Annotated in this window: 107 protein-coding genes, 1 pseudogene and 1 riboswitch (1 of these 109 running past the window's edge); of the genes and pseudogenes, 61 read left to right on the top strand and 47 right to left on the bottom strand. The window is 73.5% G+C overall.

Annotated features, from left to right (window positions below):
* The 4 genes from sufU to ACIBNE_RS28755 all read left to right on the top strand — a co-directional run.
* A protein-coding gene (gene sufU, locus ACIBNE_RS28770) for a Fe-S cluster assembly sulfur transfer protein SufU (protein ID WP_399276557.1) crosses the window boundary here: on the top strand, nt 1-293 show its 3' portion. The gene continues 163 nt to the left of window position 1, outside the view; 293 of the gene's 456 nt are visible here — the last part of the coding sequence; its start codon lies beyond the left edge, outside the window; the stop codon is at nt 291-293.
* Entirely contained in the window at nt 290-625 is a 336-nt protein-coding gene (locus tag ACIBNE_RS28765) for a metal-sulfur cluster assembly factor (protein ID WP_399276555.1), read from the top strand. The genes sufU and ACIBNE_RS28765 overlap by 4 nt, the downstream gene beginning before the upstream one ends.
* Nucleotides 626-744: 119 nt before the next feature.
* Nucleotides 745-1,065, top strand: coding sequence for a DMT family transporter (locus ACIBNE_RS28760; RefSeq protein ID WP_399276553.1), 321 nt, complete (start codon nt 745-747; stop codon nt 1,063-1,065).
* Nucleotides 1,065-1,616: a TetR/AcrR family transcriptional regulator gene (locus tag ACIBNE_RS28755; RefSeq protein WP_399276551.1), complete on the top strand. Its 552-nt coding sequence runs from the start codon at nt 1,065-1,067 to the stop codon at nt 1,614-1,616. The genes ACIBNE_RS28760 and ACIBNE_RS28755 overlap by 1 nt, the downstream gene beginning before the upstream one ends.
* On the opposite strand, the gene ACIBNE_RS28750 is transcribed toward ACIBNE_RS28755, so the two are convergent.
* Nucleotides 1,597-2,487: a winged helix-turn-helix transcriptional regulator gene (locus ACIBNE_RS28750; protein ID WP_399276549.1), complete on the bottom strand. Its 891-nt coding sequence runs from the start codon at nt 2,485-2,487 to the stop codon at nt 1,597-1,599. The two genes, ACIBNE_RS28755 and ACIBNE_RS28750, sit on opposite strands and share 20 nt — an antisense overlap.
* A 197-nt stretch (nt 2,488-2,684) precedes the next feature.
* Between ACIBNE_RS28750 and ACIBNE_RS28745 the strand changes: the two genes are divergently transcribed.
* From ACIBNE_RS28745 to ACIBNE_RS28730, 4 genes are all read left to right on the top strand, one after another.
* A complete protein-coding gene (locus ACIBNE_RS28745; protein WP_399276547.1) occupies nt 2,685-3,290 on the top strand; it encodes an RNA polymerase sigma factor in 606 nt (201 codons plus the stop codon).
* Complete coding sequence (locus ACIBNE_RS28740) at nt 3,283-4,323, top strand: hypothetical protein (RefSeq protein ID WP_399276545.1); 1,041 nt, start codon at nt 3,283-3,285, stop codon at nt 4,321-4,323. Before ACIBNE_RS28745 ends, ACIBNE_RS28740 begins: the two co-directional genes overlap by 8 nt.
* Nucleotides 4,324-4,482: 159 nt before the next feature.
* Nucleotides 4,483-5,472 (top strand): 2,3,4,5-tetrahydropyridine-2,6-dicarboxylate N-succinyltransferase, encoded by a 990-nt coding sequence (dapD, locus tag ACIBNE_RS28735; RefSeq protein WP_399276544.1) that lies wholly within the window; start codon nt 4,483-4,485, stop codon nt 5,470-5,472.
* 112 nt (nt 5,473-5,584) lie between these two features.
* Nucleotides 5,585-5,806: a hypothetical protein gene (locus tag ACIBNE_RS28730; RefSeq protein WP_399276542.1), complete on the top strand. Its 222-nt coding sequence runs from the start codon at nt 5,585-5,587 to the stop codon at nt 5,804-5,806.
* Between the two features lie 4 nt (nt 5,807-5,810).
* Here ACIBNE_RS28730 and ACIBNE_RS28725 read toward each other — a convergent pair whose 3' ends face one another.
* Complete coding sequence (locus ACIBNE_RS28725; protein WP_399276540.1) at nt 5,811-6,698, bottom strand: 4-hydroxy-tetrahydrodipicolinate synthase family protein; 888 nt, start codon at nt 6,696-6,698, stop codon at nt 5,811-5,813.
* A gap of 78 nt (nt 6,699-6,776) precedes the next feature.
* Complete coding sequence (locus ACIBNE_RS28720) at nt 6,777-8,414, bottom strand: N,N-dimethylformamidase beta subunit family domain-containing protein (RefSeq protein ID WP_399276538.1); 1,638 nt, start codon at nt 8,412-8,414, stop codon at nt 6,777-6,779.
* Between the two features lie 224 nt (nt 8,415-8,638).
* Here ACIBNE_RS28720 and ACIBNE_RS28715 point away from each other — a divergent pair, with 224 nt between their 5' ends.
* Entirely contained in the window at nt 8,639-9,277 is a 639-nt protein-coding gene (locus ACIBNE_RS28715) for an antibiotic biosynthesis monooxygenase (protein WP_399277155.1), read from the top strand.
* A 24-nt stretch (nt 9,278-9,301) separates the two neighbouring features.
* On the opposite strand, the gene ACIBNE_RS28710 is transcribed toward ACIBNE_RS28715, so the two are convergent.
* Complete coding sequence (locus tag ACIBNE_RS28710) at nt 9,302-11,128, bottom strand: endonuclease/exonuclease/phosphatase family protein (RefSeq protein ID WP_399276536.1); 1,827 nt, start codon at nt 11,126-11,128, stop codon at nt 9,302-9,304.
* A 207-nt stretch (nt 11,129-11,335) separates the two neighbouring features.
* Here ACIBNE_RS28710 and ACIBNE_RS28705 point away from each other — a divergent pair, with 207 nt between their 5' ends.
* Nucleotides 11,336-12,808 (top strand): hypothetical protein, encoded by a 1,473-nt coding sequence (locus tag ACIBNE_RS28705; RefSeq protein WP_399276534.1) that lies wholly within the window; start codon nt 11,336-11,338, stop codon nt 12,806-12,808.
* Between the two features lie 127 nt (nt 12,809-12,935).
* Here the strand turns inward: ACIBNE_RS28705 and ACIBNE_RS28700 are convergent, their stop codons facing one another.
* The 3 genes from ACIBNE_RS28700 to ACIBNE_RS28690 are packed head-to-tail and all read right to left on the bottom strand — an operon-like array spanning nt 12,936 to nt 14,820.
* The gene (locus tag ACIBNE_RS28700; protein ID WP_399276532.1) at nt 12,936-13,388 is read right to left on the bottom strand and encodes a hypothetical protein; all 453 of its coding nucleotides are present in this window, start codon (nt 13,386-13,388) and stop codon (nt 12,936-12,938) included.
* A gap of 26 nt (nt 13,389-13,414) precedes the next feature.
* Nucleotides 13,415-14,575, bottom strand: a complete 1,161-nt coding sequence (locus ACIBNE_RS28695) for a hypothetical protein (RefSeq protein ID WP_399276530.1) — start codon at nt 14,573-14,575, stop codon at nt 13,415-13,417.
* Between the two features lie 53 nt (nt 14,576-14,628).
* On the bottom strand, nt 14,629-14,820 hold the full coding sequence (locus ACIBNE_RS28690) for a hypothetical protein (RefSeq protein ID WP_399276528.1): 192 nt from the start codon (nt 14,818-14,820) through the stop codon (nt 14,629-14,631).
* A gap of 323 nt (nt 14,821-15,143) precedes the next feature.
* On the opposite strand from ACIBNE_RS28690, the gene ACIBNE_RS28685 reads away from it, so the two are divergent.
* A complete protein-coding gene (locus ACIBNE_RS28685) occupies nt 15,144-16,580 on the top strand; it encodes an alkaline phosphatase PhoX (protein ID WP_399276526.1) in 1,437 nt (478 codons plus the stop codon).
* A 427-nt stretch (nt 16,581-17,007) separates the two neighbouring features.
* The gene (locus ACIBNE_RS28680) at nt 17,008-18,591 is read left to right on the top strand and encodes a TROVE domain-containing protein (protein WP_399277153.1); all 1,584 of its coding nucleotides are present in this window, start codon (nt 17,008-17,010) and stop codon (nt 18,589-18,591) included.
* A gap of 180 nt (nt 18,592-18,771) precedes the next feature.
* Here the strand turns inward: ACIBNE_RS28680 and ACIBNE_RS28675 are convergent, their stop codons facing one another.
* Entirely contained in the window at nt 18,772-20,025 is a 1,254-nt protein-coding gene (locus tag ACIBNE_RS28675) for a TerD family protein (RefSeq protein WP_399276524.1), read from the bottom strand.
* Between the two features lie 85 nt (nt 20,026-20,110).
* Entirely contained in the window at nt 20,111-20,350 is a 240-nt protein-coding gene (locus ACIBNE_RS28670) for a hypothetical protein (protein WP_399276522.1), read from the bottom strand.
* Between the two features lie 54 nt (nt 20,351-20,404).
* Here ACIBNE_RS28670 and ACIBNE_RS28665 point away from each other — a divergent pair, with 54 nt between their 5' ends.
* Nucleotides 20,405-21,382: an AraC family transcriptional regulator gene (locus tag ACIBNE_RS28665; RefSeq protein ID WP_399276520.1), complete on the top strand. Its 978-nt coding sequence runs from the start codon at nt 20,405-20,407 to the stop codon at nt 21,380-21,382.
* Nucleotides 21,383-21,664: 282 nt separating this feature from the next.
* On the opposite strand, the gene ACIBNE_RS28660 is transcribed toward ACIBNE_RS28665, so the two are convergent.
* Nucleotides 21,665-22,474 carry an NAD-dependent epimerase/dehydratase family protein gene (locus tag ACIBNE_RS28660; RefSeq protein ID WP_399276518.1) on the bottom strand — a complete coding sequence of 270 codons (810 nt, stop codon included), beginning with the start codon at nt 22,472-22,474 and terminating at the stop codon, nt 21,665-21,667.
* Nucleotides 22,475-22,803: 329 nt separating this feature from the next.
* Here ACIBNE_RS28660 and ACIBNE_RS28655 point away from each other — a divergent pair, with 329 nt between their 5' ends.
* Nucleotides 22,804-23,754 (top strand): 5-dehydro-4-deoxyglucarate dehydratase, encoded by a 951-nt coding sequence (locus ACIBNE_RS28655; RefSeq protein ID WP_399277151.1) that lies wholly within the window; start codon nt 22,804-22,806, stop codon nt 23,752-23,754.
* A 5-nt stretch (nt 23,755-23,759) separates the two neighbouring features.
* Nucleotides 23,760-24,896: a hypothetical protein gene (locus ACIBNE_RS28650; protein WP_399276517.1), complete on the top strand. Its 1,137-nt coding sequence runs from the start codon at nt 23,760-23,762 to the stop codon at nt 24,894-24,896.
* Here the strand turns inward: ACIBNE_RS28650 and ACIBNE_RS28645 are convergent.
* Nucleotides 24,830-26,086, bottom strand: a complete 1,257-nt coding sequence (locus ACIBNE_RS28645; RefSeq protein ID WP_399276515.1) for an MFS transporter — start codon at nt 26,084-26,086, stop codon at nt 24,830-24,832. The genes ACIBNE_RS28650 and ACIBNE_RS28645 overlap by 67 nt on opposite strands.
* A gap of 151 nt (nt 26,087-26,237) precedes the next feature.
* On the opposite strand from ACIBNE_RS28645, the gene ACIBNE_RS28640 reads away from it, so the two are divergent.
* Complete coding sequence (locus tag ACIBNE_RS28640) at nt 26,238-27,596, top strand: S28 family serine protease (protein WP_399276513.1); 1,359 nt, start codon at nt 26,238-26,240, stop codon at nt 27,594-27,596.
* On the opposite strand, the gene ACIBNE_RS28635 is transcribed toward ACIBNE_RS28640, so the two are convergent.
* Entirely contained in the window at nt 27,571-29,022 is a 1,452-nt protein-coding gene (locus ACIBNE_RS28635) for an MFS transporter (RefSeq protein WP_399276511.1), read from the bottom strand. The genes ACIBNE_RS28640 and ACIBNE_RS28635 overlap by 26 nt on opposite strands.
* Before the next feature lie 94 nt (nt 29,023-29,116).
* On the opposite strand from ACIBNE_RS28635, the gene ACIBNE_RS28630 reads away from it, so the two are divergent.
* The gene (locus ACIBNE_RS28630; protein ID WP_399276509.1) at nt 29,117-29,833 is read left to right on the top strand and encodes a TetR/AcrR family transcriptional regulator; all 717 of its coding nucleotides are present in this window, start codon (nt 29,117-29,119) and stop codon (nt 29,831-29,833) included.
* An 80-nt stretch (nt 29,834-29,913) separates the two neighbouring features.
* Complete coding sequence (locus ACIBNE_RS28625) at nt 29,914-30,492, top strand: GNAT family N-acetyltransferase (RefSeq protein ID WP_399276507.1); 579 nt, start codon at nt 29,914-29,916, stop codon at nt 30,490-30,492.
* 61 nt (nt 30,493-30,553) lie between these two features.
* Here ACIBNE_RS28625 and ACIBNE_RS28620 read toward each other — a convergent pair whose 3' ends face one another.
* Nucleotides 30,554-32,062, bottom strand: a complete 1,509-nt coding sequence (locus ACIBNE_RS28620; RefSeq protein WP_399276505.1) for an aldehyde dehydrogenase (NADP(+)) — start codon at nt 32,060-32,062, stop codon at nt 30,554-30,556.
* 95 nt (nt 32,063-32,157) lie between these two features.
* On the opposite strand from ACIBNE_RS28620, the gene ACIBNE_RS28615 reads away from it, so the two are divergent.
* From ACIBNE_RS28615 to ACIBNE_RS28600, 4 genes are all read left to right on the top strand, one after another.
* A complete protein-coding gene (locus tag ACIBNE_RS28615) occupies nt 32,158-32,928 on the top strand; it encodes an IclR family transcriptional regulator (protein WP_399276503.1) in 771 nt (256 codons plus the stop codon).
* A gap of 13 nt (nt 32,929-32,941) precedes the next feature.
* Entirely contained in the window at nt 32,942-34,207 is a 1,266-nt protein-coding gene (locus tag ACIBNE_RS28610) for a sensor histidine kinase (protein ID WP_399276501.1), read from the top strand.
* Nucleotides 34,204-34,884 carry a response regulator gene (locus ACIBNE_RS28605; RefSeq protein WP_399276499.1) on the top strand — a complete coding sequence of 227 codons (681 nt, stop codon included), beginning with the start codon at nt 34,204-34,206 and terminating at the stop codon, nt 34,882-34,884. The genes ACIBNE_RS28610 and ACIBNE_RS28605 overlap by 4 nt, the downstream gene beginning before the upstream one ends.
* A 121-nt stretch (nt 34,885-35,005) precedes the next feature.
* Nucleotides 35,006-36,457, top strand: coding sequence for a peptidoglycan D,D-transpeptidase FtsI family protein (locus ACIBNE_RS28600; RefSeq protein ID WP_399276497.1), 1,452 nt, complete (start codon nt 35,006-35,008; stop codon nt 36,455-36,457).
* A gap of 81 nt (nt 36,458-36,538) precedes the next feature.
* Here the strand turns inward: ACIBNE_RS28600 and ACIBNE_RS28595 are convergent, their stop codons facing one another.
* Nucleotides 36,539-37,900 (bottom strand): MFS transporter, encoded by a 1,362-nt coding sequence (locus ACIBNE_RS28595; protein WP_399276495.1) that lies wholly within the window; start codon nt 37,898-37,900, stop codon nt 36,539-36,541.
* A gap of 190 nt (nt 37,901-38,090) precedes the next feature.
* On the opposite strand from ACIBNE_RS28595, the gene ACIBNE_RS28590 reads away from it, so the two are divergent.
* The 6 genes from ACIBNE_RS28590 (at nt 38,091) to ACIBNE_RS28565 (ending at nt 43,189) form a co-directional block, all read left to right on the top strand.
* Nucleotides 38,091-39,005, top strand: coding sequence for a GlxA family transcriptional regulator (locus tag ACIBNE_RS28590; RefSeq protein WP_399277149.1), 915 nt, complete (start codon nt 38,091-38,093; stop codon nt 39,003-39,005).
* A gap of 21 nt (nt 39,006-39,026) precedes the next feature.
* Nucleotides 39,027-39,506, top strand: a complete 480-nt coding sequence (locus ACIBNE_RS28585; RefSeq protein ID WP_399276493.1) for a GNAT family N-acetyltransferase — start codon at nt 39,027-39,029, stop codon at nt 39,504-39,506.
* 119 nt (nt 39,507-39,625) lie between these two features.
* Entirely contained in the window at nt 39,626-40,330 is a 705-nt protein-coding gene (locus ACIBNE_RS28580) for a DsbA family oxidoreductase (RefSeq protein WP_399276491.1), read from the top strand.
* A gap of 117 nt (nt 40,331-40,447) precedes the next feature.
* Nucleotides 40,448-41,494: an aminotransferase class V-fold PLP-dependent enzyme gene (locus tag ACIBNE_RS28575; protein WP_399276489.1), complete on the top strand. Its 1,047-nt coding sequence runs from the start codon at nt 40,448-40,450 to the stop codon at nt 41,492-41,494.
* A gap of 31 nt (nt 41,495-41,525) precedes the next feature.
* Entirely contained in the window at nt 41,526-42,080 is a 555-nt protein-coding gene (locus ACIBNE_RS28570; protein ID WP_399276487.1) for a sigma-70 family RNA polymerase sigma factor, read from the top strand.
* The gene (locus ACIBNE_RS28565) at nt 42,080-43,189 is read left to right on the top strand and encodes a maleylpyruvate isomerase N-terminal domain-containing protein (RefSeq protein ID WP_399276486.1); all 1,110 of its coding nucleotides are present in this window, start codon (nt 42,080-42,082) and stop codon (nt 43,187-43,189) included. Before ACIBNE_RS28570 ends, ACIBNE_RS28565 begins: the two co-directional genes overlap by 1 nt.
* 185 nt (nt 43,190-43,374) lie before the next feature.
* Here the strand turns inward: ACIBNE_RS28565 and ACIBNE_RS28560 are convergent, their stop codons facing one another.
* Nucleotides 43,375-43,929, bottom strand: coding sequence for a MarR family winged helix-turn-helix transcriptional regulator (locus tag ACIBNE_RS28560; protein WP_399276484.1), 555 nt, complete (start codon nt 43,927-43,929; stop codon nt 43,375-43,377).
* A gap of 188 nt (nt 43,930-44,117) precedes the next feature.
* Between ACIBNE_RS28560 and ACIBNE_RS28555 the strand changes: the two genes are divergently transcribed.
* Nucleotides 44,118-45,188, top strand: a complete 1,071-nt coding sequence (locus tag ACIBNE_RS28555; protein ID WP_399276482.1) for an alkene reductase — start codon at nt 44,118-44,120, stop codon at nt 45,186-45,188.
* A 115-nt stretch (nt 45,189-45,303) separates the two neighbouring features.
* Here ACIBNE_RS28555 and thpD read toward each other — a convergent pair whose 3' ends face one another.
* The 5 genes from thpD to ACIBNE_RS28530 form a co-directional block, all read right to left on the bottom strand.
* Nucleotides 45,304-46,167: an ectoine hydroxylase gene (thpD, locus tag ACIBNE_RS28550; RefSeq protein ID WP_399276480.1), complete on the bottom strand. Its 864-nt coding sequence runs from the start codon at nt 46,165-46,167 to the stop codon at nt 45,304-45,306.
* A gap of 3 nt (nt 46,168-46,170) precedes the next feature.
* The gene (locus tag ACIBNE_RS28545; RefSeq protein ID WP_399276478.1) at nt 46,171-46,569 is read right to left on the bottom strand and encodes an ectoine synthase; all 399 of its coding nucleotides are present in this window, start codon (nt 46,567-46,569) and stop codon (nt 46,171-46,173) included.
* A 46-nt stretch (nt 46,570-46,615) separates the two neighbouring features.
* The gene (gene ectB, locus ACIBNE_RS28540) at nt 46,616-47,884 is read right to left on the bottom strand and encodes a diaminobutyrate--2-oxoglutarate transaminase (RefSeq protein WP_399276476.1); all 1,269 of its coding nucleotides are present in this window, start codon (nt 47,882-47,884) and stop codon (nt 46,616-46,618) included.
* Entirely contained in the window at nt 47,881-48,360 is a 480-nt protein-coding gene (gene ectA, locus ACIBNE_RS28535; RefSeq protein ID WP_399277147.1) for a diaminobutyrate acetyltransferase, read from the bottom strand. Before ectA ends, ectB begins: the two co-directional genes overlap by 4 nt.
* A gap of 354 nt (nt 48,361-48,714) precedes the next feature.
* Nucleotides 48,715-49,815, bottom strand: coding sequence for a pyridoxal-phosphate-dependent aminotransferase family protein (locus ACIBNE_RS28530; RefSeq protein WP_399277145.1), 1,101 nt, complete (start codon nt 49,813-49,815; stop codon nt 48,715-48,717).
* An 86-nt stretch (nt 49,816-49,901) separates the two neighbouring features.
* Here ACIBNE_RS28530 and ACIBNE_RS28525 point away from each other — a divergent pair, with 86 nt between their 5' ends.
* Both ACIBNE_RS28525 and ACIBNE_RS28520 read left to right on the top strand, forming a co-directional pair.
* On the top strand, nt 49,902-50,987 hold the full coding sequence (locus ACIBNE_RS28525; RefSeq protein ID WP_399276474.1) for an amidohydrolase family protein: 1,086 nt from the start codon (nt 49,902-49,904) through the stop codon (nt 50,985-50,987).
* 432 nt (nt 50,988-51,419) lie between these two features.
* Entirely contained in the window at nt 51,420-52,358 is a 939-nt protein-coding gene (locus tag ACIBNE_RS28520) for an SCO1860 family LAETG-anchored protein (RefSeq protein WP_399276472.1), read from the top strand.
* Nucleotides 52,359-52,423: 65 nt separating this feature from the next.
* Here the strand turns inward: ACIBNE_RS28520 and cobC are convergent.
* Nucleotides 52,424-54,059: pseudogene (gene cobC / locus ACIBNE_RS28515) on the bottom strand (Rv2231c family pyridoxal phosphate-dependent protein CobC).
* A gap of 85 nt (nt 54,060-54,144) precedes the next feature.
* Here cobC and ACIBNE_RS28510 point away from each other — a divergent pair.
* Complete coding sequence (locus tag ACIBNE_RS28510) at nt 54,145-54,870, top strand: ZIP family metal transporter (RefSeq protein ID WP_399276470.1); 726 nt, start codon at nt 54,145-54,147, stop codon at nt 54,868-54,870.
* Between the two features lie 5 nt (nt 54,871-54,875).
* Here the strand turns inward: ACIBNE_RS28510 and ACIBNE_RS28505 are convergent, their stop codons facing one another.
* The 8 genes from ACIBNE_RS28505 to ACIBNE_RS28470 form a co-directional block, all read right to left on the bottom strand.
* A complete protein-coding gene (locus ACIBNE_RS28505) occupies nt 54,876-56,291 on the bottom strand; it encodes a cobyrinate a,c-diamide synthase (RefSeq protein ID WP_399276468.1) in 1,416 nt (471 codons plus the stop codon).
* Nucleotides 56,285-56,884, bottom strand: a complete 600-nt coding sequence (gene cobO / locus ACIBNE_RS28500; protein ID WP_399276466.1) for a cob(I)yrinic acid a,c-diamide adenosyltransferase — start codon at nt 56,882-56,884, stop codon at nt 56,285-56,287. Before cobO ends, ACIBNE_RS28505 begins: the two co-directional genes overlap by 7 nt.
* Entirely contained in the window at nt 56,884-58,941 is a 2,058-nt protein-coding gene (locus ACIBNE_RS28495; protein ID WP_399276464.1) for a putative cobaltochelatase, read from the bottom strand. The genes cobO and ACIBNE_RS28495 overlap by 1 nt, the downstream gene beginning before the upstream one ends.
* 90 nt (nt 58,942-59,031) lie before the next feature.
* Complete coding sequence (locus tag ACIBNE_RS28490; RefSeq protein WP_399276462.1) at nt 59,032-60,561, bottom strand: cobyric acid synthase; 1,530 nt, start codon at nt 60,559-60,561, stop codon at nt 59,032-59,034.
* The gene (locus ACIBNE_RS28485) at nt 60,558-61,511 is read right to left on the bottom strand and encodes a cobalamin biosynthesis protein (RefSeq protein WP_399276460.1); all 954 of its coding nucleotides are present in this window, start codon (nt 61,509-61,511) and stop codon (nt 60,558-60,560) included. The genes ACIBNE_RS28490 and ACIBNE_RS28485 overlap by 4 nt, the downstream gene beginning before the upstream one ends.
* Nucleotides 61,512-61,600: 89 nt before the next feature.
* A riboswitch (cobalamin riboswitch) is annotated at nt 61,601-61,742 on the bottom strand.
* 143 nt (nt 61,743-61,885) lie between these two features.
* Nucleotides 61,886-62,107, bottom strand: a complete 222-nt coding sequence (locus ACIBNE_RS28480; protein WP_399276458.1) for a hypothetical protein — start codon at nt 62,105-62,107, stop codon at nt 61,886-61,888.
* A 15-nt stretch (nt 62,108-62,122) separates the two neighbouring features.
* Nucleotides 62,123-63,409, bottom strand: a complete 1,287-nt coding sequence (locus tag ACIBNE_RS28475; protein ID WP_399276456.1) for an anion permease — start codon at nt 63,407-63,409, stop codon at nt 62,123-62,125.
* A 203-nt stretch (nt 63,410-63,612) separates the two neighbouring features.
* Nucleotides 63,613-64,377, bottom strand: a complete 765-nt coding sequence (locus ACIBNE_RS28470) for a lysozyme (RefSeq protein ID WP_399276454.1) — start codon at nt 64,375-64,377, stop codon at nt 63,613-63,615.
* 111 nt (nt 64,378-64,488) lie between these two features.
* Here ACIBNE_RS28470 and ACIBNE_RS28465 point away from each other — a divergent pair, with 111 nt between their 5' ends.
* The 3 genes from ACIBNE_RS28465 (at nt 64,489) to ACIBNE_RS28455 (ending at nt 67,979) form a co-directional block, all read left to right on the top strand.
* Nucleotides 64,489-65,175, top strand: a complete 687-nt coding sequence (locus ACIBNE_RS28465) for a class II aldolase/adducin family protein (protein WP_399276452.1) — start codon at nt 64,489-64,491, stop codon at nt 65,173-65,175.
* Nucleotides 65,176-65,308: 133 nt separating this feature from the next.
* The gene (locus ACIBNE_RS28460) at nt 65,309-66,436 is read left to right on the top strand and encodes an alpha/beta hydrolase (RefSeq protein ID WP_399276450.1); all 1,128 of its coding nucleotides are present in this window, start codon (nt 65,309-65,311) and stop codon (nt 66,434-66,436) included.
* A 148-nt stretch (nt 66,437-66,584) separates the two neighbouring features.
* Complete coding sequence (locus ACIBNE_RS28455; RefSeq protein ID WP_399276448.1) at nt 66,585-67,979, top strand: hypothetical protein; 1,395 nt, start codon at nt 66,585-66,587, stop codon at nt 67,977-67,979.
* Nucleotides 67,980-68,033: 54 nt separating this feature from the next.
* On the opposite strand, the gene ACIBNE_RS28450 is transcribed toward ACIBNE_RS28455, so the two are convergent.
* Together ACIBNE_RS28450 and ACIBNE_RS28445 are read right to left on the bottom strand one after the other, a co-directional pair.
* Complete coding sequence (locus ACIBNE_RS28450) at nt 68,034-68,435, bottom strand: VOC family protein (protein WP_399276446.1); 402 nt, start codon at nt 68,433-68,435, stop codon at nt 68,034-68,036.
* A gap of 106 nt (nt 68,436-68,541) precedes the next feature.
* A complete protein-coding gene (locus ACIBNE_RS28445) occupies nt 68,542-69,432 on the bottom strand; it encodes a neutral zinc metallopeptidase (protein WP_399276444.1) in 891 nt (296 codons plus the stop codon).
* A 258-nt stretch (nt 69,433-69,690) separates the two neighbouring features.
* Here ACIBNE_RS28445 and ACIBNE_RS28440 point away from each other — a divergent pair, with 258 nt between their 5' ends.
* From ACIBNE_RS28440 to ACIBNE_RS28430, 3 genes are all read left to right on the top strand, one after another.
* On the top strand, nt 69,691-71,289 hold the full coding sequence (locus ACIBNE_RS28440; RefSeq protein WP_399276442.1) for an ABC-F family ATP-binding cassette domain-containing protein: 1,599 nt from the start codon (nt 69,691-69,693) through the stop codon (nt 71,287-71,289).
* Between the two features lie 351 nt (nt 71,290-71,640).
* The gene (locus tag ACIBNE_RS28435) at nt 71,641-71,862 is read left to right on the top strand and encodes a helix-turn-helix domain-containing protein (protein ID WP_006123601.1); all 222 of its coding nucleotides are present in this window, start codon (nt 71,641-71,643) and stop codon (nt 71,860-71,862) included.
* A 135-nt stretch (nt 71,863-71,997) separates the two neighbouring features.
* Nucleotides 71,998-72,804 (top strand): enoyl-CoA hydratase/isomerase family protein, encoded by an 807-nt coding sequence (locus tag ACIBNE_RS28430; protein WP_399276440.1) that lies wholly within the window; start codon nt 71,998-72,000, stop codon nt 72,802-72,804.
* A 135-nt stretch (nt 72,805-72,939) separates the two neighbouring features.
* Here the strand turns inward: ACIBNE_RS28430 and ACIBNE_RS28425 are convergent, their stop codons facing one another.
* Nucleotides 72,940-73,551, bottom strand: a complete 612-nt coding sequence (locus tag ACIBNE_RS28425; protein WP_399276438.1) for a hypothetical protein — start codon at nt 73,549-73,551, stop codon at nt 72,940-72,942.
* Between the two features lie 82 nt (nt 73,552-73,633).
* Here ACIBNE_RS28425 and ACIBNE_RS28420 point away from each other — a divergent pair, with 82 nt between their 5' ends.
* From ACIBNE_RS28420 to amaP, 5 genes are all read left to right on the top strand, one after another.
* Entirely contained in the window at nt 73,634-74,092 is a 459-nt protein-coding gene (locus ACIBNE_RS28420; RefSeq protein ID WP_399276436.1) for an Asp23/Gls24 family envelope stress response protein, read from the top strand.
* A 94-nt stretch (nt 74,093-74,186) separates the two neighbouring features.
* Nucleotides 74,187-74,387 (top strand): hypothetical protein, encoded by a 201-nt coding sequence (locus ACIBNE_RS28415; RefSeq protein WP_399276434.1) that lies wholly within the window; start codon nt 74,187-74,189, stop codon nt 74,385-74,387.
* 6 nt (nt 74,388-74,393) lie between these two features.
* Nucleotides 74,394-74,765: an Asp23/Gls24 family envelope stress response protein gene (locus ACIBNE_RS28410; RefSeq protein ID WP_399276432.1), complete on the top strand. Its 372-nt coding sequence runs from the start codon at nt 74,394-74,396 to the stop codon at nt 74,763-74,765.
* On the top strand, nt 74,762-75,370 hold the full coding sequence (locus ACIBNE_RS28405; protein ID WP_399276430.1) for a DUF6286 domain-containing protein: 609 nt from the start codon (nt 74,762-74,764) through the stop codon (nt 75,368-75,370). Before ACIBNE_RS28410 ends, ACIBNE_RS28405 begins: the two co-directional genes overlap by 4 nt.
* A gap of 16 nt (nt 75,371-75,386) precedes the next feature.
* Nucleotides 75,387-75,965: an alkaline shock response membrane anchor protein AmaP gene (gene amaP, locus ACIBNE_RS28400; protein ID WP_399277143.1), complete on the top strand. Its 579-nt coding sequence runs from the start codon at nt 75,387-75,389 to the stop codon at nt 75,963-75,965.
* A gap of 117 nt (nt 75,966-76,082) precedes the next feature.
* Here amaP and ACIBNE_RS28395 read toward each other — a convergent pair whose 3' ends face one another.
* The 6 genes from ACIBNE_RS28395 to ACIBNE_RS28370 all read right to left on the bottom strand — a co-directional run bounded on the left by ACIBNE_RS28395 (nt 76,083) and on the right by ACIBNE_RS28370 (nt 81,647).
* Nucleotides 76,083-76,838, bottom strand: a complete 756-nt coding sequence (locus tag ACIBNE_RS28395; RefSeq protein WP_399276428.1) for an SDR family oxidoreductase — start codon at nt 76,836-76,838, stop codon at nt 76,083-76,085.
* A 4-nt stretch (nt 76,839-76,842) separates the two neighbouring features.
* Nucleotides 76,843-78,642 carry a glycoside hydrolase family 15 protein gene (locus ACIBNE_RS28390; protein WP_399276426.1) on the bottom strand — a complete coding sequence of 600 codons (1,800 nt, stop codon included), beginning with the start codon at nt 78,640-78,642 and terminating at the stop codon, nt 76,843-76,845.
* Nucleotides 78,643-78,728: 86 nt separating this feature from the next.
* Nucleotides 78,729-79,517, bottom strand: coding sequence for an SURF1 family protein (locus ACIBNE_RS28385; protein WP_399276424.1), 789 nt, complete (start codon nt 79,515-79,517; stop codon nt 78,729-78,731).
* 131 nt (nt 79,518-79,648) lie between these two features.
* On the bottom strand, nt 79,649-79,882 hold the full coding sequence (locus ACIBNE_RS28380; RefSeq protein WP_005319131.1) for a hypothetical protein: 234 nt from the start codon (nt 79,880-79,882) through the stop codon (nt 79,649-79,651).
* A 54-nt stretch (nt 79,883-79,936) separates the two neighbouring features.
* Entirely contained in the window at nt 79,937-80,950 is a 1,014-nt protein-coding gene (locus ACIBNE_RS28375) for a DEDDh family exonuclease (RefSeq protein ID WP_399276422.1), read from the bottom strand.
* Between the two features lie 25 nt (nt 80,951-80,975).
* Nucleotides 80,976-81,647, bottom strand: a complete 672-nt coding sequence (locus tag ACIBNE_RS28370) for a TetR/AcrR family transcriptional regulator (RefSeq protein WP_399276420.1) — start codon at nt 81,645-81,647, stop codon at nt 80,976-80,978.
* A gap of 121 nt (nt 81,648-81,768) precedes the next feature.
* Between ACIBNE_RS28370 and ACIBNE_RS28365 the strand changes: the two genes are divergently transcribed.
* Genes ACIBNE_RS28365 through ACIBNE_RS28350 form a run of 4 tightly spaced genes read left to right on the top strand, consistent with a single transcriptional unit; the run spans nt 81,769 to nt 86,018 of the window.
* Nucleotides 81,769-82,578: an acetoacetate decarboxylase family protein gene (locus ACIBNE_RS28365; RefSeq protein WP_399276418.1), complete on the top strand. Its 810-nt coding sequence runs from the start codon at nt 81,769-81,771 to the stop codon at nt 82,576-82,578.
* 1 nt (nt 82,579) lies between these two features.
* Nucleotides 82,580-83,464 (top strand): SDR family NAD(P)-dependent oxidoreductase, encoded by an 885-nt coding sequence (locus tag ACIBNE_RS28360; protein WP_399276416.1) that lies wholly within the window; start codon nt 82,580-82,582, stop codon nt 83,462-83,464.
* Nucleotides 83,465-83,474: 10 nt separating this feature from the next.
* On the top strand, nt 83,475-84,767 hold the full coding sequence (locus ACIBNE_RS28355) for an amidohydrolase family protein (RefSeq protein ID WP_399276414.1): 1,293 nt from the start codon (nt 83,475-83,477) through the stop codon (nt 84,765-84,767).
* A gap of 3 nt (nt 84,768-84,770) precedes the next feature.
* Entirely contained in the window at nt 84,771-86,018 is a 1,248-nt protein-coding gene (locus ACIBNE_RS28350; protein ID WP_399276412.1) for an amidohydrolase family protein, read from the top strand.
* 26 nt (nt 86,019-86,044) lie between these two features.
* Here the strand turns inward: ACIBNE_RS28350 and ACIBNE_RS28345 are convergent, their stop codons facing one another.
* The gene (locus ACIBNE_RS28345; protein WP_399276410.1) at nt 86,045-89,200 is read right to left on the bottom strand and encodes an NACHT domain-containing protein; all 3,156 of its coding nucleotides are present in this window, start codon (nt 89,198-89,200) and stop codon (nt 86,045-86,047) included.
* Nucleotides 89,201-89,282: 82 nt separating this feature from the next.
* Here ACIBNE_RS28345 and ACIBNE_RS28340 point away from each other — a divergent pair, with 82 nt between their 5' ends.
* From ACIBNE_RS28340 to ACIBNE_RS28330, 3 genes are read left to right on the top strand one after another with little or no spacing between them, the layout of a single operon-like run.
* Nucleotides 89,283-90,221, top strand: coding sequence for a sterol desaturase family protein (locus tag ACIBNE_RS28340; protein WP_399276408.1), 939 nt, complete (start codon nt 89,283-89,285; stop codon nt 90,219-90,221).
* The gene (locus tag ACIBNE_RS28335; protein ID WP_399276406.1) at nt 90,218-90,880 is read left to right on the top strand and encodes a lysoplasmalogenase; all 663 of its coding nucleotides are present in this window, start codon (nt 90,218-90,220) and stop codon (nt 90,878-90,880) included. The genes ACIBNE_RS28340 and ACIBNE_RS28335 overlap by 4 nt, the downstream gene beginning before the upstream one ends.
* 18 nt (nt 90,881-90,898) lie before the next feature.
* Nucleotides 90,899-91,942: a zinc-dependent alcohol dehydrogenase family protein gene (locus ACIBNE_RS28330; protein ID WP_399276404.1), complete on the top strand. Its 1,044-nt coding sequence runs from the start codon at nt 90,899-90,901 to the stop codon at nt 91,940-91,942.
* 72 nt (nt 91,943-92,014) lie between these two features.
* Here ACIBNE_RS28330 and ACIBNE_RS28325 read toward each other — a convergent pair whose 3' ends face one another.
* Both ACIBNE_RS28325 and ACIBNE_RS28320 read right to left on the bottom strand, forming a co-directional pair.
* Entirely contained in the window at nt 92,015-93,484 is a 1,470-nt protein-coding gene (locus ACIBNE_RS28325) for a CoA transferase (RefSeq protein WP_399276403.1), read from the bottom strand.
* A 108-nt stretch (nt 93,485-93,592) separates the two neighbouring features.
* On the bottom strand, nt 93,593-95,137 hold the full coding sequence (locus tag ACIBNE_RS28320) for a S8 family peptidase (RefSeq protein WP_399276401.1): 1,545 nt from the start codon (nt 95,135-95,137) through the stop codon (nt 93,593-93,595).
* A gap of 296 nt (nt 95,138-95,433) precedes the next feature.
* On the opposite strand from ACIBNE_RS28320, the gene ACIBNE_RS28315 reads away from it, so the two are divergent.
* The 3 genes from ACIBNE_RS28315 to moaA all read left to right on the top strand — a co-directional run bounded on the left by ACIBNE_RS28315 (nt 95,434) and on the right by moaA (nt 98,610).
* Nucleotides 95,434-95,796, top strand: a complete 363-nt coding sequence (locus tag ACIBNE_RS28315) for a DUF485 domain-containing protein (RefSeq protein ID WP_399276399.1) — start codon at nt 95,434-95,436, stop codon at nt 95,794-95,796.
* Nucleotides 95,793-97,433 carry a cation acetate symporter gene (locus tag ACIBNE_RS28310; protein WP_399276397.1) on the top strand — a complete coding sequence of 547 codons (1,641 nt, stop codon included), beginning with the start codon at nt 95,793-95,795 and terminating at the stop codon, nt 97,431-97,433. Before ACIBNE_RS28315 ends, ACIBNE_RS28310 begins: the two co-directional genes overlap by 4 nt.
* 187 nt (nt 97,434-97,620) lie before the next feature.
* Nucleotides 97,621-98,610, top strand: a complete 990-nt coding sequence (gene moaA / locus ACIBNE_RS28305) for a GTP 3',8-cyclase MoaA (protein ID WP_399276395.1) — start codon at nt 97,621-97,623, stop codon at nt 98,608-98,610.
* Here moaA and ACIBNE_RS28300 read toward each other — a convergent pair.
* Together ACIBNE_RS28300 and ACIBNE_RS28295 are read right to left on the bottom strand one after the other, a co-directional pair.
* Nucleotides 98,593-98,844 carry a hypothetical protein gene (locus ACIBNE_RS28300; RefSeq protein WP_399276393.1) on the bottom strand — a complete coding sequence of 84 codons (252 nt, stop codon included), beginning with the start codon at nt 98,842-98,844 and terminating at the stop codon, nt 98,593-98,595. The two genes, moaA and ACIBNE_RS28300, sit on opposite strands and share 18 nt — an antisense overlap.
* 203 nt (nt 98,845-99,047) lie before the next feature.
* The gene (locus tag ACIBNE_RS28295; RefSeq protein WP_399276391.1) at nt 99,048-99,422 is read right to left on the bottom strand and encodes a DUF3099 domain-containing protein; all 375 of its coding nucleotides are present in this window, start codon (nt 99,420-99,422) and stop codon (nt 99,048-99,050) included.
* 214 nt (nt 99,423-99,636) lie between these two features.
* On the opposite strand from ACIBNE_RS28295, the gene ACIBNE_RS28290 reads away from it, so the two are divergent.
* Nucleotides 99,637-99,912, top strand: a complete 276-nt coding sequence (locus ACIBNE_RS28290) for a GlsB/YeaQ/YmgE family stress response membrane protein (RefSeq protein ID WP_399276390.1) — start codon at nt 99,637-99,639, stop codon at nt 99,910-99,912.
* A gap of 230 nt (nt 99,913-100,142) precedes the next feature.
* Here the strand turns inward: ACIBNE_RS28290 and tyrS are convergent, their stop codons facing one another.
* The 3 genes from tyrS to ACIBNE_RS28275 are packed head-to-tail and all read right to left on the bottom strand — an operon-like array spanning nt 100,143 to nt 104,389.
* Entirely contained in the window at nt 100,143-101,411 is a 1,269-nt protein-coding gene (tyrS, locus tag ACIBNE_RS28285; RefSeq protein ID WP_399276389.1) for a tyrosine--tRNA ligase, read from the bottom strand.
* A gap of 45 nt (nt 101,412-101,456) precedes the next feature.
* The gene (locus tag ACIBNE_RS28280; protein ID WP_399276387.1) at nt 101,457-102,851 is read right to left on the bottom strand and encodes a metallopeptidase TldD-related protein; all 1,395 of its coding nucleotides are present in this window, start codon (nt 102,849-102,851) and stop codon (nt 101,457-101,459) included.
* Nucleotides 102,848-104,389: a TldD/PmbA family protein gene (locus ACIBNE_RS28275; protein WP_399276385.1), complete on the bottom strand. Its 1,542-nt coding sequence runs from the start codon at nt 104,387-104,389 to the stop codon at nt 102,848-102,850. The genes ACIBNE_RS28280 and ACIBNE_RS28275 overlap by 4 nt, the downstream gene beginning before the upstream one ends.
* 216 nt (nt 104,390-104,605) lie before the next feature.
* Between ACIBNE_RS28275 and fabG the strand changes: the two genes are divergently transcribed.
* The 3 genes from fabG (at nt 104,606) to ACIBNE_RS28260 (ending at nt 106,749) form a co-directional block, all read left to right on the top strand.
* On the top strand, nt 104,606-105,310 hold the full coding sequence (fabG, locus tag ACIBNE_RS28270) for a 3-oxoacyl-[acyl-carrier-protein] reductase (protein ID WP_399276383.1): 705 nt from the start codon (nt 104,606-104,608) through the stop codon (nt 105,308-105,310).
* Nucleotides 105,311-105,314: 4 nt separating this feature from the next.
* Nucleotides 105,315-106,091, top strand: coding sequence for an enoyl-ACP reductase FabI (fabI, locus tag ACIBNE_RS28265; protein WP_399276380.1), 777 nt, complete (start codon nt 105,315-105,317; stop codon nt 106,089-106,091).
* A gap of 343 nt (nt 106,092-106,434) precedes the next feature.
* Nucleotides 106,435-106,749, top strand: a complete 315-nt coding sequence (locus ACIBNE_RS28260; RefSeq protein ID WP_399277141.1) for a hypothetical protein — start codon at nt 106,435-106,437, stop codon at nt 106,747-106,749.
* Between the two features lie 81 nt (nt 106,750-106,830).
* Here ACIBNE_RS28260 and ACIBNE_RS28255 read toward each other — a convergent pair whose 3' ends face one another.
* Nucleotides 106,831-107,511 carry a FadR/GntR family transcriptional regulator gene (locus ACIBNE_RS28255; RefSeq protein WP_399276378.1) on the bottom strand — a complete coding sequence of 227 codons (681 nt, stop codon included), beginning with the start codon at nt 107,509-107,511 and terminating at the stop codon, nt 106,831-106,833.
* Nucleotides 107,512-107,613: 102 nt separating this feature from the next.
* Between ACIBNE_RS28255 and ACIBNE_RS28250 the strand changes: the two genes are divergently transcribed.
* From ACIBNE_RS28250 to ACIBNE_RS28235, 4 genes are all read left to right on the top strand, one after another.
* Nucleotides 107,614-108,909, top strand: coding sequence for a CynX/NimT family MFS transporter (locus ACIBNE_RS28250; protein WP_399276376.1), 1,296 nt, complete (start codon nt 107,614-107,616; stop codon nt 108,907-108,909).
* Nucleotides 108,903-109,046, top strand: a complete 144-nt coding sequence (locus tag ACIBNE_RS28245; RefSeq protein ID WP_399276375.1) for an SGM_5486 family transporter-associated protein — start codon at nt 108,903-108,905, stop codon at nt 109,044-109,046. The genes ACIBNE_RS28250 and ACIBNE_RS28245 overlap by 7 nt, the downstream gene beginning before the upstream one ends.
* A gap of 170 nt (nt 109,047-109,216) precedes the next feature.
* Complete coding sequence (locus ACIBNE_RS28240) at nt 109,217-109,405, top strand: hypothetical protein (protein WP_399276373.1); 189 nt, start codon at nt 109,217-109,219, stop codon at nt 109,403-109,405.
* 79 nt (nt 109,406-109,484) lie between these two features.
* Nucleotides 109,485-110,003 carry a SixA phosphatase family protein gene (locus tag ACIBNE_RS28235; RefSeq protein WP_399276371.1) on the top strand — a complete coding sequence of 173 codons (519 nt, stop codon included), beginning with the start codon at nt 109,485-109,487 and terminating at the stop codon, nt 110,001-110,003.
* The last annotated feature ends 136 nt before the right edge of the window (nt 110,004-110,139 follow it).

The following is a 110,139-nucleotide window of genomic DNA, read 5'->3' as shown; positions in this document are numbered from 1 at the left end:
TCAGCTACGAGGGCCAGGGCTGCTCCATCAGCCAGGCCTCGGCGTCCGTACTGAACGAGCTGCTGGTCGGCAAGGAGCTCTCCGAGGCGCAGAAGATCCAGGACGCGTTCCTGGAGCTGATGCAGTCCAAGGGCAAGCTGGAGCCCGACGAGGCCATGGAGGAGGTGCTGGAGGACGCGGTCGCGTTCGCCGGCGTCTCCAAGTACCCGGCCCGGGTGAAGTGTGCTCTGCTGAGCTGGATGGCATGGAAGGACGCGACGGCGCAGGCGCTGTCCGAAGGGAAGACGGCATGAGCGAGAACGCTGCCACGATGAAGCCGGCCTCCGAGGAGGAGGTCCGCGAGGCGCTGTACGACGTGGTCGACCCCGAGCTGGGCATCGACGTCGTCAACCTCGGCCTGATCTACGGCATCCACATCGACGACTCCAACGTCGCGACGCTGGACATGACGCTGACGTCGGCGGCCTGCCCGCTGACGGACGTGATCGAGGACCAGGCGAAGTCCGCGACGGACGGGATCGTCAGCGAGCTGAAGATCAACTGGGTCTGGATGCCGCCGTGGGGCCCGGACAAGATCACCGACGACGGCCGCGAGCAGCTGCGCGCGCTCGGCTTCAACGTCTGAGGTTCCCCACCGCGGAAGCGGTTCGCGAAGGGCCCCGGTGCATCGAGCACCGGGGCCCTTCCGCATGGGCGGAAGATTCCTGTGTACAGGTGTACGCATCGATGCGTACACTCGTACACATGGGATATGGACTGCTGGCCGCGGCCATCGCGGCGGAGGTGGCCGGGACCACGGCCATGAAGTACAGCGAGGGGTTCAGCAGGCTCTGGCCCTCGCTGATCACGGTCGTCGGGTACGTCGTCGCCTTCGCGCTGCTCGCGCAGACGCTGAAGACGCTCCAGGTGGGGACCGCGTACGCGATCTGGGCCGGGGTGGGGACCGCCGCCGTCGCCGGGATCGGGATGGTGTTCCTGGGGGAGACCGTGAGCCTCGCGAAGCTGGCGGGGGTCGGGCTGGTCATCGCGGGGGTCGTGGTGCTGAACCTGGGCGGGGCACACTGATGGTCCGGCGGTACGACCCCGAGCGGCGGCAGCGGATCGTCGACGCGGCGCTGCGGGTCGCGGGTGAGAAGGGGATCGCCGGGCTCAGCCACCGGTCCGTCGCGGCCGAGGCCGACGTGCCGCTCGGGTCGACCACCTACCACTTCAAGACGCTCGACGACCTCCTCGTGGCCGCGCTGCGGCAGGCCAACGAGGGGTTCGCGTCGCTCGTGCGCGAGCGGGCCGAGGGCTGGGGGGTCGGCGCCGACCTCGCCGACGGGCTCGCGGCGCTGCTCGGGGAGTGGGCCGCCCGGGGGCGCGAAGGGGCCGAGCTGGAGTACGAGCTGTACCTCGCCGCGCTGCGCCGCCCCGCGCTGCGGCCGGTCGCCGCCGAGTGGTGCGCGGGGATCGGCGAGGAGCTGCGGGGGCGGACGGATCCCGTCACCGCGCGCGGGCTGGTCGCGCTGATGGACGGGATCTGCCTCCAGGTGCTGCTCACGGGCGGCGAGTACGACGAGGCGTACACCCGGGACATGCTCCGCAGGGTGCTCGTCAACTCCGCGGCCGACTGAGGGACCGGACCGTCCGCAGGGCCTCCTCGACGCTCGCCGCGACGTCCGTGACCGGGTACTGGACGTTCCGTACGACCCGGTCCGCGTCCACGATCAGGGTGAGCCGCTTGAGGTGGCTCGCCCCCGCCGTGCGGAACGTCGGCAGCCGCAGCGCCGCCGTCAGTTCCAGCTCCGCGTCCGAGAGCAGCGGGAAGCGAAGCCGCTCCTTCTCGGCGAACGCCCGCTGGTCGTCCGGGCGCTGCGTCGAGAGGCCGTGCACCGTCGCGCCCGCGGCAGTGAACTCCGCCAGCTGATCGCGGTACGTGCAGGACTCCAGCGTGCAGCCCCGCGCGCCGGGGATCCCGGACCAGCCCGGCGGGTAGGCGTCCTGGCGGGCGTACGCGCCGGGGAAGCAGTACAGGACCGTGAAGGGCGTGTCGGGCGACACCGGGTCGCGCGGGGCGCCCCCGCTGCCCGGCAGCGTCAGCGCGGGGAGCGCGGTGCCCACCAGGGCCCGTACCCGCTCCGCCTCCGGGGACGGCTCGGTCGTCGTGGCCATCGTCTCTCCGTCTCCCAGGACCCAGGTGTCCCCCCAGTCCTGAAGCGCGATCAGTACGGGAAGCAGGGCGCGGCCGCGCGCGGTCAGCCGGTACTCGAAGCGCGGCGGCCTCTCCTGGTACGGCTCCCGCGCCAGCACGCCCGTCGCCACCAGGAGCTTCAGCCGCTCCGCCAAGACCTTGCGCGACAGGCCGAGCTCCCGTTGCAGCGCGTCGAAGCGGTGCACGCCGCGCGCCGCGTCGCGCACGATCAGCAGCGTCCATCCGTCGCCGACCACGTCGAGCGCACGGGCGATCGCGCAGGTGTCGTCGGTGGGGCGGTCGCGTGGGGGCACGGGCGTCCTGCTTCTCGTCGGTTCTCTCGTCTGCTATCTCGTCGGCCCGTCCGTCCGGGCCGTGGCGACGATGCTGCCATAGTGAGTTCCTAAAAGGAACTCAGCTGGTCAGGTAGGTTCCTGTGGTCGCGTGAACTCGAATCGGGGCAGCGGGTGAGTAGAGGCGTGAGAAGCAGACGTGAGAACGTGGGGGCCGCATGAGCGACCTGCCCGTCCCCGATGACGACGCGGCCGTCATCGCCCGGTCCCTGAAGCAGCCCGAGCTGTTCGCCGAGCTGTACACGCGGTACGCGGCCGACATCCACCGCTACGCAGCGCGCCGACTGGGCGACGCGGCCGCCGACGACATCACGGCCGACACCTTCCTCGCCGCGTTCCGCGTGCGCGGGCGGTACGACCTGTCCCGGGGCAACGCCAGGCCCTGGCTGTACGGCATCGCCGCGAACCTCATCGGCAAGCACCGGCGCAGCGAGGTGCGGGCGCTCAGGGCGCTCGCCCGCACCGGACACGACCCCGTCGCCGAGTCCTGGTCCGACCGGGCGGACGCCCGGGTCGCCGCGAAGGCCGCGTACGGGCCCGTGGCGAAGGCGCTCGCGGGCCTCTCCGCGGGTGACCGGCACGCGCTGCTCCTCGTCGCGTGGGCGGACCTCAGCTACCAGGAGGTCGCCGACGCGCTCTCCATACCGGTCGGGACGGTCCGCTCCCGGCTCAACCGCGCGAGGAAGAAGATGCGGGCGGCCCTCGGGGACGCCGATCCCGCGAGCGAGAACGAGTTCACGGTGGAGGCGGTCGGCCATGGATGAGATGGACGTGGTGCGCGGGATGCGCGCGGACGCCCCTGCCCCCGACCGGGCCAGGCTCGCACCGGGGCGGCAGCGGCTGCTGGAGGCGGCGGCGCGCGGCGGGCACGCACGGCGGCTGCCCGGGGGCCGGATGCTCGCGGCGGTGGCCACCGTCGCTGCCGTGACCGGGATCGTGGTGCTCGCGGCGCAGCTCACGGGGCCGGAGAAGTCGGAACCCGCGGAGGTCGTGTCGGAGTTCGAGAAGGCGGCGCGCTCGGTCGAGAAGCCGGCGGGCAGTGTCGCGGCGGCCCGTCCGGTGGCCGGGGAAGCGCCGCGCGGCTGGACGTACCGGAAGTACGTCGAGTTCAACTCCAGCCTGTTCTACCGGGGGATGAACAAGGCCCTGTACACGGGCGGCGATGACGTCGTGTGGTCCACCAGGACCTCCGAGGTCTGGAACCGCGCCGACATCCGCGACACCTACGAGAAGAACGCCTACACCGACGACAAGCTCAAGAAGTATTCGGCGACCGGCAGGAACCGCGTCCCTTCCGGGTGGCAGATCGACTGCGGGCAGTGGGGCACGCCGGACCGGTTGCGGCGGAAGATCTCCGGGATCTCCACCGACCCGAAGCGGTTGAGGGAGGACCTGCGGCTCGCGATGCTCCCGGCCGAGGGCACCAGCATGGGCAGCCACTACAACCGCATCCACACAGTGCTGAAGTGCGTGGAGGACATCCCCGCGCCGGTGCACGGCGCGCTGTTCCGGGCGTTGGAGCTGATGCCGGGCGCAACGCTTTCGAAGAAGCCGGTCAAGGACCAGGCGGGCCGCTCCGTGCTGACCCTGAGCTGGCCGGACAGCAACAGCCTCAAGTACAACAACATCCGCGAGGAGATCCTGCTCGATCCGCGCACCTACGCGTACCTGGGCGAGCGCAGCGTCTACCGGGCGGGGGGCACCATCGACGGCAAGAAGAACACCGCGGACGTGCTCTACAGCAGTGAGCTGATGACCCGGATCGCGGTGGTGAAGGCGCCGGGACGCGAGCGCTGAGCCCCGGGGACCGCGCCCCGGACCTCCGGGGCGCGGGTCCCGGATCCCGCGGGGTGCGCCGGCACGGGGGTCCGGCGCACCCCGCGGCCACGGGCGGACCGGTCCCGCACGACGAGACCGGTTCGCCCTCGCCCGCCCCCGCCGGTTAGGTTTCCTGGCATGACCGACACCACTGCTTCACGCTCCACCGGCGCCGTCGCCGCCGGACTCGCCACCATCGCGGGCGACGGCACCGTGCTCGACACCTGGTTCCCCGCCCCCGAGCTGACCGAAGAGCCCGGCCCCGCCGGAACCACCCGCCTGACCGCCGACGAGGCCCTGAACGCGCTGGGCAACAGCGCCCCCAAGGCCCTCGGCGTGGACGCCCGCCGCGGCGTCGAGATCGTCGCCGTCCGCACGGTCATCGGCTCGCTGGACGACAAGCCGCTCGACGCGCACGACGCGTACCTCCGCCTGCACCTGCTCAGCCACCGGCTGGTCGAGCCGCACGGCCAGAACCTGGACGGGGTCTTCGGACTCCTCGCCAACGTCGCCTGGACCTCGCTGGGCCCGGTCGCCGTCGACGACGTCGAGCAGGTGCGCCTCAACGCCCGCGCCGAGGGCCTGCACCTCCAGGTCACCTCGATCGACAAGTTCCCGCGCATGACGGACTACGTCGCGCCCAAGGGCGTGCGCATCGCCGACGCCGACCGCGTCCGCCTCGGCGCGCACCTCGCGGCGGGCACCACCGTGATGCACGAGGGCTTCGTCAACTTCAACGCGGGCACGCTGGGCACCTCCATGGTCGAGGGCCGCATCTCCGCGGGCGTCGTCGTCGGCGACGGCTCCGACATCGGCGGCGGCGCCTCCACCATGGGCACCCTCTCCGGCGGCGGCAACGTCATCATCAAGATCGGTGAGCGCTGCCTGATCGGCGCCGAGGCGGGCGTCGGCATCCCGCTCGGCGACGAGGTCGTCGTCGAGGCCGGTCTGTACGTCACCGCGGGCACCCTCGTCACCCTGCCCGACGGCCAGGTCGTCAAGGCCCGCGAGCTGTCCGGCGCGAGCAACATCCTCTTCCGCCGCAACTCGGTGACCGGCACCGTCGAGGCCCGCCCGAACAACGCGGTCTGGGGCGGCCTCAACGAGGTCCTGCACAGCCACAACTGACGGCCGCCGCACCGCAACCTGTCCGTACGGGCGCGCGTTGAACAGCGCGGCGAACGGGTGAACCGGCACGGTCGGCGAACCGTCGTACGGACAGGCGAGGTGGGGAACGGACATGAGGATCACGCAGGTCGTTCTGGGCGCGCTCGCGGCGGTGCTGCTGCCCGTCGGGGCGGCGCACGCCGACGAGACGCACCAGGGGTCGCACAACGCCCCGCGCGTCACGCTGCTGAGCGTGGGGCAGATCGACGATCCGCTGGAGGACGTGCTGGAGCACGCCACGGTCCTCGGCCGCACCCAGCTGATCGAGGGACCCGAGGCGCAGGACGCGCCCTGACCCGTCAGGCGGGGTTCCCGGCCCCTTCGAGTTCCGCCAGCGCCGCCCGCAGCCCGTCGACCGCCTCCCGGTCGGCGGGCTGCAGCGGTTCGCGCACCGGCTGTCCCAGCAGCGCCTTCACCGTGACCGTGCCCGGCAGGCCGGAGGACATCATCAGCTCCGCGAGCGGCAGCGTCAGCCCGTTCAGCCGCGCCGCCCCTGCCGTGTCGCCCGCGTCGAAGGCGTCGAGGACCGCGCGCATCGCGGCCGGCGCGACGTTCGCCACCGTACTGACGTAGCCCGCGCCGCCCACCGCGTACAGCGGCAGGTTCAGCTCCTCGCAGCCCGAGTAGTACGCGAGCGACGTACGGGCGATCACCTTCGCCGAGCCCAGCAGGTCGTACGCGCAGTCCTTCACCGCCACCACGCGCGGATGCTCCGCGAGGCGCAGCATCGTCTCCGGCTCGATCCGCACGCCCGTGCGCCCCGGGATGTCGTAGACCATCACCGGCAGTTCCGTCGCGTCCGCGACCCGCAGCAGGTGCGCCTCGACCGCGGCCTGCGGCGGGCGGCTGTAGTACGGGGCCGTCACCAGCAGGCCGTCCGCGCCCGCCGCCTCGGCCTGCCGCGCCAGTTCGACAGTGTGCCGAGTGTCGGCGGTGCCGACGCCCGCGACCAGCGGGACGCCGGGGCCGACCGCCTCGCGCACCGCCCGCACCAGCGCGGCCTTCTCCGCGTCGCTCGTGGTCGGCGACTCGCCCGTGGTGCCGTTCAGCACCAGCCCGTCGCAGCCCCGCTCGACGAGCCGGGCGGCGAGGGCGCGGGCGCCGTCGGGGTCCAGGTCGAGCCCGGCGGTGAACGGGGTGGTCATCGCGCAGAGCGCGCGGCCGAAAGGGCGTGCGGTGGTGGTCATGAGGGGTAGTCTCGGACGCCCCGACCATGAAGGTCCACTTAGATCTTCTTGTGGTGTCGGGTAAGCAGAGCTAAAGAGTCACCACAGGTCGCGCCGGGTCCACGTCGGATCGCCGACGTACGGGTCGAGCGCGTCGAGGTTGTCCACCGCCGGATGCGCCCGCCCGGCGGGACCCGCCGCGAACGCCCGCAGCAGGTTCTCCGTCACGCGCGAGGTGAAGGCGGCGGTGCGGGCGTCGATGCCGTGCCCGCCGCGCCCCGCGATCGAGCCCACCCAGCGCATCGTGCCGGTGGCGAAGACCCCGGCGCCGCCCGCCGTCGTGTAGTACGCCGAGTCCGCGAACGAGCGCACGCCCCGGCAGGTCAGCGGCGAGTGGGCGATCACCTCGATGGGCCGGGGCGTGGAGTCCGAGCCGTTGACCCGGTCGTACTCGGGGCCCACGAGACCGGGGAAGGACGTGCCGCGCGCCACGCCGGTCCCGGCGAACAGCCAGTGGCCCGGCGAGGTGACGACGTAGTCGGCGGTCGTCGGGTTCGACTCGTACAGCGCCCCGGTCAGGGCGTCCTCGGGCTGGGCGTGCGGCGGCTCGCGGAAGCTGGTGGTCGGCGGCCCGCCCGCCCGGCGGTCCGGATCCTTCGGCCAGTCGTCGCGCCAGCAGACGACCCTGCGGCGCGCGCCGAGCGAGGTCGGTTCCAGGCGCACGCGGCGGAAGCTCGCGTTGGCGCCCAGGAACGCGATGTTGGTGCCCGCGTCGCGGGCCGCCCGCACCCGCTCGAACACCGACTGCGTCCAGTACTCGTCGTGCCCCAGCGTGATCACCGCCGTCGCGCCGCGCAGCAGCGCGGGGTCCCGCTCCACGTCCATGGTCGTGACGTACGCCGGGGCCAGGCCGAGCCGTTCGGCGAGCGCGATCGCGGGCCGCTCGTGGACGAGGAAGAGGCCGGCGCCGTCCCCCGGGTCGTCCGGGTCCGCGCCGGTCCGTCCGCCGTACGGGCGGTCGCAGCTCACCTCCCGCGAGCGGTTCCCGCCGTCGCCCTTGCCGCCGGGCCCGTGGTACAGGCTGTGGCCGCCCCAGGTGTTGTACGCCTGCCAGGTCGCGACCGCGTTCACCAGCACCAGGCGCCCGCGCGTCGACGCCGAGCGCACGGTGAGCGGCACGTACCGCTGCGCGCCGCCGTCGGCGGTGAGCCGGATCAGGTACGCGCCCTCGGGCCACCCCGCCGCCCCGACCTCGGCCGACGCCTCCCAGGGCGCGGAGACCGTGTACGTCGCCCGGTCGATCACCGGGCCCGGCTGGCGCGTGCCCCGCAGGGTCGGCGACTCCCACACCTTGCGGGCCAGCGCCCCGCCGTACCAGCCCATCCGGAACGCCTCGGCCCTGAACGAGCGCGCCGCGCAGCTCACGTGGAGCCGGAAGGCCTCGCCGGTCGTGACGCTCACCCGGTCGGCGAACCCCTCGATGCCCGGCAGCGCGCGCCCGTCGCCCGCGGTGCGCAGCCGCCAGTCGGCGTGGCCCGGCCGGTCGTGCTCGGCGCGCGGCGCGCGCCGCTCGGGGGCGGCGGCGCCCGGGGCCCGGCCGGGGTCCCGGCGCGGTCCGTCGGACGGCCCGCAGCCCGTGGCGAGCGCGCCCGCCGTGCCCGCCGCGCCCGCGGCCCCGAGGAAGGCACGGCGGCTCCAGGCGGCCCGGCGCCCGTCCTGTTCGGCGTCCCCTGTCATGCGCTGCTCCGTTCTCGTGCCCGTTCTCGTGCCCGTGCCCGTGCGACGGTCTCGACGTTTGGGGAAGTCTGGCGCCGGGGCGGGCCGCGAGCGGGGACGTCCCGCGGGGCCGGGCGCGGCGCGAGGCGCTTGACCTCAAGTGCGGTTGAGGTCGGAGCATGGGTCCTGTTCGGCGCACCGCGGTACGGACGGGGCGCCAGAGGAGGGGGAGCAGAGCCATGAGCGTGACGAACCACCACCTGCCCGACGCGGGACGCACCGACGTCGGACTGACCTTCGCGAGCACCTGGGACGTGGGCACGCCCGAGCGTCAGCGGGCCGCCGTCGCGGTCATCGAGGAGACGTGGACCGGCCGGGAGTGGCCGTCGGCCGACCTGTACTCGTACAGCGTGTTCGCGGGGGAGGACGGGCGGACGCTCGCCCACTACTCGCAGTGGTCGGGCGAGGAGGCCTACCAGCGGTACTTCCGGGAGAAGCGCGACGAGCGCAACGCCGTGGTCGACGCGGCCGTGCCCGGCGTCGAGCGCCTGGCCCTGCACCGCTACACGCACTACCGGAGCACCGGCGCCCCCGCGGCGGTCCCGCCGGGCTGCGTGGTGCTCACCGACGTCGAGTTCGACGGTCCCGACCCCGAGCGGGCCCGCGCCTGGGTGGACGCTGCGGTCGCGGCGGACGGGAGCGGCGCGGCGGGCCTGGGCACCCGGCACTTCCACGTCTCGCTCGACGGCTCCCGCGTCCTCGTGTACGCCCTGTGGGAGAGCGCGGAGCACCACGCGGCGGCGCCCGGGGAACCGGGCGGACCGGGCCCCGCCGTCTCCGTACGGCGCTACGCGCCCGCGCTCAGCCTGAGCGCGGGCGCGTAGCGGGGGAGGACCCGGGGCGGCCGCTTACGGGCGGAAGCGGATGACCTGCGGGTCGTGGTCGCTGTTCTGGTCCGCGAACTCCGCGTTGATGTGCACGCTGTCGTAGTCGAAGTGCCGGATCGAGGGCGACGTCAGGATCTGGTCCAGGACCTGGCTGTTGCCCTGGAAGACGTACGAGTAGCGCTCCGACCTCGGGAGGGACTTGACGGCCGGGTAGAGGGCGCCGCCCGCCGTCAGGGCCTTCGTGGTGGCGGAGAACTCGAAGTCGTTGATGTCGCCGAGCACCAGCACGTCCGCGTTCTTCTGCGCCGCGAGCACCTGCTTCACGAAGGCGTTGACCGCCTGCGCCTGCTGGAGCCGCTTGGCCTCGGACGAGCGGACCGGCGGCTGGTGGTGCGAGGTCAGGGCCTCGTCGCCGCCCTTGGAGCCGAAGTGGTTGGCGACCACGATCACCGGGCGGCCCCGGAAGCGGAACTCGCCCGCCAGCGGCTTGCGGCTGTTCTCCCAGGCGGCGTTCGCCGGGTCGATCCGGCCGGGGGAGCGGGTGAGGGCGGCCTTGCCGCGCTCGCGCACCACACCGGTCGCGGTCGTCGCGTCGCCCGCCGCGCGGTCGGTGAAGGAGACCCGCTCGGGGTTGAAGAGGAAGACCTGGCGGATGTTGCCGCCGGGCTCGCCGCCGTCCTTGTTGTTCTCCGGGTCGACCGAGCGCCACTCGTAGGCCGGGCCGCCGGCGGCGACGATCGCGTCGGTGAACTTCTTCAGCGTCGCCGCGGCCGAGACCGTGCCGTCGTTCTTCGCGCCGTTGTCGTCCTGGATCTCCTCCAGGGCGACGACGTCGGGCGAGGCCAGGTTGTTCACCACGGCCGCGGCCAGCGCGTCGAACTTCTCCTGCGGGTCGGTCGGGTCGAGGTTCTCCACGTTGTACGTGGCCACCGCGAGCTCGCCGGAGCGCTGCGGGCGGGTCGCCTCGCGCTTCAGGCCGCGGTCCACGACCGTGCCCAGCGTGCGGGCGGTCAGCGTGTAGCCGCCGTACTGGTTGAAGTCCAGCGGGCCCTCGGTCGCGCCCGTCAGCAGGTCGCCGACGTTCGCCTTCGGGAAGGGCTGCTGGGCCAGCGGGACCAGCGACTGGATCTGGATGCGGCCGGTGTTCTGCGAGGCGTACGAGCCGTAGACCGCGCCGCCGCGCCGGTTGTCGTTCTCGTGCGGCTTGACCGTCACCCACAGCTCGGCGTGCGCGTCGGTGGCGCCGACCACGCGCGAGGTGTTCACGCGGACGTTGGTGCCCTCGAGGGACTCGTAGTAGTCCAGCGCGTAGCGCGCGGGGTTCAGCGGCAGGGCGTTGATCGAGCCGCCGGCCGCCGGGTCGCCCTCGGGGGCGTACGCGGAGGGCACCGACCGGGCGGTGACGGTGACGGGCGCGGGCACCGGGTTGCCCTTCGAGACCACGGTCACGGTCGGCTTGGAGATCTGGGTCAGCGACTGGTTGCCGGAGTTCAGGCCGCCCGGGACGTACTCGGTGACCAGGCCGGAGACGGTGATCGCGTCGCCGACGGCGACGGTCGGCGCCGAGCTGGTGAAGACGAAGATCCCCTCGCTGGTCGCGGGGTTCCCGTCGCCCTCGGGGTCCTGGAACCAGAAGCCCTTCGAGCCGTAGGTGCGCACGCCCGTGACGATGCCCGGGACGTTGCTCACCTGCTGGCCCGCCAGCGGGGACGTGCGGGTCGCGCCCTGGATGTCGTGGATCTTGACCTCGGCGGCCGACGCGGAGCCGGAGGAGGCGGCGATCAGCCCGGCGGCGAGTGCGGCGGCGACGGCGGCGGACATGGCGGCCGATCTGGGTGCGACAGGCATGGGGGTACTCCGAATGAAGGGGGATCCGGCAGCGGGATCCGGGTGAGGAGGGGTTCTACGCGCGTCAATCTCTTCGGTGTGCCCAGGAGTTGTCAAGGGTCGCCGGGTGGACGGCCGCTGTCCGGTACGTGAACGAGATGGAGGGGGGTGAATTGCGTCTACGCTGGGTGCCTCCGGGACCACGCACGCACCGAGGAGAACCGCCAGATGTCCGCAGACCGCCCCACCCTGCCGCCGGTGCGGCTGCACTCCGAGCCGGAACTGGCGAAGGACGCCCTCGCCAGCCCGCTGCTCTCGCGCGCGGTGAAGCTCGCCCGCTGGGCGGGGCCCGAGACCAGGGTCGGCGCCGGCGGCGAACTCGTCGACGAGCAGCTGCCGCTGGCCGCCGCCGAGCTGGGCCTCGCGCCCGACGAGGACGGCGCGGCCTACGCGAGCGAGGCCTGGCGGTTCGCCGTCGACACCGGCCTCGTCGACGTCGAGGACCCGGCCGAGGAGCTCGACGGCGGCGACGGCCTCGGCGGCGCGGCCGAGGGCACCGCACAGGCGGGCGAGAACCTCGCGCTGCTCACCGGCGGCGCCCCGCAGGACGTCCTCGCGATCTGGCTCGACGGCCTCGACGCCGTCCACGCCGACGCCACCGCCCCGGTCTTCGACGACTTCTCCGAGCTCGTCGGCGAGGACGGCTCCATCGACTTCGACCGGCTCGACTGGGACCCGGAGGCGGAGGCGGAGTTCCTGGACGGCGTCCTCGGCAACCTCTACCTGCTGTCCGTCACCGACGGCGGCCCCGGCGAAGGGCCCGTGCCGCTGCCCGCGCTCGCCGCCTCGATGATCGTCCCCGACGACATGGGCGAGCCCACCGACGACGTCCTGGAGCAGGTGTCGGACGCGATGATGCGCCTCGACGACCAGTTCCGGGTCCTGGAGCCGATGGGCCTCGTGGAGTACCAGCCGGTCGACGAGGCGCTGATGGTCGAGGAGGGCGAGCAGGGCTCGGGCAGGGACGACCTGGACGACGAGGACGTCTCGCGGTACGGCATGGTCCGGCTCACCCCGCTGGGCCTGTACGGCGTGCGGGCCCGGATGCTGGAGGCGGGCGTGGACGCCCCCGCCGTCGGTGACCTCGCCGACAAGGGCGCGGACGTGCTCCTCGACGGCATCGCCCACTTCCCCGAGTCGGCGGCCCGCGCCGAGACCGAGCAGTGGCTGGCCGGGCGCGCCCCGCGCGAGGCCGCCGCCGAACTGCTCGCCGCCGCGCGCGGCGCCGACGAGGGCGGCCCGCTGCGCCGCCTGCACGGCCAGCAGGCGCTCTCGCTGCTCGGCGACGAGGCGGAGCCCGCGGTGCGCGGGGTGCTCGACGACGCCGAGCTGGGCGGGCTCGCCCGGGTCTGGCTGGCCGAGCGCGGCGCGTCGGACGTGCCCCCGCCGCCGGAGTCCATGATCTTCTGGCTGGCGGTCGACACCATCGCCGCGCAGCTCGCCACGGACGGCGACCCGGAGGAGCTGCGGGACCTCGTCGAGGGCCTGACCGGGCAGCACGGCAGCTTCTTCGAGGCGGCCTGGCGGGTGAACCACCCGGCGACCGCGGACGTCCTGGAGGCGATGGGGCGGCTGCACGGCGACAAGAAGGCCGCCAAGGAGGCCCGCAAGGCCGCGTTCAAGGCGCGCTCGGCCTCGTGACCTCGTAGACCCCGTAGGTCTCGTAGACCCGTAGCGCACATGCCGTACGGAAGCCGTGCGGCGCGCGTACGCACGGGAGGGGACCGGCGCCCACGGGCACCGGTCCCCCGCGTACGTCAGCGGTTGCTCAACACTCGTACCTGGTGGTGTGCTTGAACGAGGACGCGGCCCCGTCGAAGCCGTACGTCCCCCGGTAGGCCGGCGGGTTCTGGAACTCGCCGACGATCGTGATGGTGTTGGCGCACGAACCCTGCCCCGCCCGCTTCGCGTCGAGCCTGATCTGCTCGCCGAGGAAGCCGCCCGTGATGTCCCACGGGGCGCCGCAGATGCCGGACGTGATCTGACCGCCGGTCACCACGTGCGGATAGGTGTTGGGGTTGTACTTCACCACCATCTCGAAGGTCGTCGTGCCGTTGTGCAGCGTCAGCTTCGCCTCCGTCTGCACGGCCTCGGCCGTGACGTCCAGCTGCTGGGCCGCGGCGAACGCCTCGTCGCGCGTCTTGACCTCGGCGCCCTGCGGGTTGAGGTAGCGGTGCTCCGCGCGCGACTGGCCCTTCTGCTTCCGTGCCTGAGTGGTCATGGTGTCTCCTCCCTCCTGACCTGTCCCTAGGCCAGCTGCTCGGCGATCTCGACGCGCAGCAGCGAGCGCACGTTCTCGATGTGGTTGACGACCGTCACCGTCGAGGACCCGGCGAAGAGCAGGCCGAGCGCCACGTTGTCGGGGGACGTGACCAGCGAGCCCGAGTCGCCGCCCGCCGAGATGTTCGTGGTGAGGATCTGGTCCTTGAAGCGGGCCGTGCCCGCCGTCCCGTAGTTGACGTCGATCGTCGCGTCGACCGAGACGATCCGGCCGAAGCTGATGTTCGTCGTCCGCCCGGACTTCTTCACCAGGTCCCCGACGGCCACGTTGGCCTTGCGCCGCCAGGCGCGCGGCGCGCCGCTGAAGTACTGCTCGCGGGTGGCGTCCTGGAACTCCACGACCCCCAGCGCCGCGTCGACGATGTTGTTCTGGTTGGCGAGCGGGATCTGCGGGGCGAACTGGATGGTCACGAACCGGTCCAGCGTCGCGATCCGGTCCGCCGGGTCCGTACCGCCGTCGAAGACGCCGGGCTGCACGATCGGCGAGCCGAGCTGCGCGCGGTTGGAGTCGGCGAGCACGTGGTTGTTGGAGAGGACGTAGAACTTCGCGGGCACGCCGAGACCGGCGGCCGGCGGGTCGACCGTGGCGCCGGGCAGCAGGTCGTACACCACGCTGCCGAGCGTGCCCGCCGTCACCCGCACGTTGCCCACCGAGAAGCCGGACGGGCACGGGCGCATGCGGCGCTTGAGGATCTGCGGCTCCAGCGTCCCCATCTCGCGCAGCTCTTCGAGCAGCGGCTGGGAGAGGTGCGCGAGCTGTTCGGCGACGCCGCCGTCGGGGCGGTACGTCACGTCCTGCGGCGCCGTGGAGCGCGACTGGCGCTGCTGCTGGCGCTGGGCGGACACGTGGCCGACGGCCAGTACGTCGGTCGGGGTGCCGTCGTCCATCTGGCGCGGGATCACGTCCCGCTCGGGGAGCATGGACTCGGGCACCTTCTGGGTCACGAAGACCAGGACGGCCTGCTCGCCCGTGGGCCTGCCGTCCGTCCACTTCACGCCGCTGCCGAAGCCGACGACGTTGGACATCTGCTCCTGCGGACGCAGGAACTCGGAGTACGCCTGCTGACGGGCGCTGTCTGTCAGCTGCCCGCCGGTGGGTCCCCGCATCATCTCGGGCCGGCTCGTCACGCCAGACCACCTCTTCCCCTCGGAACGAAGGGGTTCCTCCGGAGCCGCAGGGCCTACCCGTCCTGGGCCGTGACGTCGCCGACCGCGCGTACGCGCACCGGTACGCCTTCGAGCTCCTCTGGAACCACGTCTTCGACTCGGAGCCGGTCACGGGGCACTTTCCGGGTGACGAGGACGACGATCACGTCCGCGCCCGAGTGCTCGTCCCTCCCGGTGCCGACACCGGTCACATTGGCCAGCCGCATGAGCCGGCCCTCATGGAGACCGCGGGCCGTCCGTGCGTCCACGTGGCTCGCCTCCCCTCGGGTGGTGCCGCAAGCAGTACGGCTCTGTCTATTGCGGCGCTCACCCAAGGTCAAGGAGTTGCGCACGAAATCTTGCTATCCAGGGCTTTGGTCAGCCGATGACCTTCTTTACGAAGATTCCGCACCCGTGCGCGGTGGTACGGAGATCGGCCACTGGCCGGATTCATGAGGGAAGGTGCCTCTGTCCGTCGTACGGAGTTCAACTCCCGTTCGTACGGCAGCGGGAACGTATGGCCGACATCGGCCGAGCACTGGAGAAAGCCATGCCGCTCACCCGCAGAGAATTCGCCAAGCAGTCCGCAGCCACCGGCGCGGGCGTCGCCCTCACCGGCGCCGTCGGGGTCCTCGCCACGGCCCCCGAGGCCCTGGCCGACGAGACCGTGGAGGCGGAGCGCAAGGGCAAGGAGATCGGATACGGCCCGCTGCTCCCCGACCCCAGGGGCATACTCGCGCTGCCCGCCGGATTCTCGTACCGGATCATCACCCACAGCGGTGTGACCCGACTGGAGAGCGGCGAGATCACCCCCTCCAACCACGACGGCACCGCCACCTTCGACGGCCCGCGCGGCACCACGCTGCTGGTCAACAACCACGAGCTGGCCGGCCCCCGCACCAAGTGGGAGCACCCCGTCCCGCTCACCGAGGGCCTGGTCTACGACCCGGCGGCGGCCGGCGGCTGCACCGTCGTCGAGGTCCCCCGGCACGGCGAGGTCTCCGAGTGGGTCGGCATCGCCGGCACCGCCACCAACTGCGCGGGCGGCCGCACCCCTTGGGGCACCTGGCTGACCTGTGAGGAGACCGAGGACAAGGCCGGCTCCAACGGCATGACCAAGGACCACGGCTACGTGTTCGAGGTCGACCCCTACGACGCGCGCGCCAACCGCAACCCCAAGCCCGTCAAGGCGTTCGGCCGCTACGCCCACGAGGCCGTCGTCATCGACCCGCGCCGCGGCCACGCCTACCTCACCGAGGACGCGGGCGGCCCCAACGGCCTGCTCTACCGCTGGGTCCCGCCGCACGGCTTCAAGCACGGCCGCGGCCAGCTGCGCCGCCTCGCCGACGACGCGGGCAAGCTCCAGGCGCCCAAGTGCTTCGACTCGGCCGGCCAGTTCGTCGACGACCTCTCCCGCGCCACCGAGATCGGCACGGTCTACGGGGTCGACTGGGTGGACGTGCCCGACCGCGACGCCCGCACGACGTCCGTGCGCAAGCAGTTCGGCGCCAAGGACATCACCCGCGCCCGCAAGCTGGAGGGCATGTGGTGGGGCGACGGCGGCGCGTACGTCGTCTCCTCGTTCGCCCGCAAGGAGAGCCCCGGCGTCCCGCACGACGGCCAGGTCTGGTTCTACGACCCCAAGCGCCGCACCCTCACCCTCAAGGTGCTGCTGGGCGTGAACCCGGACCCGTCCAAGGACGGCGCGTTCGACGGCCCCGACAACATCACCGTCTCGCCGTACGGCGGCCTGGTCATCGCCGAGGACGGCGACGGCGTGCAGCACCTCTTCGGCGCGACCGAGAGCGGCCGCACCTACCCGATCGCGCGCAACGAGCTGAACGCGGGCACCGAAGAGGACCCGGAGTACAGCGAGTTCACCGGCGTGACCTTCTCGCCCGACGGGCGCACCCTGTTCGCGAACATCCAGACGCCCGGCATCATGCTCGCCATCCGCGGCCCCTGGAAGCGCCAGCCCCGCCGATAATTCCTTGGCGCCGGGCCCGCGGCCCCTCCTAAAGTGGAACCCGTCCAGGTGCGACAGGCAGGACCTACTTCCACTCTTAATGGGGAGGCCGCGGGTTCGAGTCCCGCCACCGGTTCTCGAACCGGTGTAGCTCAGTCGGTAGAGCACCACGTGGTTCCGCCGCCTTCGATCTCTGGACGCCCAGAACTCCAAGCACCTCCCGGTGCGCTTCGCTCAATCTCGGGGGGCCGGTTTGGAGCGTGCCCGGTGCGCAGGCGACGGATACTTCGGGGATCAGCGGGTTGCGGGTTCGAATCCCGCCCGGCCACGGCCGGTAGCTCAATCGGGTAGAGCAGCCGACAATAAGCCCGTCACCGCTTCTGATCTCGGGCACGCTCCTTTCCGTTCCCCCGTTCTTCATGAACTGATGAATTCGGGGGAATTCGCCATGGCGCGGTTCAACATCCGCAGGAACAGGGGCGCGACGGCCACCTCGCCCGTGAGGTCGACCGGCCGCACGGTCCGCACCCACCAGGGCGGCAAGGGCGCCGAGCGCGACCCGCGCTCGGAGCTGTTCCTGCTGGCGGTCGCCAACTTCGTCTCCCAGCAGGCCTTCTACGAGAACGGCGTCGTCCGCGACAGGCGCTTCGCCGCGCTCGTACGGCGGTTCGCCGTCGAGGACCCCCAGTGGACGGCCGGGCTGATCGGCTGGCTGCGCGGCGAGGCCAACCTGCGCACGGCGTCCACCGTGGCCGCCGCCGAGTACGTCAGGGCGCGCCTGGAGGCGGGCGTCACGCACGGCCCGTCGAACCGCCGGGTCGTCGACTCGGTCCTGCTGCGCGCGGACGAGCCGGGCGAACTCCTCGGCTACTGGACGCAGGCGTACGGCCGCAACGTCCCCAAGCCCGTCAAGCGCGGCGTCGCCGACGCGGTGCGGCGGCTGTACGGCGGCCGGTCCCTGCTGAAGTACGACACCGCGTCCAAGGGCTACCGCTTCGGCGACGTGCTCAACGTGGTGCACGCCTCGCCCGACCCCGACAAGCCGTGGCAGGGCGAGCTGTTCCAGTATGCGCTGGACCGCCGCCACCACCCCGAGACGGCCGTCGCGCCCGCCTCGATCCGCGTCCTCACCGCCCACCGGGCGCTGATGGAGCTGCCGGTCGCCGAGCGGCGCGCCGCGGCCACGGGTCCCGGCGGCGCCGAGCGCCTGGCCGCGGCCGGGATGACCTGGGAGGCGCTGGCGGGCTGGCTCCAGGGCCCGATGGACGCGGCCGCCTGGGAGGCGGTCATCCCGTCCATGGGCGTCATGGCGCTCCTGCGCAACCTGCGCAACTTCGACCAGGCCGGCGTGAGCGACGAGGTCGCCGAGCGGGTCGCCGCGAAGATCGCGGACCCCGAAGCGGTCGCCGCCTCGCGGCAGTTCCCCTTCCGGTACCTCGCCGCGTACCAGCACGCGCCCTCGCTGCGCTGGTCGTACGCGCTGGAGCGGGCGCTCGGGCACTCGCTGGCGAACGTGCCCGTGCTGCCCGGCCGCACCCTCGTCCTGGTCGACCGCTCCGGCTCGATGTGGGTGCCGCTCTCGGACCGCTCCAAGCTCAACAGGGCGGACGCCGCGGCGATCTTCGGCACGGCGCTGGCGATGCGGGCCGAGAAGGCGGACCTGGTGCAGTTCGGCACGACGAGCGCGCCGGTCAAGCACCGCGCGGGCGAGTCGGTGCTGAAGGTCCTGGGGCGCTTCGGCGACCTCGGCGGCACCGACACCACGGAGGCGGTGCGGCGCCACTACAAGGACCACGACCGGGTGCTGATCGTGACCGACGAGCAGGCGGCGTACCACTACGCGGGCGACCCGACCGAGCAGGTCCCGGACGACGTCCCGGTCTACACCTGGAACCTGGCGGGCTACCGCACGGGCCACGCCCCGTCGGGCACCGCCAACCGCCACACCTTCGGCGGCCTCACCGACGCGGCGTTCCGCATGGTGCCGCTGCTGGAGCGGGGGCGGTCGGCCGACTGGCCGTGGCTGTCCTGAGCCACCCCGGCAGGGGAGGAGGCACGGCGGCGGACGCGGAGGGACGGGGGTCCACCGCGCCCGCCGCCGTGCGAAACGGCCCTCTCCCCGCGCGACCGCGCGGGGAGAGGGCCGTTTTCGTACGTCACGCCGTGCGTGTCACGTCTTGCGCGTCACGCCGTGCGTGTCACGTCTTGAGGGTCACAGCGCCCGCGCCGCGTCCTTCACCATGCCGCGCACCGTGCGGGACTTCGCGAACTCGCCCATCGCCGTCATCTCCCACTCGCCGGAGAACTGGCGGATCAGCTTCGCCATCATCACGCCCGTCTGCGGCTCCGCGTTCGTGAGGTCGAAGCGGACCAGCTCCTCGCCGCTCGCCGCGTCGAGCAGACGGCAGTACGCCTTGGCCACGTCCGTGAACTTCTGGCCCGAGAAGGAGTTCACCGTGAAGACCAGGCCCGTCACCTCCGCCGGCAGGCGGCCGAGGTCGACCGCGATGACCTCGTCGTCGCCCGCGCCGTCGCCCGTGAGGTTGTCGCCCGAGTGCTTGATCGCGCCGTTCAGGATCACCAGGTTGCCGAAGTAGCAGTTGTCGATGTGGTTGCGGCTCGGGCCGAAGGCCATCACCGACGCGTCGAGGTCGATGTCCTTGCCGCGGAACGCGGGCTCCCAGCCGAGGCCCATCTTGACCTGGGAGAGCAGCGGGCGGCCGCCCTTGACCAGGGAGACGGTCTGGTTCTTCTGGAGGTTGACGCGGCCCTTGTCCAGGTTGATCTTGCCCGTGCCGGGCGCGGGCGCCTGGGGCGCGGCCGGGGCCGACGGCGGGTTCGCCATCGCCGCGCGCGGGTCCCAGGACGGGGGCGAGGCGGGCGGGGCCGCGGGCGGGGCCGGAGGCACCGGGGCCGCGGGCGCCGCCGGGGCGGGCTGCGGGGCCGGGGGCGCGGCCTGCGGCTCCTCCGCCACCGACACGCCGAAGTCCGTCGCGATGCCCGCCAGGCCGTTGCTGTACCCCTGGCCCACCGCGCGCGCCTTCCACGCTCCGTTCCGCCGGTAGACCTCGATGACCACCAGCGCGGTCTCGGCCCCCAGCTGGGGCGGGGTGAACGTGGCGAGCGGGGTGCCGTCGTCCGCGTTGCGGACCGTGGCCGTGGGCTCCACGCCCTGGAACGTCTGGCCCGCCGCGTCGGGGCTCGCCGTCACGACGATCTTCTCGATGTCGGCCGGGACGGCCGCCGTGTCCACGGAGATCGCGTCCGGGGCCGCGCCGCCGCCGGAGCGGTAGCTCACACCGGGGCCCTGGGGCTGGTTGTAGAAGATGAAGTCGTCGTCGGAGCGCACCTTGCCGTCGGCGGTGAGCAGCAGGCCCGATACGTCGAGCCGCACGGGAGCGGCGACGTCCACCGTCACGCGGGCGGCGGAGAGAGGGATGTTCGAGCCGGGGGTCATAGCTGTCATGCAAGGAGTAACGAACGACTCCGCTTTACCGTTCCCTTACCCTCGGCCCGGCCCGTTTCCTTAACCCCGGGCCCGGCCCGTTCCGCTACCCGCGGCCCGCCCCGCCCCGGGCATTGCGCGGGTGATTGCGCGCCTGCCGTTCGTTGCCGAACTTGTACGCCCCCGTCCAGCGCGCCATCACCAGCTGGGCGTCCCCCGACTCCACCTCGGCCACGAACCGGGCGGCACGGTCGCCGCGCAGCGTGCCGGCGGCCCGCCCCCTGTGCGTGATCAGGACGGTACCGTCGCCGCGCTGTTCGTAACTGAATCCGTAAGGTCTTGGCATGCGGCACATAATCCCCGCCGCCCGCCCGTCCGGCACCCGAATATCCTGCTCGCTGTGGGTGGAGGATTCTTCGAATTCAGCACGGCGGACGTGGACGAGGCCCGGGAGGAACTGGGGGACAAGTTCTACGCGAACTTCATGGACCTCGTCGACCGCGACCGGCCGCTGCGCGCGCACTACCGGACGGTCCGGCTCGGCCCGCTGACCGTCGGGGACCTGAACTGCGGGGCCGACGTGCGGATGCGCTTCGGGGAGCTGGGCGCCTACCACGTGAACCTCGCCAGGACGGGGCGCCTGGACTGGCGCCAGGGCAGCTCGCCCACGCAGGTCGTCACGGGCATGACCGCCGGGATACTCGACCCGTCGGGCGTGACGACGGTGGACCGGTGGACGGGCGAGTGCGACCTGCTCGCCGTCAAGATCGAGGCGGCGGCGCTGCGGGAGCACCTGGAGCGGCTGCTGGGCCGCGCGCCGAAGGCCGGGCTGGTCTTCGACCGGCAGTTCGACGTCTCCCGGGGCGCGGGCCTCGGCTGGGTCAGGCTGGTGCGGCGGATCGCGTCCGAGGCCGCCGAGCCCGACAGCCTGGCCTGCCACCCGCTGGTCGCCGCGCCCCTCCAGGAGGCGGTGCTGAACGGGCTGCTGCTCGCGGCCGGGCACGCCTACCGCGAGGACCTGGAGCAGCAGGGCACCGGGCTGCGCCCCGGGCCCGTCAAGCGCGTGATGGACGCGGTCCAGGAGCGCCCCGAGCACCCCTTCACGACGAGCGAGCTGGCGGAGATAGGGCGGGTGAGCGCGCGCCGGCTCCAGGAGTCGTTCCGGCAGTACGTCGGAATGTCCCCGATGGCGTACGTGCGGGACGTGCGCCTGGCCCGGGTGCACGAGGAGCTGCGGGCCGGTGACCCGGGCACGGTCAGCGTCGGCGACGCGGCCTGGCGCTGGGGGTTCACGCACCTGGGGCGGTTCGCGGGGCGCTACCGGGAGCGGTTCGGCGAGACCCCGACGCAGACCCTGCGATCGGCCCGGGGGGCCTGAGGCGGGAGGAGCGCGGCGGTCCTCCCGGGGGCCGTGCGGCGGCTCGCCCGGGGCGTGCGGCGGACGTCCGCGCAGGCCGCCGCGTTTTGTGGACAGCGGCCGCGCGCAGCGGATCGAGGTCTCCGCGGAGCGCTGCCTACAGTGCTCACGGCACGGGCGGCCGGTTCTCTGAGTACGTCGGTGTGACTCAGGGGTCCCCTCCCCATCCGTGCCGCAGGACCCGGTCGCTATCCCCGCAACGTAACGACCGGGTCCTCTCGTGCGCGGCCCGGCCCGGCCCCGTCAGTAGGGCCACATCGGCGGGTCGGTGCAGAAGGCGCCGCCGAGGTTCGCCTGGCCCGGGTCGTCCGGGTCGAGTTCCCCCTGGGCCTCGACGAGCTTCCGCGCGTACTGCTCCGAGTCGTCCTGCGGGTCGAAGCCGATGGCCCGCGCCGTCGAGAGGTCCCACCACAGCCGGGTGTTGGCGGACGAGCCGTAGACGACGGTGTGCCCGACGGAATCGGCGGTCAGCGCCGCGTGGAACAGCCGCGCGCCGTCCCCGGGGCTCAGCCAGATCGACAGCATCCGCACCGAGCTGGGCTCCATGTAGCAGGAGCCGATCCGCACCGAGACGGTCTCGATGCCGTGCAGGTCCCAGTAGAGCTGGGCCAGGTCCTCGCCGAAGCACTTGGACAGGCCGTAGAAGGTGTCCGGCCTGCGCGGGGTGTCGATCGGGACGGCGCCCGAGCCGTCGGCGGGGCGCGGGGTGAAGCCGACGGTGTGGTTGGACGAGGCGAAGACGATCCGCCCGACGCCCTCCTCGCGGGCCGCCTCGTAGAGGTTGTACGTCCCCTCGACGTTGGCGCGCAGCACCTTGTCGAACGACGCCTCCAGCGAGATCCCCGCGAGGTGCACGACCGCGTCCACGCCCCGTACGGCCGCGCGCAGCGCCTCCTTGTCGCCGAGGTCGGCGGTGACGGCGTCCGGTTCGCCCTCGATCGGGGTCACGTCGAAGAGCCGCAGCTCGTAGCCGTACGCGGGAAGCAGGCCCCGCATCAGGGTGCCCAGTCCGCCGGCGGCGCCGGTGAGCAGGACGGTGCGGGGTGCGGGCATGGCGGGACTCCTCGGTCGGATCGGGGCGGGTCGGGGCGGGGCGGGGCGGGGCTAGGCGGGTCGGTCGGGACACGTACGCGGACACGGTTCAGATGACTGGCCAAGCTAGGAAGGGGCGGCGATCGCCGTCAAGTCTCGCGCGGAGCGCGGGAATCCGCCCCGGGAACGCGGTTTCCCGTCTTGACCGGCGGTCGGCCGCTGCCCTAGCGTGACGGCGTTCACGAATATAAACAGCGATCAGACTTGTGTACACACAGGGAGCGTCCGTGACTTCAGCGAGCCCAGCCCCGCACACTGCCCCCGTCCCCGCCGCGCCCGCCGCGTCATCCGTGTCCTGCGCCGCACCGCTCGCCGCGCGCCTCACGGCCGTCAGCGGCCCGCTGTTCTTCCCCGTCACCCCCTACGGCCCGGACGGCGAGGTCGCCGTCGACGTCCTGCGCACCCACGTCGCCGCCGGGGTCGAAGCGGGCGCCGCCGCCGTCTTCGTCTGCTGCGGCACGGGCGAGTTCCACGCCCTGGCCCCCGAGGAGTTCGCTGACTGCGTCCGGGCCGCCGTCGAGGCGGCCGCGGGCCGGGTGCCGGTGGTCGCCGGGACCGGATACGGCACGGCGCTCGCGATCCGCTACGCGCGGCTCGCCGAGGAGGCGGGCGCCGACGGACTGCTCGCCCTGCCCCCGTACCTCGTCGTCGCCGGCCAGGAGGGGCTGCTGCGCCACTACACCGCGCTGGCCGCCGCCACCTCGCTCGACGTCGTCGTCTACCAGCGCGACAACGCCGTGTTCACGCCGGAGACCGTCGCCGCGCTCGCCGCCACGGACGGGATCGTCGGCCTCAAGGACGGGTACGGCGACCTGGAGCTGATGCAGCGCACCGTCAGCGCGGTGCGCACCCGCGAGGGCGCCGGGGCGGGCGGGGACTTCCTCTTCTTCAACGGGCTGCCCACGGCCGAACTCACCGGCCCCGCCTACCTGGGCGTCGGCGTCGGCCTCTACTCCTCCGCCGTCTTCTGCTTCGCCCCCGAGATCGCCGTCGCCTTCCACCGCGCGCTGACCGACGGCGACCGCGCCACCGTGGACCGGCTGATCGACGGCTTCTACCGGCCGCTGGTCGAACTGCGCTCCCAGGGCAAGGGGTACGCCGTCTCGCTGGTCAAGGCCGGGGTGCGGATGCGGGGCCTGGACGTCGGCGGGGTGCGCCCGCCGCTCGCCGAGCCCGCGCCCGAGCACGTGAAGCTGCTCGCCGGGCTGATCGAGCGCGGCCGCGCGCTGCTGGCCGGGTGAGGGCCGTGCGCGCCTCCGCCTTCCTCTACCCCTGGGACGTCATCGGGGACCCGGACGCCCCGGCCCGCGTCGCCGACCTCGGCGTCCAGCAGGTCACGCTGGCCTCCGCGTACCACTCCACCCGGGCGCTCACCCCGCGCCACCCGCGCCACCGCGTGGTGAGCGCCGAGCACGCCGCCGTGTACTACGCGCCGGACGAGCGCCGCTGGGCCGGGCGCACCCTGCGGCCGTACCCGGCGGGCCCGTGGGCGCCGGGCGAGGCGTACGCGCGGGCGGCCGACGCGCTCGCCGCCGCCGGGCTCGACGTGCACAGCTGGGTCGTCCTCGCGCACAACTCCCGCCTCGGCGCCGAGCACCCGGACACCTCCGTGGTGAACGCCTACGGCGACCGCTACCCCTGGGCGCCCTGCGTCGCCCGGCCCGACGTCCGCGAACTGCTGGTCGACCTGGCGGCCGAGGCGGCGGCGCGGCCCGGCGCGGGCGGCACCGAGCTGGAGTCCTGCGGGTGGTACGGCTTCGCGCACCTGCACGCCCACGACAAGACCGGCGGGGTCGCGCTCGGGGACCGCGCGCAGTACTTGATGTCGCTCTGCTTCTGCCCCCACTGCCGGGCGGGGTACGCGGAGCGCGGCCTCGACCCGCGGGAGCTGGCCGCGTCCGTGCGGGCCGCGCTCGCGCCCGTGTGGCGCGGCGGCGGGGGCGAGCCGGGCGAACTGCCGGACGCCGGGGCCGTCCTGGACTTCCGTACGGGCGTGGCGCGCGGCCTCCAGGAGGCGGCCGTCGCCGCCGTGCGCGCCGCCGCGCCCGCGGGCTTCCGGGTGCTGCTGCACGCGGACCCGGTGGCGCACCGCTGCGGGGCGAACACCGGGGTCGACCCGGAGCACGTGATGGGCGTGGCGGACGGGGTCGTCGTGCCGTGCACGGGAGGGGCCGACGCGCTGAAGGCGTTCGCGCCGTACCCGGGCGTGCGGGCCGCGAACCTCACCGTGGTCGGCGGCATGGGCGGCAGCCCCGGGACCCTGGAGCGGGACGCGGCGCGGGCGGTGGAACTGGGCGCCACCGAACTGCGGCTGTATCACGCCGGGCTGGCGTCCGACCCGGACCTCGCCGCGGTCGCGTCCGCGCTCGGCCGGCTTTCCTGAAGCGGCGGTGCGGTGCGGTGCGCGGCGGCGAGCGCCAGCGCCACGGCGACGGCCGCGCCGCCGATCGCCAGCAGGGCCGGGACCACGTCCAGCACCGCGACCAGCCCGGCACCCGCGGCGAGCGCCACCGCGTTGGGCACGAAGACCAGGGTGTTCGCGGTCGCGGCGGTACGGCCCAGGTACGCGCCGGGCGTCTCGCGCTGCACCGCCGTGAGCGCGGCGATCAGCACGCACGGCAGGCCGGCGCCCGCCAGGACGGACGCGGTCAGCGCCACCGCGTCCGACGGCACCGCGCGCAGCAGCACCGAGGCGCCGAAGAGCGCGATGCCCGCCGCCGCGAAGCCCCGCTCCGACAGGCGCCGCATCAGGGGCCCCGCGAGCAGCCCGACCACGACGGTGCCCGCGCCCTGCGCGGTGTACAGCACGCCCACGAAGGCGGGGGAGCGGCCGAGCACCTCGTCGATCACCGCGTACCAGAGCGAGCTCGCCAGTCCGGCCAGCAGCATCATCGCGGCGCCCGCGAGGACCAGGGGGCGCAGCACGGGCGAGGTGTTCAGGAAGCGGGCGCCTTCGGCGAGGTCGCGGCGCCAGTCGCCGACGGGCTCGGGGCGGGGCTCCTCGACCCGCATCGCCGCGTAGAGCGCGGCGGCCAGTGCGCAGGTGACGGCGTCGATCAGGACGACGGGCGCGGCGCCGTAGCGGGCGTAGAGCCCGGCGGCGGCGAGCGGGGCGAGCAGCTTCATCGACTCGTTGGCCGTCATGCGCAGGCCGTTGAAGTCCCCGACGAGCTCCTCGTCGACGGCGGCGGGGACGAGGGCGGCCTCGGCGGCGTCGTGGACGACGCCGCTCGCGCCGTAGAACAGCAGCAGGACGAAGACCAGCCAGACGCGGTCCTCGCCGTCGACGAGCAGCAGCAGCGGCAGCAGGGCCGCCGTCGTGAGGGAGAGGGCCACCAGGAGGGGCTTGCGCCGCACCCGGTCCGCGATCCCGCCGAGGACAGGGCCGACGAGGGTCGGCGCCCACATCGCGAAGGCGGTGAGCGCGGCGAGGCCGTTGGAGCCGGTGAGCGACTTGACCCAGATGCCCGCGGTGAGCCAGAGCGCGGTGGTGCCGAAGCCGGAGACGAGGACGCCCAGGAGGTAGAGGGCTGCGTTGCGGTCGCGGAGGACCCTTTTCGGTACCCAGTTCATGGCGCTCAGCGTGCGGACTGAGGCGGGGGCGCGGCATGGGGCGGATGCCTAATACACGAATCGGGGCGCCTCAGACGATCACAAAGGGCCGAAAACCGCGTAGCATCCCGCGCAACGTGCTCACACCTTCCGCACCGAGGAGAAACACATCGTGCGCAACAAGGGGATATCCGCGCTGGTTTGTGCGGGACTGATGTCCGGTACCGCGGTCCTGGCCGGAATCAGCCCCGCGGCGGCCGCCGCTCCGACGGCCCAGGCCGCCGCCGCGGCTCCCGTCGTGGAGGACGTCAGGGCGCAGCTGGAGAAGATCCCGGGCATGACGGTCGTCTCCGTCACGCAGAAGGAGGGCTACCCCTTCTACAACCTGACGTTCGCCCAGCCCGTCGACCACAAGCGCCCGTGGAAGGGCACCTTCACCCAGCGCCTCACCCTCTGGCACAAGGCGGCCGACAAGCCGACCGTGCGCTACACCGGCGGCTACACCCTCGCGTCGGGCACCACCCAGATCACCCGGCTCCTCGACGCCAACCAGGTCTCCATCGAGCACCGCTACTTCGCCGAGTCCCGGCCCAAGGGCGCCGCGGGCGACGACTGGTCGAAGATGACCGTCTGGCAGGAGGCGAGCGACGAGAACCGCATCGTCAAGGCGCTGCGCACGATCGAGAAGGGCAAGTGGATCGGGACCGGCGCCAGCAAGGGCGGCATGACCACCGCCTACCTGGAGCGCCACTACCCCGACGCGCTGGACGCGGTCGTCGCCTTCGTGGCGCCCAACGACGCCAACAACCGGGACGACTCGACGTACGAGCGGTTCTTCAAGACCGTCGGGACCAAGGAGTGCCGCGACGCGCTCAACGCCGTGCAGCGCGAGATGCTGGTGCGCCGCGCTGCGCTGCTGCCGAAGTTCGAGGCCGACGCGGTCAAGAACGGCGACACCTTCGAGGAGACCCTCGGCACCACCGACCGCGCCTACGAGTTCGCGGTCCTGGACCAGGTGTGGAACTTCTGGCAGTCGGGCACCGCGGCCGACTGCCCGACGGTCCCCGACGCCAAGAAGGTCTCCGACGACGAGCTCTACGAGTGGTCCAAGGGGCACGGCTTCTCCGTCTACCAGGACGAGACCCTGGGGACGAACGGCACCGGGCCCTACTACCGGCAGGCCGCGACCCAGCTCGGCTGGGCGGACCTGAAGTTCAAGCACCTCAAGGGCGTCCGCCACTACCCGGACATCTACCAGCCCAACTCCGTGCTGCCCGCCGCCATGCGCGGCTCGTACAGCAACAAGGCGATCGCCGACGTGGACCGCTGGGTGAAGACCAGGGGCCAGCGGATGATGTTCGTCTACGGCCAGAACGACCCGTGGAGCGCGGAGCAGTTCACCCCGAGCCGCCACGACTCGTACAGCTACGTGGTGCCGGGCTCCAACCACGGCGCGCAGATCGCGAAGCTGCCGGAGCCGGAGCAGTCGCAGGCCGTCGCCACGATCAAGCGCTGGGCCGGCGTGAAGTAAGGACGCGCCGGGTGCGCGGGCCCTCCGCCACGGTCCGCGCACCCGGTTCCCGCAACAACAGGGCCACCGCCGCGCCCGCCACCGAGACCGCGGCCCCGAGCCAGCCCGCCGTGCGCAGGTTCGCCACGACGTCGGACGCGGGCGAGGCACCGGTGAGCCCGGCGTTGGCCACCGCGATCAGCAGCGCGAGGCCCACCGCGCCGCCGATCTGCTGGGCCGTGGCGGCGAGGCCCGACGCCACGCCCTGCTCGGCGGGCGCCGCCCCGGTGCCCGCCGCCGCGAACATCGTGACGTAGGTGAAGCCGCCGAAGAGCCCCCACACCGCGGTGCCCGGCAGCAGCGCCCAGAACGATCCGTCGAGCGTCATGCCCGCGAAGAACAGCGCCTGGCCCGCGCCCGATCCGAGCATGCCGACGGCCAGGGTCCTGCGCACGCCCCAGCGCCCGATGAGCGCGGGCGCGATCCGGCCCGCCGCGACCATGGAGAAGACGGTCAGGGGGAGGAAGGCCAGGCCCGCTTCCAGCGCGCTGTGCCCGCGCACCGGCTGGAGGTAGGTGGTGAAGAGGTAGTACCCGCCGCCGAGCGCGCTCTGGAAGGCGAGGATCACCGTCATGGAGACGGCCAGCTGCCGGCTGCCCAGGAGCCCGAGCGGGGCCAGCGGGCTGCGGCCGCGCGCCTCGGTGAGGACGAACAGGGCGAGCAGTGCGGCTCCGGCCGCGACGGCGCCCAGCGCGCGGGCCGAGGCCCAGCCCGCCTCGGGGCCGCTCACCAGACCGAAGACGACCAGCGACGAGCCCGCGGTGGCGAGCAGCGCGCCGAGCACGTCGAAGCCGCCCCGGTCGGCGTCCGGCCGCGGGTCGGCGGCCAGCAGCTTCGGCGCGGCCAGCGCGGCCAGCAGCGCGAGCGGGACGTTGACGTAGAACACCCAGGACCAGCCCCAGGCGTCGGTGAGGACGCCGCCGAGCAGCGCGCCCGCCGCGAGGCCCGAGCTGCCGGCCGTGCCCCAGACGCCGAGCGCCTTGTTGCGGGGCGCGCCCTCCTCGAAGGTGCGGAAGACCAGGGCGAGGGTCGCCGGGCTGAGCAGGGCGCCGCCGATGCCCTGGACGACGCGGGCGGCGACGAGCGGCCCGGGTCCTTCGGCGAGCCCGCCGACGAGCGAGGAGATTCCGTACAGGGTCAGGCCCGCGACGAACATCCGGCGCGCGCCGAGCCGGTCGACGGCCCGCCCGCCGAGCAGTAGGAAGCCGCCGAGGCCGACGGCGTAGGCGGAGACGACCCACTGCAACGACTGGGCGGAGAAGCCGAGTTCGCGACCGATGTCGGGCAGGGCCACGTACACGATGTTGTAGTCGAGGGCCACGATGAGCTGGGAGAACGCGAGGAGCGCGAGGGTCGGGCCGAAGACCCGTGAACTGCGTGGGGGCATGCGGGAGGACGCCTGTTCTCTCTGCCGCGCAAAAACTACACGGCGTTCAGTAAGTGTGCGGCGTACAGTATCGCAACGCTGTAGGGTGTCAACCATGGGAGCAGCAGCCGCACCGCAGCAGAGCCGCCGCGCACGTCTGAGGGCCGAGACGTCCGCCGAGATCAAGGCGGTCGCGCTCCGACTGCTGGGCGAGGGAGGGCCCGACGCGATATCGCTGCGCGCCATCGCCCGCGAGATGGGCATGACGGCGGGGGCGATCTACGGCTACTACGACAGCCGCGACACGCTGGTGACCGCGCTGATCGGCGACGTGTACGGCTCGCTGCTCACCGCGGTCGAGGCCGCGCGCGACGCGGTGCCCGCCGACGACCCGGCCGGGCGCATCGTGGCCTGGGGCCTGGCCCTGCGCGCCTGGGCGCTCGAAAACCCCGAGGGCTTCCGCCTCGTCTACGGCGATCCGGTGCCCGGCTACCGCGCCCCGGAGGACAGCCCGGCGGCCGAGGCCAACCACCGGGCCTGCGCCGGGCTCACCGGACTGGTCGCGGCGGCGTGGCCCCGGGCGGGGGAGGTGCAGCCGGGCACGGCGGAGTGGTCGGACTTCGACGACGCGCTGGTGCGGCAGGTCCAGGCGGAGTTCCCCGGGCTGCCGCCCGGGGCCGTCGCGCTGTCGCTGCGCGTCTGGGCGCGGATGCACGGGCCGGTGGCCCTTGAGGTGTACGGGCACCTCGGGCGCCAGGCGCGGGACCCGGAGGCGCTCTACCGGGCGGAGCTCGGCGATCTGGTGCGGTCCCTGGGGCTGGCGGGGGCGTAGGGCAGGGCCACCGCCGCGCGGCGGGGACCTGCGGAAATGCCGTGGCGCCCCGAAACGGCCCTCCCGTAGGGTGCGGCAGCATGAACCAGGATTCACGCCCCGCGGTACGCCCGGTACGCGCCGACGAGTGGCCCGGGGTGAAGGAGCTGCGGCTCGCGGCGCTCAAGGATCCGGCGGCCGGGATCGCCTTCCTCGAAACGTACGAGCAGGCGGTCGCGGAGCCGGATTCCTTCTGGCGGGGGCGGGCCGAGAGGGCGGCCGACGGGGCGCGGGCGCGGCAGTTCGTGGCCGAGGGCCGGGACGGGGTCTGGAGCGGCACGGTGACCGCGCTCGTCGAGGACGCGGGCAGCGGTGACGTGTTCGGCGCGACCGTGGAGCGGCGCCAGGCGCACCTCGTCGGCGTCTTCGTCCGCCCCGAACACCGGGGGACCGGCGTGGTCGACGCGCTCTTCGAAGCGGCCGTGGAGTGGGCGTGGTCGGTCGCGGACGTCGCACGGGTGCGCCTGTACGTCCACGAGGACAACGCACGGGCCGAAGGCTTCTACCGGCGGTACGGATTCGTGCGCTCCGGAGGGACCGCCCCCGTGCAGGGCGACCCTTCCAAGCTGGAGCGCGAGATGGTCCTCGACAGGCCCGGGGCGCTGTCCGGCGCCTCGTGAGTGCGGCCGGGGCCGGGGGAGGCCGAGGGGGGCGCCGCGGCGCCCCCCTCGAAGAGGAGCCTCAGCCGGTCACCCGGCGCGGCACCCCGAGCGGATTGCCGTCCCTCAGCTCGGGCGGCAGCATCCCCTCCGGCACCCCCTGGTACGCCACGGGCCGCAGCCACCGCTCCACCGCCGTCGCCCCCACCGACGTGGACGTCGACGTCGTCGCCGGGTACGGCCCCCCGTGGTGCTGCGCGGGCGCCACGGCCACCCCGGTCGGCCAGCCGTTCACCAGCACGCGGCCCGCCAGCGGCGTCACCTCGGCCAGCAGCTCGGCGGCCCCTTCCTCCCCCTCCGCGATCTGCAGCGTCGCGGTGAGGTTGCCTGGCAGCCGTCCGAGGACGGCCGAGACCTCGTCGGACGAGGCGTACCTGGCCACCACCGTCACGGGGCCGAAGCACTCCTCCAGGAGCAGGTCGTGGTCCCCGTCCGAGGTCAGCCGGCTCGCGGGCACCGTGAGGAACCCCGCGGCGACGGTGTGCTCCCCGCCCGCCCCCGGCGCGATCGGCGCCTCGACGTCCGGCAGCGCGGTCCGCTCTCCGACCCCCGCGAGGAACGCGTCGCGCATCCGGTGGTCCAGCATCACCCCGGGCTCGGTCCCGCCGATCGCGGCGGTCAGCGACTTGACGAGCGCGTCGCCCGCCGCCCCCGAAGGCGCCAGCACGAACCCGGGCTTGACGCAGAACTGCCCCTCGCCCAGCGTCATCGACCCGGCGAGCCCCGCCCCCAGCTGCTCGGCGCGCTCGGCGGCCGCCGCCTCGGTGATCACGACCGGGTTGAGGGAGCCCAGCTCCCCGTGGAAGGGGATGGGCACGGGACGCGCGGCCGCCGCGTCGTAGAGCGCCCTGCCGCCCCGTACCGAACCGGTGAAGCCCGCGGCGGACACGAGCGGGTGGTGGACCAGCTCCACGCCCGCGTCGAAGCCGTGCACCACCGCCACCACGTCCTGCGGCAGCCCGACCCGCGCCGCCGCGCGGCGCAGCAGGGAGACGCAGAGCTCGGAGGTGGCGGGGTGGTCGGGGTGGGCCTTGACGACGACCGGGCAGCCGGCCGCGAGCGCGCTCGCGGTGTCGCCGCCCGGCACGGAGAAGGCGAGCGGGAAGTTGGACGCCGAGTAGACGGCGACCACGCCGAGCGGGATCTTCCAGCGGCGCAGATCGGGCCGGGGCGGGGTGAGCGAGGGGTCGGCGCGGTCGATCCGCACGTCGAGGAAGGAGCCCTCGTCCACGACGTCGGCGAACGCCCGCAACTGCCCGGTGGTCCTGGCGAGTTCACCGGTCAGCCGGGTGGGGCCGAGCGCGGTCTCGGCGTCGGCGACCTCCACGACGGGCCCCGCGGCCTCGTCCAGCAGGTCGGCCGCCGCGCGCAGCAGCGCGGCCCGCGCGACCCTGTCGGCGAGCGCGGAACGGACCGCGTGGGCGGCGCGCACCGCGCGGTCGACGTCGCCGGGACCGGCCTCCACGGCAACCTGCTCGCGCGGCTTCCCGGTTCGGGGGTCCACACTCCACACTGGTACCGCTGCCGTCATGACTTCCTCCCCGAAGCCGTTCGCTATTCTGAACGGCGTTCCTGTCGATGAACTGTGGGGACTCTATTTCCGGGCTTTCGAAGGGGTCAAGAGCGATGGCGGCTGCTGATCAGGGTGGGGCTCAGGTCAAGTCCGCGGTGAGAACGGTGGAGTTGCTGGAGTACTTCGCGGGGAGCCCCGGGATGCACTCGCTCGCCGCCGTGCAGGAGACCGTCGGGTACCCCAAGTCCAGCCTCTACATGCTGCTGCGCACGCTGGTGGAGCTCGGCTGGGTGGAGACGGACGCGACGGGCACGCGGTACGGCATCGGCGTACGCGCCCTGCTGGTCGGCACCTCCTACATCGACGGCGACGAGGTCGTCGCCGCCGCCAGGCCCACGCTCGACCGGCTCTCCGACGACACGGCCGAGACCATCCACCTCGCGCGCCTCGACGGCACCAACGTCGTCTACCTGGCGACCCGCCAGTCCCAGCACTACCTGCGCCCCTTCACCCGGGTCGGCCGCAGGCTGCCCGCCCACTCCACCTCCCTGGGCAAGGCGCTGCTCGCCACCCACAGCGACGAGCAGGTGCGGGCGCTGCTCCCGGCGACGCTCCAGCCGCTCACCGAACACACGGTCACCGACCGCGAAGAGCTCATCGCCGAACTGGCCGCCATCCGCGAGCAGGGCCTCGCCGTGGACCGCGAGGAGAACACCCTGGGCCTGCGCTGCTTCGGCGTGGCGATCCCCTACCGCACCCCGGCGCGCGACGCGATCAGCTGCTCGGTGCCGGTGGCCCGGCTGACCCCGGGGCACGAACAGCTCATCAAGGACGCGCTGTTCGACGCCCGCGACCGGCTGATGCTCGCCACGCGCAGGCTCTGAGGCGGCGCGCTCCGTGACACGTTCCGTCACCCGGGCCCTGTTCGGCAGGCGGGCCGCGCTGCGCTGGGTCCACCTGGTGCTCGGCGGCGCGCTGCTGATGCCGTACTGGCTGCTGAGCGCGGTGCTGCTCTCGGTCGTCCGGGAGTCGCAGACGCTGTTCGGCGACAGCCTCTCGACGCAGTTCATCGCGTTCGCCGCCGCGCTGCCCGCGGCCGCGCTCACCGCGCTCTTCCCGCTGACCAGGCCGCTGGTCTCGGCGGCGGCCCGGCCGCTGTGCGGGGTCCCCTTCGACCGGTACGCCGAGGGCCCGGCACGCACCCGGGCCGCCCGGGTGCGCACGGCGGGCTGGTTCACGCTCCACCTGGCGCTCGGCGGGCTGGTCAGCGGGGCGACCCTGGCGCTGACGCCGCTGGCGGTGGTCCTCGTCGTGCTGCCGCCCGTCAGCTACGTCACGGGCACGTCGGGGCGGTACGAGAAGTACGCGGTGCTGGACGGCCCGTGGGCGCTGCTGCTCGGGCCGCTCGGCGGGGCCGCCGTGCTGGTGCTGGTCGCGGCGGCGTCGGCGGGCGCGGGCGCGCTGCTCGCCCGGCAGGTGCCCGCGCTGCTCGGCCCGACGCCCGCCGACAAGCTGGCCGCGGCCGAGCGCAGGGCGGCCGACCTGGCGGTGCGCAACCGGCTCGCCAGGGAGCTGCACGACTCGGTGGGCCACGCGCTCAGCGCCGTGACGCTCCAGGCGAGCGCGGCGCGCAGGGTCCTGGACGCCGACCCGGAGTTCGTACGGGAGGCACTGGCCGCCATCGAGGAGACCACGCGGCGCACGGTGGGGGAGCTGGACGCGGTGCTGGGCATCCTGCGGAAGGACGACGACGCCGAGGACACCGGCGCCGTCGGACCGGCGGGCCCCACCCTGGCGCTCCTGGACGACCTGCTGGCCCGCTGCGGGGTGCCGGTGGAGTGCGAGCGGCGCGGGGACCCCGCGGCCGTGCCGGACCCGGTGTCCCGGGAGGCGTACCGCATCGTGCAGGAGGGCCTGACCAACGCCCTGCGGCACAACGGCGGCGCACCGGTGTCCCTGTCGATCACCGTGCACGAGGAAGAGGTGGAGATCACGATGGAGAACCCCTTGTCGGAGAGGGCGGCCGTGGTGCGCCCCGGCGGCGGCCGGGGGCTGCGCGGCATGGCGGAGCGGGCGACCCTGCTGGGCGGCTCGGCCGCCGCGGGACCGCGCGGCGACGTGTGGCGGCTGGACGTGCGGCTGCCGCTGGGAGGAGGGCGATGAGCGGCCCGAAGGACGCGGGCGGCACGCCGGTCAGGGTGGTGCTCGCCGACGACGAGCGCATGGTCCGCACCGCGCTGCGCGTCATCCTCGACGCCGAGCCCGACCTCCACGTCGTCGGCGAGGCCGCGACGGGCGCCGAGGCGGTGTCGGTGGTGCGCGAGCTGCGCCCCGACGTGGTGCTGATGGACGTGCGGATGCCGGAGATCGACGGGATCAGGGCGACCGAGCAGATCCTGGCCACGCTGGACGGGCCGCCGCGGATCGTCGTCGTCACGACCTTCGAGAACGACTCCTACGTGTACGACGCGCTGCGCGCGGGCGCGTCGGGCTTCCTGCTGAAGCGGGCGGACGCCGACGAGCTGGTGCAGGCGGTGCGGCTGGTGGCGCGCAGCGACTCGCTGCTCTTCCCCGCCGCGGTGCGCGGTCTCGCCGCCGAGCACGGCAGGCGACGGGCGACGGCGCAGGCCCCGTGGGTGCGCAGGCTCACCGACCGGGAGGGCGACGTGCTGCGGCTCATGGCGGCGGGGATGACCAACGCGGAGATCGCGGGGCGGCTGACGGTCGGCCCCGCGACGGTGAAGACGCACGTGGCGTCGGTGCTGGCGAAGACGGGGGCGCGGGACCGCACGCAGGCGGTGATCGCCGCGTACGAGTCGGGTTTCATCACGCCGGGCTGAGGGCCCGTGTTCGGACGCGGCCCCCGGACCCGGGCCCCGGACCCGGGCGCCGCATGAGGAAAGCCTGAGAAGCCGGGCGGACAGGAACGATCCGCCCGGCCCCGTACGTCCCCGTAGCAGGATGAACAAGACGATCAGGCACGCCGCCGTCTTCAGCCTCCTGCTGGTCCTCGCCCTTCTGGTGCGGGCCACCTGGGTACAGGCTTTCGAAGGCAAGGCCCTCGCAGACAACGAACACAACCGGCGGAACACCATCGCGCGCTACGCGCAGCCGCTCGGCAACATCGTCGTGGCCGGGAAGCCGGTCACCGGATCGAAGAGAACGGACGAAGGCGACTACGCGTACCGGCGCACGTACCAGGACGGCCCGCTGTACGCGGCCGTGACGGGCTACGGCTCCCAGGCGTACGGCGCCACGCAGCTCGAAGGCATCTACCGCGACGTGCTCGACGGCTCGGACTCCCGGCTGAAGAACCCGCTCGACACGGTCACCGGCAGGTCCGCCGAGCCCGGCAGCGTGGTCACCACCATCGACCCGGCCGTGCAGAAGGCGGCGTACGGGGCCCTGGGGTCGAAGAAGGGCGCGGCGGTCGCGCTCGACCCGAAGAGCGGCGCGGTCCTCGGGATGGTCTCGACGCCCTCGTACGACCCGGCGGAGATCGCGGGCGCCTCGGACGGCGAGGCATGGAAGAAGCTGCTCGCCGACGAGGACCAGCCGCTGCTCAACCGGGCGCTGCGGCAGCCGGTGCCGCCGGGCTCGACGTTCAAGCTGGTGGTCGCGGCCGCGGCGCTGGAGGACGGGCTGTACGAGTCGGTCGACGCGCGGACCGCGAGCCCCGACCCGTACACGCTGCCCGGGACCAGGACGGTGCTGCACAACGAGAACAGGTCCGCGCCGTGCGAGAACGCCACGATCCGCACCGCGCTCCAGTACTCCTGCAACAACGTCTTCGCCAAGATGGCCGCCGACCTGGGCAAGGAGAAGGTGCGGGCGCAGGCGGAGGAGTTCGGCTTCAACGAGGCGAAGAGGGACGTGCCGGTGCGGGCGTCGGAGAGCGTCTACCCCCGGGAGATGGACGGGGCGCAGACGGCGCTCACCGGCATCGGGCAGTTCGAGGTGACGGCGACGCCGTTGCAGGTCTCCATGGTGTCGGCGGCGCTCGCGAACGGCGGGGTGCTGAAGGATCCCCACATGGTGTCGAAGGTGACGGACGGGGACGGGGACGCCCTGCGGACGTACGACGGCGGGGACGGCCGCCGGGTCGTCTCCGAGAGGACGGCCGGGCAGCTGCGCGACGCGATGGTGACGGTCGTCGAGGACGGCACCGGCACGAACGCGCGGATCGGCGGCGGGGTCGAGGTCGGCGGCAAGACCGGTACGGCCCAGCACGGCGTGGACAACAGCGGGACGCCGTACGCGTGGTTCACCTCGTACGCGAAGGACCCGTCCGGCGGGAAGGAGGTGGCGGTCGCGGTGCTGGTGGAGGACTCCGGGGCGGCGCGCTCCGAGGTCAGCGGGAACGGGCTGGCGGCGCCGATCGCCAAGGCGATGATGAGGGCCGCGCTGCGGTAGGAGGGGCGGGGGAGTCGCGCGGGAGCGGGGCACGTGCCGGGCGTACCCATCACCCTCACTGCCCCCGCCCCCACCCCCGCCTCACGCCCTCCGCAAGGTGAACGTCGCCGTCAGCGTGCCCGCCAGCAGCACGACCCCGATCAGCAACGACCCCCGAATGCCGGAGGCCCCCGCGCCCAGCGCGCCGAACACCGCGATCCCGAGCGCCCCCGACACCTGCCGCGCCGCGTTCAGGACGCCCGCCGCGATCCCCGCCCGCTCCGCGGGCACCGCCTCCATCATCGCCGCCGTCAGCGGCGGCAGCGCGAACCCGCACCCCAGCGACATCGGCACCAGCAGCAGCGACGTCACCAGCGGCGGCACCCCGGGATCCACCCCCACCGCGAGCACCAGCAGCAGGCCGGCCACCGAAACCGACTGCCCGACGAGCATCGGCACCCGGGGCCCGTACCGGTTGGCGACCTTGCTGGACAGCACGTTCACCACCGACAGCAGCCCGGTCATGGGCAGGAACACCAGCCCCGTCGCCAGCGGCGAGAGGTCCAGCTCCTGCTGGAAGTAGAGGCTGAAGACGAAGAGCGAGCCGTAGAAGACCACGCTGATCGCCGAGCCCGCGGCGACCGCGACCGCCACCGTGCGGTCCCGGAACAGCCCGAACGGCACCACCGGATGCGCCTGCCGCCGCTCGATCCGGACGAACGCGCCCAGTGCCACGACCGCGACGCCCCCGGCGATCCACCCCGTGGTCCCGCGCTCGATGACCGCGAGGACCAGCGCGGTCAGCCCCACCGCGGCGGCGGCCTGCCCCGGCAGGTCCAGCGGCGCGGGCCGCCGGGGCGAGCGCGGGACCCGGGCCCCGAGCGCCAGCGCCGCCAGCCCGAGCGGCAGGTTGATGAAGAAGATCGCCCGCCAGTCCAGTACGGAGGTCAGGGCGCCGCCCGCGACGGGACCGAGCGCCGCCGCGACCATCCCGCCCGCCGCCCACAGCGACACCGCACGGGTGCGCCGCGCCGGGTCCGCGTACGCCTGCCGCACCAGCGCCAGCGTCGTCGGCAGCACGATCGACGCCGCGACGCCCTGGGCGATCCGCGCCCCGATCAGCACCGGCAGGCTCGGCGCGAGCCCGCAGGCGACGGAGGCCGCGGTGAACAGCGCGATCCCGATGCCGTACGCGCGACCTGCGCCGATCCGGTCGGTGAGCGCGCCCGTGGAGAGCAGCAGCGCGGCGAAGGCGAGCGTGTAGGCGTCGACGACCCACTGGAGCCCGGTCATCCCGCCGCCGAGCGCGGCGCCGATCGGCGGCAGGGCGACGTTCACCACCGAGCCGTCGAGCATGATCAGCCCGAAGCCGAGCACGGCCGCGACGAGCGAGACCGTGGGGGAGGGGGAGGGGGAGGGAGCGGTGGCGGCGAGGGAGGCGGGGGCGGATTTCGTTCGTGGCATGGGCCAAGACTGTCGAGCCCGTTCCGCGTACAGTAGTGGCTCGAATGCCATACCTCCGGAGGTTCTGGCCATGGCCGTCGCGCAGCCGCCCGCACCACAGCCCGTGTCGCAGCCCGTGTCACAGCCCGCACCACCGTCCGTGCCCGCTCCGCTGAACGTCGCCGTGATCGCCGCGCCGCCGGTCGTCTCGATGTTCAACCTGGCCATCCCCGAGATGCTGTTCTCCAAGGCCGAGGTGGACGGCGCGCCCGGCTACCGGGTCACCGCCTGTACGCCGGATCCCGGACCCCTCACCACGACCGGCGGCCTCGACGTGCTGGTCGGCCGGGGGCTGGACGCCGTCGACGAGGCCGACGTCGTGATCGTCGCGGGCACCGGATCGCGCGAGGAGCCCGACGCGCGCATCGTCGCGGCGGTGCGCCGCGCCGCGGCCGCGGGCAAGCGCATCGCCTCCATCTGCACGGGCGCCTTCGTCCTCGCCGAGGCCGGGCTGCTCGACGGGCGGGCCGCGACGACCTACTGGGCGTACACCCGCGAACTGGGCGACCGCTACCCGGCGGTCGACCTCCAGCAGGACGTGCTCTTCGTGCAGGACGGCCCCTTCCTCACCTCGTCCGGGTACGCGGCGGGGATCGACCTCTGCCTCCAGATCATCCGCACCGACTACGGCGCCGCCGTCGCCAACTCCGTCGCCCGCCTCGCCCTCGTCGCGCCCGTGCGGCCCGGCGGCCAGACCCAGTTCACCGACACCCCGCTGCCGCCCGAGCGCGGCGTCTCCTTCGCCGATACCCGCGCCTGGGCCATGCGCCACCTCGACGAGCCGCTGACCCTCACCGACCTCGCCCGCAACGCCGGGGTCTCGATCCGCACGCTCTCCCGGCGCTTCCACGCCGAGACCGGGCTCAGCCCGTTGCAGTGGCTGCTCCACCAGCGCATCGAGCGCGCCCGCGAGCTCCTGGAGACCACCGCGCTGCCGATGGACCAGGTCGCCCGCGCCAGCGGTCTGGGCAGCGCGGACTCGCTGCGCCAGCACGTGCAGCGGCGCCTGGGCCTGACCCCGAGCGCCTACCGCGCCTCGTTCTCCCGCCTCGCAACCAGCGGCTGAGCGATGAGCGTCCACCAGACCATGATCCGAACAGCGACCGCCGACGACCTCGACGCCATAGCCGCCCTGCACACGGCGGCCCGCGCCACGTACTACCGGGGCCACATCCCCGAGGACGCCTACGCCGGCCCCGCCGAGCTGGCCCGCACCCGCGACGGCTGGCAGCGCGCGGTGGAGGGCGGCCACGTGCTGTGCGCGGAGCGGGACGGCGAGGTGGTCGGCGTCGCGGCGCACCGCGAGGTCGGGGGAGTGATGACGCTCACCCAGCTCCACGTGCGGCCCGACCGCTGGAGCGGCGGCATCGGCGGCGCGCTGCACGGCGCGTGCGTCGCGCGGTGGCGCGCGGCGGGCGTGAGCGCGGTGCGTCTTGAGGTGTACGAGCACAACGTCCGCGCCCAGGAGTTCTACGCGCGCCACGGCTGGCGCCCGGATCCGGCCGAGCCGCGCGTCGGCCACCACCTGGCGCTGTGGCTCGTGCTGGGTCCGGCGTCGGGCCGGTAGCGGGACCCGGGCACGGACCCGGACCCGGACACGGACCCGGTGGCCGGGAATGATCCGGGCAAACCGTATGTTGAAGATGCAAGTAAACCCCCGGAACCGGAGAGAAGAGAAGCTGAGACATGCGCGTCGAGATCTGGAGCGACATCGCCTGCCCGTGGTGCTACATCGGCAAGGCCCGCTTCGAGCAGGCCCTCGCGGCCTTCCCGCACCGCGACGGCGTCGAGGTGGTGCACCGCTCCTTCGAGCTCGACCCGAACACGCCCAGGGGCACGACGGCGCCGGTCGTCGAGATGCTCGCGGCGAAGTACGGCCGCACCCTGGACGAGGCCCGCTCCATGGAGGCCAACGTCGCGTCCAACGCGCACGGCGAGGGGCTCGGATACGTCCTCGAAGGCCGTGACCACGGCAACACGTTCGACATCCACCGGCTGCTGCACCTGGCGAAGGCGCGCGGCGTCCAGGACGCGCTCCTGGACCTCGCCTACCGCACCAACTTCGCGGACGAGCGCTCCGTCTTCGACCCCGAGGTGCTGATCGGCCTCGCCGTGGAGGCGGGCCTCGACGAGACCGAGGCACGGGCGGTCCTCGCGGACGAGGACGCGTACGCGGACGAGGTCCGCGCGGACGAGCGCGAGGCGGCGGAACTGGGGGCGAACGCGGTGCCGTTCTTCGTCCTCGACCGGAGGTACGGGGTGTCGGGCGGACAACCGGCGGAGGTCTTCGCCCAGGCGCTGGAGCAGGCCTGGAAGGACCGGGCGCCGCTGGCGCCGGTGAGCGGTGCGGCGGAGGGCGCGACGTGCGCCCCTGACGGCACCTGCGCGTAAGGGGCACGCGGGGTCGGGGGCGCGGTCTCCCGCGCGGAGGTGCTTCTGCCCGGCGGGCAGGAGCACCTCCGCCCCCGCCTCCCCCGCGCCCCGCGGGGTTGCGGCAGGCTGAGGCCCATGGACACCCTGATACGTACCGAGTTCGCGGTCGAGACCACCTACCTCAACACCGCCTCCTGCGGCCTCCTGCCCCGCCGCGCGGTCACCGCCGTCACCTCCCTCGCGGAGCGCATTGCCGCCGGGCGCAACGAGGGGTCGGGCAGCTTCGCGTCCGTGGAGGCCGCCCGCGCCTCCTTCGCGCGGCTCGCGAACGTCCCCGCCGACCGCGTCGCCATCGGCGGCTCCGTCACCGCGCACACCGCGGTCATCGCCGCCTCCCTCCCCACGGGCTCCGAAGTCCTCGTCCCCGAGGGCGACTTCAGCTCCGTCGTGATGCCCTTCGCGCGCCGCCGCGACCTCAAGCTGCGGCAGGTGCCGCTCGCGGACCTCGCGGGCGCCGTGCGCCCCGACACCGCGCTCGTCTCGTTCTCGACCGTCCAGTCGGCCGACGGCCGCACCGCCGACCTCGGGGCCGTACGCGAGGCCGCCGCCGCGCACGGGGCCCGCACCCTCGTCGACGCCACCCAGTCCATGGGCTGGCTGCCCTGGTCGGCGGCCGACTGGGACTACACGGTCGTCGGCGGCTTCAAGTACCTGCTCTGCCCGCGCGGCACCTCCTTCCTCACCGTCGCCGAGGAGGCCCAGGACGCCCTCGTGCCCGCCCAGGCGGGCTGGTACGCCGCCGCCGACCAGGAGGCGTCCGTCTACGGCCCCGGCGGCGAACTCGCCCCGGACGCGAGGCGGTTCGACGTGCCGCCCGCGTTCCTCCAGTACCACGCGGCCGAGCAGTCCCTCGCGCTGCTCGAAGAGGTCGGCACCGAAGCGGTGCACGCCCACGTCACCGCGCTCGCCGCCCGCCTCCGCTCCGGCCTCGCCGGGCTCGGCCACGCGGTCGTGCCCGGCACCTCCGCGATCGTCGCGCTGCCCGGCCTCGCGCACCGCGGCCCCGAGCTGGCCGCCGCCGGCGTCGTGCACTCCGCGCGCGCGGGCAACCTCCGCCTCTCCTGCCACCTCTACAACTCCACTGCCGATGTGGACAGAGTGCTGGACGTGCTGTCCGTCTGAGGGCTAGGAAGGGCACCACGAGGTGGTGCCGGTGGTGGAAACCGATCTCCATCAACGACTCGTGTACGGAGACGAGTCCGCGCTGGCCGAGGCGTACGACGCCTTCGGCGGGCTGGTCCACCACGTCGCGCTGCGCGTGACCCGCTCGCCCGCCGCGGCCGAGGACGTCGCGCAGGAGGTCTTCACGCACCTCTGGTCCCGCCCCTACGCCTTCGACCCGCGCCGCGGCACGCTGCGCACCTGGCTCTCGATGCTCGCGCACCGGCGGGCCGTGGACTGGGTGCGCGGCGAGGAGCGGCACCGCAAGGCGGCCCACACCCTGTCCGCCGAGCCCCGGCAGGAGGCCACGCCCGCCGACCCGGACATCGAGCGGTCGCTGCTCCTGCACGCCGCCCTCGCCGAACTCCCGCTCCCGCAGCGTCAGATCGTCCACCTGGCATACTTCGCGGGCCGCACCTACCGGCAGGCCGCGGCCGAGCTGGGCATTCCCGAGGGCACGGCCAAGACCAGGCTCCGCGCCGCGCTCCACAAGCTGGCCGACCTGCTGGCCGACCCGCCGGGCACCGCCGTGGAAAGGGGCGTCTGATGGCCGAAGGGCACGAGGAGCTGCGGGACCTGGTGGCGGCGCTGGCCGTGGGCGCGGCGCTGCCGGGCGACGCGTCACGGGTCGGCGACCACCTCGCGGAGTGCGCCCAGTGCGCCGCCGATTCCGCGCGGCTGCGCGAGACGGTGCGCCTGATGGCGGGGGCGGGCGGCGGCCCCCGCGGCAACGGCGCACCCCGAGGCAACGGCGGCCCGTACGGCAACGGCCCGTACGGCAGCGGCCCGTACGGCAACGGGGCGTCGGGGCGGGCGCCCATGGCCCGCGACGCCGTCGTCCGCGCCGCACTGCGCACCAGGGGCGGCGCCCCGGCGGTCGCCGCGCACGCCGCCCCGTACGCCGCGGCCGTCGCCGGACTGGACGCGCTGCTGCGGGAGCTGGACGACCTCGGGGCGTGGGGGACGCCCGTGGCGAACGGCTGGGACGCGCACGGCACCGTCGCGCACCTGATCGCCGCCGACGAGCCGCTCGCCGTGCGCCTCGGGCACCCCGCGCGGATCCCGCCCGTGGACGTGCCGCTCGGCGGCGGCTGGCGGGAGGCCTGGGCGGCACGCACCGCGGCGGCCCTCGCCCACGAGGGCCCGCGCACGCCCGCCGAGACGAGGGCGAGCTGGTACGCGCAGACCAGGGCGCTGCTGACGGATCCGGCCGCGTACGACGCGGAGCTCGCCGCCCGCGCGACCGAGCTGATGGGCGTCCGGCTGCCCGTCGCCGACCACTTCCTGATCAGGGCGTTCGAGACCTGGGTGCACACGGACGACATCGGCCGCGCGATCGGCCGCACCGTACCGCCGCCGCCCGACCCCCAGCTGCGCCGCCTCGTCGGTCTCGCGGTGCGCATCCTGAACATGGCGCTGGGGCAGGACGCGGCGCCCGTCCTGCTGACCGTCGAGTGGTCCGACGGTACGGCCCAGGAGTGGGTGCTGGGCTCGGAGGAGGAGCCGGTGGCGGCGCAACTGGTGCTGCATCCGGTGGACTTCTGCCTGCTGATAGGGGGCCGCTATCCGGTGGCGGAGGTGCCCCGGGGCACGTCGGGGGACCCGGGGGCGGCCCAGCACGCCCTGGAGCGGGCGGCGGCGTTGGCGTGGCTGTAGGGGAGTGTGCGGCGTGTGCCCCACCCTCGCGCAGTTCCCCGCGCCCCTAGGCGGTCCGCCGTACCGGACTCCGTTCAGCACAGGCGCCCCTTTAGGGGCGCGGGGAACTGCGCGAGCAAGCCACCACCGGCCCGCAGGGCACCACCCACCCCCGGCGAAAACGGCGCCCCCGGGCAACGGTCCCCCTAACACCCGCCCCCGCCCGCACCCCCACCCTCCGGCCCGCACCCCGACGCCCGCACCAGATTCCCCTCCACCTTCCCCAGCAGCCGCGCCAACTCCGCCCGCTCCCCCTCGTCGAGCCCGTCGAGGGTGTACTCCTCAAGCCGCAGCCACGCCTCCTGCACCGCGTACCGCAGCGCGCAGCTCTGCTCCGTGGCCTCCACGAGCACCGCGCGCCGGTCGGCCGGGTCGGGGCTGCGCCGTACGAGACCCGTCTGCTCCAGCCGCTGGAGCATCTTGGTGACCGTCGACGGATCGAGCGCGACGGCCTTGATCAGCTCGGACTGCCGGGCCGGACCCTCCGCCCACAGGTGCAGCATCAAGAACTCCTGCCCGGGATAGATCCCGGCGCTCTTGAGCAGCTTGCCCGCGGTCACCCGGTGCATCCGGGCGACGCGGGAAACGGCGTTGCTCACGGGCGCGCAACTGTCCGAAGCGCCGACCGCCACCGCCTCCCCGGCGCAGGGCGGCGCACCCGCCTCCGTACAGACGGGCTCGGCCGGGGTCTCGGGCTTCATCGGGTCCTCCAGGGTGTCGCGGCGGGGCGGGTTCCGAGTGCCGGGCCCTCCGGGACCCAGGATCTCCCAAGGTCACCGATCACCCGACCGCCCCGTACCCAGATTTTACCTTGGTCGACCAAGTAATTGGGCTACAGTGGCTCGCGACGGAAATGTTTGGTCGACCACATAAATTTTGGGAGCCCGCCATGACCACTGCATTCGACCCCGTGGACCTCGCGGGCACACCGCTCGCCAACCGCATCGCGATGGCCCCCATGACCCGCAGCCGCGCCAACCCCGACGGCCACACCGCCACCGGCTCGATGGTCGAGTACTACGCCCAGCGGGCCTCCGCCGGGCTGATCGTCTCGGAGGGCATCCAGCCCTCCGTCGTCGGCCAGGGCTACCCCGGCACGCCTGGACTGCACTCCCGCGAACAGGTCGCGTCGTGGCGCGGGGTCACCGACGCCGTGCACGCGAAGGGCGGGCGCATCGTCGCCCAGATCATGCACGCGGGCCGCATCGGCCACCCCGACGTCTGGCCCGGACAGGACCTGCGCAGCGTCGCCCCCTCCGCCGTCACCCCGGCGGGGCAGCTCTACACGGCCCAGGGCATGAAGGACTTCGTCGCCCCGCACGAGCTGACCGGCGACGAGGTCCTGGCGACCGTCGACGACTACGTGGCCGCGTCCCGCAACGCGATCGAGGCCGGTTTCGACGGCGTCGAGCTCCACGGCGCCAACGGCTACCTCATCCACCAGTTCATCGCCGCCAACACCAACCTGCGCACCGACGAGTGGGGCGGCTCGATCGAGAAGCGCAACCGCTTCGCCGTCGAGGTCGCCAGGGCGGTCGCGGCGGAGATCGGCGGCGCCCGCACCGGCATCCGCCTCTCGCCGGGCAACCCGTACAACGACATCGCGGAGACCGACGTCGAGGAGACGTACACCGCGCTCGTGGACGCGCTGGAGCCGCTGGGCCTCGGCTTCCTGCACGTCGTCGAGATGGTGCCCGGCTTCCGGGACGTCACGCTGGAGCTGCGCAAGCGCTACACCGGCACGTTCGTGCTGAACCCGGCGACCGAAGGCCCCACCGACCACCGCGCGCTCGGGCTGATCGAGGACGGCACGGCGGACGTCCTGGCCTTCGGCCAGCTCTTCCTCGCCAACCCCGACCTGCCCGCCCGGCTCAAGGCCGAAGGCCCGTACAACGAGGCGGACAAGGCGACGTTCTTCGCGCCGGGCGACGAGGGGTACATCGACTACCCGACCCTGTGAGATGAGCTGCGTAAGGGGCGCCCCGCCGGGGAGGGCGCCCCTTACGCGTACGCGCTCACCCGCGTACGCGTGCGTTCGCTCGCGCACGTCCGCGTTCACTCGCGCGCCTCCGCGCTCACCGCACCGGCGTGAAGTCCCGCGCCCCGATGAACTCCGGGCGCCTGACCGGTGCCGCGAACGGCTCGACCGCCGCGTTCTCCACGCTGTTGAAGACGATGAAGACGTTGCTGCGCGGATACGGCGTGATGTTGTCGCCCGACCCGTGCATGCAGTTGCAGTCGAACCACGTCGCCGCCCCCGCCCGGCCGGTGAACAGCCGGATGCCGTGCGCGTCGGCCAGCTTCGTCAGCGCCTCGTCGGACGGCGTGCCCGCGTCCTGCATCTGGAGCGACTTCTTGTAGTTGTCGGTCGGCGTCGCGCCCGCGCAGCCCAGGAACGACAGGTGCGAGCCCGGCATGATCATGAGGCCGCCGTTGGTGCTGTAGTTCTCGGTCAGCGCGATCGAGACCGACACGGTCCGCATGTTCGGCAGCCCGTCCTCGGCGTGCCAGGTCTCGAAGTCGGAGTGCCAGTAGAACCCCGAGGCCCCGAAGCCGGGCTTCACGTTGACGCGCGACTGGTGGACGTACACGTCCGAGCCGAGGATCTGCCGGGCCCGGCCCACCAGCCGCTCGTCGCGCACCAGGCCCGCGAAGACCTCGCTGAGCCGGTGCACCTCGAAGACCGAGCGGACGTTCCCGGACGAGCGCTCGACGATCGAGCGCTCGTCGGCCCGCACGGCGGGATCGGCGATCAGCCGCTCCAGCTCGGTGCGGTAGAGCGCCACCTCGTCGTCGGAGAGCAGCCCGGGATCGGCGAGGAAGCCGTCGCGCTCGTACGACTCCAGACCCGTCGGGTCGCCCCAGACCACCGGGTCCTGGCGCGGGGTGGTCACCTCGGCGGCGCCGCGCGTGGGGTAGAGGTCGGCAACGGTGGTCATGGTTCAGCCCTCCTCGGTGAGCAGCGGGTAGACGCCGTTCTCGTCGTGGTCCTCCCGTCCGGTGACGGGCGGGTTGAAGACGCAGACGCAGCGGAAGTCCGTCTTGGGCCGCAGCGTGTGGCGCTCGTGGCCGTCCAGCAGGTACATCGTGCCGGGGGATATCCAGTGCGTCGCGCCGGTCTCGTGGTCGGTCAGCTCTGCCTCGCCCTCCACGCAGAGCACGGCCTCGATGTGGTTGGCGTACCACATGGAGGTCTCCGTGCCCGCGTAGAGCACCGTCTCGTGCAGCGAGAAGCCGACCCTCTCCTTGGCGAGCACGATGCGCTTGCTCTCCCAGGTCCCCGACGCGGCCTTCACGTGGCGGTCGGTGTTCTCGATGTCCCGGAGCGATCGGACGATCACGGTGGTGCAACTCCCTCGGTCGTACGGGTGGTTCGGACGCGGGTTCTCAGGCGGTCTCGCGGACGGAACGGGCCAGCGTGCGCAGCCCCTCGTCCAGTTCGTCGGGCGTCACGGTGAGCGGCGGCAGCAGCTTGACCACCTCGCTCCGCGGCCCCGAGGTCTCCAGCAGCAGCCCCAGTTCGAAGGCGCGCGCGCAGACCGCGGACGCGCGCCGCCCGTCGTCGAACTCCAGGCCCCAGACCAGGCCCCGGCCGCGGTAGCGCGCACCGAGCCCGGCGTGCTCGTCGCAGACCGCCAGCAGCGCCTGCTCGACCTGCTCGCCGCGCGCGAGGGTCTGCTTCTCCATCTGTCCGTCGGCCCAGTAGGCGTCGAGCGCGGCGGCCGCCGTCACGAAGGCCGGGTTGTTGCCGCGGAAGGTGCCGTTGTGCTCGCCCGGCTCCCAGATGTCCAGCTCCGGCTTGAACAGGCAGAGCGACATGGGCAGTCCGTAGCCGCTGATGGACTTCGACAGCGTCACGATGTCCGGGGTGATGCCCGCCTCCTCGAAGGAGAAGAAGGCGCCGGTGCGGCCGCAGCCCATCTGGATGTCGTCGACGATCAGCAGCATGTCGCGGCGCCGGCAGAGACCGGCCAGCGCGCGCAGCCACTCGGGGCGCGCGACGTTGATGCCGCCCTCGCCCTGCACCGTCTCGACGATCACCGCGGCGGGCTGGTTGAGCCCCGAGCCCTGGTCCTCAAGGAGCCGCTCGAACCAGAGGAAGTCCGGCGTGCGGCCCTCCAGGTAGTTGTCGAACGGCATCGGCGTGCCGTGCACCAGCGGAATTCCGGCCCCGGCCCGTTTGAAGGCGTTGCCGGTGACCGCGAGCGAGCCCAGCGACATGCCGTGGAACGCGTTGGTGAACGACACGATCGACTCGCGGCCCTTCACCTTGCGGGCCAGCTTCAGCGCCGCCTCGACGGCGTTGGTGCCGGTCGGGCCGGGGAACATCACCTTGTACGGCAGGTCGCGCGGGCGCAGCACCACGTTCTGGAACGACTCCAGGAAGGCGCGCTTGGCGGTCGTCGCCATGTCGAGGCCGTGCGTGATGCCGTCGCGCTCGATGTAGTCGATCAACGCCCGTTTCAGTACGGGGTTGTTGTGGCCGTAGTTGAGCGATCCGGCCCCGGCGAAGAAGTCCAGGTACTCGTGGCCGTCCTCGTCGGTCAGGCGGGCGCCCTGCGCGCGGTCGAACACGGCGGGCCAACCGCGGCAGTAGCTCCGCACCTCGGACTCAAGGGTCTCGAAGACGCTCAGGGCGGGCGGGGTGATGGTCACTTCGTGTCTCCCGTGAGGTGGAGGGGGCCGATGCGGTACAGCACCTCGGGCTGGTGCGCCCCGTCGGGGAACAGCCCGCCGTCGAAGAGGACTTCGCGGCTGAGCAGGGCGCCGTGGCGCCGCGCGTAAGAGGCGAAGAGGCGGTCGGACGCGGTGTTGTCGGGCGTCACCGTGGTCTCGACCGCACGCAGCCCGCGCTCGCGCGCCACGCGCCGCGTCAACTCCTCCAGCAGGGCGCCGGCCAGGCCCGCGCCCCGGTGGCCGCGGTCCACGGCCACCTGCCAGACGACCAGCGTGCCGGGGCGCTCGGGCCGTACGTAGCCGGTGATGAAGGCGACGGGCGTGCCGTTTGCGCCGCGCGCCACGACGGAGGTCGCGGCGAAGTCGCGGCACCACAGCAGATAGCTGTACGAGGAGTTGAGGTCGAGCACTTCGGAGTCACGGGCGATGCGCCAGATCTCGGCGCCGTCCTCCACCCGTGGGCTTTCGAAAACGATGGCTGCTTGTGCGGCGGTCATGTCGGTCGTCCCTACCCAGGGAAATCGAAGTATTCCTGTGGGGCGGGTGCGTGGAAGGGGATCGGGCTGTGTTATTCGCGCGGGCGTGAACTCGATTCCATTGCGCCTTTTCATCCCGAAAAATCCGGGCAATTCGCCGGAGTTGTGGTGTCGATCACAGCGGGGGAGGGGTTCGGCGCCGATGGAATTCAGATGTTTGCGCCCGGCGAACGGGGGCAGCAGAAAGCGGGGTCCTGCCTTTCATGGGGCGGGACCCCGCTCGGGGAACGCGAATGGAATGGCCGGTGAATTACCGGCCCGTGCGAACGGGTCCTACTTCCAGGACTCCGTCACCGCGCGGCGGGCCGCCTCCAGGTCGACCTGCGCGCCGAACTCGCTCAGTGCCGCGCCGAGCGCGGCCAGCGAGGACTGCACGGCGCCGCGCGTGGCGTCGACCCCGTAGTGGTTCACCCGGACCATCTCCTTGGCGAGCGCGCCGCCGCCCGCGATCAGCGGCAGCGAGGGGTCGGCCGCCAGCGCCCGCGCCACCAGCTCGGAGGCGTCCACCCCGGCGGGGGAGCGCAGCGTCGTCGCCACGGGCGCCGCGTCCTTCGCCTCGTACACGTACGGCTCCAGGCCCCCGCCGAGCGCCACCGCGCCCGCGCGGGTCGCCGCCGCTGCCGCCGCGTGCCGGGCCATCAGGGCCTCCAGGCCCTCCGCCTCGATGCGCTCCACGCACGCTTCGAGCGCGAGCATCTCCAGCTGCGCGGGCGCGTGCAGCAGCGCCTTCCTGCCGCCGTCGATCCACCGCTCCTTCCAGTCCAGCAGGGAGAGGTACGAGCGCCGGGGCGCGGCCGGGTTGGCGGCGAACCGCTCCCACGCGCGCTCGCTCACCGACACCGCCGAGACCCCGGCGGGCCCGCCCATCGCCTTCTGCGCGCCGATGATGCACATGTCCACGCCCCACGCGTCGGGCAGCACCGGCTCGGCGCCGATCGAGGCGACCGCGTCCAGGTAGAACAGCGCGCCGTGCGCCCGTACGACCTCGCCGATCTCCGCGACCGGGTTGGTGTTGCCGGTCGCGGCCTCCGCGTGCACCAGCGAGACGAAGTCGATCTCCGGGTGCTCGGCGAGCGCCCGCTCGACCTGCTCGGCGGTGACCGCCGTGTGGAACGGCACCTCCAGGTCGACGACGGTCGCGCCGCAGTCCCGCAGCCAGTTGCCGAAGGTCTGCCCGTACGGGCCAGTGACGACGTTCAGCGCGGTCGAACCGGCCCGCGCGCCGCTGCGGATGCAGCCTTCGAGCGGCAGCAGCGCCTCGCCCTGCGTGATCACCACGTCCTGCTCCGTGCCGAGCAGCCGGGCGACGCGGCGCTCGATGTCCGCGAAGTGCGCGGCGCTCAGCGGGGCCAGGTCGAGGAGGGGGTGCGTCAGGGTCACGGTCGTGCTCTCTTCGCTTCGAATCGGTGTTCTCGGGCTCTGCCGTTTGAGGGTACCCAGGGCGCCGTACTGTGCTGGACATGAGCGATCACACGGTGCTGCACGTGAAGGGGCGGGTGCTCACGGGCCCCGACGAGGTCAGGGACGAACTCTGGGTGGTCGGGGGCCGGATCACCTTCGAGCGCCCGCGCGCCGCCGCGGTCACGGTCGAGGGCTGGGCGCTGCCCGGCCTGGTCGACGCGCACTGCCACGTCGGGCTCGACCGGCACGGCGCGGTGGACGACGCCACGAGCGAGAAGCAGGCGGTGGCGGACCGGGACGCGGGGACGCTGCTCATCAGGGACGCGGGCTCGGCGGCCGACACCCGCTGGATCGACGACCGCGCGGACCTCCCGAAGATCATCAGGGCGGGCCGGCACATCGCCCGCACCCGCCGCTACATCCGCAACTACGCGCACGAGATCGAGCCGGGCGACCTCGCCGCGTACGTCGCGCGCGAGGCGCGGCGCGGCGACGGCTGGGTCAAGCTCGTCGGCGACTGGATCGACCGCGGCGAGGGCGACCTCGCGCCCTGCTGGCCGCGGTGGGCCCTGGAGGAGGCGATGGAGGCGGCGCACCGGCACGGGGCGCGGGTGACGGCCCACTGCTTCGCCGAGTCCTCGCTGCGGGACCTGGTGGAGGCGGGCATCGACTGCGTCGAGCACGCGACGGGGCTCACCGAGGAGACGATCCCGCTGTTCGCCGAGCGGGGCGTGGCGATCGTCCCGACACTGGTCAACATCGCGACGTTCCCGCACCTCGCGGACGGCGGCGAGGCGAAGTTCCCGGCGTGGTCGGCGCACATGCGGCGGCTGCACGAGCGGCGCTACGACACGGTGCGGGCCGCGTACGACGCGGGCGTCCCGGTCTTCGTCGGCACCGACGCGGGCGGCTCGCTGGGGCACGGCCTGGTGGCGGCGGAGGTCGAGGAGCTGACGAAGGCGGGCATCCCGCCGGTGGCCGCCCTGTCGGCGACGACCTGGGGTGCGCGGTCCTGGCTGGGCCGCCCGTCCCTGGAGGAGGGGGCGCCGGGGGACCTGGTGGTCTACGCACAGGACCCGAGGACGGACGTCCGCGTCCTGGCGGCACCGAGCAGAGTGGTCCTGAACGGGACGGTGATCGGCTGAGGGGGCGCGGGGCGCGCGGGTGCGGGTTCGAGGGGGTCCCGTTGCCCGGGGTGCGGGTTCCGCTGCGCGGGGCGGTCCCCTCCCCGCCCCGTTAGGGGCGCGGGGAACTGCGCGAGGGTGGGGCACATGCCGCGCGTACCCACCCAGCCCCGCAGGGCCCCCGGAGGGTTTCGGGAAGGGACGGGGTGGGGTGCCGCCCGCCGCAGGCGAAACGCGCCCCCCCCGCGGGCAGCGGGGGCATCTGGGGCGCCCGAGACGACAGTTCCGAACGGACATACGGCAACCCCACGATGGGGTGAACTCACGGCAGGTGACTGTCACTTCACTCATTGTGCGTAAAGATTCCGGAGTCGCAGCCGCCACGCCCCCCGCGATGTCCCCCATCGGCGGAGCGCGCGCGGCCACCGTTTCTCTCGTGGGGGTTCCACCACCTTGAACAGCAACACCTTCCGCAACGGCGCTCTCCTCACCTCCGTCGCGACGGTCGCCGCGGCGACCGCCGTCACCGTGGCCACCGCCCTCCCCGCCCGCGCCACCGAGGCGAGCGACGGCGAGGCGAGCGCCGTGGTGCTCCGCGCGGGGCTCGACGTGTCCCTGCTCCAGAACGCCGTCCAGGTCCCGCTGAAGGCCGAGCTCAACGCGGTGCGCGCGCCCAAGGGCGACCGCACGAGCGCGGGCAGGACCACGCTCACCGTCGACCTCGACGGCGTCGACGGGGGCAAGCCGTTCAGCCTGCTGCGCGCGGACGTCGCGAAGGCCACGGCCAAGGCCGACGCGCGCGGCGCGGAGGGACACGCCAACCTCGTACGCGCGAAGCTGCACGTGCCGGGGCTGCCGCTGCTCTCCCTCGTGGAGGTCGAGCAGGTCACCTCCAAGGCGATCTGCGCGGCGGGCGAGAAGCCCGTCGCCGAGTCCAACCTCCTCGGCGGCATCACGGTCCTGGGCAAGCGGATCACGCTCACCGCGGGCGGCACCACGCGCGTCGCGGTGCCGGGCGTCGGCGAGGTGAGCGTCGACTACTCCAGGACGGAGACCACCTCGCGCACCGCCGCTGCCGCCGCGCTCCGGCTCAGGGTGTCCGTCAACCCGCTCGAACTCAACGTCGCGAAGGTGACCGGCGAGGTCACTCTGGCCGAGGCGACGTGCCGGACGCCCACGATCCGCAAGGCGCCCGCGCCCGCCAAGCCCGACGTCAGGCCGCAGACCGGCACCGACCCCGTCGAGGCGAAGGACCCGAAGCCGGTGCCGCGGGCCGACAACCTCGCGGAGACGGGGGGCAGTTCCACCACCCCGTACCTCGCGGGCGGCGCCCTCCTGCTGCTCGTCGCGGGCGGCGCCACGGTCGCCGTCGCGCGCTCCAGGCGCGGCTGACGCCACGGGGGCCTGCCCCGCCCGCGCGCGGGGACGCGCGCGGGGCAGGCCCCCGCCTGTCGCCGCTAGCGCCTGACCAGCGTCAACGCCTGGTCCAGCGCCTGGAGGAAGCGGTTGGTCGTCGCCCTGTCCCGGACGGCCAACCGCAGCCAGTCCGCCCCGAGCCCCGGAAACGTGTCCCCGCGCCGCGCCGCGAACCCCAGCGCCCGCAGCCGCTCCCGCACCGCCGCCGCGTCGTCCGTCCGCACCAGCACGAACGGCCCCTCGGCCGGTTCCACGGCCCGCACCTCGTCGAACTCCGCGAGTCCCGCCAGCAGATGGGCCCTGTCCTGCGCGATCCGCCGCGCCGCGGCCGCCGCCTCCGCCACCGCGCGCGGCTCCACGCACGCCTCGGCCGCCGCCAGCGCGGGCGACGAAACCGGCCACAGCGGCTGCGCCCGGGAGAGCGCGCCGATCGTCGCCGGGTCGGCCAGCACGTACCCGATCCGCAGCCCCGCGAGTCCCCAGGTCTTGGTGAGGCTGCGCAGCACCACCAGGCCCGGCACGTCCGTGCGCGAGGCCAGCGACTCCCGCTCGCCCGGCACCGCGTCCATGAACGCCTCGTCCACCACCAGCACCCGCCCGGGGCGGGCCAGCTTCTCCAGGGCGCCCGCCGGGTGCAGCACCGAGGTCGGGTTCGTCGGATTGCCGACCACCACCAGGTCCGCCCCGTCGGGCACGGCCCCCGGATCGAGCCGGAAGCCGTCCGCGGCGCCCAGCAGCACCCGCCCCACCGCGTGCCCGGCGTCCCGCAGCGCCGCCTCGGGCTCGGTGAACTGCGGATGCACGACGACCGGCCGCCGTACCCGCAGCGCGCGGGCGATCAGTACGAACGCCTCGGCCGCGCCCGCCGTCAGCAGCACCCGCTCCACCGGCACCCCGTGGTGCGCGGCGACGGCGGCGCGCGCCGCAGTGCCGTCCGGATAGGCGGCGAGCCCGCAGAGGGATTCGGCTATGCGCTCGCGCAGCCAGTGCGGGGGAGTGCCGCCGCGGACGTTGACCGCGAGATCGGTGAGACCGCCGCCGCGCACTTCCGCGTCCCCGTGGTGGCGCAGGTCGTGGGCGTCGGGATCAGGGTGCGTATACATGGGCCGTCGCAGGGGTCGAAACGTGGAGACGGCCGGAGCGCCCGTTCGCCTAGCACTCTCGACTGTCTCTTGGATGGTCTGTGTCAGCAGATGGCCGAATGACTCGGTCCGAGCGATCACTTAAGGCCGCCCGTACCCCCATCCCCGGCGACGGGTCCCGCCAATCCCCGGCAGCCACACCGGCCACGGCACACGTCGCCTGCGCCGGCCGTCCCCGCGGAGCCGACTTCCGCTTGGGTACGAGCAGGGGGCCGCCCCCAAGGGCCCCCGAGAACCCCGCCGCCTCCGCGAACCCGGCCGCCCCCGCGAACCCCGCCGCCCCCGCGAGCGCCGCCGCCTCCGCCACCGACGGCGTGCCGATCACCGAAGCGGCCCGCGCCGAAGGGTGCGGCACCGCGACGCGCGCCAGCTCCCCCGCCCCGTACGAGAGCACCGGCACGCCGAACCGCGCCGCCGCCCCCACGATCCCCGGCTCGTCGGCCTTCACGTCCACCGTCGCGAACGCCACCACGTCGGACGCGCGCAGCCCGGCGTCCCGCAGCGCGTCCGCGACCAGCTCCGCCACCTCGTCCACCGGGGTGTCGCGGCACGCGCCCACCCCGACGACGAGTCCGGCGCGTTCGGCGGGCGCCGCCGCGGAACCTGGGTTAGCAAGGGGCATGGCGGTCTTCGTGGCAATCGGCGCGTTCCTGATGACGCTCTTCGGCGGCTGGACCGCCCAGCGCGTCACCGACCGGCGCCACCTGGTGCTCGGCCTCGCGGGCGGACTGATGCTCGGCGTCGTCGGCCTCGAACTGCTGCCCGAGGCGCTGGAGGCCGCGGGCGAGGAGCGCTTCGGCGTGCCGCAGGCGCTGCTGCTGTTCGTGGCCGGTTTCCTCGCGGCCCACCTGCTGGAGCGGCTGCTCGCGGTCCGCCAGGCGGCGCACGGAGCCGCGCCGGGCGAGCGCGTGCCGCAGGTCGGCATGACGGCCGCCGCGGCGATGGTCGGCCACAGCCTGATGGACGGCATCGCGATCGGCGCGGCGTTCCAGGTGGGCGGCGGGATGGGGCTGGCCGTGGCGCTCGCGGTCATCACGCACGACTTCGCGGACGGCTTCAACACGTACACGCTGACCAGCCTGTACGGGAACGCGCGCCGCAAGGCCGTGCTGATGCTGATCGCCGACGCGCTCGCGCCCGTCGTCGGCGCGGCCTCCACGCTGCTCTTCACCCTGCCGGAGGAACTGCTCGGCAGCTATCTCGGCTTCTTCGGCGGCGCCCTGCTCTACCTGGCGGCGGCGGAGATCCTTCCCGAGGCGCACCACGACCACCCCGCCCGCTCGACCCTGCTGTGCACGGTCGCGGGCGTGGCGTTCGTCTGGCTCGTGGTGGGCCTCGCGGGCTGACCGCATCAGAAGGCCACGCACCGCTCGACGAACCGCCGCGCGATGCCCGGCGACGCCGCCCAGTGGGTGTGCAGGTAACTGGCGTGCACCCCGCCCTGCACGAAGCCCTCGACGCGCTTGTGCGGCAGGTGCATGCCCCACGCGGGCGCGGCCCCCGCCCCCGGCTCGACCACGGTCCGGTGGAACTCGTGCCCGCGCATCCGGGACCCGGCGGCCAGCAGGGCGCTGTCGCTGACGGCCACCGCCTCGCGGTAGCCGAGCGTCAGCTTCTCCGACATCCGCGCCTCGGCGTCGATCACCCCGCACATCGGCTGCCCGTCGAGCGACCCGCACAGGTACAGCAGCCCCGCGCACTCGGCGGCGACCGGCGCCCCGGTGCGGGCGAGCGCGGCGACGGCCTCGCGCAGCGGCGCGTTGGCGGACAGGTCGGAGGCGTACACCTCGGGGAAGCCGCCCCCGATGACGATCCCGCGCGTCCCGTCGGGCAGCTTCTCGTCCCGCAGTGGGTCGAACGGCACGACCTCGGCCCCGGCGGCCGCGAGCAGCTCGGAGTGCTCGGCGTACGAGAAGGAGAACGCGGCCCCGCTGGCGACGGCGACCCGCACCCCGGCCCCGGCCTCAGCCCCGCCCCCTGCCCCGCCCTCGGACCCGACGCCGGTCCCGGCCCCGGTCCCGGTCCCGGAAGCGGCCCCGGAAGCGACCCCCGGGTCCCACGCCTCCGCGCCCAGCTCGGGCGCCGACCGCGCGAGCGCCAGCAGCCCCTCCAGGTCGCACCCGCGCCGCACCTGCTCGGCCAGCGCCGCGACCGCGTCGACCGCCTCGGCCTGCCGCTCCACGGCCGGTACGAGCCCCAGGTGCCGCGACGGCGTCCGCACCTGCCGCTCGCGCCGCAGCGCGCCCAGCACCGGCACGCCCGACCCGTCCAGCGCCTCGCGCAGCAGCTCCTCGTGCCGGTCGGAGCCGACCTTGTTGAGGATCACGCCCCCGATCCGCACCTCGGGGTCCCAGGACGCGAACCCGTGCACCAGCGCGGCGACCGACCGCGACTGCGACGACGCGTCGACGACCAGCACGACCGGCGCCCTCAGCAGCTTGGCGACCTGCGCCGTGGAACCCGTCTCGCCCTGCCCCGCGGCCCCGTCGTACAGCCCCATCACGCCCTCGACCACGGCGAGGTCGCACCCGGCGGACCCGTGCGCGAACAGCGGCCCGACCAGTCCCGGGCCGCACAGGTACGCGTCGAGGTTCCGCCCCGGGCGGCCGGTGGCCAGCGCGTGGTAGCCGGGGTCGATGTAGTCGGGCCCCACCTTGTGCGGGGACACGGCGAGCCCGGCCGCCGAGAACGCGGCCATCAGGCCGGTCGCGACGGTGGTCTTGCCGCTCCCCGAGGACGGCGCGGCGAGGACGAGACGTGCTACCACTCGATGCCCCTCTGCCCCTTCTGGCCCGCGTCCATCGGGTGCTTCACCTTCGACATGTCCGTCACGAGGTCGGCGAACCCGCACAGCTCGGCGGGCGCGTTGCGCCCCGTGATCACCACGTGCTGCGTGCCGGGCCGCTCCCGCAGCACCGAGACGACCTCGGCGACGTCGATCCACCCCCAGTGCAGCGGGTACGCGAACTCGTCGAGGACGTAGAACTTGTACGTCTCGTCGGCCAGGCAGCGCTTGACCTGCTCCCAGCCCTCGCGCGCCTTGTCCTCGTTGGACATCTCGCCGTCGCGCTGGATCCACGACCAGCCCTCGCCCATCTTGTGCCAGTCGACGCTCCCGCCCTCGCCGGAGGCGCCCAGCACCTTGAGCGCGTTCTCCTCGCCGACCTTCCACTTCGCGGACTTGACGAACTGGAACACCCCGACGGGCCAGCCCTGGTTCCAGGCGCGCAGCGCCATCCCGAAGGCGGCCGTCGACTTGCCCTTGCCGATGCCCGTGTGGACCATCGTCAGCGGCCTGTTGCGCCGCTGACGCGTCGTCAGCCCGTCCTGCGGTACTACGCTCGGCTGTCCCTGCGGCATTAAGCGGCCCTCCTCGAAGATCCCTGCACACCCTGTACGTCCCTGACCAGACCGGCGATCGAGTCGGCCCGCAGCTCGTCCAACGTGACGGCCGTGCCGCCCAGTTGACCGGCCAGCTCGCGGGCGAGCCCGAGCCGTACGATCCCCGACTCGCAGTCCACGACCACCGACGCCACGCCCTCGCCCTCGTGCAGCCGCGCGGCCCGCGCCGCGAGCGCCACCGGGTCGGGGCCGCCGGTCGCCCGGCCGTCGGTCACCACGACCAGCAGCGGACGCCTGGCCGGATCGCGCAGCCGCTCCACGCGCAGCACCTCGTGCGCCTTGAGCAGCCCGGCCGCCAGCGGGGTGCGCCCGCCCGTCGGCAGCGTCTCCAGGCGGGCGGCCGCCGCGTCCACCGACGAGGTCGGCGGCAGCGCCACCTCGGCGTCCCGCCCCCGGAAGGTGACGAGCCCGACCTTGTCGCGCCGCTGGTAGGCGTCGAGCAGCAGCGAGAGCACCGCGCCCTTGACCGCGCTCATGCGCTGCCTGGCCGCCATGGACCCCGACGCGTCGACCACGAACAGCACGAGGTTGCCCTCGCGCCCCTCGCGCATCGCCTGCCGCAGGTCGTCCCTGCGCACCACGAGCCCGCGCCCCGACCGCCCGCGCGCCCGCTGGTGCGGGGCGGCGGCCTGCACGGTGGCGGCCAGGTGCAGCTTGGTGAGCGCGCCCTTGGGGCGCTGCGCTCCCGTCGTCCTGCCGTGGTCGGTACGGGCCCGGGAGCGGCGCCCGGACGCGCCCTCGCCCAGCCCGGGAACGCTCAGCACCTTGGTCCGGAACGGCTCGGCGGCCCGCACGGCCGCCTGCTCCCCGGCACCCGAGGGCGCGGCGGGCGCGTCGGCGGGCCCGGGGGCTTCGGCGGGCCCGGTGGCCCCGCCGTTGTCGGCGGGGGAGTCGGGCGCGTCGCCCTGCGGCGGAATGCCACCGCCGCCGCCCCCGTCGGGGCCGCCGTCCGGGTCGGGCTCGGGCTCGTCGTCGCCGTCGCCCGTTTCGTTCTCGTCCCTGAACTGCTCCAGCGTCTCGTCGAGCTTGTCCTCGTCGAGCCCAGGCGCGTCGAACGGGTTGCGCCGACGCCGGTGGGGGAGGGCCAGCAGCGCGGCCTGCCGCACGTCCTCGGAGGTCACCTCGGCGCGCCCGGCCCAGGCCGCGAGCGCCGTCGCGGTGCGCGCCATCACGATGTCGGCGCGCATCCCGTCGACCTCGAACGCCGCGCAGGTCGCGGCGATCTGGAGCAGTACGCCGTCGCCGAGCACCACCTCGGGCAGCAGCGCCCGCGCCGCGACGACGCGCCCGCGCAGCGCGGCCTCGTCGTCGGTCCAGCGCGCCGAGAAGGCCGCCGGGTCGTCGTCGTACGCCAGCCTGCGCCGCACGACCTCCACCCGCTGCTCGGGCTCGCGGGACGCCGCGACCTCGACGGTCAGCCCGAACCTGTCGAGCAACTGCGGCCGCAGCTCGCCCTCTTCGGGGTTCATCGTCCCCACGAGCAGGAACCGCGCGGCATGGCGTACGGAGACGCCTTCGCGCTCCACGTACGAGGAGCCCATGGCCGCCGCGTCGAGCAGCAGGTCGATCAGGTGGTCGTGGAGGAGGTTGACCTCGTCGACGTAGAGGATGCCGCGGTGCGCGTCGGCGAGCAGACCGGGCTCGAACGCCTTCACGCCGTCCGCGAGGGCCCGCTCGATGTCGAGCGCGCCGACGAGCCGGTCCTCTGAGGCGCCGACGGGCAGTTCGACCATGCGGGTGCCCCGCCGCTCGACCCCGCTCCCGGCCTCGTGCGGCCCGTCGGGGCAGCGGGGGTCGGGGCTCGCCGGGGCGCAGGCGAAGCGGCAGCCGGGGACGACGTCGATGTCCGGCAGCAGCGCGGCGAGCGCGCGCACGGCGGTCGACTTCGCGGTGCCCTTCTCGCCGCGCACGAGGACGCCGCCGATGGCGGGCGAGACGGCGTTGAGCAACAGCCCGAGCCGCAGGTCGTCCATCCCGACGATCGCGGTGAAGGGGTAGTGAGCGGTGCCTGTCATCCGAAGTCTTCCTCCCGCGTGTGACTCATGTGCGTGCGGCCCGGGTGGCGAGCCCACCGGGCGTGGTCGTCGTCGCCGTGGACACGTCGCTCACGGCGCACCGGGCGGCACGAACGGCAGCCCCTCCGGCGCCCCGTCCTCGATGAGCCGCAGCAGCGCGTCCGTGTCCGCGTGCTCCTCGATCAGGTCGCCGAGCCGGTCCAACTGCTCCTCGCGCAGCGTCCCGAACGAGGTGTCGGGCGCCGGCACGAACCGCCGCCCCGCCGCCGCCGCGACCTCGCGCAGGAACGCCCGCCGGAAGCCGTCGCTCTCCAGCGACCCGTGCCAGTGCGTGCCCCACACGGCCCCGACCCGGCACCCGTCGAGGAACGCCTCCCCGCCCAGCACCTGTGCGACGCCGTGGTGGATCTCGTACCCCGTCACGTCCTCGCCCAGCGCCGTGCCGACCGGCCTGGCCAGCGTCTTCTCGCGCTCGAAGCGCACCCGCACCGGCAGCAGCCCGAGTCCGGCCACGCTCCCGGCCCGCGACTCCACCTCGTCCTCGATGTGCTCGCCGAGCGCCTGGAACCCGCCGCAGATGCCCAGCACGGGACGCCCCTCCGCGGCCCGCCGCGCCAGCGCGTCCGCGAGCCCCCGCTCGCGCAGCCAGGCGAGGGCCCGCACGGTGCCCCGGGTCCCCGGCACGACCACCAGGTCGGCGTCCACCAGTTCCTCGGCCCGGTCCACGAACCGCACGACCACGCCGGGCTCGGCGGCCAGCGCGTCCACGTCCGTGAAGTTGGACATCAGCGGCAGGGCGCACACCGCGACCCGCAGCACGTCCTCGCCGACCGGCGGCGCCACGACCGACTCGCGGACCGCGCCCCGCAGGGACACCCGCAGCCCGTCCTCCTCGTCGATGCCCAGGCCGTGCGCGAAGGGCAGCACGCCGTAGGTGCGGCGCCCGGTGAGCCCGTGCAGCATGTCGAGGCCGGGCTCAAGGAGCGTCACGTCGCCCCGGAACTTGTTCACCAGGTAGCCCGCGACCAGCGACTGGTCCTCGGGGCCCAGCAGCGCCGTCGTACCGAAGAACTGGGCGAAGACCCCGCCCCTGTCGATGTCGCCGACGACCAGCACGGGCAGTCGCGCGGCGCGCGCGATCCCCATGTTGACGATGTCGGTGCGGCGCAGGTTGATCTCGGCCGGGCTGCCGGCCCCCTCGCAGATCACGGCGTCATGGCTGCCCCGGAGTTCCTCCAGGCACGCCATGACGGGCTCGAACAGCTCCCGCTGCCGCCCGCCGTGGTAGCCGCGCGCGCTCAGCTCGCCGATCGGCTTGCCCAGCAGCACGACCTGGCTGGAGCGGTCGCTGCCCGGCTTGAGCAGCACCGGGTTCATCAGCGCCGACGGCTCCACCTTCGCGGCCTGCGCCTGCATGGCCTGGGCCCGCCCGATCTCGGCGCCCTCGCGCGTCACGAACGAGTTGAGGGACATGTTCTGCCCCTTGAACGGCGCGACCTTCACCCCGCGCCGCACCAGCCAGCGGCAGATCCCGGCCGTGACGACGCTCTTGCCCGCGTCGGACGTGGTGCCCGCGACGAGCAGCCCGCCGCCCGTGCCCGTACCTGTCGTGCCGCTCATGCCGTACGCCTCCGCTTCCACGCCCCGGCCGCCAGTCGCGACCCCGCACAGACCACCAGCGCCAGCGCGCCGACCCGGCGCGAGAGCCGCACCGCGCGCGCGATGTCCGCGGACCCCACGGCCCGCGCGTCCCCGTTGAGCACCGCCCGGTGCTCGATCCGCCCGCCGTACGAGAGCGTCCCGCCGAGCCGTACCCCGAGCGCGCCCGCGAACGCCGCCTCGACGGGTCCCGCGTTGGGGCTCGGGTGGCGCGATGCGTCCGTGCGCCAGGCCCGCAGCGCGCCGCCCGGGTTCCCGCCCGCGGCGGTCGCCAGCAGCGCGGTGAGCCGGGCGCCCGGCCAGCCCGCCAGGTCGTCGAGGCGCGCCGATGCCCAGCCGTACCGCAGGTACTTCGGCGACCTGTGGCCCACCATCGCGTCCAGCGTGTTGACCGCGCGGAAGGCGACGAGGCCGGGGACGCCGCCCAGCGCGCCCCACACGAGCGCGCCGACGACGGCGTCCGAGGTGTTCTCAGCGACGGACTCCACGACGGCGCGCGCCATCTGGGCGCCGTCCAGGGCCTGCGGGTCGCGTCCGCACAGGTGCGGCAGCCGCTCCCTGGCGACGTCGAGGTCCCCGGCCTCCAGCGCCCCGCCGATCGCGGTGGCCTCCCGGCCGAGCGACGTGCCGCCGACGACGGCCCAGGTGGCCGCGGCGGTCAGGGCGACGGACGCGGGGGCGCTGCGGCGCGCGGCGCGCGCGGCGAGTGCGGCGGCGGCCGCCGCGCCCCCGACGCAGACCGCGGTGTGCAGCGCGCCCCGGCCGCGGTGGTCGCGCCACAGCGCGCTCTCGACGGCGGCGGCGGCCCGCCCGAAGGCGGCGACGGGATGGGCCCTGCGCGGGTCGGCGAACACCAGGTCCGCGGCGAAACCGGCAGCGGCGCCCCAGGCGAAGACTCGCTCGGCTCGCATGGGTTCAGCCCGCCGGATCGGGCAGGGGGCGGCGCGCGGTGCAGCCGGGCATGGCGTTATGTGTCCTCACTCAGGGTGTCCGCGCCCTGGTTCGACGTGACCGGCGGCGAGAGTTCCTGGCTTCCGGGGATCGTCTCCCGGGTCACAGTGGCGGGACCGCGCCGGTTTCGCACCGGCTTCCTCTGCAGCTGCCGTATTGGCTCGGGCAGTCCACCACGCTGCGCGAAGACCCGTCAACTCGCCGTTGACCTGCGGCGGAGAGTGTGCTGAGGCCCACACGGGGGCGGTGGGGCAGCGCGAAGGCCCGTGGGGCGGACGGCACCGAAGTGCCGTCCGCCCCACGGGCCTCGAAGGTGACGCGCCGGTGGCGCGGCTCAGGCGACGATCAGGTAGATGCCGTACGTGACGGCCGCCGCGCAGAGCGCGAAGCACGCGTAGGCACCGGTCCGGGCGAGGGCCGCGGAGCCGCCCTGCGCCGAGGCCTGCTCCTGCTTGGAGAGGCCCACGATGCCGAGGGTGAACAGGCCCACCAGGGCCACGGTGCACACGAGGCTGACTCCGAAGACGGAGCCGAGAGCTGCCCAGTCGATCTTCATGCTGATTCCGCTTCCTTACACCGTGGCCGGGCGGGCCGGGTCGGTGGTGGTTCCGGCCGGGGCCGGAATGGTGGTCTTGAGGTCCCCGGCGAGGTCGGCCGCGGAGGCGACGGGTCCGGCGGGCGGCGGGGTGACGGCCGCGATCGCGGTGGTGACGACGCCGGCGGACTCGCGGTCCGCGGGGGTGTCGATGCCGGGGATCTCGTCGTCCGTGACGTTGGTGTGGTCGACCGGCTGGCGGCGCGAGAGCGTCCAGATCACGGCGGACCCGGCGATCAGCAGCGCCGCGGTGGCGGCGACACCCCAGTCGCCCTGCTTGGTCAGCAGTTCGGCGCCCGCGCCGACCAGGCCGGCGGCCGGCAGGGTCAGGCCCCAGGCCACGAACATCCGGGTGGCGGTGGACCAGCGGACCACGCCGCCCTTGCGGCCGAGGCCCGCGCCCATCACGGCGCCGGAGCAGGACTGCGTGGTGGAGAGGGAGAAGCCGAGGTGCGAGGAGGCCAGGATGACCGTCGCCGCGCTGGTCTGGGAGGCGAAGCCCTGCGGCGGCGCGAGGTCGGTGAGGCCCTTGCCCATGGTGCGGATGATGCGCCAGCCGCCGAGGTAGGTGCCCAGTGCGATGGCGACGCCCGCGGAGACGATGACCCACATCGGGGGGTTGGCGCCGGGGGCCAGGACGCCGCCGGTGACCAGGGCCAGCGTGATGACGCCCATGGTCTTCTGCGCGTCGTTGGTGCCGTGGGCCAGCGAGACGAGACCGGCGGAGGCGATCTGACCCGCGCGGTAGCCCTTGGCGGTCGCCTTGTCGTCGGCCCTGCTGCCGATCTTGTACGTCAGCTTGGTCGCGAGCATCGCGGCCAGACCGGCGACGATCGGCGCGGCGATCGCGGGGAGCAGCACCTTGGTGACGACGACGTTGCCGTTGACGGACGACCAGCCGGCCGACATCACGGCGGCGCCGATGAGGCCGCCGAACAGGGCGTGCGAGGAGCTGGACGGCAGGCCGAGCAGCCAGGTCAGCAGGTTCCACAGGATGGCGCCGACGAGCGCCGCGAAGATGACTTCCGTCCTGATGCCCTCTTCGTTGATCAGTCCGCCGGAGATGGTCTTGGCGACCTCGACGGACAGGAACGCGCCGACGAGGTTGAGCACGGCGGACATGGCCACCGCCGTCTTGGGCTTCAGAGCGCCGGTCGAGATGGTCGTCGCCATCGCGTTGGCGGTGTCGTGGAAACCGTTCGTGAAATCGAACACGAGAGCTGTCACGACCACAATCGCGAGCAGCAGCGTGATGTGTTCCATTTACCCAGGCAATCGTTTGACGTCAGTGGCTCAGATGAACGTAGGGAGCCAGGGTGAACGGAAGGTGAACTGGGACGGGCTGTGCGGTGTCTCTAAGCGGGGCGGGGGCGCTCCGGTTGGCCGCACGGGTTCCGGCGACCCGGAGCGGCGTCCGGGGGAGGGCCGGAAAAGCCCGGGAAACAGCGGGGTTCGGCCGACTTCGGTCACTCTCGGGTGAATGCCCGCAACTGTTCGGGCGACCCGTTGAAGAGATTCTGATCACCCGGGAGCCTTCCGCTTCCGTCGGCGTACTGCCAGAACGTCCAGAACGACCAGCCGGCCGGAAGCGCGCCGGGCGAGCCCGCCCAGCGCGCGAGCCACAGCGGGTGCTCCCGGGCGAAGACCCTGCTGCCGCCCGTGCAGTCGTCCCACCACTTCGCCGTGGTGTAGATGACGGGGCGGCGGCCGGTCAGCCGGTGGACCTCGTCGCTGAAGTCGTCGATCCAGCCGGTCAGCGCGGTCGGCGGCAGCCCGTAGCACTTCCGCTTGCTGTACGGGTCGTTCTCCAGGTCCAGCGCGGGCGGCAGTGTCCAGCCGTCGGCGCGCCACCCGCCGCCGCCCGCCACGAAGTACGCGGCCTGCCGGGCGCCCGACGACCTGTCCGGGAGGGCGAAGTGGTACGCGCCCCGGACCATGCCCGCGTCCCGTGAGCCGTTGTACTGCCGCGCGAAGTAGGGGTTGCGGTACGTGTGGGACTCGGTGGCCTTCACGTAGACGAACGCCGCGCCCTTCTCCTTGGCCGCGCGCCAGTCGACGTCCTTCTGGTGCCCCGAGACGTCGTGCCCCTCGGGCTTGGCCGCGGAGGCCGCGGGGTCCGCGGCGAGGGCGGCGCCGCCCAGGGCGCCCAGGGCGCTCAGGGCGCTCAGGGCCAGCGCTGCGGCGAACAGCCGGGCGCGGCGGCGCGGCGCGCGGTCGTGGTGGCGGGTCATCTTTCCTCCTGATTCGTGCTGACTCGTGCTCGTTCGTACGGACGGGGCGGATGTGGCCAACTCCTTGCGCGCTCCGTTCCCGCGCCCCGCTCGGCCTGGCAGGATCGCCGCATGAGCGAACAGGTGAGCGAGTCCGGAGGCGGGCTGCCCGGCGGGGCGGAGCTCGCGCGGGCCTGGGACGAACTGGTGGCGACCGCCCGCAGGACGGCCGCCGACGGACTCGTCGTCGGCACTTCGGGCAACGTCTCGGTACGGGTCGGGGACACGGTCCTCGTCACGCCGAGCGGAGTCCCGTACGACCGGCTGGGGCCGAAGGACGCGATCGGCACCGACCTCGAAGGCCGGCTCCTCTTCGGGAACCTCGTCCCGACCAGCGAGCTGCCGCTCCACCTCGCCGTCTACCGCAGCACCGACGCGTCCGCCGTCGTCCACACCCACGCCGCCCACGCCACGGCGGTCTCCACGCTGGTCTTCGAGGTCCCGCTGGTCCACTACATGGCGGGCGCCTTCGGCGGCCCGGTCCGGGTCGCCGACTACGCGCTGTACGGGACGGAGGAGCTGGCCGGGAACATGCTCGCCGCGCTCCACGGCCGCACCGGCTGCCTCCTGCGCAACCACGGGACCGTCACCTACGGCGACACCCTCGACCAGGCGTACGACCGCACCGCCCAGCTGGAGTGGATGTGCCGGGTCTGGCTCCTCGCGGACGCGGTTCCCGGCCGCAGCCCCGCACTGCTCTCCCGCCCCCAGCTCGACGAGGCCGCCGAGGCGCTGCGCGGCTACGGCCAGAAGCACTGAGCGCACGGGCCGCGGGCGGGCACCGTCCCCGGACCGTCCCGCCCCTGTCCGCCCCGCCCAGACGGCCCCCGTCCCGACCCCCGGACGGCCCCGTCCACTGGCCGTCGCCCCGCCGCCGCCCGACACTGGAGCGGTGCGCCCGGCTACAGCGACGGCAGCGGCCGTCACCACCCTGATCGGCGTCGGCGCGGCAGCGGTCGCGGTCGGACGCTACGCGAGCGACGCCGCCCTGAAGGCGCCGCCCGGCAGGCCCCTGCCCGCCGACCCCCGGCTGACCGTCCACGCGGCCGAACCGGGCCGGGTCACCCTGACCCGCGCGCTGGCCTCGCTGCGCCCGGGTGTCTACGGCATCGAAGGACCCGGCGTACACGCCGTCGTGGGACCCGTCGACGAGGGGGCCCCGCACGCGGCCGACACCGTCGTCCGCCGTCTGGAGCGGGTCACCCAGGGCACCCTGGAGCACGGCACCCGGGTCCGGTTCACCCCGCAGGTGCACCGGGGCGACCCGCGCACCGCGCTCGGCGTCGACCACCGGGACGTGGAGATCCCCGGCGAGCTCGGCGCGCTGCCCGGCTGGTTCGTCCCCGGCTCCCGCACCACCTGGGTCATCGCCGTCCACGGCCTCGGCACCACCAGGGAACACGCCCTGAACGTCCTGGAGTTCCTGCGCGCCCACCGGCTCCCCGTCCTGGTGCCCGCCCACCGGGGCGACGCGGGCGCGCCCCGCTCCCCGGACGGACTCGGCCACCTCGGCGACTCGGAGTGGCGCGACCTCGACGCGGCGATCCGCTTCGCCGTGCGCGGCGGCGCCGAGCGCGTCGTGCTGCACGGCTGGTCCACCGGCGCCACCATGGCGCTGCACGCCGCGGCGGGCTCCGCGCTCCGCGACCGGATCAGCGGCCTGGTCATGGATTCGCCCGTACTGGACAGGGAGGCGACCCTGCGCGCGCTCGCCGCAGCCCGGCGCACCCCGACCGCCCTCCTTCCGCTTGCGGTCAGGGCGGCCCGCGGCCGGGTCGGTCTGCGCGTCGACCCGATGCGCGAGGCGGCCGACCCCGCCGCGCTGCGTGTCCCGACCCTGGTCGTGCACGGCCCCGACGACGCGCTCGCGCCCTGGGCCGCCTCCCGCCGACTGGCCGAACGCCGCCCGGAACTGGTGAGCCTGCACACCGTCGCGGGCGCCCCGCACGCCGCCATGTGGAACGCGGACCCCGAACGCTACGAAGAGGCCCTGCGCCGCTTCCTCACCCCCCTGATGTAGACCCCCGCACGGGAACCCGCCGCGGACCTCGTACGCACCCCCGCCACCCCCCGAAACGGACTCCGCGCCCCCCGGCGGCGACCCCGGGAACCGCGCCGGGACCCATTCCGTTTGGGATTTCCGACCGTCAGCGGCAAGACTGCTCCTCGTGACGTCCCGTACCCCGCGCGACTCCAGGCTGCGACTTGTCCGCCCTCGACCCCTCGCCACCGCTCGCAAGGCCGTGACCGACCGGCGCACCCGGCCGGTCCCGCGCCCGCCCGAGGGCACCCCGCCCCCGGCCGAACTGGCCCGCCAGGCCAGGGCGGTCCTCGCCGATGCCGTACGGATCGCCCGCTGGGCCCCCGCACCGCCGACCGCCCCCGACCTGACCCGGGCCGCCGCCGACCTGGGCCTGCCGCACGAGCAGGTGCTGGCGGGCTGGGACCGCGCACGCCTCGCGGGCCTGGTCGAGCTGCACGGCTCCGCCGCGCGCCCCGGCTGGCGGCTGCGCGCCTGGGACCGCGACGACACCGCGGTGCTGCGCGGCTGGGTCGCCCTCTTCGACGCCTGGTCGCTGGTGCACCCGGCGCCCGGCGACGTCGCGCCCGCCGCCGTCGCCGAGACCGTCGAGGCCGTCCCCCAGCTCCTCTCCCTCCTCCAGCTGTCGGCCGGTCCCGTCACCGTCCCCGCGCTGCTCGACCTGCTCCAGCAGCGCGTCGCCGAACTCCGCGAGGAGCGCTGCGAGGTGCCCGCCGCCGAACCGGCCGCCGACGCCGCGCCCGCTGCCGACGGCACCGGGACCGACGGGGCCGACGCGGGCACGGACGTTGACGCCGCGGCCCTGCTGCCCCGTCTCCTGGCCTGGTCCCTGGACGGCCTCGCGGCCGTCGGCGCCCTCACCCTCGGCAAGGGCCAGGCCACCCTCACCCCGCTCGGCAACTGGGCGGTCTGGGTCAAGCTGGAGCAGATCTGCGTCGCCGCCCAGAGCCCCGCGGGCAACATCGAGCAGGCCGCCGACGCCATGCTCCGCGGCTGCGCCACGCTCACCCCGGGCCCCGCCCGCGCCGAGTACCGCGCCTGGCTCGCCGCCCGCCCCGTCGGCAGCGCCGTCAGCGAACTGCTGGCCGCCGCCCGGGGCGAGGACGCCCTGCTGCGCGGCCTCGCCTTCGAGGCGCTGCGCGTGGTCGGCGCCCCCGCCGAGGCCGGGGTGCGCGCCGCCGCCGTCGAGCCGGCCCTGCGCCCCTACGCCCTGCTGTGGCTCGCGGAGTACGAGGGCGCCGACCCCGAGGACGCGCCCGAGGTGCTCACCCGCGAAGAGCTGACCTGGCTCTGGGTCGACACCGCGGCGGCCGTCGCCGACCACGGCGAGAGCGAGCTGCTCGTACGCCACCTGGACTCGGCGGTCCAGGGCACCGTCCCCGCGCTCCTCGCCGAGGTCCGCGCGATCGGCCACCCCCGCACCGTGCAGGTCCTCGTCGCGCTCGCGGCGGCCCACCCGGACCCCGCCCTGGCCAAGGCGGTGCGCCGGGCGGCCTTCCAGGTGCACACCGGCGAGGGCTGAGAGCCTGCGTCTGACGGCCCGACGGCACGGACCGCCCCGGTCCGTGCCGTACCGCTACCCGGCCGACCCCGGTGCGTACGTCCCGAAGCTCCACACGTTGCCCTCCGCGTCCCGCGCCATGTAGTCCCGCGAGCCGTAGTCCTGGTCCGTCGGCGGCATCAGGATCTCCACGCCGCGCTCGGCCGCCCGCGCGTGGTGCGCGTCCACGTCGTCGACCACCACGTACACCCCCGCGGGCCCGCCGCCCGCCATCGCCTCGGCGAACGCGCCGCCCCGCCCGGCCGAACCCAGCATCACCGTGCCGCCGCCGAACGACAGCTCGGCGTGGAGCACGCTGCCGTCCCCGCCCTCGTACACACTGATCTCGGTGAAGCCGAAGGCGTCCTTCAGCAGACTGATCGCGGCCTTCGCGTCCTCGTAGAGGAGCGTCGGGCAGATGCTCGGCGAGGTTGCCATCACGGTCACCCTTTCCGGTTCCGAAGCCTTGAGAGCCTGTGCCTGTGATCTGTGTCTCAGTCTGGCACCCGGCACTGACAACGCCCCGCCGCACCGGCGGCGGGTTTCACCGGAACGTGTTGCACCGCGCCATGTCGCCGCCGCGGTAGCCCGTGTAGAACCACTGCTGGCGCTGGGCCGCCGAGCCGTGCGTCCAGCTCTCCGGCGTCACCCGCCCCTGGAACTTCTCCTGGATCCGGTCGTCGCCCACCGCCGCCGCCGCGTCGAGACCGTCGCGGATGTCGTCGTCCGAGACCTGCGAGAACAGCGGCTTGCCCGTCTTCGCGTCGGGCGTGGTCGTGGCGTGGTGCGCCCACACCCCGGCGTAGCAGTCGGCCTGGAGCTCGACGCGCACCGCGTTGCTGTCCGCGCCCTGCCGTCCGTCCTGCGCCTTGCCCAGCGTGCCCATCAGGTTCTGCACGTGGTGCCCGTACTCGTGCGCCACCACGTACGCCTGCGCGAAGGGCCCGCCGTTCGAGCCGAACTTCGTCCGCAGCTCCTCGAAGAACCCCAGGTCCAGATAGACCTTCCGGTCCCCGGGGCAGTAGAAGGGCCCGACCGCCGACGTCGCCGAGCCGCAGGCCGTGCCGACCCGGCCGCTGAACAGCGTGGTGGTGGCCGGCGCGTAGCGCGAGCCGCGCCGCGCGAACTCCTGGTTCCAGAAGTCCTGCACGCTGTTGACCACGCCGACGATCCGGCAGTCGTCCTTGGTGTTGGCGTCCCGCCCCGCCTTGCAGTCCCGGTCCACCTGCGCCGCGGTCGAGGAGACCGGCGCCGGGTCGGAGTCGCCCGACGAGAGCCCCAGCTGCTCGGGCCCCACCCCGAAGAGCAGGCCCAGCACCAGCGCGACGAGCCCGGCGATGCCGCCGCCGATCGTGGCCTTCCCGCCGGGCACCCGGCTGCCGCGCACGTCCTGGACCTCAGAGGTGTCCAGCGGGGCGTCGTCGTCGAACTGCATGGGCCACCACCTCCGCGTTCCGGCGACGGCGCACCGCCGCCCTGCGCCGAGTATTGATCACCCCGCGACGTCCCGCCCCTTTTGCGGCACCTGTACGGATGCGGCGCGGATGCCGCCGAAAGGGCGGGACGCGACCGAAAAGCAGTTGCAGGACACCGTTAGACTGGGCCGTATGGCAATTCTCCTTGTGCATTAGACGGCGTCGAAGAACATCCGCCCGTCGTCCTTCCGCCGTCCACACCGCCCTGGAGTCTTCCCGTGATCACCGCATCCGGCATCGAGCTGCGCGCCGGCGCCCGCATCCTCATCGAGTCCGCCTCGTTCCGCATCGCCAAGGGCGACCGCGTCGGCCTCGTCGGCCGCAACGGAGCGGGCAAGACCACCCTCACCAAGTGCCTCGCGGGCGAGGGCATCCCCGCGGCGGGCACCATCTCGCGCTCCGGCGAGGTCGGCTACCTCCCGCAGGACCCGCGCACCGGCGACCTCGACGTGCTGGCCCGCAACCGCATCCTCTCGGCCCGCGGCCTCGACGAGATCCTGCGCAAGATGCACGAGAACGAGGACCGGATGGCGAACGGCAAGGGCGCCACCCGCGAGAAGGCCATGAAGAGGTACGAGCGCCTGGAGACGGAGTTCCTCACCAAGGGCGGGTACGCCGCCGAGGCCGAGGCCGCCACCATCGCCGCCGCGCTCAACCTCCCCGACCGGGTGCTCGGCCAGCCGCTGCACACCCTCTCCGGCGGTCAGCGCCGCCGCGTCGAGCTCGCCCGCATCCTCTTCTCGGACGCCGACACCCTGCTCCTCGACGAGCCGACCAACCACCTCGACGCCGACTCGATCGTCTGGCTGCGCGACTACCTCAAGACGTACCGCGGCGGCTTCATCGTGATCTCCCACGACGTCGACCTCGTCGAGACCGTCGTCAACAAGGTGTTCTACCTCGACGCCAACCGCTCCACGATCGACGTCTACAACATGGGCTGGAAGCTCTACCAGCAGCAGCGCGAGGCCGACGAGAAGCGCCGCAAGCGCGAGCGCCAGAACGCCGAGAAGAAGGCCGCGGCCCTCAACGCGCAGGCCGACAAGATGCGCGCCAAGGCCACCAAGACCGTCGCCGCGCAGAACATGGCCCGCCGCGCCGACCGCCTGCTCTCCGGCCTCGAAGCGGTCCGTGCCCAGGACAAGGTCGCCAAGCTGCGCTTCCCCGAGCCCGCGCCCTGCGGCAAGACCCCGCTGATGGCGGAGGGCCTGTCCAAGTCGTACGGCTCCCTCGAAATCTTCACCGATGTGGACCTCGCCATCGACAAGGGCTCCCGCGTCGTCATCCTCGGCCTCAACGGCGCGGGCAAGACGACCCTGCTGCGCCTCCTCGGCGGCGTGGAGAAGCCCGACACCGGCGAGGTCGTCGAGGGCCACGGCCTCAAGCTCGGCTACTACGCCCAGGAGCACGAGACCCTGGACCCGGACCGCACGGTCCTGGAGAACATGCGCTCGGCGGCGCCCGACCTCGACCTCGTCGAGGTGCGCAAGACGCTGGGCTCCTTCCTCTTCTCGGGCGACGACGTCGACAAGCCCGCCGGGGTGCTCTCCGGCGGCGAGAAGACCCGGCTCGCCCTGGCCACGCTGGTCGTCTCGTCCGCGAACGTGCTGCTCCTCGACGAGCCCACCAACAACCTCGACCCGGCCAGCCGCGAGGAGATCCTCGGCGCGCTGCGCACCTACAAGGGCGCCGTCGTCCTCGTCACGCACGACGAGGGCGCCGTGGACGCGCTCCAGCCCGAGCGCATCATCCTGCTGCCCGACGGCGTCGAGGACCTGTGGGGCGCCGACTACCGGGACCTGGTGACCCTGGCCTGACCGGCCGGTATTCATGTGCCGTGCATTGATCCACTCCGTATGGATCATTCGGCCCACGGGTGATCCTTCATCTGAGTGAGTGCGTCTCGTACCGCGGCGTGGCGACCCGTCCGGTGCCGTCTCACGGCGTCACGTCGTGCTGACTCTCTGGATACGGCCCTGACCTGGCACTTCCCCTGAACGTTCGCCTCCGGACACGCTCCGGAGCGAGTGGAACAGAAGATTCCGTTCGTGACGGAGCGTCCGATCCGCGTAAAGCCTTATGGACGGACCTTGCCGAATGGGTGGCCAGGAAGCCCCAGAGGGGTGATCATGAGAAGTCCAGAGCGCACTTCCCATGAGGAGGCACGGGTGGCCGAGACTCTGAAGAAGGGCAGCCGGGTTACCGGCGCCGCGCGCGACAAGCTCGCGGCAGACCTGAAGAAGAAGTACGACTCCGGTGCGAGCATCCGGGCGCTGGCCGAAGAGACCGGCCGCTCCTACGGATTCGTGCACCGGATGCTCAGTGAGTCCGGAGTCACGCTGCGGGGACGCGGCGGAGCGACACGAGGCAAGAAGGCCGCTTCGGCCTGACGGCCGGAGAAGGGCCCGGGTCCCACCGGTTTCGGCGGTGGCCACCCGGTCTGCCGTGCGGCCGACCGGGTGGTTACTGTTCAGTCACTTAGCTGCTCGACCGCTGACTGACTGCACCCGACCCCGGAGGCACCCATGAACACGCCCGACTCCGTGCTCGACAACTCCGTGCTCGACAAGGACGGTGTACGACTCACCGTCGAGGACGCCGTTGCCACGGTGACACTGACCAACCCCGCGAAGCGCAACGCCCAGTCTCCCGCTCTGTGGCGGGCGTTGACGGAAGCGGGGCGGTCGCTGCCGGGCAGCGTGCGGGTCGTGGTGCTGCGCGGCGAGGGCCAGTCCTTCTCCGCGGGCCTCGACCGCCAGGCGTTCACGCCCGAGGGCTTCGACGGCGAGCCGTCGTTCATCGACCTCGCGCGCGGTTCCGACGAGGCGCTCGACGCCGAAATCGCCGCCTACCAGGAGGCGTTCACCTGGTGGCGCAGGAACGACATCATCTCCGTCGCCGCCGTCCAGGGGCATGCGATCGGTGCCGGATTCCAGCTCGCCCTCGCCTGTGACCTGCGGGTCGCCGCCGAGGACGCGCAGTTCTCCATGCGCGAGACCAGCCTGGGGCTCGTCCCCGACCTCACCGGCACGCACCCGCTCGTCTCCCTCGTCGGCTACGCCCGCGCGCTGGAGATCTGCGTCACCGGACGGTTCGTCCGCGCGGACGAGGCGGAGCGCACCGGCCTCGCCAACCTGGTCGTGCCCGCCGAAGAACTCGACGGTGCGGTACGGGACTTGGTGGCCGCGCTCGTCGCCGCGCCGCGTGACGCGGTGATCGAGACCAAGGCGCTGCTGCGCGGCGCCGCGGGCCGCACCTACGAGGAGCAGCGCGTCGCCGAGCGCGCCGCACAGGGCCGCCGCCTGCGCGACCTGGCGGGCCTCGCCGAGTAGGCGCTCCGCGGGAAGCGGGAAGCGGGGCGCGTCGTCCGCGAGTCGGCGGGCGCTGGTCACGCAGCTCCCCGCGCCCCCGCGGGGGCGCGGTCCCGGCCGGGCTTCACCCGAACGGCCCCCGGCCCCGCCCCCGCCTCACCCCGCCCAGGTGATCAGCACCGCCACCGGACGCCCCACCGCGTCGCGCACCCCGCGCGCCACGTCCAGCGCCCGCCGCTGCCCGGTCGTCGCCACCTCCACCAGGCGCTCCGAAGCGCCCAGCACCGCCGTCAGATGCGCGACGCCCGGCACCGCGAGCACCACGGGATCGGCGCCGCGCGCCTTCGGCGGGGCCCCCGCCCGCGGCGGGCCTGGCGCCTCGTCCAACAGCTCCGTCACCCGGACGTCCACCTCGGTGACCAGCAGGCCGAGCCGCTCGTCCGCGGCCGTGAGCAGCGCGCGGCGCAGCGCTTCGGCCGTCGTGGGCAGCGGCGCGTCGAGCGTCGCGGCGCACTCCGCCTCGGCCCGCAGCACCCCCGGCGGCAGCGCGCTCGGCGGCGGCGTGACCGGCGTCGCCGCCTGGTGAGGGGCGCCGGCGAGCCCCAGCCGCAGCGTGCCGACCTCCGCGCCCGGCACGGCACGCGCGGCCGCCGCGCGGAGCACCGCGACCGCCGCCCGCTCGGTGATCCAGGCGCCGTCGGCCGCCCCGCCGAGCGGCAGCAGCCTGCCCAGGCCCACTCTTCTCCGTACCGCGTCCGCAGTCGTCATTGCCCCAGCCTGCCGCATCCCCGGCGCGGTTCGGGGCATCCGCACTTAATGTGGGCAACGGAGCAGAAAGGGGCACAAGCTCATGACTGACACGGCACAGGTCAAGGAGCGGGAAGCGGGCGCCAAGGAGCCCGTGAAGCGGGGCGGCGGCGACCCCGCGAGCCGGGGCAGGACCACCATCGCCGACGGCGTCGTGGAGAAGATCGCCGGGCTCGCCGCCCGCGACGTGGTCGGCGTGCACGCCATGGGCAGCGGGTTCGCCCGCACCTTCGGCGCCGTCCGCGACCGCGTACCGGGCGGCAACAAGTCCGTCACCCGAGGGGTGAAGGCCGAGGTCGGCGAGGTGCAGACGGCGCTCGACCTGGAGATCGTCGTGGAGTACGGCGTCTCCATCGCCGACACCGCGCGCGCCGTGCGCGAGAACGTCGTCGCGGCGGTCGAGCGGATGACGGGCCTGGAGGTCGTCGAGGTCAACATCGCGGTCAGCGACGTGAAGCTGCCCGACGAGGAGGAAGAGGAGCCGGAGCCCCGGCTCCAGTGAACCGGCCGGGCCGCCCGGCCCCGTCGTGACCGGTCGTGGCCGGGCACGGCCGATCGCGGCCGGGCGCGGCGCTTCAGCGGTGGAGGAGTGAGGCATGAGCATGGCAGTGGTCGGCCTGCTGGCCGGCATGGGGCTCGGCTTCGCCGGGTACTTCGGCGGCTTCGGGGCCTTTCTGCTGGTCGCGGCCCTGGGCGCGATCGGCTTCGTGGCCGGGCGGTTCCTGGAGGGCGATCTGGAGCCCGGCGACTTCTTCCGGGGCCGCGAGGGCGGCGGACGCGGCGACAGGCGACGGTGAGGCGCCGTGGCTGACCGGGTCGAAGCGGGCGGGCGGGGAGAGACGCGGATCGCCGACCGGGTCGTCGCGAAGATCGCCGCGCAGGCCGCGCGCGAGGCGCTCGACGCGGCGCCGGACGGCGGACCCTCCGGGGTCCCGGACGGCGCCGCGCCGCCGCACGCGACGGTGACGGTGCAGCGGGGCAGTGCCCGTGTCCGGATCAGCCTGGAACTCGGCTACCCCTGCGACATCGGCGGTGCGTGCGGCGCCGTGCGTCGCCAAGTCTCCCAGCGGGTAAAGGCGTTGGCGGGAATGGAGGTGCCCGAGGTGGCGGTCCAGGTGGAACGGCTGCACGCCTTCGAGGCCCGTACGGCCCAGGGGAGGGAGAGAGTCCTGTGACCGTCGAACTCGACCAGTCCGCTTCGTCCGCCGCCTACGAACCGGTGCCGGTGCTCCAGGACACCGCCGCCCGGCGCTTCTGGTCCGCGCGCCGGATCCCCGCCGGGCTGCTCGCCCTGGCGGTGGCGGGCGGCGCGGGCCTGCTGCTCTACGACATCGCGGCGGTGCGCGCCGAACGCCCCGCCATGGAGTGGCGCCGCACCCTCGCGGCCGAACTGGCCCGGCGCCCCCTGGACGACACCTGGGTCCTCGCGGGCGCGGCGGGCGCCGTACTGCTCGGCGTCTGGCTGCTCGTCCTCGCGCTCACCCCGGGGCTGCGCGGACTGCTGACCATGCGCGGCGCGCAAGGGCTGCGGGCCGGGCTAGACCGGGGTGCGGCGGGCCTGCTGCTGCGGGACCGGGCGCTGGAGGTGCCGGGAGTGCGGTCGGTACGGGTGCGGGTCGGGCGGCGCAAGGTGGCCGTACGGGCCCTCGCGCACTTCCGCGAGCTCGACGACGTGCGGACCGACCTGGACGCCGCACTGGGCGCGGCGCTCGGAGAGCTGGGTCTCGCCAGGCCGCCCGGCATGGCGGTGCGGGTGACGCGTCCCAAGGGCAAGGGGTGAACGGATCGTGCGGAGCGTGCTGAAGAGCGTCAACCGGGTGGCCGTCGGGGCGGCGGGGCTCGTACTGATCGGCGTCGGCGGCGCGGTGCTGGCCGCCGGGCTCGGTCTGTCCGTACCGCACTGGTGGCCCTTCGACGGGCGCGACGACGTCCTGCTGAGCGCGGCGGACCGGGGCCGGTGGCGCGACGAGGGCTGGTGGTGGCCCGCGGTGATCGGCTCCCTCGCGGTGCTCGCCCTGCTCGGCCTGTGGTGGCTCCTCGCGCAGCTGCGCAGGGCGCGGCTCTCCGAGGTCCTGGTGGACAGCGGGGACGGCGAGGGCGCGCTGCTGCGGGGCCGGGCGATGGAGGCCGTACTGACGGGCGAGGCGCAGGCGCAGGAGGGCGTGGCGCGGGCCCGGGTGGCGCTGACCGGGCGGCGGTCGGCGCCGGAGGTCCGGATGGCGCTGATGCTCGAACCGCACGCGGGGCCGGGGGAGGCGGTGGCGCGGCTCGCGGAGGGAGCGGTGGAGCACGCGCGCGGCTCGGCGGGGCTCGCGCGACTCCCCACGGAGGTACGGGTGGGAGCGGTACGGCACGGGGGGAGCCGGGTGCAGTAGGAGGCGTGGTGGGCGGGGCGCCCCCCCGCGACGTACCCGCCCTGCCCCCCCGCGCGACGTACCCGCCCTGCCCCCCCCCGCGACGTACCCGCCCCGCCCGTCCCCCTGCCGCGCCTTCTAGAACCCGTGCCTGGCGCCGCCGTCCACGGGCAGCATGACGCCCGTCAGGTACGACGCCGCGGGCGACAGCAGGAACGCCGCCGCCCGCCCGAACTCCTCCACCGCCCCGTACCGCCGCAGCGGAATCCCCGCCTCGGCCTCCGCGCGCGTAGCCGCCGGATCGTCCGACAGGGCGTCCAGCTCACGGATCCGGTCCGTTTCGATGCGCCCGGGGAGCAGCCCGATCACCCGGATGCCCCGCGGCCCCAGATCGTTCGCGAGGGACTTCGCGAACCCCGCGAGCCCCGGCCGCAGGCCGTTGGAGACCGTCAGCCCCGGAATCGGCTCGTGCACGGAGCCCGACAGCACGAAGCCGATCACCCCGCCCTCGCCCAGTGCGCCCGCCGCCGCCCGAGCCAGCCGCACCGCCCCGAGGAACACCGAGTCGAACGCCGCGATCCACTGCTCGTCCGTGTTGTCCGTCGCCGACCCCGCGGGCGGCCCGCCCACGCTGATCAGCACCCCGTCCAGCCGCCCGAAGCGCTCCTTCGCGGCGGCGACCAGGCGCTCCGCGGTCGCCGGGTCGGCGTTGTCCGCGGCGATGCCCGCCGCGCCCTCGCCCAGCCCGGCGGCCGCGTCGGCGACCGTCTTGCCGTCCCGTCCCGTGACGACGACGCGTGCGCCGTCCTCGACCAGTGCGCGCGCCGACGCGTTGCCGAGCCCCCGGGTGGCTCCGGTGACGAGGTAGACGCGGTCCTTCAGCCCAAGATCCATGGGCTCATCCTGCCGCGTCCTCCGACAGGAGGGCCAGTGCGGTGCCCACGAGGCCGATGTGGCTGAACGCCTGCGGGTAGTTGCCGAGCTGCCGCCCGGACACCGGGTCGTACTCCTCCGCGAGCAGCCCGACGTCGTTGCGCAGGGCGAGGAGCCGCTCGAAGAGCTCCCGCGCCTCCTTCTCCCGCCCCGTCATCCGCAGCGCGTCCGCCAGCCAGAACGAGCAGACCAGGAACGTTCCCTCGCCGCCCGGCAGCCCGTCGACCGCGGTGCCCCGCGCGGGCCCGGTCTCGGTGCTGTAGCGGCGTACGAAGCCGTCCTGACCCAGCTCGGCGCGCACCGCGTCGACCGTGCCCACCACCCTCGGGTCGTCCGGCGGCAGGAAGCCGACCCGGGGGATCAGCAGGGTCGCCGCGTCCAGCTCCCGGGAGCCGTAGGACTGGGTGAAGGTGTTGCGCACCGGGTCGTACCCCTTCTCGCAGACCTCCCGGTGCACCTCCTCGCGCATCGCCCGCCAGCGCCCCGCGTCGCCGCGCAGCGAGGGGTCCGCCTCCAGGGTCCGCACGGCGCGGTCGGCGGCGACCCACGCCATCACCTTCGAGTGGACGAAGTGCCTGCGCGGGCCCCTGATCTCCCACAGGCCCTCGTCCGGCTCGCGCCACTTCGCCTCCAGGAAGCCCAGCAGGCTCAGCTCCAGGTTCCAGGCGTGCGGCTGGGCGTCCAGACCGGCCTCCCGCGCCAGGTACAGCGAGTCGACCACCTCTCCGTACACGTCGAGCTGGAGCTGGCGCACCGCCGCGTTGCCCGTACGGACCGGTGCGGAGCGTCCGTAGCCCGGCAGCCAGTCCAGCTCCGTCTCGGGCAGCCTGCGTTCGCCCGACAGTCCGTACATGATCTGGAGGTCGGCGGGGTCGCCCGCGACGGCGCGCAGCAGCCAGTTCCGCCAGGCGCCCGCCTCCTCCACGTATCCGGCGGAGAGCAGCGCGCCGAGGGTGAGGGTCGAGTCGCGCAGCCAGCAGTAGCGGTAGTCCCAGTTCCGCACGCCGCCGATCTGTTCGGGCAGCGAGGTGGTGGGGGCCGCGACGATGCCCCCCGTGGGGCGGTAGGTGAGCGCCTTGAGGGTGATCAGGGAGCGGATGACCGCCTCGCGGTAGGGGCCTTCGTAGCGGCAGCGGCCCGCCCACTCCTCCCAGTCCTCCAGCGAGTGCTCCAGCGCCTCGTACGGGTCGATGAGATCGGGCCGCGGCCGGTGCGAGGGGTGCCAGGTGAGGACGAACGCCACCTGCTCGCCCGCGGAGACTTCGAACGACGAACAGGTGCTGTACTGCTGGCCCCACGTCTTGACGTGGGGCTCGCTGCGCAGCCACACCGAGTCGGGGCCCGCGACCGCCGCCCGGTGCCCGTCCGAGCGGCGCACCCAGGGCACCACCGAGCCGTAGTCGAAGCGCAGCCGCAGCGTCGACGCCATCTCGACGGTGCCGCTGACGCCCTCCACGATCCGTACGACGTCGGGGGCCTCGTCGCGCTGCGGCATGAAGTCGACGACCTTCACGGTGCCCGTGCGGGTCTCCCAGAAGGATTCGAGGACGAGGGTGTCGCCGCGGTAGCCGCGCCCCGTGCACTCGCCGGCGCCTTTGGGCGCGATCCGCCAGTGGCCGTTCTCCTCGTCGCCGAGCAGCGCGGCGAAACAGGCCGCCGAGTCGAAGCGGGGCAGGCACAGCCAGTCGATCGAGCCGTCGCGGCCGACCAGGGCGGCGGTCTGCAGATCGCCGATCAGGGCGTAGTCCTCGATGCGTGGGGTCACGCAGGGGCGTGTTCCCGCGGCGCCGCGCGGTTAAGCGGGAAAGATGACCACCGCCGGGCGGGAGCGCCGGCCACCGCGCCGTGCGGTCAGGCGGCTGAGCCCACCGGCTCGGTGGTGGCCTGCCGCGCCTGGGCGTCCCGGTCGCGCTTCTCGCGGCGTACGAGAACCACCCAGCCGACGGGTACGGCGGCGGCGAACAGCCACCACTGGACGGCGTACGCCATGTGGGCGCCGATCGAGTCGTGGTCCGGCTCGGCGATCACTTCGGGCCTGTTGTCGGCGGGCTCGGGGGCCGTCAGCTCCAGGTAGCCGCCGAGGACGGGGCGGCCGATGCGCTCGGCCTGCTGCTCGCTGTTGATGAGCATGATCTGCCGGGGCGGCAGCCCGCGCAGGTCCTTGATGCCGCTGGCCTTCGTCGTCTCGTCGGCCTTCAGCCGGCCCGTGACGGTCACCTCGCCCTTGGGGGCGGGCGGGACGGCGGGGTACTCCCGCTGGTCGGCCGCCGCCGGGATCCAGCCCCGGTTGACGAGGACCACCCTGCCGTCCTTGAGGACGAGGGGGGTCAGCACGTGGACGCCCGCGCGGTCGTCGTTGGAGGTCCTGCGGCGGATCACGACCTCGTGCTCGGTGTCGAACGTCCCGGTGGCGGTCACCGTCCGCCAGTAGTCGGAGCGCGGGACGGTGTGGCCGGGGGAGGTCAGCTCGGTCACCGGGACGGGCTCCGCCTTGACGCTGGCGGAGACGAGTTCGTTCTGGGCGACCCGGTGCTGGTGCCTGTGCAGCTGCCAGAAGCCCAGTTCGACCATCGCGGGGATGAGGACGAGGAAGAGCAGGGTGAGGAACACCCACTGCCGGGTCAACAGGAAGCGGTACACCCCATGACCGTACAACTCGGCCACGGGGCGGGGTCCGGCAGGGTGCGGCGGGCGCCCGTCAGGGCCTCGCCCCGGGCCGTGCGCCGGTCCTCGTCCCCGGCCTCGTCCCGGTCCTCGTACCCGGCCCGGTCTCAGACCCTGTCGACGATGCCCGCCCTCCCCTCGGCGCGGGCGCAGTGCGCACCGCAGTACCAGTGCCCCTCGGCCTCCACGCCCTGGCCGATGATCTGGACCCGGCAGTGCTCACAGATGGGTGCCATGCGGTGGATGGCGCAGGAGAAGCAGTCGAAGACGTGCACCGCGCCCTGCGCGTGCACCTCGAAGGACATGCCGTAGTCGTTTCCGCATACTTCGCAACGTGCCATGCGCCACAGGGTGCGGTGCGCGGTCCGTCGCGCGCGGGCGCCGCGCCAGATCCGTCACCCGTCCGCGCGGGCGGGCGCCACGTCGCGCAGCAGCTGGGTGAAGGCCGCCTCGTCGATGACCGGCGTGCCGAACGACTTCGCCTTGACGGTCTTGGACGTCGCGGAGTCCGGGTCGTTGGTGACCAGGAGGCTGGTGAGCCGCGACACACTGGTCGCCACGTGCAGCCCCGCCTCGGTCGCGCGGTCCTCCAGCAGCTCGCGGTCGATGGAGGTGTCCCCGGAGAACGCCACGCGCATCCCCTGCACCAGCGGCTTCTCGGCCTCGTACCGCCCGGGGTTGGGGTAGGGGCAGGCGGGGCGCTTGCGGGAGGGGCGCCAGCTGGTCGGGCGGTACGACGAGGAGGCGGCCGAGCCGTGCGTCGCCTGGTAGCCGATCCGGGGCGTCGCGGGTGACTGCGACCACTCCGTGAGGGGGCGGCATTCGAGGAGCGGCAGCCGCACGCCGCCGCGCGCCGCCGCGTGCAGACTCGGCCGGAACGCCTCGGCGAGCACGCGCGCGTCGTCGAGCGCGTGGTGCGCGCGCTGCTGGACGACACCGAAGTGGGCGGCCAGGGACTCCAGCTTGTGGTTGGGCAGCGGGAGCGCCAGCTCCTTGGAGAGCGCGATGGTGCACAGCCGCTGCCGCACCGGCGCCACGCGCTCCGCGCGCGCGTACTCCCGCGCCAGCATCGACCAGTCGAAGACGGCGTTGTGGGCGACCAGCACGCGGTCCGCGAGCCGCTCGGACAGCTCGCCGACGATCTCCGGGAAGAGCGGCGCGTCCGCGAGCACGTCGCTGGTCAGTCCGTGGATCCAGACGGGGCCCGGGTCCCGCTGCGGGTTGACCGTCGAGTACCAGTGGTCCTCGACGTTGCCCTGAGCGTCCAGCCGGTACACGGCGGCGGAGATTATCCGGTCGTCACGGCTGAGCCCGGTCGTCTCCACGTCGACGACCGCGTAACCCTGTGGGTACGCGGTCGGCCACGCTTGCGGCGCTGCTGCTGTCTGGCGGTCGTCGAGCATGGTCACAGAGGATACGGGCCGGGACTGACAGTCAGGGTCCCGACGGTGTGATCCGGTCGTCCCCGACGGCAGCGGGCGGGGTCAGCAGGGCGCTCACCAGGGCCCGTACGGAGGTCGTGAACAGCCGGTCCGGGTCGACGGGACGGGCCAGCGCGCGGGCGAGCGCCGCGTCCCGCGGCACGTCCCGCGCGGGAGGCGGGGCCGACCACAGGGCGCCCTCGCCCGGCGACTGCGCGGGCGCGCGCTCGCGGTTCCGTTCGACCAGCAGGAAGCCGACCACCTGGAACTGCACGGCCCGTACGGCGTCGGCCGCCGCCGCGCCCCGCAGCCCCGCCGCGTGCACCTCGCGCACGAGCGCCTGCTGGGCGGGGAGGAACATGCGCTCGGTGAGGCCCCGTTCGTGGACCATCGCGATCAGGTGGGGCCTGGCGCGCAGCTCGCGGCGCAGCCGCCGGGCGAGGGAGACGACGCGGTCGACGGGCGTGGTGCCGCGCGGCGCGATGGCGCCCATCTCCAGGACGGTGCGTTCGACGAGGGCGTCCAGCAGGGACTCGCGGTTGCCGATGTGCCAGTAGATCGAGGTGACCGCCGTGCCCAGCTCGGCGGCGAGCTTGCGCATCGTCAGGGCGGCGGGACCGTGCTGCCTGACCAGCGCGGCGGCGGCGTCCAGGACCTCCGAGCGGGTCAGCGCTGTGCGGGCCATGGCGCCTCCACCTTCCGTACGTGTCGGGGCAACTCCCGTACGTGCAGGGCTATTTACCCTTCATCCGTCCCGGTGTAACTGTGTTACAGGCTACTGGCGCCACGCAGAAGGGCGGTACGTCATGGCACGTGTACGGTACGGGGCCCGAACCGAGGCCGAGATCGCGGCCACGCGCGCGGCGGGCGCGAAGTCGCCCGCCGTCTGGTCCACCGGCGTGGTGGCCGTCTGGGAGAGCGACCCGGACGTCGTGGCGGCGGTGCTCCCGCCGCCCCTGAAGCCCGCCGAACAGCCCCTGGTGCGGGCGGTCGTCAGCAAGGTGGAACTGCCCGGCTACCCGCTGGGCGCCGGGTCCGTCGCCGTCGCGGCCGTCCACGACGGCGTGCCGGGCTGGTACCCGCTCGTCATGCCGATGACCCACGAGCGGGCCCTCGTCGGCGGCCGCGAGGTCTTCGGCGAGCCCAAGAAGCTGGGCGAGGTGACGGTCGAGCGGGACGGCCTCGTCGTGCGCGCCGCGCTCGCCCGGCACGGCATCGCCTTCGTGGAGGTGCGCGGCGCGGTGAGCGGCCCGCTGCCGCTGCCCGAACCCGCCGGGAGGACCGACTTCTACTTCAAGTTCCTGCCGTCCGTCGAGGGCGTCGGCACGGGCTCCGGATTCGACGCCGACCCGGTGCTGGTGCACTGCACCCGGCTGGAGCGGTTCCGCGCCCTGGAGAAGGTCACCGGTGACGTGGTGCTGCGCGAGTCGATGTACGACCCCGTCGCGGACCTCCCCGTGCGCCGCCTGGTCGAGATCACCATCGGCGAGAAGAGCACCGAACAGAAGGGCCGGGTCGTCGAGCGGGTCAGCGCCCGGGACCTCCTCCCGTACGTCCACCAGCGCTACGACGACCCGGCGCAGGTCCTGGACGGTCCGCCGGAGGGGAGCGCCTGACATGGAGCTGGAGGCGGGACAGGTCGCCGTCGTCACGGGAGCGGCGAGCGGCATCGGCCTGGCCATGGCCGAGCGGTTCGCCGCCGAGGGCCTGAAGGTGGTCCTCGCGGACGTCGAGGAGGCCGCGCTGGACAAGGCCGCCGCCCGGCTGCGCGGAAGCGGCGCCACGGTGCACGCGCGCGTGGTGGACGTCGGCGAGCGGGACTCCGTACGGGAACTGGCCGACGACGCGTACGCCACCTTCGGCGCCGTCCACGTGCTGTGCAACAACGCGGGCGTGGGGTCCGGCGCGGAGGGCCGCATGTGGGAGCACGACCCCAACGACTGGAAGTGGGCCTTCGCGGTCAACGTGTGGGGCGTCTTCCACGGCATCCAGGCGTTCGTCCCCCGCATGATCGAGGGCGGCGCCCCAGGACACGTCGTGAACACCTCCTCGGGCGACGGCGGGATCGCGCCGCTGCCGACCGCGTCGGTGTACGCGGTGACCAAGGCGGCCGTGGTGACGATGACCGAGTCGCTCTACGCCCATCTGAAGGCGGAGGGCGCGGCGGTCGGCGCGTCCGTCCTCTTCCCCGGTCCGCACATGCTGCGCACCGGACTGTGGGAGTCGCACCGCAACCGCCCCGACAGGTACGCCAAGGAGCGCCCGCGCAGGACCCCGTACCGCAGTCTCGACCAGTGGGAGGCGGCGATGCGGGAAGCGGGCCGGGAGGTGGAGTTCACCCCCGTCGAGTACGTCGCCGAGGTCGTCGTGGAGGGGATCGGGGCGGACCGCTTCTGGCTGCTGCCGCCGAGCGAGCACAGCGACCGCCAGATCAGGGCACGGGCCCGGTCGATGCTCGACCGCGCCGAACCGTCGTACCTGGAACGCTTCGTCCTCGACTGAGGGGTTCGTCATGAGCGGCACGAGCGAACGGCACGACCCTTATCTGATCATCTCCTCCGACTGCCACGCCGGGCTGCCCACCGAGCGGTACCGGCCCTATCTGGACGCCCGCTTCCACCGCGCCTTCGACGAGTTCCTGGCGGGCCGAGGAGCCCGCAGGGAGGCCATGACCCGGCTCGGCGTGCGCAACGAGGCGTTCGCCGACAAGTGGTTCGCCGACAACGAGGAGGGGCTGCGCGGCGGCTGGGACAGCGCGCGGCGGCTCAAGGAGCTCGACGGCGACGGGGTCGCGGCCGAGGTCGTCTTCCCCGACGCGGACGCCGTCGACAGCAGGACCGCCGCGCCCTTCGGCGTGGGCCTCGGGCTCTCCGGGGACCAGGACCCCGAGCTGGGCATGGCGGGCGCCCAGGCCCACAACCGTTGGCTCGCGGAGTTCGTCGCCGAACGCCCCGAACGGCACTGCGGGGTCGCCCTGCTGCCGGTCACGGGCGAGGTGGACCGGGTCGTCGCGGAGGTCCACCGGGCCAAGGAGTCGGGCCTCGGCGCGCTGATGATCCCGTCCATGTGGGTCGACAAGGAGCCGTACCACGACCGCCGTTACGACCCCGTGTGGGCCGCCGCGGCCGAGACCGGGATGCCGGTGGTCACCCACTCGGGGGCGGCCCCGCGCCACGAGTACGGCGACCACCTCGGCATCTACGTCTCCGAGGTGACCTGGTGGCCGGCCAGGCCGCTGTGGTTCCTCCTCTGGTCGGGCGTGTTCGAACGGCACCCCGGGCTCAGGTTCGGCGTGGCCGAGTCCGGCTGCTGGTGGCTGCCGAACCTGCTGTGGTTCATGGACCGCCTGTACCTCGGCGCGCACGGCGGCAAGAAGCTCTCGCCGTTCTCCTCGATGAAGCGCCCGCCGAGCGAGTACCTGGACCGGCAGGTCTTCGTCTGCGCCACCAACACCAAACGGCGCGAGCTGGCGCAGCGGTACGAGATCGGGGTCGACAACATCCTGTGGGGCAGCGACTTCCCGCACCCCGAGGGCACGTGGCCGCGCACGCGCGCGTGGCTGCGCGACACCTTCCACGACATCCCGGTGACCGAGACGCGCCGCATGCTGGGGCTCGCGGCGGCCGAGGTGTTCGGCTTCGACACGGCGGAGCTGGCCCCGCTGGCCCGCCGCATCGGCCCGACCCCGGCCGACCTCGGCCAGCCCGCCGACCAGGCGGCCGTCGAGGCGTCCTGGGCGCGCTCGCGCGAGGTGGGCCGCCACTGGCTGACCGACCACGACTTCCCGGCCCTGGGGGTGAACTGAGCGATGGACAGCGCCGACAAAAACGCCAGGTACACCGTGATCTCCGCGGACTGCCACGCGGGCGCCGACCTGCTCGACTACAAGCCGTACCTGGAGCGGAAGCACCACGACGAGTTCGACGCCTGGGCCGCGGCGTACGTCAATCCGTACGAGGACCTGCTCGCCGACACCGCCGACCGGAACTGGAACTCCGGGCGGAGGGTCGCGGAACTGGAGGCGGACGGGATCGTCGCTGAGGTCGTGTTCCCGAACACGGTCCCGCCGTTCTTCCCCTCCGCCTCCCTCCTGGCCCCCGTGCCCACGCGCGAGGAGTTCGCACTGCGCTGGGCCGGGCTGCGGGCCCACAACCGTTGGCTCGCGGACTTCTGCTCGCTGGTGCCCGGCCGCAGGGCGGGCGTCGCGCAGCTCCTCCTCAACGACGTGGACGAAGCGGTCGCGGAGGTGCGCCGCACCAAGGAGGCGGGGCTGACGGGCGGGATCCTGCTGCCGGGCGCGCCCCCCGGCTCCGGGGTCCCCGAGCTGTACGCGGCCTCGTACGACCCCTTGTGGGCGGTCTGCGCGGAACTGGACGTGCCCGTGAACCACCACGGAGGGTCCGCGTCCCCGCCGCTGGGCGACGAACCTGCGGCGCGGGCGGTCTTCATGGTCGAGACGACCTGGTTCTCGCACCGGGCGCTGTGGCACCTGATGTTCGGCGGGGCGTTCCGCAGGCACCCGGCGCTGCGGCTGGTCCTCACGGAACAGGGCTCGGGCTGGATCCCGGGGGTCGTGGAGATGCTGGACTACTACCACGAGCGGCTGGTGGCGGCGGTGCGGCCGGGCGGTGCGGCGTCGGCCGAGTCCAAGTTCGGCGCGGGGCTGGCCGCTTCGATGGGGGCGCGGCCGAGCGAGGTGTGGCGGGACAACTGCTACGTGGGCGCGAGCTTCATGCGCCCGCACGAGGTGCCCCTGCGGGACCTGATCGGCCTCGACAAGATCATGTGGGGCTGCGACTACCCGCACGACGAGGGGACGACCCCGTACTCCCGCGAGGGCCTGCGCATCGCCTACGCGGGCCTGCCGAGGGACGAGGTCGCCGCGATGGCGGGCGGGAACGCGGCGCGGGTGTACGGCTTCGACCTGACGCTCCTGGACGCCCTGGCGGCCGTGCACGGCCCCACGGTGGCCGAAGTGGCGGAGCCCCTGAAGGAGGTCCCGTCCGGAGCCACCAGCCCGGCGTTCGCGCCCGGGGGGTCGGTGCGGGTGTGGTGAGGGCCCGCGGCTGAGCGCCCGGGGACTCACACGAGGTACATCCCCGAGGTCCGTTCCCTGCGCAGCCGTCCGGGAGGGAACGCATCGGCGCCGGACACCTCGGTGTCGTCCTCGACGGTGACGACCAGGTCCGGCAGGTCGGCGAGCGGCGAGAGGTCGATCGGGCCCTGGGCGTCGCACCCGGCGAGCCGCAGGCCGGTGAGCCGGGACAGCGAGCGCAGCGGATCCAGCGGGCCGGTGAGACGGCACCGCCCGAGCCACAGCGTGGTGAGGTCCTGGTGGTGCGCCAGGGCCTCGGGGAAGAGGGCGGGGACGTTCCGGCACTGGAGCGTGGACAGCCGGAAGGGGAAGGCGGTGGCGGCCAGTTCCGCGAACTGGCCGTCCCCGTGCAGGGAGAGCCACTTCAAGCGGCTCCACCGCGCCAGTCCGTCCAGGCCGATCCCGCCCGCTTCGTCGAAGAGGCCGAGCGCTTCCAGGCCCGACGGGAGGGGCAGGTCTCCGACGGACCGCAGGCCGGCGGGGAAGTCCAGGCACAGCCGCTCCAGCCGGGGGAGCGCGCCGAGGGGTTCCAGGGACCGCAGGGAGCCGAGGTCGTTGAGGTGCAGGCGCTCGATGCCCGTACCGGCGATCGGGGCGAGGTCCGACACGGCGGGGCACCCGACCAGCCCCAGGCTCCGCAGCTTGGGGAGCGCGCCGAGCGGGGTGAGGTCGTCGATGAGCGGGTTCGAGTAGAAGTGGAGCCACTCCAGGTCCTCGTGGAGGGGGATGTCGCGGAAGGGGGCCTCGACCATCAGGTACCAGCGGGTGAGGTGGCGCAACCGGGGCAGGGCGCGCAGCTGTTCGGGGGTGCGCACCTCCAGGTGCACACCGGTCAGACTGGTGCGGGACAGCACGGTGTCGACGTACTTCCGGGTGTCGAAGTGCGCCCAGCCCGCACTGATCTCCAGACCGACCTCGACGCGGGTGTCCGCCGCCAGCCCCGCCAGCAGGTCCAGGGCCCTGTCCCCGCCCACCCGGACGGCGGTCCTGGTGACCGCGGCCGCCGTCCTCTCGTCCAGCCCCTGCGGCGCGGGCAGCAGTTCGAGCACCAGCTCCCCGATCTTCGCCAGCTCCTCGGCCCGGTCGAGGGTGCGCGGCGGGAGCAGTTCCTCGGTGCACTCCTGGATCTGCGCCCGCACCGCGGGGTCCAGCTCAGGCGCGTGCTCCACGCACGCCGCCGCCAGCAGGACCAGCCGCGTCCGGTGGCCCTTGACCCGGTCCGCCCGCCGCAACAGCCCGCGCAGCAGGTCGGCGCGTTCGTCCGCACGGGCGTGGCCGACCGCCATCCGCACCACGTCGTCCCACTGGTCGTCGTGCGCGTGCCGGACGAGGACGCCGAAGTCCCGCCCCTCCACCGCGGCCCGCGCGCCCAGGTAGTCCCGGAAGGTGCGGTGCACGAAGTCGACCGTGCCTGGGCCCGGTTCGCGCAGCAGGCCGGTGCGGATCAGCAGGTGGTTGAAGACCTCTTCCGGCTCCGCCGCGATCTGCGGCATGGCGGCCAGCCGCGTGCCGACCAGCTCCACCGCCTCCGCCCTGGCCACTTCCACCTGGTCGTTGCGGATCAGCCAGTACGCGAGGTGCTGGAGGAGCGCGGTCTGTTCGTCCCTGGACAGGGTGACGCCCTCGACGCCGGAGACGTCCCGCTCCAGGTCCCGCCGGACCAGCAGCATTTCCAGCGCCGCGTCGTACAGCTCCTTGCGGGCCCGCGGCAGGTGCATGCGGCGGTCCCGGTTGAGCGCGCACAGCAGGGCGCACATCAAGGGGTTGGTGGCCAGCCGCTCCAGGTCCCCGCGGGTCATCACGGCCTGGACCAGCGACCGTTCGTACGTCGCGAGGGCGGCCTGGTCGGCGGGTTGCTCGCGCACGGCGGAGCGGTGCCAGTGCGCCACGAACTCCCTGATGTCCTCGCGCGTCATCGGCAGCAGCGAATGGGCCGTGAACCCCTGGCCCGTCAGCCAGTCGTGGGCCACCGCGGACGGCCGGGTCGTCACGACGTAACGGGCCTCGGGGAAGGCCGCGACGAGCGAGCGCAGCCAGCCCTCCGTACGGGCGCGCATCCGGGCCGGGATCTCGTCGACTCCGTCCACCAGCACCAGCGCCCGGCCGTCCGTCATCAGCCGCTCCACCCAGTTCGGCGGGGCCGAGCCGTGCAGCGGTACGCCGGCCGCCCGCAGGAAGTCCGCGGGGCCGGGCAGCTCGCCGGTGGGCGCGAAGGAGCGCAGCCGCAGCACGAAGGGCACGCAGCGGTTGAGGCCGGCCAGCTCGCCGGTGAAGGAGCGGCGGGCCGCGTTCAGGGCCAGCCACTGCACCAGGGTGGACTTGCCGGATCCCGCGGGGCCCCGCAGCAGCACCCGCCCGGACGGCGCGACGGCCCGCTCCACGCGGACGGCGGCCCGCCCCGTGAGCGGTGTCCGAGCGCCCTCCCTGCCGTCGGTGACGCCCAGGCTCACGTACGCCGCGTCCAGCTCCCACTCCCGGGCCGACCGCCCCAGGGTCAGTCCGAACAGCTCCAGCCGCCCGTGCGTCGCCGCCACGTACCGCGCGTACCGCTCCTCGAACTCCAGCGCCACCGCCTCCGGCCGCCGCTGCGCCCGTTCCGCCAGCTCCTCCACCGCGTCCCGGGTCCGCCCCGCCACGCGCGCCTGCTCCACCGCCGCCCGTGCCGCGAACCACGGCTGGGACGTGGCCCGTTCGATCACGTGCGCACAGCACAGGACGAGCAGCTCGTCGTACAGCTCCACCGCCCGCGCGCTCAGCCCCGCGTCCGGCGCCCGCAGCTCCGCGGCCAGCAGCTCGGGCCGCAGGTCCACCGCGAACAGCCGCTCCGCGTCGATCTCGCCCGCCCGTGCGAAACCGTCCCGCACGGCGTCGGCCGCCGCCAGCCGCTCGTGCTCGGGCAGATCCGCGTACGGACCCGTGGCGAGCCGACGGCCCAGCACCGCCGCCAGCCGCTTGGCGCGGACCCCGTCCGCCACCAGTGCCGCGCCGGGCCGCGGCACCAGCAGCGACTTCGCCACCGCTCCCAGTACCGTCCCGGCCAACCGCAGCAGCACGACTTCCAGCCCCTGGACCACCCCGACGCCCCCGTCCTCGTGTGGCGACGAGACTACGGCTCCTCCCGCGCCCGACTTGGTGGAAGTCACCAAAAGCTGCTGACAACCCGTCTCTCATACTTGTCGGTAACAACCTCTAGCGGCCGCCGGTCCCCGCCTCTACCGTGCTCGCATGTCCCCGAACCCGCCCGACGTCGTGCTGTGGTCCATACCCGCGTTCGTCCTGCTCACGGTCGTCGAGATCGTGAGCGTCCGCATCCACCCCGACGAGGACGCCGCCGGGTACGAGACGAAGGACGCCGTCACCAGCGTCACCATGGGGCTCGGCAGCCTCGCGTTCGACCTCCTCTGGAAGATCCCGATCGTCGCCGTCTACACCGCCGTGTACGAACTCACGCCGCTGCGCGTGCCCGTCCTGTGGTGGACGGTCCCGCTGATGCTGCTCGCGCAGGACTTCTTCTACTACTGGTCCCACCGGGGCCACCACGTCGTCCGCGTCCTGTGGGCCTGCCACGTCGTCCACCACTCCAGCCGGAAGTTCAACCTGACCACCGCGCTGCGCCAGCCCTGGACGACCTGGACCGTCTGGCCGTTCTACCTCCCGCTCATCGCGCTCGGCGTGCACCCCGCCGCGCTCGCCTTCTGTTCGGCGACCAACCTCGTCTACCAGTTCTGGGTCCACACCGAGCGGATCGGCAAGCTGCCCAGGCCGATCGAGTACGTGTTCAACACGCCCTCCCACCACCGGGTGCACCACGCCTCCCAGGGCGGCTACCTCGACCGCAACTTCGGCGGCATCCTGATCGTCTGGGACCGGCTCTTCCGCTCCTTCGTACCGGAGACCGAACGGCCCGTCTTCGGCCTCACCAAGAACATCGACACCTACAACCCGCTGCGCGTCGCCACCCACGAGTACGCCGCCATCGCCAAGGACCTCAGGGCCGCGACGAGCTGGCGCGAACGGGCCGGTCGGGTGTTCCGGGGGCCCGGCTGGCAGCCGGCGCCACGGACGGAGGGCCCCGGGAACAAGGGCCCTGAGAACAAGGGCCCCGAGAACGAGGGTCCCGTGAGCACCCGCACCGCCGCCCCCGCCCCGGAGCGCGCCGCATGAGGACCCGTACCGACCTCTCCGCGCCCCTCGTCGGCGCCTTCGCCCTCGCGGCCGCCGTCGACCTCGGATCGCTCCTCGCGGGCTGGGACCTCGGGCACACGATCGCCAAGCCCCTGCTGATGCCCCTGCTCGCCGCGTACGCCGTGACGCGCGGCGCGCCCCGGCTGCTGGTCGTCGCGCTGCTCTTCGGGTGGGGCGGCGACGTGTTCCTGCTGTCCGACGCCGACTGGGCGTTCCTCGCCGGCATGGGCTCCTTCGCGGCGGGCCACGTCTGCTACCTGTGGCTCTTCGGACGGGTCCGCACCCACCCCAAGGCCGCGCCCGCCTACAGCGTGGCGTTCGTGACCACCGTCGCGGCGCTGTGGCCCGACCTCCCCGCCGACCTGCGCGTCCCCGTCGCCGGATACGCGCTGCTGCTCACCGTCATGGCGCACAGGGCGGGCGGACTGGGCGTCGCGGCGGGAGCCGGCGGAGCGCTCTTCCTGCTGTCGGACACCCTCATCGCGACCGGGGTCGCCGAATGGCCCCAGCTGCCCGCCCCCGACTTCTGGGTCATGGCCACCTACTGTGCGGCGCAGTACCTGCTGACCAAGGGAGTGCTGGACCGGAGCGCGGCGGTGCCCGCGCAGGCGTACCGTGAATCGAGCACCAGTTCCTGACCTGCAAGGACCCGTACCATGCGCGCCACCGTCATCCACGCCCCGCACGACATCCGCGTGGAGGAGGTGCCCGACCCCTCCGTCCGGCGGCCGACCGACGCGGTCGTACGGGTCCTGCGGGCCTGCGTCTGCGGCAGCGACCTGTGGGCGTACCGGGGGGAGTCCGCCCGGGAGCCGGGGCAGCGCATCGGCCACGAGTTCCTGGGCGTGGTCGAGGAGGTGGGCGACGCGGTCGCCGGGTTCCGTACGGGCGACCTGGTCGTGGCGCCGTTCGTCTGGTCCGACGGCACCTGCGAGTACTGCGCCGAAGGTCTGCAGACCTCCTGTCCGCGGGGCGGGTTCTGGGGCTCGGTCGGCTCCGACGGCGGCCAGGGCGAGGCCGTCCGGGTGCCCTTCGCCGACGGGACCCTGGTCAAGCTGCCCGCAGCGGCGGTCTCCGACGACCGGCTGCTGACCGCGCTGCTGGCCCTCTCCGACGTGCTCGGCACGGGCCACCACGCCGCCGTGGGGGCGGGCGTGCGGCCCGGCGCGACGGTCGCGGTCGTCGGGGACGGCGCGGTCGGCCTGTGCGGCGTCCTGGCGGCCCGCCGCCTCGGTGCCGAACGGATCATCGCGCTCGGCCGCCACACGGCGCGCACCGACATCGCGCGCACGTTCGGCGCCACGGACGTCGTCGCCGGGCGCGGGGACGCCGCCGTCGACGCGGTGCGCGAGCTGACCGGGGGACAGGGCGCGCACGCCGTGATCGAGGCGGTCGGTACGGAACAGTCGATGCGCACCGCCGTCGGGATCACCCGGGACGGCGGTGCGATCGGCTACGTGGGCGTGCCGCACGGCAGCGGAACGGGTCTCGACCTGGGCGAGATGTTCGACCGCAACATCGCGCTGCGCGGCGGCGTCGCCCCCGTCCGCGCGTACATCCCCGAGCTGCTGCCCGACGTGCTGGACGGCACGGTCGACCCGTCGCCCGTCTTCGACCTGACCGTCGGTCTTGACGGGGTCCCCGGCGGCTACAAGGCGATGGACGGGCGGACGGCACTGAAGGTGCTCATCAAGCCGTGACGGTCGAGCGGTGACCGTCAAAGCCGTGACGGTCGGGCCGTGACGGGCCCGCTCACGGCCCGAGGGACCCGCTCACACCCACTGCGCCGCGTCCGCGCCCCACACCCCCGCGGGCCGCGCCCAGTCGGTCGGCCCGCCGTCGAAACGGACGGCGGGCAGGGCGTACCGCAGCGAGCCCGTGGGCGCGTCCGCCCCGGTCATCCAGGGCTCGGGGGAGTACGGCTGAGAAGGACCCGAAACCGCTGACCCCGGCCGCTCCGGAGCACCCGCCCCTTCCGGCAGCTCGTGCAGCAGCCAGTGCGCCGTACGGGCCAGTGCCAGCCGGGCCACGCGGGAGCCGCCCGCGGCCCGCTGCTCGGTCACCGCCCGCAGGACGGCCGCCGCCATCAGATAGCCCGTCCCGTGGTCCAGCGCCTGCGCGGGCAGCGCACCCGGCTCTCCCGCACCGCCCTCGACCGCGGCGATGCCCGTCGCCACCTGCACCAGGCTGTCGAAGCCGCGCCGCCCGCCCCAGGGGCCCTCCGTGCCCCACGCCGAGACCTGCGCGACCACCAGCCCGGGGCGCCGCGCCGCCAGGTCGGCAGGGGCCAGGCCGAAGCGGTCCAGCGCGCCGGGGCGGTAGCCGGTCACCACCACGTCGGCCGACGCCAGCAGCGACTCGAACACCGCGCGGTCGCCAGCGGCGGCCAGGTCCAGCCGGGTCGAACGCTTGCCCATCCCGGTGTCGTTGTGCGCGTCCTGGCTCTCCGGGAGGCCCGGCGAGTCGATCCGCAGCACGTCCGCGCCGAGCAGCGCCAGCGTGCGCGTCGCCACGGGCCCCGCGAGCACCCGCGTGAGGTCCAGCACCCGAAGACCGGCGGCGGGCAGCAGCGGCCCTTCGGGAAGCGGAGCCGACTTCCGTACGGGAGAGTCGTCCAGGCGCTCCAGGGACAGCAGCGGACGCGCCGCGAGCGCCCTGGCCTGCTCGCCCGCGCCCCACTCGGCGACCGTGCGCGCCGCGACCGCGAGCCCGCCCGCCGCGTACACCGCGTCCTCCACGTCCCGCGCCGCCCCGGCCCCGATCGCCGCCTCGACGTCCGCCGCGCCCGCGTCCGCGGGCAGTCCGAGCGCCGTGAGCAACCGCTCCCTGTGGTGCGGGTAGTTGGCGTGCGTGCGCACCCAGCCGTCGGCCGCCCGCCAGAACCTGGACAGCGGGGCGAACGTCGTCGGGGCGGCCCCGTCCAGCCGCACCAGCCGGTCGCTGAGGAAGGCCGCGCCCACCGCCCCGTCGTCCACCCGCACCCGGGGCACGCCCGACCCGGCGCGGTCCGCCGCGAGCTCCGCGGCGGCCAGCGCGCACGCGGCGACCGTCGACCTGGCCAGCTCCATGACGGGCAGCCGCGCGGACAGTCCGCCGCCGCCCCCGTACCGGACCCGGGACAGCAGGGCGGCACCGCCGCCGAGCGCGGCCCAGGCCCGAGCGGTGCCCGCGCCGGTCCCCGTGTCCACGCCGGTCCCCGTACCCGCGCCCACGCTCGATTCCGTACCAGATATACGCGTCATGCAGGCACTATGCACGAACGCGGAAGGGCCGGACGGGGGAGTCCCCCGCCCGGCCCGGACCGTCGGAACCTACGCTCCGCGGAGCATCACTGATGGATCACCGGTGCGTCACTTGCGGACCGCGTCCAGCGCGTCCACGATGCCCACCCCGTAGAAGCCGTTCTTGTTCTTCCCGCCCTCGCACACCGCGTCGATCTTGCCGTCGCCGTCGATGTCGTACGGGTTGGTGCACGCGTGCTTGTCGGCCTGGGCGGTCAACAGCGCCTTGACCGTCGAGGGCGAGGCGTGCGGGTAGCGCGACTTGATGAGCGCGGCGACGCCCGACACGTGCGGCGAGGCCATGGACGTGCCGCCCTTGTAGCCGTACTTGCCGTCGGGCAGCGTGGAGAGGATCAGGCCGTTGACGGCGGGCGCGTCGGGCGCCTGGAACTGCGTGCGGTCGCCGCCGGGCGCCGCCACGTCCACGACACCGAGGCCGTAGCTGGAGTACGACGCCTTGAGGCCCTTGGCACCCGTCGCCGAGACCGTCACGACGCCCGGCAGCTGCATCGGGATGTCGAGGCACTTGCTCGGGTCGATGACCCGGTTCGGCGGGTTCGTCGAGTCGTTGGGGCTGCCGGTCTCCAGGATCTCGTCGGCCGCGAGGTCGAAGTTGGAGTTGCCGGCGGACGCGACGTTCACCGCGCCCTTGCGCTCCGCGTAGCGCGACGCACGGGCGACCGCCTCGACCAGGGCGCCCTGGTCCTCGTCGTCCTTGCAGTTGAACATCCACGGGTCGGTGAAGTAGCTGTTGTTCGTCACGTCGGCGCCGTGCTCGGCGGCCCAGACGAAGCCGCAGACGACCGCCTCGGTGTAGAAGAAGCCGTCCGGGTCGGAGACCTTGATGCCCGAGACCTTCACGTTCGGCGCGACGCCGGTGACGCCGATGCCGTTCTTCGCCGCGGCGATGGTGCCCGCGACGTGCGTGCCGTGGTTGCTCTCGGTCGGGGCCGGACGCCAGGCGCCCTCGGTGGTGTTGGGCGCGCCGCCCACGCAGCTCGCCGAAGCGCGCCGGTCGAAGTTCGGGGCGAGGTCCGGGTGGGTGTCGTCGACGCCCGTGTCGATGACGGCGACCGTGACCTTCCTGCTGCCCAGGGTCTTCTGGTGGGCCTTGTCGGCCTTGATGGCGGGCAGACCCCACAGGAGGGGCTCCAGCGGGTCCTGGTCGTCGCTCGCCCGCGCCGCGGCGGACTTGGCCTCGGCCGAGGTGAGCGGCTGCTCCGCCTCGATGTCCGTGGTGGACTGCGCGGCCATCGGCTTGGTGCGGGTCGCACCGGCCGAGTGGACGCCCTTGACGCGGCGGATCGTTTCGCCGAAGGCCGGGTTCTGCGAGGTGACGACGATGACGCCGATGCGGTCGTAGGCGATGACGATCGTGCCGCCCGCCTTGACTATCGCCTTCTTCACCTTGGCGGCGGTGGAGTGCCCGCCCTTGGTGTTGACCACGTAGGAGAGCTTGGGGCCCGTCGTGGACGCCGAGACGCCCTCGGAGGCGACGGCCTTCGTCGGAGCCGCCGCGGCGGTCGCCATCGGCACGAGGCCGAGCGAGGCCGTGAGGGCAAGACCGACGGGCAGGGCGAGGGTGCGAGACCGTCTGGATCCCAGCTGCGCCATGGGTTCTCCACATCATCGAGGGTGGCCGTCCGGCAGTGGAACACGGCCGAACGGATCAGTGACGTGGAAGTTATCGCTGATCAACCTGTGTCTTCAATGAGTTCGTAAAAGAAAAAGGTCGAACCTGAACCGCTTCGCCGCGCTCTCCGTGCCGTTGTGCAGGGGAGGAGCACCAGCACTCCCCCTGTGAGGTCCGTTTGTCCAGTCCGTACGTCCCCGCCCCAGGCACCCCCGTCCCCGGCGCCCCCGTCCCCGATCCACCCGTCCCCACCGCACCCGCACCACGAGGAGAACCAGTGGTTACCGACGCACCGCCCCCGGGCGGTAAGGAGGCCGGCTCCGTCCAGCCCACGACAGAACAGTTCGTCGAGGTCCAGGAGAGCGCCGAGTTCGGCGAACTGCGCCGCGCGCACCGCTCCTTCGCCTTCCCCCTGACGGTCGCCTTCATCGCCTGGTACCTGCTGTACGTCCTGCTCTCCAACTACGCGGGCGACTTCATGGGCACCAAGCTCTTCGGCAACATCAACGTGGCCCTCGTCCTCGGCCTCGGACAGTTCCTCACCACCTTCCTCATCGCCTGGCTCTACTCGCGCCACGCCGCCACGGAGCTCGACCCCAAGGCCGAGGCGATCAAGTCCCGCATGGAGGGCGCCGCATGAGCCCCGCGCACCACCCGGCCGTGGTCCAGCTGGCCGCCGTCTCCGACGCCTCCGAGCACCGGACGCTGATCGTCGCGCTCTTCGCCTCGTTCGTCGTCGCGACCCTCGCCATCACCGTCTGGGCGGGCCGCCAGACCAGGAGCGCCGCGGACTTCTACGCGGGCGGCCGCCAGTTCACCGGCTTCCAGAACGGCCTCGCGATCTCCGGCGACTACATGTCGGCCGCTTCCTTCCTCGGCATCGCGGGCGCCATCGCGCTCTTCGGCTACGACGGCTTCCTGTACTCCATCGGCTTCCTGGTCGCCTGGCTGGTGGCCCTGCTGCTGGTCGCGGAGCCGCTGCGCAACTCCGGCCGCTACACGATGGGCGACGTCCTCGCGTACCGCATGCGCCAGCGCCCCGTCCGCACCGCGGCGGGCACCTCCACCATCGTCGTCTCGATCTTCTACCTGCTCGCGCAGATGGCGGGCGCGGGCGTGCTGGTCTCGCTGCTGCTCGGCATCAAGAGCGACGGCGGCAAGGTCCTGATCGTCGCCCTGGTCGGCGTACTGATGATCGTGTACGTCACCATCGGCGGCATGAAGGGCACCACCTGGGTGCAGATGGTCAAGGCCGTCCTGCTCATCGCGGGCACCCTGCTCATCACCTTCCTGATCCTGTGGAAGTTCCACTTCAACGTCTCCGACCTGCTGGGCACCGCGGCCTCCAACAGCGGCAAGGGCTCGGCCTTCCTGGAGCCGGGACTCAAGTACGGCAAGACGGGCACATCGAAGCTGGACTTCATCTCGCTCGGCATCGCGCTGGTGCTCGGCACCGCCGGCCTGCCGCACATCCTGATCCGCTTCTACACGGTCCCCACGTCCAAGGCCGCCCGCAAGTCCGTGAACTGGGCGATCGGCATCATCGGCGCCTTCTACCTGATGACCATCGTGCTCGGCTTCGGCGCCGCGGCCCTCCTCAAGCCCGGCGACATCGTCGCCTCCAACAAGGCGGGCAACACGGCCGCGCCGCTGGCCGCGCTGGAAATCGGCGGCGGCGGCGGCTCCACGGGCGGCGCGATCCTGCTCGCCGTGATCTCCGCGGTCGCCTTCGCGACGATCCTCGCGGTCGTCGCGGGCCTCACGCTCGCCTCGTCCTCGTCCTTCGCGCACGACATCTACGCCAACGTCATCCGCAAGGGCAGGGCGACCGAGGAGGAGGAGATGAAGGCGGCCCGCTGGGCGACCGTCCTCATCGGCGTCGTGTCCATCGCGCTCGGCGCCCTCGCCCGCGACCTCAACGTGGCCGGACTGGTCGCCCTGGCCTTCGCGGTCGCGGCCTCGGCCAACCTGCCGACGATCCTCTACAGCCTCTTCTGGAAGCGCTTCACCACCCAGGGAGCGCTCTGGTCGATCTACGGCGGCCTGGTCTCGGCCGTGGGCCTGGTGCTGTTCTCGCCCGTCGTCTCGGGCAAGCCCACCTCGATGTTCCCGGACGCGAACTTCGACTTCTTCCCGCTGGAGAACCCGGGCCTGATCTCCATCCCGCTGGGCTTCCTGCTCGGCTGGCTGGGCTCGCTGCTCTCCAAGGAGGAGCCGGACAAGGGCAAGTACGCCGAGCTGGAGGTCAAGTCCCTCACGGGCGTCGGCGCCCACTGACCGGGCCGTCCCCGCCGACCCCCCATCAGCGCCCCCCACGGGAATCCGGCGCGGCCGCGTCGTAGGACCCTACGACGCGGCCGCACCGTTCCTCGTGGCAAATGGCCCCTGGAGTTGTCAGAGGTCTCGCGTAAGGTCGGAACCGACAGCTACCAGTACCGGCCAAAACCGGGGGAGGGGGCCCGAAGTGCTTGTCGACACCTATGGCCGCGTGGCCACTGACCTGCGTGTCTCACTGACGGACCGCTGCAACCTGCGGTGCACGTACTGCATGCCCGAAGAGGGCCTGCAGTGGCTCGCCAAGCCCGACCTGCTCACCGACGACGAGATCGTCCGCCTGGTCACCGTCGCCGTCACCCGCCTCGGCATCACGGAAGTCCGCTTCACCGGCGGCGAGCCGCTGCTCCGCCCCGGCCTCGTCGGGATCGTCGAGCGCTGCGCCGCCCTCGCCCCGCGCCCCAAGATGTCCCTGACCACCAACGGCATCGGCCTCAAGCGCACCGCGCGGGCCCTGCGGGCGGCCGGCCTGGACCGGGTCAACGTCTCGCTCGACACGCTGCGGCCCGACGTGTTCAAGACCCTCACCCGCCGCGACCGCCACCACGACGTGCTGGACGGCATGGCCGCCGCCCGCGACGCCGGGCTCACCCCCGTCAAGGTCAACGCCGTACTGATCCCCGGGCTCAACGACGACGAGGCCCCCGATCTCCTGGCCTGGGCGGTGGAGAACGCCTACGAGCTGCGGTTCATCGAGCAGATGCCGCTCGACGCGCAGCACGGCTGGAAGCGCGAGGGCATGATCACCGCGGGCGACATCCTGGACTCGCTGCGCAGCCGCTTCACGCTCACCCCCGAGGCCGACGACGCCCGCGGCTCGGCCCCCGCCGAGCGCTGGCTGGTGGACGGCGGACCGCACGTGGTCGGGGTCATCGCCTCCGTCACCCGCCCCTTCTGCGGCGCCTGCGACCGCACCAGGCTGACCGCCGACGGACAGGTGCGGACCTGCCTCTTCGCCCGGGAGGAGACGGACCTGCGCGCGGCCCTGCGCTCCGGCGCGACCGACGAGGAGATCGCCGGGCTCTGGAAGACCGCGATGTGGGGCAAGAAGGCGGGCTCGGGCCTCGACGACCCGTCGTTCCTCCAGCCCGACCGCCCGATGTCAGCGATCGGCGGCTGACGGTCCCCGCGAGTCCTCCGCCGACCGCCACTCCACGAAGGGCACGACGTCCTTGAGGAAACCGCGCACGCCGAGGAACTGCGACAGGTGCTCGCGGTGCTCGTCGCAGGCCAGCCAGGTCTTGCGGCGGTCGGGGGTGTGCAGCTTGGGGTTGTTCCACGCCAGGACCCAGACGGCGGCCGCACGGCAGCCCTTGGCGGAGCAGATCGGGGTCTCGTCGTCACTCACAGCCATGTCCCAACACACGTCCACCGGCACGCAAACACGTATAAACAAGGCGACGCCGAGCAGCCACGGGGGGAGCTGCCCGGCGTCGGTCCGTCGCTCCGACGGGGGATGCGGAGCGCTTACGAAGTATGTCACGCGGAGCGGGGTGCGGTGCACCGGAACTTCATGATTGATCTGAGCTTTTATTGAGCCTTGCGGACCGTGAGCGATCAAGCCTGTTCGTGTCGACGCGGGGGCGTATGCGGGTCTCCGTCCTCCGCCCCGGATTCCGCGCCGGTGTACACCGCGGAGGGCAGCAGCGCCGGCCTGACCGGAGCGGGCACGAAGGTCGAGGGCAGTGAAGGGGCAGTCTCCCGGCCCGCGTTGGCGATCACCACGGAGACGTAGGGGAGCAGGACACCGAGCACGAGTGCCACGATCGCCACATGACGCTCGACGTTCCACAGCACGGCGGAGAGGATCACCGAGAGCGTCCGGACGGACATCGAGATCACATAGCGCCGCTGCCTGCCGCGCACGTCCTCTTCGAGCCCCTGCCTGGCCCCCGTGATCCGGAAGACCTCAGAGCCGCTCCGCTTCCGCATCACGTTCCACCACCCGATCCTCGCGCCGGACGCTCCCCGCTCCTGACCCGTTCCACGGTACGCCGGGCCTGCGCCGCCTACGAGACCGGGGCGTCCCTTGTCCGCCCGGAGCACACCCGGCATACCGCGTACGGACCAGTCCGACATGCGCCGTACGGCTGACGGGCCGAGACTGAAACGCACCTGCGCACACCGCGCCGCATGAGGAGGCGACATGAGTTGGTTGTGGGCGATCATCGTGGGTCTGGTCCTCGGCCTGATCGCCAAGGCGATCATCCCGGGCAAGCAGCAGATCCCTCTCTGGCTGACGGCCGTCTTCGGCATCCTGGGCAGCGTGCTCGGCAACACCGTGGCCACCTGGATCGGCGTCAACGACACCCGCGGCATCGACTGGATCAGGCATCTGCTCCAGCTGATCGGCGCCGTGGCCGTGGTCGGCGTCGGCGACATGGTCTACGCCTCGATGAAGGGCAACAGACAGCGGACCTGACAGTACGGACGAAGCGGTGGGGGGGGGGGGGGGGGCCCCCCCCCCCCCCCCCCCGGGCGGGCCGGGGGGGGGGGGCCCCCCCCGGGCCCCCCCCCCCCCCCCCGGGGGGCCCCCCGCCCCCCCCCCCCCCCCCCCCGCCCCCCCCCCCCCCCGCCGCCCGGCCCCCGCGCGGGGGGGGGGGGGGGCCCCCCCCCCCCCCCCCCACCGCCGCGTTCCGTCCGGGGTACGGGTCAGCCGCCCGTGACCTCGATCGCCGCCAGGTTCTTCTTGCCCCGGCGCAGCACCAGCCACCGCCCGTGCAGCAGCTCACCGGCCGCCACCACGGCGTCCTCGGCGGTCACCTTCGCGTTGTTCACGTAGGCCCCGCCCTCCTTCACCGTGCGCCGGGCGGCCGACTTGCTGGCCACCAGGCCCACCTCGGCGAACAGGTCCACCACCAGACCGGGCTCCGCGACCTGCGCGTGCGGCAGCTCCGAGAGCGCGGCGCGCAGGGTGGGCTCGTCGAGCTCGCCCAGCTCGCCCTGGCCGAACAGCGCCTTGGACGCGTTGATCACCGCGGCGCACTGGTCGGCGCCGTGCACCAGCGTCGTCAGCTCCTCGGCCAGCGCCCGCTGAGCGGCCCGCGCCTGCGGGCGCTCGGCGGTCTGCTCCTCCAGCTCCTCCAGCTCCGCACGGCTCTTGAAGGAGAGGATCCGCAGGTAGCGCGAGACGTCCCGGTCGTCCGTGTTCAGCCAGAACTGGTAGAACGCGTACGGCGTGGTCATCTCCGGGTCGAGCCAGAGCGTGCCGGTCTCGGACTTGCCGAACTTGGTGCCGTCCGCCTTGGTCATCAGCGGGGTGGCCAGCGCGTGCACGTGCGCCTCGGGCTCAAGGCGGTGGATCAGGTCCAGGCCCGCCGTGAGGTTGCCCCACTGGTCGCTGCCGCCCTGCTGGAGGGTGCAGTTGTGGCGGCGGTACAGCTCCAGGAAGTCCATGCCCTGGAGCAGCTGGTAGCTGAACTCGGTGTAGCTGATGCCCTGCTCGGACTCCAGCCGCCGGGCGACGGAGTCCTTGGTGAGCATCTTGTTGACCCGGAAGTGCTTGCCGATGTCCCGCAGGAACTCGATCGCGGACAGGCCCGCGGTCCAGTCCAGGTTGTTGACCATCGTCGCCGCGTTGTCGCCCTCGAAAGAGAGGAACGGCTCGATCTGCGAGCGCAACCGGTCCACCCACTGCGCGATGACCGCCGGGTCGTTCAGCGTGCGCTCGGCGGTCGGACGCGGGTCGCCGATCTGGCCGGTCGCGCCGCCGACCAGCGCCAGCGGCCTGAGGCCGGCCTGCTGGAGCCTGCGCATGGTCAGCACCTGCACCAGGTGGCCGACGTGCAGACTGGCCGCGGTCGGGTCGAAGCCGCAATAGAAGGTGACGGGACCGTCCGCGAGCGCCTTGCGCAAAGCGTCCTCGTCAGTGGACTGGGCGAGCAGCCCGCGCCACTTCAGCTCGTCGACGATGTCCGTCACTGTTCTCGTATCTCCCGCGCTCAGGTGTTGTGGAACATGTCGAGGTTATACGCCCTGGCTGACAGAGCTCATATTGAAGTCCGGCACGCGCAGCGCGGGCATCGCCGCCCGGGTGAACCAGTCGCCCCACTCTCGCGGCAGCGTCTTCTCGGTGCGGCCCGCCTCGGACGCCCGGGACAGCACGTCGACCGGCGACTCGTTGAACCGGAAGTTGTTCACCTCGCCGACCACCTCGCCGTTCTCGACCAGGTACACCCCGTCCCTGGTGAGGCCGGTGAGCAGCAGCGTCGCCGGGTCGACCTCGCGGATGTACCAGAGGCAGGTCAGCAGCAGCCCGCGTCCGGTCGCCGCCACCATCTCGTCCAGGGACCTGTCGCCGCCGCCGTCCAGGATCAGGTTGTCGACCGTGGGGGCCACCGGCAGGCCGGTGAGGCCCGCGCTGTGCCGGGTGGTGACGAGCCGGTCCAGCGTGCCCTCGCGGATCCAGTCGGTGGGGCCGAGCGGCAGTCCGTTGTCGAAGACCGACGCGTCGTCCGCCGAGGCGTGCGCGATGACGAACGGCGCGGACTCCAGGCCCGGCGCGTGCGGGTCGCTGCGCAGCGTGAGCGGCAGCGGGGAGAGGGTCTCGCCGATGCGGGTGCCGCCGCCGGGCTTGCTGAAGACCGTGCGGCCCTCGGCCGCGTCCCGGCCGTTGGACGACCACAGCTGGTAGATCAGCAGGTCGGCGACGGCGGTGGGCGGCAGCAGCGTCTCGTAGCGGCCCGCGGGCAGCTCGACGCGGCGCTCGGCCCAGCCCAGGCGGCGCGCCAGCTCCTCGTCCAGGGCGCCGGGGTCGACGTCCTTGAAGTCACGCGTGGAGCGGCCCGCCCAGGCCGACCGCGTGCGGTCGGGGGACTTGGCGTTCACCTCCAGCGTGCCGTTCGGCTGGTCGTGGCGCAGCCGCAGCCCGGTGGACGTGCCGAGGTAGCTGGACGTCATCTCGTGGTTGGCGAAACCGTACAGTTCCCGCCCGCCCGAGCGGGCCCTGGCGAACGCCTCGCCCAGCGCGGGCGCGAAGTCGGTGAACACGGCCGATGAGGTCTCGGCGGGCGCGTCCGCGAAGTCCGGTGACACGGGCACCCCGGAGACCAGGGGCCGGGCGTCCTCGGCGGGTCCTGCGGCGCGCGCGGCGGCCTCCGCGGCCCGTACCAGGGGCTCCAGGTCGTCGGCGGTGACGGCGGCCCTGGAGACCACGCCGGACGCGGTGCCCCGGGTGCCGTCCACGGTCGCGATGACGGTCAGGGTGCGGCCGCGCGTGACGCCGTTGGTGGTGAGCGCGTTGCCCGCCCAGCGCAGGTTGGCCGAGGACTGCTCGTCCGCGATGACGACGCACCCGTCGGCGGTGGAGAGTTCGAGGGCGCGCTCGACGATCTCGTGCGGCTTGGTGGTACGGGAGCTCATCGACCGGCCTCCTGGGTGGTGTTCAAGATGTTGACGCCCCGGAAGAGGGCGGAGGGGCAGCCGTGCGAGACCGCGGCGACCTGCCCCGGCTGGGCCTTCCCGCAGTTGAAGGCGCCGCCCAGGACGTACGTCTGCGGGCCGCCGACCTTCTCCATCGAGCCCCAGAAGTCGGTGGTCGTCGCCTGGTACGCCACGTCGCGCAGCTGGCCGGCCAGGCGCCCGTTCTCGATGCGGAAGAAGCGCTGTCCGGTGAACTGGAAGTTGTAGCGCTGCATGTCGATGGACCACGACCGGTCGCCGACCACGTAGATGCCGCGCTCCACGCCCCCGATCAGGTCCTCCGTGGAGAGCCCGCCGGGGTCCGGCTGGAGCGAGACGTTCGCCATGCGCTGCACGGGCACGTGGCCGGGGGAGTCCGCGTAGGCGCAGCCGTTGGAGCGGCCGAGGCCGGTGAGCTTCGCGATGCGCCGGTCCGTCTGGTAGCCGACCAGCGTGCCGTCCTTGACCAGGTCCCAGGACTGCGCGGCGACGCCCTCGTCGTCGTACCCGATGGTCGCCAGGCCGTGCTCGGCGGTGCGGTCGCCGGTCACGTTCATGATCGACGAGCCGTACGCCAGCTTGCCCAGCTGGTCGAAGGTGGCGAAGGAGGTGCCCGCGTACGCGGCCTCGTAGCCCAGCGCGCGGTCCAGCTCGGTGGCGTGGCCGATCGACTCGTGGATGGTCAGCCAGAGGTTGGAGGGGTCCACGACCAGGTCGTAGCGGCCCGCCTCGACGCTCGGCGCGCGCATCTTCTCGGCCAGCAGGGCGGGGATCTCGGCCAGCTCGGCGTCCCAGTCCCAGCCGGTGCCCTTGAGGTACTCCCAGCCGCGGCCCGCCGGCGGCGCGATGGTGCGCATCGAGTCGAACTCGCCGGTCGTGCCGTCCACCGCGACGGCCGTCAGCTGCGGATGCACCCGCACCCGCTGCTGCGTGGTGACCGTCCCCGCCGTGTCGGCGTAGAACTTGTTCTCGTGGACGGTGAGCAGCGAGGCGTCCACGTGCGCCACGCCGTCGGCCGCGAGCAGCCGCCCGCTCCACTCGGCGAGCAGCCCGCTCTTCTCCTCGTCGGGCACGGTGAAGGGGTCGATCTCGTACGAGGAGACCCAGGTCTTCTCCGAGTGCACCGGCTCGGGGGCCAGCTCCACGCGCTCTTTCGACCCGGCGGCCGCGATGACCTTGGCGGACAGCTTGGCCATGGCCACCGCCTGCCCGGCGACGCGGGCCGCCGCGTCCATCGTCAGGTCGACCCCGGACGCGAAGCCCCAGGCCCCGCCGTGCACCACGCGCACCGCGTAACCGAGGTCCGTGGTGTCGGACGAGGCCGCGGGGCGGGCGTCGCGCAGCCGCCAGGCGGCGCTGCGCACCCGCTCCAGGCGGAAGTCCGCGTGCTCGGCGCCGAGCGCCCGCGCGCGGGCCAGCGCCGCGTCGGCGAGCGCCCGCAGGGGCAGGGCGAGGAACGTCGGATCGACGGCTTGGGCGTTCTGGGCGTCCTGTGTCACGGACCGCCTCCCGTTCACGGTGCCGAAAGGAGTGTGGTGTGTTGCACGCGGAAGTCAACCATGTGCCGTACGCGATGGGAGGGCCGTACGGGCGACGGCCGTCTGTAGGGACCCGACAGTGACCGCGTGTAGGCGCTGTCAGGGCCCGATTCTTTGGACGGGCCCCTGTACCGATAGTTTCGGCAGGTACCAGACCGCTATCGAAAGGGTGATCCGTTGAGCCGCTCGGTTCTCGTCACCGGAGGAAACCGGGGCATCGGCCTCGCCATCGCACGAGCCTTCGCCGACAACGGTGACAAGGTCGCGGTCACGTACCGTTCGGGCGAGCCGCCCGCGGGCTTCCTCGGCGTCAAGTGCGACATCACCGACGCAGAGCAGGTGGAGCAGGCGTACAAGGAGATCGAGGAGAAGCACGGTCCCGTCGAGGTCCTGGTCGCCAACGCCGGCGTCACCAAGGACCAGCTCCTGATGCGGATGTCCGAGGAGGACTTCACGTCCGTCCTCGACACCAACCTCACCGGCACCTTCCGCGTCGTGAAGCGTGCCAACCGCGGCATGCTGCGCGCCAAGAAGGGCCGCGTCGTGCTGATCTCCTCGGTCGTCGGCCTGCTGGGTTCGGCGGGTCAGGCGAACTACGCCGCCTCCAAGGCGGGTCTGGTCGGCTTCGCCCGCTCGCTCGCCCGCGAGCTCGGCTCCCGCAACATCACCTTCAACGTCGTGGCACCCGGTTTCGTCGACACCGACATGACCAAGGTGCTCACCGACGAGCAGCGTCAGGGCATCGTCGCCCAGGTGCCGCTCGGCCGCTACGCGCGGCCCGAGGAGATCGCCGCCACGGTGCGCTTCCTCGCGTCGGACGACGCCTCGTACATCACTGGAGCCGTCATTCCCGTTGACGGCGGATTGGGCATGGGTCACTGATCACATGAGTGGAATCCTCGCCGGCAAGCGCATTCTCGTCACGGGTGTCCTCACCGAGGGCTCGATCGCCTTCCACGCGGCGAAGGTCGCGCAGGAGCAGGGCGCCGAGATCGTCCTCACCGGCTTCGGCCGGGTCACCCTGGTGGAGCGCATCGCCAAGCGGCTGCCCAAGCCCACCACGGTGATCGAGCTGGACGTCAACAACCAGGAGCACCTGGACGGGCTGGCCGCCAAGGTCAACGAGTACTTCGGCGACGACGAGGGCATCGACGGCATCGTCCACTCGATCGCCTTCGGCCCGCAGGGCGCCTTCAACTTCCTGGAGGCGAGCTGGGAGGACGTCGGTACGGCGCTCCAGACCTCCGCGTACTCCCTGAAGTCGCTCACCATGGCGCTGCTGCCGCTGCTGGAGAAGCGCGGCGGCGGCTCGGTCGTCGGCATCACCTTCGACGGCTCGATCGCCTGGCCCAAGTACGACTGGATGGGCGTCGCCAAGGCCGCGCTGGAGTCCACGGGCCGCTACCTCGCCCGTGACCTCGGCGGCCGCAACGTCCGGGTCAACATGATCTCGGCCGGTCCGATCAAGTCGATGGCCGCGAAGTCGATCCCCGGCTTCGAGGAGCTGGCGGACGTGTGGAACCACCGCGCCCCCATCGGCTGGGACCTCTCGGACCCGGAGCCGGCCGGTCGCGGTGTCGTCGGCCTGCTGTCGGACTTCTTCCCGAAGACGACGGGCGAGGTCGTGCACGTGGACGGCGGCGTCCACATGATGGGTGCCTGACGCACGGCGCACGCCTTCGAAGGGCGTGGGTCTCCGCCTCCCCCACGGGGAGCGGGGCCCGCGCCCTTCGGCGTTTCGGAGGGTTGCCCGGACGGGGCGGTTCGAGAGGCCGGGGACCGGGCCACGGAATATGGTGAAAGCAGAGTAATAGGACATATCGAAACCAGGCTCCGGGGAGTGAGGTGCGACGGTGCGTCCGAGACTCCGCTACGGACGGGCGATCCGGGGCCTCCGGCGCTTCCCGGCCGCCCCGGCCCTCCTCGTGGCCCTCGTCGCCCTGATCGTCGGTGCCGCACTGTCCTGGCCCGTCGCCCCCGTGCTCTCCGCCCCCCACCGCCTGGCCATGGGGGGCGAGGCGGCGCCCGCGGACCCCGATTCCGACGGCTACGCGGATCCCGACCGTGCCACCGACCCGCCCGCCGACCCGTCCGGCGCCGCGTGCCGCACCACGATCGAGGGCTCGCGCACGGTGGCGTACTGCCACAACCCGTACCCCTACGCCGACCTCGTGCGGATGCACACCGAGTGCGCCCGCTGGTGGGACGTCGACGCGGACACGGCCCCGGTGGAGGTCGCCCCCGCCCAGACCGTACGGATCGCCGACCGCTGCTGGCGCGAGGTCCGCGCGGTCTGGATCACCCACCAGAAGGTGCGGTGAGGAGTCCCGGGGCACCCGCCGAAAGCCGCGGCCCGGACTGTCCGGACGGCCCGGACTGTGCGGACGGCCCGGTCGGTCCGGTCAGGTGCCGGAGGGCTCCCTGAGACAGGACAGGGCGTGGCTCGCCGCCTCGGCCGCCGCCGTCTCGCCGTCCCCCGCCCGGATCGCGGCGACCAGCCGCGCGTGGTCCATGTGGTTCTCGGGCCGCAGCTCGCGGCCGATGTCGTACCTGAGCCAGTCGCGCAGCAGGTCGCCCAGGTCCGCGTAGAGCCCGGTCAGCACCTCGTTGTGCGAGGCGGCGACCACCGCCAGGTGCAGCGTGGAGTCGACCGAGACGAACGCGTCGGCGTCCCCGGCCTCCCACGCCTCCTCACGCCGCGCCAGCAGCGCCTCCAGCTGCCCCAGGTCCCGCTCGGTGCGCCGCTGCGCCGCCAGCCGCGCCGCCGCCGACTCCAGCGTGGAGCGCAGCTCCGCGACGTGCCGCGGATCGGCGGACGCGAAGCGCCGGTGCATCACCCCGGCCAGCTCGCTGGTGGCCAGCACGTACGTCCCCGAGCCCTGCCTGATGTCCAGCAGCCCGTTGTGCGCCAGCGCCCGCACCGCCTCGCGCACGGTGTTGCGCGCCACGCCCAGCTGCTCGACCAACTCGGGCTCGGTGGGGATCCGGGAGCCCACCGGCCACTCGCCCGACGTGATCTGGTTGCGGAGCTGGGTGATCACCTGGTCTGAGAGTGCCGAGCGACGCGGGGAGGACAGCGCCATGGTGCTCCTCGTTTCCGTGAGGGGGCTCCCCGGCGCGGGTCGGGTCGGTGCCCGGACCGGAGAAGTGGACAACCAATCATCCCATGATTCTATGATGGCTCCATGCCTGCCGAAGAAACCAAGACCCCCGAGCGCGCCGCAGGCGCGGCGCCGTCCCCCTCAGCGCCACCCGCCGCACCCCAGACGCAGGCATGGCTCGCCCGGCTCCTGGTCGTCGCCCTCGTCCTCGCGGCGCTCAACCTCCGCCCCGCCATCACCAGCCTCGGCCCCCTCCTCAAGGAGGTGCGCGAAGGGCTCGGCATGAGCGCGGGCCTGGCCGGACTCCTCACCTCCGTACCGCCCCTGTGCTTCGCCGCCTTCGGCATCATGGCGCCGCGCCTCGCCCGCCGCTTCGGCCCGGGAGCCGTCGTCTGCGCGGGCATGGTGGCGATCGCGGCCGGCCTGGCGGTACGGCCCTACGCGGGCGGGACGGCCGGGTTCCTCGCGGCGACCGCGCTCGCCCTGATGGGCATCGCCGTCAGCAACGTCCTGATGCCGGTGATCGTCAAGCGGTACTTCCCCGACCGCGTCGGCAGCATGACCGGCCTCTACTCCATGGCGCTCTCCGGCGGCACCGCACTCGCGGCGGTCTCCGTCGTCCCCATGACCGACGCGCTCGGCGGCAACTGGCGGACCGGCCTCGCCGTCTGGGCGGTCCTGGGCGCCGTGGCCGTGCTGCCCTGGCTCCTCCTCGTACGGGACCGCAGCGGCGCGAGCCCGCACGGCGGCCCGGCGCGCGCCGCGGGCGGTGCCCGGGTGCGGGACGGCGAGGAGCGGGCGCCGCGGATCACCCGGAGCCGTACGGCGTGGATGCTCGGCCTCTTCTTCGGACTCCAGGCCACCGCCGCGTACATCACCATGGGCTGGATGGCCGACATCTTCCGCGACGCGGGGGTCTCGGCCGCCACCTCGGGGCTGCTCCTCGCCGTCACCATGGCGATGGGCGTCCCGCTCGCCTTCGTCATCCCGAGGGTCGCGTCCCGGCTGAAGAACCAGGGCCCCATCGTCGTCGTCCTCGGCGCCTGCGGCCTCGCCGGCTACGCGGGCCTGTACTTCGCGCCCGCCCAGGGCGCCTGGGCCTGGGCGCTGCTGCTGGGCATCTCGAACTGCGCCTTCCCGCTCGCCCTCACCATGATCGGCATGCGGGCCAGGACCGGCGCGGGAGTGGTCAGGCTCTCCGCCTTCGCCCAGTCCGCCGGCTATCTGATCGCCATCCCCGGCCCGCTCCTGGTCGGCGTCCTGTACGACCACACCGGCGGCTGGGGCTGGCCGATCGCCTTCATGGCGAGCCTGATGGTGCCGCAGATCGTCGCCGGGATCCTGGCGGGCAGGGACCGGACGATCGAGGACGAATGCTGAGGTGCGAGACTGGGGGCATGTCTCCCGTGCTTGAGCCGAACCCCCAGAACGGCCAGAAGAAGCTGCTGATCGTGTTGGGCGCGATGCTCGGCATCACCGTCGTCATCGGCGTGCTCGCCTCGATCGTCTCCCCCTGACCCGGCCCCGGGCGGGTGCGTGGTGGGGCTAGCCCCCCCATCCCCTAGGGGGTCAGGGTCAGGGTGAAGTGGGTGGGACACCGGATGGGCCCGCCCGCCGGTGATCCGTAACGTTTGAGTACAGCGGGGCCGACAGGGCCCCGCACCTCGAACGGGCGACGGAGGCCACCATGTCGGCGCAGACGCGGAACCGGACGGGCGCCGACATCAGGCTGCCGTGGTGGGCCGTCGCCCTTCCCGTGATCGCCTTCACGGTCCTCTTCGCGCTCGTGGCCTCGCCCGCCGAGGCGCAGGCGAGCGGCGAGGACGCGGGGCTCTCCCGGCTCCTGCACCTGGTGCAGTGGATATTCACGCGCTGATGCCAACCGGGTCACCCGTGGTGGGGGACCCCGTCAACACCCTGCGCCCGACGCGGGGTTTCGTGCGAAGCTGGGAAGCATGAGCGTCGATACACCTCGCAGGATCGTCCTACTCCGGCACGCGAAGGCGGAATGGGCGGAGACGTCAGACCACGAGCGCTCGCTCGCAGACCGTGGCCGCAAGGACGCCCCCGTCGCAGGCCGCAAGCTCGCGGACAGCGGAATCTCCTTCGACCTCGCCCTGTGCTCGACCGCGACCAGGACCCGCGAGACCTGGAAGCTCGCGGTGCAGGAGCTGCCGCAGCGTCCCAAGACGGTGTACGAGGAGCGGCTGTACGAAGCGAGCCTCGGCGAGCTGATCGCCCTGCTCAACGAAGTCCCGGACGACGTGGACAACCTGCTCGTCATCGGGCACAACCCGGGGATGCACGCCCTGGCCGACGCCCTCGCGGGCGAGGCGGAGGGCGACCTGCTCGCCCGGATGAACCGCAGCGGCTTCCCGACGTCGGCGTTCGCCGTCGTGGAGTACGGCGGCTCCTGGAAGGGCGTCGAGCACGGCGTCGGCAAGCTCGTGGAGTTCTGGTCCCCGCACGCGTGACCCGGTCGGCGAAGGCCCCCGGCGCACGCGGTGCACCGGGGGCCTTCGGCCCCCCCCATATAGGGTTTGCGGGCACAACCCCGTGGCGCCGCGAGGGGGGGTTGTCTGAAGGACCCCCCCGTCCCCCACCGCCACC

Origin of the sequence: Streptomyces sp. NPDC050504 (genome assembly GCF_044458065.1) — a bacterium.
In the GTDB taxonomy this organism is placed as follows: domain Bacteria; phylum Actinomycetota; class Actinomycetes; order Streptomycetales; family Streptomycetaceae; genus Streptomyces.
This window is presented reverse-complemented; position numbering and strand designations above follow the sequence as displayed.

Excerpts from the sequence above, each read along its gene's own strand:
- ACIBNE_RS28765 (WP_399276555.1), top strand. The coding sequence starts at position 290 with ATGAGCGAGAACGCTGCCACGATGAAGCCGGCCTCCGAGGAGGAGGTC.
- ACIBNE_RS28760 (WP_399276553.1), top strand. The coding sequence starts at position 745 with ATGGGATATGGACTGCTGGCCGCGGCCATCGCGGCGGAGGTGGCCGGG.
- ACIBNE_RS28755 (WP_399276551.1), top strand. The coding sequence starts at position 1,065 with ATGGTCCGGCGGTACGACCCCGAGCGGCGGCAGCGGATCGTCGACGCG.
- ACIBNE_RS28745 (WP_399276547.1), top strand. The coding sequence starts at position 2,685 with ATGAGCGACCTGCCCGTCCCCGATGACGACGCGGCCGTCATCGCCCGG.
- ACIBNE_RS28740 (WP_399276545.1), top strand. The coding sequence starts at position 3,283 with ATGGATGAGATGGACGTGGTGCGCGGGATGCGCGCGGACGCCCCTGCC.
- dapD (WP_399276544.1), top strand. The coding sequence starts at position 4,483 with ATGACCGACACCACTGCTTCACGCTCCACCGGCGCCGTCGCCGCCGGA.
- ACIBNE_RS28730 (WP_399276542.1), top strand. The coding sequence starts at position 5,585 with ATGAGGATCACGCAGGTCGTTCTGGGCGCGCTCGCGGCGGTGCTGCTG.
- ACIBNE_RS28725 (WP_399276540.1), bottom strand. The coding sequence starts at position 6,698 with ATGACCACCACCGCACGCCCTTTCGGCCGCGCGCTCTGCGCGATGACC.
- ACIBNE_RS28720 (WP_399276538.1), bottom strand. The coding sequence starts at position 8,414 with ATGACAGGGGACGCCGAACAGGACGGGCGCCGGGCCGCCTGGAGCCGC.
- ACIBNE_RS28710 (WP_399276536.1), bottom strand. The coding sequence starts at position 11,128 with ATGCCTGTCGCACCCAGATCGGCCGCCATGTCCGCCGCCGTCGCCGCC.
- ACIBNE_RS28705 (WP_399276534.1), top strand. The coding sequence starts at position 11,336 with ATGTCCGCAGACCGCCCCACCCTGCCGCCGGTGCGGCTGCACTCCGAG.
- ACIBNE_RS28700 (WP_399276532.1), bottom strand. The coding sequence starts at position 13,388 with ATGACCACTCAGGCACGGAAGCAGAAGGGCCAGTCGCGCGCGGAGCAC.
- ACIBNE_RS28690 (WP_399276528.1), bottom strand. The coding sequence starts at position 14,820 with ATGCGGCTGGCCAATGTGACCGGTGTCGGCACCGGGAGGGACGAGCAC.
- ACIBNE_RS28685 (WP_399276526.1), top strand. The coding sequence starts at position 15,144 with ATGCCGCTCACCCGCAGAGAATTCGCCAAGCAGTCCGCAGCCACCGGC.
- ACIBNE_RS28680 (WP_399277153.1), top strand. The coding sequence starts at position 17,008 with ATGGCGCGGTTCAACATCCGCAGGAACAGGGGCGCGACGGCCACCTCG.
- ACIBNE_RS28675 (WP_399276524.1), bottom strand. The coding sequence starts at position 20,025 with ATGACAGCTATGACCCCCGGCTCGAACATCCCTCTCTCCGCCGCCCGC.
- ACIBNE_RS28670 (WP_399276522.1), bottom strand. The coding sequence starts at position 20,350 with ATGCCAAGACCTTACGGATTCAGTTACGAACAGCGCGGCGACGGTACC.
- ACIBNE_RS28660 (WP_399276518.1), bottom strand. The coding sequence starts at position 22,474 with ATGCCCGCACCCCGCACCGTCCTGCTCACCGGCGCCGCCGGCGGACTG.
- ACIBNE_RS28645 (WP_399276515.1), bottom strand. The coding sequence starts at position 26,086 with ATGAACTGGGTACCGAAAAGGGTCCTCCGCGACCGCAACGCAGCCCTC.
- ACIBNE_RS28635 (WP_399276511.1), bottom strand. The coding sequence starts at position 29,022 with ATGCCCCCACGCAGTTCACGGGTCTTCGGCCCGACCCTCGCGCTCCTC.
- ACIBNE_RS28630 (WP_399276509.1), top strand. The coding sequence starts at position 29,117 with ATGGGAGCAGCAGCCGCACCGCAGCAGAGCCGCCGCGCACGTCTGAGG.
- ACIBNE_RS28625 (WP_399276507.1), top strand. The coding sequence starts at position 29,914 with ATGAACCAGGATTCACGCCCCGCGGTACGCCCGGTACGCGCCGACGAG.
- ACIBNE_RS28620 (WP_399276505.1), bottom strand. The coding sequence starts at position 32,062 with ATGACGGCAGCGGTACCAGTGTGGAGTGTGGACCCCCGAACCGGGAAG.
- ACIBNE_RS28615 (WP_399276503.1), top strand. The coding sequence starts at position 32,158 with ATGGCGGCTGCTGATCAGGGTGGGGCTCAGGTCAAGTCCGCGGTGAGA.
- ACIBNE_RS28605 (WP_399276499.1), top strand. The coding sequence starts at position 34,204 with ATGAGCGGCCCGAAGGACGCGGGCGGCACGCCGGTCAGGGTGGTGCTC.
- ACIBNE_RS28600 (WP_399276497.1), top strand. The coding sequence starts at position 35,006 with ATGAACAAGACGATCAGGCACGCCGCCGTCTTCAGCCTCCTGCTGGTC.
- ACIBNE_RS28595 (WP_399276495.1), bottom strand. The coding sequence starts at position 37,900 with ATGCCACGAACGAAATCCGCCCCCGCCTCCCTCGCCGCCACCGCTCCC.
- ACIBNE_RS28590 (WP_399277149.1), top strand. The coding sequence starts at position 38,091 with ATGTTCAACCTGGCCATCCCCGAGATGCTGTTCTCCAAGGCCGAGGTG.
- ACIBNE_RS28585 (WP_399276493.1), top strand. The coding sequence starts at position 39,027 with ATGATCCGAACAGCGACCGCCGACGACCTCGACGCCATAGCCGCCCTG.
- ACIBNE_RS28580 (WP_399276491.1), top strand. The coding sequence starts at position 39,626 with ATGCGCGTCGAGATCTGGAGCGACATCGCCTGCCCGTGGTGCTACATC.
- ACIBNE_RS28575 (WP_399276489.1), top strand. The coding sequence starts at position 40,448 with ATGGACACCCTGATACGTACCGAGTTCGCGGTCGAGACCACCTACCTC.
- ACIBNE_RS28565 (WP_399276486.1), top strand. The coding sequence starts at position 42,080 with ATGGCCGAAGGGCACGAGGAGCTGCGGGACCTGGTGGCGGCGCTGGCC.
- ACIBNE_RS28560 (WP_399276484.1), bottom strand. The coding sequence starts at position 43,929 with ATGAAGCCCGAGACCCCGGCCGAGCCCGTCTGTACGGAGGCGGGTGCG.
- ACIBNE_RS28555 (WP_399276482.1), top strand. The coding sequence starts at position 44,118 with ATGACCACTGCATTCGACCCCGTGGACCTCGCGGGCACACCGCTCGCC.
- thpD (WP_399276480.1), bottom strand. The coding sequence starts at position 46,167 with ATGACCACCGTTGCCGACCTCTACCCCACGCGCGGCGCCGCCGAGGTG.
- ACIBNE_RS28525 (WP_399276474.1), top strand. The coding sequence starts at position 49,902 with ATGAGCGATCACACGGTGCTGCACGTGAAGGGGCGGGTGCTCACGGGC.
- ACIBNE_RS28510 (WP_399276470.1), top strand. The coding sequence starts at position 54,145 with ATGGCGGTCTTCGTGGCAATCGGCGCGTTCCTGATGACGCTCTTCGGC.
- cobO (WP_399276466.1), bottom strand. The coding sequence starts at position 56,884 with ATGCCGCAGGGACAGCCGAGCGTAGTACCGCAGGACGGGCTGACGACG.
- ACIBNE_RS28495 (WP_399276464.1), bottom strand. The coding sequence starts at position 58,941 with ATGACAGGCACCGCTCACTACCCCTTCACCGCGATCGTCGGGATGGAC.
- ACIBNE_RS28490 (WP_399276462.1), bottom strand. The coding sequence starts at position 60,561 with ATGAGCGGCACGACAGGTACGGGCACGGGCGGCGGGCTGCTCGTCGCG.
- ACIBNE_RS28485 (WP_399276460.1), bottom strand. The coding sequence starts at position 61,511 with ATGCGAGCCGAGCGAGTCTTCGCCTGGGGCGCCGCTGCCGGTTTCGCC.
- ACIBNE_RS28480 (WP_399276458.1), bottom strand. The coding sequence starts at position 62,107 with ATGAAGATCGACTGGGCAGCTCTCGGCTCCGTCTTCGGAGTCAGCCTC.
- ACIBNE_RS28475 (WP_399276456.1), bottom strand. The coding sequence starts at position 63,409 with ATGGAACACATCACGCTGCTGCTCGCGATTGTGGTCGTGACAGCTCTC.
- ACIBNE_RS28470 (WP_399276454.1), bottom strand. The coding sequence starts at position 64,377 with ATGACCCGCCACCACGACCGCGCGCCGCGCCGCCGCGCCCGGCTGTTC.
- ACIBNE_RS28465 (WP_399276452.1), top strand. The coding sequence starts at position 64,489 with ATGAGCGAACAGGTGAGCGAGTCCGGAGGCGGGCTGCCCGGCGGGGCG.
- ACIBNE_RS28450 (WP_399276446.1), bottom strand. The coding sequence starts at position 68,435 with ATGGCAACCTCGCCGAGCATCTGCCCGACGCTCCTCTACGAGGACGCG.
- ACIBNE_RS28445 (WP_399276444.1), bottom strand. The coding sequence starts at position 69,432 with ATGCAGTTCGACGACGACGCCCCGCTGGACACCTCTGAGGTCCAGGAC.
- ACIBNE_RS28430 (WP_399276440.1), top strand. The coding sequence starts at position 71,998 with ATGAACACGCCCGACTCCGTGCTCGACAACTCCGTGCTCGACAAGGAC.
- ACIBNE_RS28425 (WP_399276438.1), bottom strand. The coding sequence starts at position 73,551 with ATGACGACTGCGGACGCGGTACGGAGAAGAGTGGGCCTGGGCAGGCTG.
- ACIBNE_RS28420 (WP_399276436.1), top strand. The coding sequence starts at position 73,634 with ATGACTGACACGGCACAGGTCAAGGAGCGGGAAGCGGGCGCCAAGGAG.
- ACIBNE_RS28415 (WP_399276434.1), top strand. The coding sequence starts at position 74,187 with ATGAGCATGGCAGTGGTCGGCCTGCTGGCCGGCATGGGGCTCGGCTTC.
- ACIBNE_RS28395 (WP_399276428.1), bottom strand. The coding sequence starts at position 76,838 with ATGGATCTTGGGCTGAAGGACCGCGTCTACCTCGTCACCGGAGCCACC.
- ACIBNE_RS28380 (WP_005319131.1), bottom strand. The coding sequence starts at position 79,882 with ATGGCACGTTGCGAAGTATGCGGAAACGACTACGGCATGTCCTTCGAG.
- ACIBNE_RS28370 (WP_399276420.1), bottom strand. The coding sequence starts at position 81,647 with ATGGCCCGCACAGCGCTGACCCGCTCGGAGGTCCTGGACGCCGCCGCC.
- ACIBNE_RS28365 (WP_399276418.1), top strand. The coding sequence starts at position 81,769 with ATGGCACGTGTACGGTACGGGGCCCGAACCGAGGCCGAGATCGCGGCC.
- ACIBNE_RS28360 (WP_399276416.1), top strand. The coding sequence starts at position 82,580 with ATGGAGCTGGAGGCGGGACAGGTCGCCGTCGTCACGGGAGCGGCGAGC.
- ACIBNE_RS28355 (WP_399276414.1), top strand. The coding sequence starts at position 83,475 with ATGAGCGGCACGAGCGAACGGCACGACCCTTATCTGATCATCTCCTCC.
- ACIBNE_RS28350 (WP_399276412.1), top strand. The coding sequence starts at position 84,771 with ATGGACAGCGCCGACAAAAACGCCAGGTACACCGTGATCTCCGCGGAC.
- ACIBNE_RS28340 (WP_399276408.1), top strand. The coding sequence starts at position 89,283 with ATGTCCCCGAACCCGCCCGACGTCGTGCTGTGGTCCATACCCGCGTTC.
- ACIBNE_RS28335 (WP_399276406.1), top strand. The coding sequence starts at position 90,218 with ATGAGGACCCGTACCGACCTCTCCGCGCCCCTCGTCGGCGCCTTCGCC.
- ACIBNE_RS28330 (WP_399276404.1), top strand. The coding sequence starts at position 90,899 with ATGCGCGCCACCGTCATCCACGCCCCGCACGACATCCGCGTGGAGGAG.
- ACIBNE_RS28325 (WP_399276403.1), bottom strand. The coding sequence starts at position 93,484 with ATGACGCGTATATCTGGTACGGAATCGAGCGTGGGCGCGGGTACGGGG.
- ACIBNE_RS28320 (WP_399276401.1), bottom strand. The coding sequence starts at position 95,137 with ATGGCGCAGCTGGGATCCAGACGGTCTCGCACCCTCGCCCTGCCCGTC.
- ACIBNE_RS28310 (WP_399276397.1), top strand. The coding sequence starts at position 95,793 with ATGAGCCCCGCGCACCACCCGGCCGTGGTCCAGCTGGCCGCCGTCTCC.
- ACIBNE_RS28300 (WP_399276393.1), bottom strand. The coding sequence starts at position 98,844 with ATGGCTGTGAGTGACGACGAGACCCCGATCTGCTCCGCCAAGGGCTGC.
- ACIBNE_RS28295 (WP_399276391.1), bottom strand. The coding sequence starts at position 99,422 with ATGCGGAAGCGGAGCGGCTCTGAGGTCTTCCGGATCACGGGGGCCAGG.
- ACIBNE_RS28290 (WP_399276390.1), top strand. The coding sequence starts at position 99,637 with ATGAGTTGGTTGTGGGCGATCATCGTGGGTCTGGTCCTCGGCCTGATC.
- ACIBNE_RS28280 (WP_399276387.1), bottom strand. The coding sequence starts at position 102,851 with ATGAGCTCCCGTACCACCAAGCCGCACGAGATCGTCGAGCGCGCCCTC.
- fabI (WP_399276380.1), top strand. The coding sequence starts at position 105,315 with ATGAGTGGAATCCTCGCCGGCAAGCGCATTCTCGTCACGGGTGTCCTC.
- ACIBNE_RS28260 (WP_399277141.1), top strand. The coding sequence starts at position 106,435 with ATGGGGGGCGAGGCGGCGCCCGCGGACCCCGATTCCGACGGCTACGCG.
- ACIBNE_RS28255 (WP_399276378.1), bottom strand. The coding sequence starts at position 107,511 with ATGGCGCTGTCCTCCCCGCGTCGCTCGGCACTCTCAGACCAGGTGATC.
- ACIBNE_RS28250 (WP_399276376.1), top strand. The coding sequence starts at position 107,614 with ATGCCTGCCGAAGAAACCAAGACCCCCGAGCGCGCCGCAGGCGCGGCG.
- ACIBNE_RS28245 (WP_399276375.1), top strand. The coding sequence starts at position 108,903 with ATGCTGAGGTGCGAGACTGGGGGCATGTCTCCCGTGCTTGAGCCGAAC.
- ACIBNE_RS28240 (WP_399276373.1), top strand. The coding sequence starts at position 109,217 with ATGTCGGCGCAGACGCGGAACCGGACGGGCGCCGACATCAGGCTGCCG.
- ACIBNE_RS28235 (WP_399276371.1), top strand. The coding sequence starts at position 109,485 with ATGAGCGTCGATACACCTCGCAGGATCGTCCTACTCCGGCACGCGAAG.